Source organism: Pseudomonas sp. TE12508 (genome assembly GCF_056279485.1).
Window position 1 is genome coordinate 115,218 of sequence record NZ_JBWCCN010000007.1, and the last position, 115,343, is coordinate 230,560.

Sequence of the window (115,343 nt, forward strand, 5' to 3'; positions counted from 1 at the left end):
GGCTCCGGCCAGCAGCACCTCCACGATCATCATTCAGCCCTCCGATCCGCAGGTGGTTTACGTACCCAGTTATAACCCGACAACAACCTACGGCACCTGGCCTTATCCGGCATCGCCTCCCGTGTACTATCCACCGCCGCCGGCCTATTACCCCGGTTCGGCATTGATGGCCGGGCTGGCCTTTGGTACCGGTGTGGCTATCATCGGCTCGTTATGGGGTGAATGTGACTGGGGCAACAACGACATCGACATCGACGTCGACCGCTACAACAACATCAATCGCAACAACCAGATCACTCGGAATCAGAACAAGTGGCAGCACAACGCTGTTCATCGCGATGGCGTTCCCTACCGAGACAGTAAGAGCCGCGAACAGTACGGCCGACAACTGGACGGTGCCCGTCAGCGTGAAGCCTATCGAGGGGACAATGCCCAGCGAGCCCAGGCTCGTGAAAAAGCCCGTGGTTCAATGGACAAGCACGGTATCGAGCGACCCGCCACCAGCAACCGCGAAGCCCGTGATTCGGCGCGCAAAGCCCAGTCTGCAACATCGCCCGGCAATCGGATGCAAGCAGGTACAGACAGACCGAAGGCGTCTGACAGGAGCCAGGGCACTGCCAGAACTACTCGGGAGAGTCAGCCTCCCAGGAAACAGACCGCTCAGGTAAATCAGCGCGGGCAGGGCGATTTGCAAGGGCGCCAGACGGCGCAAAAACGGCCGGCTGCCAGTACCGGCAGTACGGGCAGTGCCCGCAACAATGCATTCGCCGGCGTGCGCTCACCGTCCCAGGCCAACGCACAAGCCAGTCGTGGCCAGGTCAGCCAGGCATCCGCCCGGCGCCCTAGTGCCTCGCGTCCAGCCGGCCATCAGGTCAGTCGGCCGTCCAATCCACCAGCGCGTCAAAGGGGGGGCCGTCGTTGAAAAACAATGCTCGAGTGAAGGCTCTCATGGGCTTGCGCCTTCATGTCATGGCGATCGCTGCCGGCTTGACGTGGTCGTGCATGGTTACGGCACAGCAGACATTTCCAACGCCAGAAATGGCCGCCCAGGCGTTCGTCGAAGCGCTGGGTACGGAACACGCCGATCAGGCACGCCTGGCAGAGTTGCTGGGTAATGAATGGCGCAGTTTCATCCCGCGCGAGGGCGTGCAGCGCAGTGATGTGGATGCGTTTTTGAAGCAATATCGCGAGCAACACGCCATTGAAAAAACCAGCGATCGCAAGGCGGTCCTGGCGGTTGGCAGTGACCACTGGACACTGCCTATCCCCATGATAAAAGCCACGAACGGTTGGCGCTTTGATATCGACGCCGGTAGCGCCGAAGTCCGTGCACGTCGAATTGGCCGCAATGAACTCGCCGCGGTGCAATCAGTGCTGACTTATCATGACGTCCAGATGGAGTATGCATCAGTGGATCATGACGGGGACGGCGCACTCGCTTATGCGCAGAAAATCTTCAGCACCGCCGGCAAACACGACGGACTTTATTGGGAGGACGACGATAGCGGTCAGATCAGCCCGTTGGGTCCTTTGTTCGGTAAAACCATTGCCGGCGAAGACTGGCAGGGTTATCACTTCCGCATCCTTGATGGCCAAGGTCCTTCGGCACCGGGCGGCGCCTATAGCTACCTCATCGGTGACGAGATGAGCCGTGGCTTTGCACTGATCGCCTGGCCGGCGAAATACGCTGACACCGGGGTGATGAGTTTCATGATCAGTCATGAAGGGCAGGTGTTCGAAAAAGACTTGGGACCCGCTGGTGACAAGTTGGCGCAGTCGATGAAGCGCTTTGATCCAGATGACAGTTGGAAGGTGGTTACCGTGGGGCAGGAATAGATCTGCCTCGGACTGCAAATCCCTTTGGGAGCGGGCAAGCCCCGCTCCCGGGGATGTGAGCCTAACCCAAGGCTGTGAAATCGCTGGCGTGCAGCTCCTGGACACCCACCAGCTGGATTTCGAACTCCGGGATGGCGTCGGCATCGACACTGCCGGAAAGAATGCCATCGGCAAAGCGCAGTTGGCCGGTGGCGTCGGCAGGGTCAAAGGCGTTGCTGCCGACGAAGGTGAAGGCGTCGACAGCGGTGGTCAGCGGGTTGGCGTCCAGGCCGGTGAAATCCAGAAGATCGCCCTCGGTGCTCTTGAATCCGTTGATCACATCGCGCAAAGCCCCGATGCCCATGTCCGACAGCGCACCAAACGCGTAGGTATCCGCGCCAGTGCCAGCGGTGAGGTTGTCGGTGCCTGCACCGCCGATCAGCCGGTCATTGCCCGAACCGCCCACCAGCGCATCGTTGCCCGCACCACCGTTCAGAACGTTCGCAGCGCTGTTGCCCGACAGGCTGTCGGCGTAGGCGCTTCCCGTCAGGTTTTCAACGAATTTCAAGGTGTCGAGCCCGGAACTCACGGTGTTTTGTTGCGCTGACGTCGAGAGGTTTACGGTAACGCCGGACAAGGCGCGTTCAAAAGACACCGTGTCATTGCCATCGCGCCCGTCCAGCACGTTGTTGCCGGCGCCGGCGAACAGCGTGTTGTCCAGCGCGTTGCCCGTGCCATTGGCGGCGCCAGTGCTATCGACATACAGATGCTCGACGTTGTTGGCGAGGGTATAGGCCGCCAGGCTGCTGTGCACACTGTCGATCCCTCCAGACACCGCATTGCTGTTGATCTCGATCACGGTGTCGTTGGCGTTATCGACATAGTAGGTGTCGTTGCCATCGCCGCCGCTCATGCTGTCGTCCCCTGCGGCACCATCGAGCACGTTATTGGCGGCATTGCCGGTGATGAAGTTGTGCCACTCATTGCCGGTGCCGTTGATGTTCGACACACCGGTGAGCACCAGGTTCTCGAGGTTAGCGCCCAGGGTCCAGCTGACCGAGGCCCGCACCGTATCGATCTGCGAGGTCGAGGTGTTGGTTTCCACCACGCGGTCGGACGTGTTATCGACCACATAGACGTCGTTGCCATCACCACCGGTCATGGTGTCGGCGCCCAGTTTGCCATCCAGCGTGTCGTTGCCCGAACTACCCACCAGGGTATCCGCCTGGTCGGTACCGGAAATCATGTTCTGAGCGTTGTCGAAAATGTCCTGCACGCTGTTGTTGTCGTTAGGATTGCCTTGCAAGCCAAGGTCATCGGCAATGTAGTCGGCCAGGCGCTGGCCAACGATCTCCGCCGACTCCTCGTGCAAGTGCCAGACGTCGTCGGGATACGCCTGCGGATCGACTTCGTGGCGCAAGGGCAGGTCGGTGTAGTCCACCGCCAGCTTGACGTCGGCGCGCTCGGCGGCGATGGCTTCCTGGGCGGCGCGGACATAGCCAACCCCCTCGACGATGGAGGCAATTTTCTCCTCCGAATAACCACGGGCACGCGCCGCGTCCTGTTCGTAGTGACCTGTTTCCATCAAGTACACGCTGAAGTTGCCGAACTGGGCATGCAGGTAATCAAACACCTTCAGGGTCGCGGCCTTGTAGGCCGCTGCTGCCGCGGCTTTGTCCGTGGCGCGGGCGATCTCCTGGGCGGCTTCCTCGCCCTGGCCCCAAATGATGCCCATGGTGACGTTATCGGTCGATTGCAGTTCGGTGAGCTGGTCGCGCAGCAGCGTCACGGCGCGCAACAGCGCAGCCCCGGGTTGGTTGGTGTCGGTCAGCCACCAGCACAACTTGAGTTCCTCGGCGCTGAGCGTCGAAAGGCCGGTGACCGTGCTGCCGCCCACCGCGATGTCGATGCCGTTGCCATTGGCATCGGTGAATTGGCTGCGCACGTCATAGGGGGTATAGCGGTCCAGGTCGTTGACCAGCATCGAGGTGCCGGACTGATTGTCGTCCTCCGTCATGCGCAGCAAGCGCGCATTGGATTGGCCGAGGGTGGGCAGGTAGAGGATGTCCTGCTGGACGCTCTCGCCGAACACGAAGTCGCTGGCGGTCAGGGTGTTGAGGTAGTTGCCGCTGAGGGCGATTTCAAAACGATTGCCATCAGCATCCGCTACAGCGGACTTGATGTAGGTCTTGTCGCCGGCCGCGTTGAGGGTGATGTACAACGTGCCATTGCGGCCATCGCCGAGGCCTACAAAGCCCGGGCCCGAAACATCGATCTTGTCGACGCCTATGGTGAAGTCATAAATCGTGTCGGTGACCGTGACACCGCCGGCGTCGTAGTCGCGGTAGCTGTCGAGCACGTTGGTATAGCGGAAAGTGTCGGCACCGTCGCCGCCGTACAGCGAATCGCGTCCGGCGCCGCCATCGACGATGTCCGCGCCGGTGCCGGCCTTGATGGTGTCGTTGCCACCGAGGCCGAGGATCAGGTCCGCACCCGCCGTGCCGTTGAGGGTTTCGGCATTGTTGGTGCCGGTGATGGTGTTGGCGGGTGCATCGGCCACTACCAGGGCGAAGCTATCGCTGACCGATGCACCGGCCGGGTCCGTGGCTTTGACCAGCACGTTGTAATTGCCGGACGCGGTGCTGGTTGGCGTGCCGGTGAAGGTCAGGTTGGAGGCGTTGAAGCCCAGCCACGCGGGCAGGGCGCTGCCATCGGCCAGGGTCGCGGTGTAGCTGAGGCTGTCGTTATCCGGATCGGTAAAACTGGTGGCCGGCACCGCGTAGCTGAACGGGGTGTTTTCGGTCGCGTTCTGATCCAGCAACGCCGTTGCCACCACCGGCGCATGGTTGACCGTTGGCGAAGTGGCAAAGACGAAATTGGCGCTGGTCAGCGTGTTGACGTAGTTGCCGTCCAAAGCCACTTCGAAGCGGTTGCCATTGGCGTCGGCGGTCAGGGACTTGATGTAAGTCTTGGTGCCAGCACTGTTGAGCACCACGTACACGGTGTTGTTCTTGCCATCCCCCAGGCCGGTGAAACCCATGGCCGAGAGGTCAATTTTGTCGGCGGTGGTATCGAAGTCGGTGATCAGGTCGCCAAGGTTGGCGCCGCCAGTGTTGTAGTTGCGGTAACTGTCCAGGCGATTGGAGAACACAAAGATGTCCGCCCCGGCGCCACCGGTGAGGGTGTCCATACCGGCACCGCCGTCGAGCTTGTCGTCGCCCGCGCCGCCACTGAGGTTGTCATTACCTGCAAGGCCGAGGAGGGTGTCGGCCGAATCGCTACCCAGCAGCGAGTCGCTGCCGCTGGTGCCGGTGATCACCCGATTAAAGATGAAGTTATTGGCCGTCAGGGTGCTGGTCAGGTTACCCGAAAGGATCAGTTCGAAACGATTGCCGCTGGCGTCGGCATCGTAGTCCTTGATGTAGGTGCGGTCGTTGCTGGCGCTGTAGCTGACCTGCAGGGTGCCGCCACGGCCATTGCCCAGGCCGGTGAAACCGAGGCCGGCGAGGTCGATCTTGTCCTGGCTGACGTCGAAGTCGGTGATGATGTCATCGAAGCTTGCGGTTGCGTTGCGGTAACTGTCGGACTGAGCGACGAAACGGAACGTATCGGCGCCCGTACCGCCGGTGAGTTTGTCGATACCTGCACCACCCACCAGAATGTCGCCACCGGCCCCGCCATTGATGGTGTCGTTGCCGGCAACGCCGTAGAAAATCTCGCTGGCGGCACTGCCCAGCAGGGTGTCGTTGCCAGCCGTGCCTTGCACGGTGGTTATCGGCACCGTGGCGCTGACGTAGCTGCCGTCGCCATAGATCAGCGTGGCACCGTTGCTGGTGTGGCTGATGGTGTTGCCGATGATGGCGTTGCGATCAGTGCCGTCTTCATTGCGCTCCGCAACGCCGTAGGTCGACAGGTTGCTGCCGGTGATGATGTTGCCCTGGATCGTGTTATCGCTGCCGTTGAAGTACTTGCCGGACACGCCCAGGGTGTCGTTGTAGGACTGGATGATGATCTCCGGTACGGGGCTGCCCAGGGAGTTGTTGTTGAGCGTGTTGTCGATGATCTCGACGTGGTTACTGCCGTAGATGCGTATCCCGGCGCTGGTGTTGTCGTGAATGTCGACGCCGCTGACCGTCACCTCGCTGGACATTTTGATCAGCACCCCTTCGGCGCCGTTGCCGTACACCTCGCCACCGGTGATGGTGATGTTGCTGGGGGAGGGGATGTCCTCGCTGCCGCGCTGGATCACGATGCCATTGCCGCCGTTGTCGTAGGCGACGTTATTGGTGAGTGTGAAATCGTGGGTGCTGGTGACGATGTTGAAACCGTGGCGGTCGTTGTCGTAGGCGATGTTGTTTTCGAAGGTGCTGTTGCTGAGGAAGTCAGCAACGAAGCCGTCCAGGCCGTTGCCGTGGGACACGCTGTTCTTGATGACCATGTTGACGGTCTGCTCGTGGGGGTCGAAACCGTACCCGGAGCAATCCTTGATCTCGACGCTGTCGAGGGTAACGTTGGAGTCGTAGCCTGCTTCGCCAGGAATGTAACCGTTGAACCAACCGTCGATCTTGCCCGTGGTGCTGTCACGGTTGCCGTCGATGGTGAGGTTGCTGACGCCGAAGTCATGGGTTTCCTCGCCATAGGCGGATCGGATGACCCCTGTGATCTTGGTGTCGGAGCCGTCAGCCACCTTGACGGTGGTTGCTCCCATGCCGTCGCCGTACAGGTAGACGTTGCTCTTGAGCATCAGGCAACCGTCGGAGGGTTCCTCACCTCCCGAAACGATGTAAGTTCCGGACGGCATGTACACCTGCCCCCCGCCTGCAGCGGCCGCCGCATCAATTGCACTTTGTATCGCCGCCGTGTCGTCAGTGATGCCATCTCCTTTGGCGCCAAAATTTTGTACATTGAAAATCATGAGTTTATCTCCGTATCAGGCGAAAACCTCGAAAGATGCCAATATTCCATCGACAGCTACCGTGTTATGACCCAGCGGAGGGCAAAAGTTGTTACCGCGCATCGGGGGAGCGTCAAAAAACCGGACTAACTGATTAACGGTTGCGAGGTTTTTTGAGGCGTTTCGGAAAAGTAACGTTCTGTTGACGTTTGCTTAGGTGGCGAGTGATGCCCTGTGGGAGCGGGCTCGCGAAGGCGATTTTTCAGGTTCGTTCAGGCTCGTCGAAAAAAAACCGCCTTCAGGAAGGCGGCTTCTTCATTCAATCAAATCAAATCAAACCTGGAACTCGGTTCCTGCGGGTCGACCTTGATATTCAATCGGAGAACAGCTCAAACATGAGCTGACGTAACCAGCGATTGGTCGGATCCTTGTTGTATCGGGTATGCCAGAACAGATTGATCTCGATTTTCGGCAACTCCAGGGGCGGCGGTAGAACGGCGAGTCCGAAGGGTTGTTCGCAACTGGTGGCGAATCGTTCAGGCACAGTTGCCAGCAAGTCCGTACGTTGAAGTATGTGGCCTATCGCGACGAAATGCGGAACCTCCAAACGGATATTTCGCTCGATGCCAGCCCGTGCGAGGAACGTATCAACTTCGCCGTGTCCTGTGTTCGCCGCTACAACACGAACGTGGTCATAGCTGCAAAAACGCTCAAGCGTCAACGGTTCCCGGGTGGCAGGATGGCCTTTGCGGCACATGCAGACGTAGCGATGGTGGAACAAGCGCTGCTTGAAAAAACCGGCTTGAAGGTGAGGAAGTAACCCGACGGCCAGGTCGATCGCACCGTTCTGCAGCCCTTCGGCCAGGGTATCGGTGTTGTTGCGCAGCGTACTGATCGAGCAACCCGGCGCGCGTTCAGCCAGCGCATCCATCAGCCGCGGCATGAAGTAGATTTCACCAATATCCGTCATGGCCATGGTGAATCTTCGATTGCTATTAAGCGGGTCAAACGTGTCCTGTCGGCCAAGTGCATCGCGCAATGTTTGAATGGCTTGCGCAATCGGCTCAGCCAGCTGCCGGGCGTAAGGCGTGGGTTCCATTCCCTGGTAGGTGCGTACGAAAAGTTCGTCGTTCAAGGCGCTACGCAACCGCTTTAGCGCGTTGCTGACCGCGGGCTGGGTCAGCTCAAGATTATCCGCCGCAGTCGAAACCCTGCGGTCTATGAGCAGTTGGTTGAACACCAAAAGCAGATTGAGATCCAGCTCACGTAATTCCATAACGCCTCATGCAGATTGGCTCATACCAGAGCAATAAACCGTTGCCCTTTGTTGGGTCTGCACCGCTCTGAAATGGCCGCTGCAAGAATCACAAGCCTATCAAGTGCTAAACCGTCGCGTCCATTGTAAGGGTCGCTTGGCTTTTGCTCGTGCCCGATCTTTATTCACGTTCGAAATAATGGGTATTCGGATCACTGCATTTATCACGGTTGATGCCTTGGCCATGATCGCTTCAATGCCCAATCCTCAAGCACGTCGGTCAGCGAGTTGGGCACTGCGCAACTCCCGGAGGCATCTGAACCTCCGGCTTTATAACAATGACAAAAAGAGCGATGCCATGCGTACGATCGATGTATCAGCCCTGATTGACGGGGCACGTTTCAACGCCTTCCATGCACGCGTGCTGTTCTGGTGCGCACTCATCATCATCTTCGACGGCTATGACCTGGTCATCTATGGGGTCGTGTTGCCCTCACTGATGGCCGAGTGGGGGCTGAGCTCATTACAGGCGGGAGCGCTGGGTAGTTGTGCGCTGGTGGGAATGATGTTGGGCGCGCTGTTTTTCGGATCATTGTCGGACCGGATAGGCAGACGTAAAACCATCATGATGTGCGTAACACTTTTCAGTGGTGTCACCGCGATCAACGGCTTGGCGCAGAGCCCGGAGGCTTTTGCGTTGTGCCGGTTTGTTGCCGGTCTGGGGATTGGCGGGGTCATGCCGAACGTTGTCGCGTTGATGAACGAGTACGCACCCAGGAAATCCCGCAGCACCTTGGTCGCCCTCATGTTCAGTGGCTACTCGCTAGGAGGGATGCTGTCTGCGGGTTTGGGCATGGTGTTGATTCCTCAGTGGGGATGGCAAGCGGTGTTCTATGTGGCCTTGATCCCACTGTTGGCGTTGCCATTTTTGATACGGCAGTTGCCTGAATCGATGGATTACCTTCTACGAACGGGACAGACGACCAAGGCCCGGATATTACTGACGCAGGCCGTACCGGGCTATGAACCCAGTGCAACCGATCAGCTGAATCACACAGTCGCTAAAGGCACAAACGCGTCGATTGCGCAGTTGTTCCAAGAGGGGCGCAAGTTGAGCACCTTCATGCTGTGGCTGGCGTTTTTCTGTTGCCTGCTGATGGTCTATGCATTGAGCTCCTGGTTGCCAAAACTCATGAGTGCAGCAGGGTATGGCTTGAACTCGAGCCTGGCGTTTCTGGTGGCGCTGAACCTTGGTGCGATTATCGGCGCGGTGGCCGGCGGGTGGCTGGGTGATCGAATAGGTATCGCCAAGGTCTTGTTCGTCTTCTTCAGTTGCGGGGCTTTGGCCCTGAGCCTGCTCGCACTCAAGGCCCCATTACCTGTGCTCTATTTGCTCATCGCCGTTGCCGGGGCGTGCACCATTGGCACACAGATCCTGGCCAACGCTTGCACCGTGCAATATTACCCGCCGCAGATCCGGGCTACAGGTCTCGGTTGGGCGATGGGGGTAGGGCGCACCGGTGCCATCATTGGTCCTCTGCTGGGCGGCGCACTGCATGCCTCATCGTTGCCGCTGCAGGCGAGTTTTCTCATCTTCGCTATACCGGGGCTGGTAGGGGCAATAGCCATTCTGGTCTTTCTGATCCAGAACGCGCGAAATCGATCTGGCTCCCTTCGTCACTCATACCATACTACTTGAACGTATTAATGAGGCCTTCGATCTGATGCATGAAGGCACTATCAAATACTGATCCGCGCCCTGGAGCTCAGGCTCCAGATCCAGTTCGAATACTCCCTGATACTGGAGGTTTATCGTGAGCAATTTGAAGCTTCATCCTTCACTGGATAACGGCATAGCGCCAAGCGCTGCAAATTTCTCTGGCGGTACCCTGCAATGCCTGTGTCCGACCGATAAGGTTGAAATCAGGATTGACGCTCAGACTCTGCACAATCATGCCTGTGGCTGCAGCAAGTGCTGGAAACCCGCCAGTGCGAAATTCGCGGTCGTAGCGGTTGTTCCTCGCGATAAAGTCAGCGTCATCGCGAACGCTGAGAAGCTGGCCATTGTTGACGAGCGCGCCACTATTCAACGACATGCTTGCAAAGAGTGCCATGCGCATATGTTCGGCCGCATCGAAAATAAAGACCATGCGTTCTATGGCCTGGACTTCGTGCATACCGAGCTTTCTCCGCAAAAAGGGTGGGCTGCACCGGGCTTTGCAGCCTTCGTTTCGTCGCTCATCGAAACCGGTACTCCGCCGGAGGACATGAAGGAGATTCGCGAAAAACTGCGCGCGCTCGGTTTGGAACCTTATGACTGCTTGTCGCCAGATCTGATGGACGCATTGGCTACGCAAGTGGCGAAGTTGAATGGTGTTCTCGCATCCCGTTAAACCCATTTTGCCGAATGTATTATTCGGCACGATCCACCTTGGCTGAACCATGAGTGCAACGCCCTTCACCTGGATTCGTTCCAGGTGAAGGGCGTTGCGCTTAAGCAGCATTTTTCCGGTGAACAATATTCACATTCGTAATGTTGAGTATGGGAGTTACGGTATTTATCAATAGCGCTCAGATGGCGATGATTCAGGTACTCCAATAACAATCAGCCTCATGGGTACCTTGCTATGCAAACCTCTCAATCTACTTTGCACATCGGTATTGTCGGCGGTGGTATCGCCGGTGTGGCGTTGGCACTGGATCTGTGCCGCCACTCCCATCTCAGCGTGCAGTTGTTCGAATCGGCCCCCGCCTTTGGCGAGGTCGGTGCAGGTGTTTCCTTCGGCGCCAACGCCGTTCGTGCCATCGCCGGCCTGGGTATTGCCGAACCCTACCGGCAGATCGCCGACCGCACGCTTGATCCCTGGCAGGATATCTGGTTCGAATGGCGCCGCGGCGAGGATGCCGGTTACCTCGGCGCAAGCCTGGCTGAAGGGGTAGGGCAGTCTTCAGTGCATCGTGCGGATTTTCTCGACGCGTTGGCCAGCCAGTTACCAGAGGGAATCGCCCAATTCGGCAAGCGCGCGGTGAGCGTGCAGCAGGATGCCGAACAGGCCCGCGTATTGTTCACCGATGGCAGCGAGCACCGCTGTGACCTGTTGATCGCTGCTGACGGTATCAAGTCTTCGATTCGTGATCATGTTCTTCAAGGCCTCGGACAGTCCTTGGCTACGCCGCGCTTCAGCGGTACTTGTGCTTACCGCGGGATGATCGACAGCGAACAGTTGCGCGCTGCCTACCGTACTCGAGGTGTAGATGAACACTTGGTCGACGTCCCGCAGATGTATCTGGGGCTCGACGCACACATCCTCACATTCCCGGTTAAACAAGGCCGGCTGATCAACGTCGTGGCGTTCATTTCCGATCGCAGTCAGCCTGACCCATCCTGGCCGAGCGATTCGCCATGGGTTCGTAATGCCAGCCAGGAAGAAATGCTTGCCGCCTTCGCCGACTGGGGCGATGCCGCACGGGTGCTGCTCGAGTGCATTCCAGCGCCGACCCTTTGGGCTCTGCACGAACTCGAAGAGCTGCCGGGCTACGTGCACGGCCGCGTAGGTCTGATCGGCGATGCGGCCCACGCCATGTTGCCGCACCAGGGCGCTGGCGCAGGGCAGGGGCTGGAAGATGCCTGGCTTTTGGCCCGACTGCTGGCAGACCCACAGGTTCTGGCGAGCCGGCCGCAAGCGGTGCTCGAGGTCTATGACGCGATCCGTCGTCCACGCGCCTGTCGCGTGCAACGCACTTCCTGGGAAGCCGGCGAGCTCTATGAACTGCGTGATCCGGCGGTAGCCGATAATGAGCAGCTGCTGGGCAAAACCCTGGCAGAGCGTTTCGACTGGCTGTGGGATCACGATCTGCAATCCGACCTGCAAGAGGCTCGTGAGCAACTGGGCTGGAAAGTACTGGCTTAGTGATTTGCCCGGGTATGCACGGGGTGGGACAAGAATGTGCCGGCTGGATAAGCGACTTTAATCGTTCCCACCGCTCTGAGACTCGGATTTGTACAGAAACTTCCACAATTTCGGCGCATCGCCTGTCGAAAGCTGAGAGCGACGGTTAGAGTGTTCATCAATGTCTGTTCATAAGGCCCCTCCACTCGATTCGCATAGTCGCGCCAAGCGGTTCCAGCGAACGAACAGGGCAAAAGAAACCGTACATCAATCGTTATGTGAAGAATGAATCGTCCGCTGTTTGTTTCTCTAGATGGGCCCAAGGGAGCCGGCAAAACCACACTGTTGGAGGCCGTTACGAAAGTACTGAGGGCAGACAACAAAAAGGTGATCCGACTTTGCGAGAAAAAAAGCGATCCCTATAGGGGTGAAACAATGGCCCTCGTGAACAAACTCGTCAGAAATCCCACCCGGGATTTGGAGTTGGAGGTTTGTGAGCGCTTTGCTGATAGCCGTACCTGGATTTCCCGGCATGTGCTGGCTAAACAGCCACCAGGCAGCATCATCTTGATCGATCGCTGGTACCCGTCTGAAGCCGCGTTTCGCCAGATAGTCCCGTTTGCAGAGATTCTACAGTTGAACATTGATCGAAACGTTCGAGTGCCAGACCTGCATGTCGGGGTTGTCACCGCCCCTGAAATTTCATGGGCGAGGGCAGCGGCACGACGGCGTGGGTTGAGCAGTACTGTGATCCATAAGCTGGAAGAACATGTCGCTTGTACCAAGGCGTTCGAGCGAGCGATTGCAGATCACGGCTGGGTTTTATGCCGTAATGAAGGAACGATCGAAGACGCAACGATGCAGGTGATTTCTGAGATCTATAGAGTCCTTCGATGTCCCGTAGGCGAAGTTCGCTGCGCCGGTCTTGATGCGGTTGAGATAGCCGTAGATATAGATCGTTAGCAGGATCGAAGGGGTGATTTGTCGCCGCAGCGGTAGCCGGCTGATGCTTTGATCTGAGTGCCTGTCATCAGAACTCTGAGCCGAAGCTTCCTACATGATCAGACGGTTCGAGCGTCGATTGCTGGAGCCGGGGTATTGAGTTGGCTCAGACAGGGATCGGGGATTGGTAGCTTGAAAGAACCTTTGGTAGAAGTTCCGTCCTGACACATCATTTAACTTATGGGCGATGTCATATGTTCATAAGTCGCTCGCGGCTCAACCAACGCTGGCTTATCTGCTTCCGAAATGATGCGGCTGTTCATAAATTTCCGTTCATAGGCTACGTTTTCTGCGGCCGCCTTAGCTTATCCGACCTGCCTTGCCTTCACGGCGAAGGCTCGCGCCGCGACATACTTACGACGATGCCAGTTCGACACGGGCGGATGGTACAGGTTGAGCCGTCTAGGTTAATGGAAGCCCTGGAAAGTCTGACCTATGAGGGTGGACTGGAAGCAGCAGGAGGAAGTGGTTGGAGATGTTCAATTTCTTGACCCAGTCAGCCGCGTGTCAGCGCCGTCGCTCGATCTGCTCATGTAGCTAGCGATCCTCGCACTGGCGGAGTAACTTTGAATTTACGGAATAGTGGCCACTTGATACTGTTTGAGCTCAGACTTTCCTGAGTCAGGATGCGGCGCTTCAAATTTACACAAGAGATGAGAAATGAAAATTCCGTTGGTCTGCCACTGTTTTTCTCTTGTGGTAGGGGATTGCTCCCTCGCGCAAGCGGAGACGGCAGAGCCGCCTCGTGCCTCTCACTAAAAAACCAAACAGTAGGTGGTATGTTGTCAACGCAAGAGTTTGAAGAAATTGAGCGCCCCCAATCTCACAGCTACATCTTGTTCACCGAAGGTGCACCGTATGTGGAATTGGGTTGGGAGGCATATCGCGAGTTCAAGTCCGCTGTCGATAACGTGGTGGCATCGCTTGGGAAAAGTTTTAGTGTCAATATTTATCAGCATGACCATGAATTTTTAGATTATGAAGACGTATTCATATGGTGGTTTAGCTTCTTAGAGGAGGAAGATTGCAAGCGGATTGAGGTCGCGGAGGCTCTAAAGACCGAGATCGAGGGGCTATTTTATGGTTTCGAGGGCATGCGGGACAAGAGACTTCTGAGTCAACACGATGAAGGCTTCTACATCGATCCCTCGTTCGCAAAATATTATTGCGAATTGGTTTTCGGGGCGAACTTTGAGCTTAAGCATATCCAGGCGCCCGTTGAGAAGACGTACACTAAGCCTTATCTGGACTTGGTACCCTTTGAGCAATTAATTAAAGTTCAAAGCTTCAAGGAGATTATTGACGCTTACGTAAACCATGGTTCCATGGAGAATTTTGAGTATTTCCACGCCCTTAATGGATTCTATTCAACCCGGCGCGCAGTGGACGGTAAAGCGCCGAACAAACTTCTTCGAGAGGAGCTTCTTCCCTCTCTTTACTTCATTAAGCATCAGAAGATTGCTGACTCAGCAGTCCTACAGTTTGGTTTGGAAGCGGACAATTTCGACCTCAAAATAGTCGACGACTCTCAGATATTGATTGTAGAAATCACCTGGGCTGTTCCACTCGGTGACTTCGAGTTGCTTTCGTGGAGTGAGCAGCGTGGTATAGGGAATTTTCCGATGAGGAATTTGGCCAAGATCAAGTCAATGATTGATTCGCTACCGGCTAGAATTGCGAAGGCCATCGAAGATAAGCATGATAAAAACTATCCAGATCAAAGAATTTTGTTAGTAGTCATTCCCGTGGAGTACACGTACCAGGGGGAAATTACATTTATAAAAGAAATGCTGAAAGAAGTCAGAAATTTGGTGACAGGTGGAAAGCGGAATTTTGATGAAGTGCTCCTTCTATGTGACAGAAAATTTTTTACGGTATTCCCCAACTGTTAGCCCTTTGCTGAGCTTCTGTAGGGCCCTTGAGCGCGACCGTCAACGCATCCAGCGCATCGTGCTGGCTACGTCCCGGCATTCGCGCGCTTCGTCTCATCAACAAGGGGGAAGAAGTTAGCCTTACCAATTACTCTGGCATTGCCATCGCAGTCATCTTGGGTTCTGGGGCGGTTGCAGTCAGCACATGAAAGCAGCAGGTTTGGCCATGTCGCAGCCAGCCAATAATAACCAGATATCACATGGGCGGGCGCCGTAGGTGTCTTGGGGTATGTCGCGCTCCAGCAGCTCAGTCCCAATCGGGCACCCGCAAGCCACGCCAAGTGAAGGTCTACAAGAACCCCCACACCGGCGAGGTCGTAGAGACGAAAGGCGGCAACCACAAGACTCTGAAAGAGTGGAAAGCTGAGCACGGCTCCGACACCGTCGAGTCCTGGCTGACCAAGTGATTTTGGTTTGAGTACAAAAGGGCCCGAGAGGGCCATTTTTTCAGCACTTGAGGTGGTAGAGATTCCTCTGTACCACTTCAAGTATCAGTCGCCACTCCTCAATCCGCACACTGTTACAGTCTTTGCCTCAGCGACAGAGGTCAGCTCTATGCCTTCGCTATGATAGAAATCGAGCCAAATAGCAGGGCCGCAATAAACATTACAACGCAGGTACCAATCATCCATTTCATGGACACGCGTTGGTTATCGCCATAGTCCAAGTCGAGTAATCCACACAGAAGGTAAGTAGAGGCCACCAGAGGGCTAAGCAGGTGTACCGGTTGACCAATAAGGCTGGCGATGGCCATTTCCTGCGCACCAATTCCGTAGTGGCTGGCGGTCTCGGCGAGGATCGGCAAGATGCCGAAATAGAAGGCGTCGTTGGTCAGCACGTAAGTGAACGGCATGCTGAGAAATGCCGTAAACACGGACATGAAGTGTCCTGCCCACTCAGGTACCACATAGATCAAGCTCGCGGAGATTGCCTTGATCATGCCAGTTCCGCTCATGATTCCAACAAATGTTCCCGCTGCGAAAATCAGCAATGTCACCGCTAAGACGTTATCGGCATGTCTCGCTACCATTGCTTTCTGATCTTTGAGCTTTGGAAAATTGACCAGAGCACCAATGGCGAAGGCGAGCATGAACAGGATCGGCAACGGCATGAGGCTGATCATCATTGCTGCAATGAGGCTAATGGTAAGTGCCGAATTGAAAATGAATCTCCAATCTCGCATGCGGATATGTGCCATTCCTTCCAGCGCGGCTTCTTCATCGAGTTGAACCACACCGAGACGGCGGTACTCCACGCGGCCCAAGTACCATGCAGAAAAAAGAACCCAGATCGCACCAGCGAACATGATAGGAATCATCTCGACGAACAGCTCGGTGATGTCTACATGCATGGCACTTGCCGCGCGCGAAAACGGCCCTGCCCACGGGAGGATATTCATCACCCCGATGGTCATCAGCAGCACGGTCGCCATCACTTGCATGCGGATGCCGGTCAGGCGGTACAGAGGTAGCAACGCAGCCGTGGTGATGATGTAGGTGGTCGCACCGTCACCGTCAAGTCCGACACAAAGTCCAAGAATTGCAGTCCCTAAAACGATTTTCCGAGGATCGCCTTTTACCGTTTTCAGGATCAACTTGACTAGGGGATTGAAGAGCCCGGCATCTGTCATCATGCAGAAGTACAGGATTGCGAACGTAAGCATGATGCCGGTTGGTGCAAGCATCTTTACCCCGTCCAGCATCATTGGCCCTAGCTGGGTAGCGAAACCGCCCATAGAAGCGAAGGCGACCGGAACTAGCAGCAGAGCTACCAGAGGCGAGAGGCGTTTGCTCATGATCAAGTACATGAAGCAGATGATCATTGCGTAGCTAAGGAGAGTGAGCATGTTTTCCTCTTTATTTTTATGAATTGTTTTCTGGGGCCCATGCGCTTTTGGCTTTTTTATGGACGAAGTAGGCCTATATGCACGAGGGCATATAAGGAGTGCTGCGCATAAGGATTACGTCGTGGCGTGGGAAAACATGGGGTTGCCCGAATGTTCCAAGTCCGCGACCAGGATGCTGCCGGTGGAAGAATCGATGATGTGCAGGGAACGATTACCAGGCCCGCCAAATGCGAGGTTGGTCACCGTTCGTCCTCTAGTGCATGCCTCTATTCGATACAACGGCACCGCATGCCGGTCAGTGACCCACACACAGCCATTCCCCGCATCGCAGATATAGAGATTGCCTTCGGTATCAAGCGCCATGCCGTCGGCCCCACTGACACCTCCAGCCATGGTCATGAATATGCCAACTTTGGTGGTGCTGCCATCCGATTGAATGGGCAGGCGCCACACGGCATTGCCTCGGGTCATCGCCACCAACAAGGCTTTCTGATCGATATCCATCACGAGTCCATTCGGACTGGGGCCGTTGTCTATCAAGCAAGTCAGTTGCTGTGTATCCAGATCGTAGCGAAACACCCGACCGCTGGGATCGTGCTGCCCGGTCTGGCCTTGGTCGGTGAAGTAAAGCAAACCCAAGTCATCAAAGAACAGGTCGTTCACACCTTTGAAGCCTTCACTACGATGGTGAGTAAGGAAGGGCGTGATTTTGCTATCAACTGGATTTAACAGAAGAATGCCGTGCTTGTAATCGGCAATGAAAATGCGACCGTCCTGGTGAATTTTCAGGCCATTAGGCCAACCGTCATACTCCACAACTAGCTGCCAATCACCCGAAGGTGTAACCCGAAAAATTCGCCCATAGGGGATGTCAGTGACGTAGAGGTTGCCTTCGAGATCGAAGGACGGCCCTTCCAAAAAGCTCTTGACCCGCTGTCCAGGTTTGTTCGCCCTTACCCAATCGGAGTCACCGTCACGCCAGAACCCTTCAGGTAATTGGCTGAACAGACGTGTCGGCAGCACGCGAGGAGGGGCGTAAAAACTCATGGCAGTCTCCGGTGTAAACAGACGTGGCGGCTGTTTAGCCTGTCCAAGTCTTTTTGTTATGTTCTATCTGGCAGAACGTAATTCTTTCGGCTAGAACAACTTTCAGGCCACATGCTTCCTTCTGTCAAGCCTGTTTTTTCGGATGACTCTCCCGTAAGCGTTCTCTCGTGAATGTATTCTGCCGTTGATCACGATTTTGTTGACAGCAATGGTTACGCATCGCAGTATTTTAAATAGAACGTAATTCCGTCAGATAGAACGAAAGCTCTTTTTCATGTCACCTCTCCGAGCGAGCTGTGTGGCATGGGGAAAAAACAAGAAGAGGTCTAGCGATGCATAACAACAACGACATCGACATTTTGATCAGTGAAGTGGGGCCACGAGATGGGCTTCAGAGTGTGAAGGCCACAATGCCGACCGAACTCAAGCTTCAATGGATATCAGCACTGGCCAGTGCCGGTCTGCGTGAAATTGAGATCGGCTCGTTTGTCTCGCCCAAGCTCTTGCCTCAAATGGCTGATGCCGCGCAGTTAGTCGCTCATGGGCGTAGCTTACCGGGCTTGTTCGTGACCGCACTGGTGCCAAACCTCAAAGGCGCGCAGGCGGCCTTCGAGGCCGGCGTACATAAAATCACCATGCCGATTTCTGTTAGTGAGCCGCACTCGCTGTCGAATATCCGCAAGACGCACGCTCAGGTATTCGAGGAAGTGCGCTCTGTAGTGGCCCTGCGTAACACGCAGTTCCCGCATATCCAGATAGAAGCCGGTCTGTCGACAGTGTTCGGATGCACGATTCAGGGCGAAGTACCGGAGGACGATGTCATCCGCATGGCCGTTACGATGGCCGAGATGGGGGTCGACGAAGTCGGCCTGGCTGACACAGTCGGTTACGCCAACCCAACCCAGGTTCGCCGCCTGTTTACCCGATTGCGCGACTCAGTAGGTACGGTGGCTGGCAGTGCGCACTTTCACAACACACGCGGTCAAGGCTTGGCCAACGTCGTAGCGGCGATAGAAGTAGGAGTCACTACAATCGATGCCTCGCAAGGCGGGATAGGCGGGTGCCCTTATGCACCGGGCGCCTCGGGCAACATTGTGACTGAGGATTTGGTGTACCTGCTTGAGTCCATGGGGCTGCGCACGGGCGTCGATATCGAACGTTTGGTGGCTGCCCGTGAGTGGCTGCAACGGGGTTTGCCCGGTGAACCGCTATACGGTTTCATTCCGGACGCAGGCGTCGGCAAGAACTTCCATTACGCGAAAAAGGATGCATGAGCATGCAGCAGACTTCTGAAAAAGCCCTGCCGCTCGCCGGCATCCGTGTCATCGAATTTGTGCATATGGTTATGGGCCCAACCTGCGGTTTGGTACTCGCGGATCTTGGTGCCGAAGTCATCAAAGTCGAACCGGCTCCGGCAGGTGACAACACTCGACGTCTCATGGGATCCGGCGCGGGCTACTGGATGACCTACAACCGCAATAAAAAAAGTTTTGCCGTGGACATGAAAACTGAGGCGGGCATGGAGGCGGTGCGCAAGCTGATCGCCAGCGCTGACGTGGTGACTGAGAACTTCCGCCCAGGTGCGATGGAAAAGCTTGGGCTCGGATTTGAGCAAGTCAAAGGAATCAAGCCCGACATTATTTACAGCTCAATGAAAGGCTTTTTGCCTGGCCCCTACGATCACCGCACGGCGTTGGATGAAGTGGTGCAGATGATGACAGGGCTGGCCTATATGACGGGCCCTGAAGGGCGTCCGTTGCGCGCTGGCGCCTCAGTCAATGACGTCATGGGTGGCATGTTTAGCGCGATCTCGATTCTGGCGGCTTTACATCAGCGTAATGCCACTGGGCAGGGGCAATTTGTCCAGACTGGTTTGTTCGAAAATTCTGCATTCCTAGTGGCTCAGCACATGATGCAAAAAGTTGTGACTGGGAAGGCCGCAGCGCCGATGCCAAGCCGCATTTCCGCATGGGCCATCTATGACGTATTCAACACCTCTGATGATGACCAGGTGTTCCTGGGTGTTGTCAGCGACAGTCAATGGCAGAGCTTCTGCACTGCTTTTGACTTTACCGAACTCGGTTCCGATCTTTCGCTGCAACAGAACAATGAGCGTGTTGCGGCCCGCGATCAGATCATGCCTCTGGTTATCGAGCGCCTAGGCAGCATGAGCAAGGCTGAAGTGATGGCCCGTTGTGAAACGGCAGGATTACCGTTTTCGCCGATCCAGCGTCCGCAAGATCTGTTCGAAGATGAACACCTGAATCAATCAGGTGGCATGGCTGAGCTGACGCTGCCTGATGGTGAGGTAGTGAAAGTGCCGATGCTTCCGTTCGAGATGGACGGTCAACGATTTGGCACTCGCCTGAACGTGCCGACGTTGGGCAGCCACTCCAATGAGTTGTTGAGCCAGATGGGTTATGCACCAGCCGATATTGAGGCTTTGCGTAGTGCCGGTGTTGTTAAAGGCTGAGCTTTTGTCATCCCAGGGTGTGTTACCGGCGGCATGACTGAGCCGCCGGCTTCAATAAGAACAATATCGAGGATCACGTCATGGCCACCGTCACGACTTCCGCAACTGAATCGTCCGCTCCTGTCTCCATAGTCCTGAGTAGAGAGCAGACACGTGTCCTGCACAAAGCCGCCTGGCGCTTGATACCTCTTTTGGCACTCGCTTATTTTTTCAACTACCTTGACCGTACCAGCGTGGGGTATGCCGCACTGCAGATGACCGATCAGCTCGGTTTGACAGCATCCCAGTTTGGTCTGGGCGCAGGCATCATGTTCGTCGGGTATTGCCTTTGTGAAGTTCCAAGCAATCTGGCAATGTTCCGCTTCGGCGCGCGCCTTTGGATGGCTCGAATCATGATCACTTGGGGCCTTGCCGCCGCTGCGACAGCACTGGTCATTGGGCCCTACAGTTTCTACATTGCGCGCTTTGTACTCGGAGTTGCTGAGGCTGGTTTTTTTCCTGGCGTAATATTTTTTCTGACGCTGTGGTTTCCAGCTCAGTATCGAACTCGGGTGCTTGCCTGGTTCACCATAGCGACCCCCATCTCGTTTCTGGTCGGTGGGCCACTGTCCGTTTGGTTGTTGCAGATGCACGGCATCTGGGGTCTATCTGGTTGGCAATGGATGTTCCTGATTGAAGGTCTGCCAGCTTGCATCCTCGGGTTGATCACCCTCAAGGTCATGGTTGACCGTCCGGCTGAAGCCAAATGGCTCACCTCTGAAGAACGCAATGTTCTTGAAGAGATGCTTGCCGACGAGAAGCGCAGTCACCCCAAAAGCCATGGTTTCAAGGACGCGCTCAAAGACCCACGGGTCTGGATTCTCAGCTGTATTACGTTCAGCTTCACGCTCGGCTCCTACGGGATCGGCATCTGGTTGCCGCAAATGCTCAAAGGGCATGGGGTTGAAGTCAGCATGATTGGATGGGTGGCGGCGATTCCCTATTTCTTCGCGACTATTGGCCTGCTTATCTGGGCTCGTCATGTAGACCGTACTGGCAAAGGCATCCTGCACCTGATCCTGGCTTTGCTGCTGGCAGGTACTGCTCTATTAGTGGCAATGCAGATGAATACTTTGGTTCCTGCACTGCTCGGCATCACTTTTGCGCTGATTGGAACGATTTCGGCCAAAACCATCTTCTACACCTTACCCGGCAAGTTTCTTTCCGGTCGGGCGGCAGCAGGTGGGATTGCCTTGATCAACTCCATCGGTGCGCTTGGTGGATTTGCAGGCCCGTATCTGATGGGCTTTTTGAAAGACTTTACCGGTTCATTCAGCGCTGGATTAATGGCGATGGGGTGCATCGTGTTTGTAGCGGCCTTGATGGCAATGTCCCTTCGTCTGTTCATGCGTGACGCTTGATAGGAGGAGCTTGCTCAGTGGTAGCGTAGTCGAACCTGTGGCCATGCCTCATTCATTGCCTTCTGCAGCAGTCAATGAAAGAGGCTTCAGAATTTCAGTCTAGTCAGCAGTTGTTCCATCGTTGGGACTCATTGAGGCGAACGTTGTATGGGCTGGTTGTGAAACGATTTGGCAGCTAATAGGGGCAAAGGGTAAGGTTCACCCTTATCGGGCATTCGCTTTTGCACCGTACTCCATCGTTTTTTATTTTTCCGCGAGCGATCATGACGAGTGAACAACCCAAAGATGTCGAGCCTTCCAATCCTGCTGCAGAGGGTGGTGTGGCTGCGGTTGACCGGGCATTCTCGATTTTAACGGCATTCGATATTGACCAGAGCAGTCTGTCGCTGGCTGAGATTGCAAGGCGTACTGGGCTGTACAAAAGCACCATTCTTCGAATCATAACGTCATTGGAGTTCGCAGGCTTTGTGCGGCGACTACCCGATGGTAATTATGCAGTGGGCCCTGAACCACTGCGTCTGGCGCAGATTTATCAAACCTCGTTTCGCCTGCGTGATGTGATCTATCCGATCCTGGAATCGATTACCGAAGAGAGTGGTGAAACCTCATCATTTTACGTACTGGATAACGGCAGTCGCGTTGTGCTGTTCAGGGTTGAACCTAAGCGTGCTGTCCGATTCTCCATTCATGAGGGCGCGCGCTTTTCGTTGCAGGCGGGAGCTTCGGGCAAAGTGCTACGAGCCTTCAGCAAGTTGCAAGACCCGGCTCTTGCGCAGGAACGCAATCAGTTCTGGGCGGCGTCCAGTGGAGAGCGGGATCCCGAAACCGCGTCGGTTTCGGTACCGGTCTTTGCTGTAGGGTATGAGTTCAAGGGAGCTCTCACCCTGTCGGGCCCAGCCGAGCGTTTCAACAAACAACAGATGGATGCTGCGATTGCTATGCTGCTTCGAAACGCAGCTATTGCCACCAGTGCCCTAGGTGGTAACGATCAGGAATTGGTCAAGGCATTGCGTAATTTATAGGTCGTCAACTCAACGCGAAGGCATGTCGTGAGCACATCATATGGTTGACGTTTGAGCTATCGATGTGCGCGCGTCAACAGCCGACTCTCGCGAACCTACCCAAGTGAAGTGACACAAAAATCCGCACACTGGAGAAGTAGTCGAAACGAAAGGCGGCAACCATAAAACGCTGAAAGAATGGAAAGCGAAATACGGTTCCGACACCGTGGAGTCCTGACTGACCAAGTGATTTTGGTTTGAGTACAAAAGGGCCCGCGAGGGCCTTTTTTGTAGCAGATTGAGGGACATTGGATCTGGCGTTGCCGTAGTGGGCGATCACACCGTGGAGCACTCATGCGTGCTACACCGCACCCATAGAGCGAGTGTTCGTGCCAACGCCAATCACCTTTCCTGTCCTATGGCGGCGTTCAAAGAAATTCCTTTCGGATGTCGATACTCGACCGTTCGCCAATATTGCAGTAGTTCTCCGAGAGCCACGTCTCGGCCTCGCTTCGTCCGTTGTCGCGCAGCCCGCAAAGAAAGTCCCAGTCCGCGTTGTACTTGCTGGACACGCTGAGCGCACACATTGCCTCGTCTGACTTAATGGAGTGGATCAGCATCTCCTTCATCTCGTTGCGATCGACCTTGCCTTGCTGGATGAGGTCGGTGACAAAAGCGATCGTGCGCAGCTCACGCATCAGCGACGAATTAAAGCTGATTTCACTGATGCGATTAAGGATGTCAGCAGCTGTAATGGGTACGCCTGGGCGGACGAGTGGATTGATATGGACAATCACCACATCGCGTGTATTGCAGTGGTAGATCAACGGAAAAATGGCCGGGTTTCCCATATAGCCGCCATCCCAGTAGTTCTGTCCGTCGATCGTGACCGCTTGGAACAATGTCGGCACACAGGCTGATGCGAGTACCGCTTCGGCGCAAACCTCATCTTTCGTGAAAATGCGTATTTTTCCCGTTTCGACATTGGTTGCGCAAAGATAGAGGTCGAACGGGCATTGGCTCCGCAGGGCTGCGAAATCTATCTGTTTATCCAGCACATCCCGCAATGGACTCAAGTTGCGGCTATTGAACTGGTAAGGCGAGAATATTCGAAGTGCCATGTCCGCGAACGTATACATGGGTGAATAGTCCAGACCGAAGCTGTGTGTCCCTTTCAACCATGGCATCCAGCGCAACGGGTTATGACGCTCGGCGGACTGCGCCACGGCGTACCAGAAATCGTGCAGCGCCTGGCGCGCCCCGGCCTCGCCACCTTGCAGCATACCGTAAGCCAGCACGGTGGCATTCATCGCGCCGGCACTGGTTGCGCTCACCCCTTCAATGGCAAGCCTGTCATCCTCGAGCAACCGATCGAGCACGCCCCAGGTGAACGCACCGTGCATGCCGCCGCCCTGCAAAGCCAGCGCGACCGGCTTACGCTCATCACTGCCCCGAGGCCTTCCGTTCTTCGTGGTCATTCGAGGTCTCCTCGTCGGAGCTGATACGAATCGGAACTTGCTGCGGTGCTTCGTCCCGTCACGCGCTTGCCGACGACACGCCGATGCTCCATTCAGCACCATGCGTTATCGATCGTTCACTCCCCACTTGATGCCCATGCATCGAGCAGCGCCTTGGCTTGTAGTAAATCAACGCTGTCGAAGCCTTCGGTGAAGAAGCTATAGATGTCGGCCAACATTTGCCTGGCCGCCTCCTTGTCTCGTGTTTTCCATAGCTGAGCAAGGCTCACTGTGGCTCGTAGCTCGAGTGACTTTGCACCTTGTTGTCGAGCAACCGAGATCGCCTTGTGAAAGCATGCTAGCGCTTCCTGCTGCACGGCAGAATCCTGTCTTTCTTCACCCGGACATTGGAGAATAAGAGTTCCCTTCAGGCGATACAGCTCTGCTTCATAAAAGTGCTCGCCTGTTCTGTTCACCATAGCCAGAGCGTCGGTCACGGCATCCAATCCTGCCTGCGGTTGCCCGTCGCGTCCGTGAGCTGCGGCCAGCAGTGCTAGAAAATAAGAACATCCAAATTCTGCTCCGGCTGCCTGGTAATTGGCGATACCTTGGGTTAGCTGAGCGATGCCCTCGTCAATGTTTCCCTGCTCGATGCGAGCCCAACCTTGAAGAATATTCCCCCATGCCAAAGAAAACGGAAACCCTCGTTCGAGAGAAAGCTTAATGGCGGCATCTGCACACTCTTCAGCGAGTTGTACGTCGTGCCGAAACTGCGCGAGTATCGATGTAGCGGAGAGGGTGAAGGCCAAGCTAATCGGGTGGGAAATCTTCTTGTCCAGAGCAAGGGTATCCCGGCTGCGCGTGCTTGCTTGATCGGGAAAACCCAAGTACCAAAGACTCCAGGCCGAAAATGACAGGGCGTAGCCCGGATCCAAGCCGTACGTAATGGCATGTGTGCGATGCCGGTCTGGGATGTAGAGCGCACGCGCCTGCTCCTGATGGTCATGGGCATTGCGCAGATCACCTTGGAAGAACAATGTCTCTCCGAGTGCCGCATGGGCATCCACGAGCAAGTCCGGATCCTGCGTAGTTTGCGCAATGCTGAGCAATCGTTCAGCCAGTTCGCATGCAGTGGAGTATTCAGCACGCAGCTCGTAGTAATTCCACAGCCCCAGCAGCGTAGGGAAAAGCGAGTCGTCACCTACTTGCGCGCACAGCGCCAGTGCGCGGGTGTAAGTGGCCGCTACCTCGGGCGCACCATAGCCTCGCACGGCCATCAAGGCCGGCCCCAGGGCGAGTAGCAACGTCAGTTCCTGATGAGCACGCGCTGGCGTATCAGGCAAATGCTTGAGCAATTCCAGCGCCGCGCCGAGGTGACGCATTGCATCGAGATGGGCGGAATGCTGGAGGGCCTGTTGCCCGGTACGGTGCAGGTATTCCACGGCCTTCGGAACATTGCCGCTCAGCCTATAGTGGTGCGCCAGTTCGCTGCAGTAATCCGCGATGCGAGTGGGGAACAGTGCCTCGATAGCCTGCGCCGTGCGCTCATGCAGCGCGCTACGCCGCTCCGTGAGTAGCGAGTGGCCCGCAACCTCCTGGGTTAGCGCATGCTTGAACGAATACTCCACCTCCGGAAATGCGGGCCGCTGGTAAATGAAGTCCGCAGCCTCCAGTCGGGCGAGCAGATCGCACAAATCTTCGTCCAGCCGAGCGTCCCGCCCATCACAGATGCACTGGATCAGACTGAACGGAAACTCTTTGCCGATAACGGCGAGGATCTGCAGCAATTCCTTCTCCGCAACGGGGAGGCGGTCGATACGGGCGGCGAGTACACCCTGCACAGTGGTGGGAATATGCAGCGCAGCCGGAGTTTGCTCGATTCGATATTGACCGGGTTCACCAAGCAGCAATTTCTCCTCCGCCAGCGTTTGCACCACTTCTTCCATGAAGAAAGGGTTGCCCTCGGTCTTATCCAGGATGAGCTGTTTGAGAGGGGCGAGGGTGGGATCGTCCCCAAGCAGGGTCGCCAGCAGTCCCTGGGCTTCGGCTGGGCCCAGCGGTTCGAGCCGCAGTTGGCTGCAATGACTCGCGCGCGTCCACACAGGTCGATACTCGGGCCGGTAGTTCACGAGGAGCAGGATCGGGGTGCTCGCCAAGTGGTCGATCATGTACGCGAGGAATGCTTCGGTCTCGCAGTCCAGCCATTGCAAATCCTCGAACAGCAGTTCGATCGGTTGATTGCGGCTCTCGCGCGCCAGCAGTTGAGTGATCGCATCGAAGGTGCGATCGCGCCTGATCTGAGGATCCATTTCCGCGAGCACAGAACTGCTTTGGCCGATACCCAGCAGATAAAGCAGGTAGGGCACGAGATCCTCGAAGCTTCGCTCGAGTGTAAGGGTCTTGCCCATGACCTTTTCCCGGCACCGGCGCTCGTCGTCCTGGGCGGTAATCTGAAAATAGTTGTTCAGCAGTTCGATGAGCGGGAAATAGGCAAAGGCCCTGCCGTGCGACACCGAGAACGTCTCCAGCACCAAACAGCCACGCCGCGAGCGCTCCTTGAACTCATGAAACAGCCGTGACTTCCCGACTCCGGCCTCGCCTATCACCGCGACGACCTTACTGTGGCCCGCTTTGGACTGCTCGAGCGCCTGATGCAGGTGGTCGAGCTCGACCTGGCGGCCGACGAACCTGGCCAGCCCGCGATGTGCCGACAGTTGCAAGCGCGTGCGCAACGCGCCGAGACCCTGCACCTCGTACACAACGAGGGGGGCGGGAATGCCTTTGACCTGGGCGGCCCCCAGAGCCTTGAATTCGAAATAACCCTCCGCCAGCTTGTAGGTGGACTCGCTCACCAGGATCGACGATGGTGCGGCGATGCCCTCCATCCGGGATGCAATGTGGATCGTGTTCCCGACCGGATCGTAATCGGTGTGCAAATTGTCCGTGCGGATCGAACGCACGACGACCTCTCCGGTATGGATGCCGACGCGGATTTGCAGCGGAATGCCTTTCTCCAGGCGAATGCGGTCGCCATGTCGGCGTATCGCCTGCTGCATGCGCAGTGCCGCATACAGCGCCCGCTGCGGATGATCCTCATGTGCGATGGGGGCTCCGAACAGCGCGAGTATGCCATCGCCCAGCGTCTTGGCTACGTAGCCTTCGTAATGGTGGACGGCTTCCATCATCAGCGCGACGACGGGTTCGATCAGGTGGTGGGCCTCTTCCGCATCGAGGTCGTGGATCAACGCCGTGGAACCAGCCATGTCGGCAAACAGTGCCGTGACGGTCTTACGCTCACCGGCGGTCTCGCCCCGGGCTTCCATGGCTACCTGTTCGGCGCGGATGCGCTCGGCAAGGTGGTGGGGCGTGTAATGAATGGGCGCTGGAGAAGGCCCTGAAACAGGCCGGGGGGGCGGTGATGGCGCAGCAGGTACATTGGTTAGCGGCGCGCCGCATTCACTGCAAAATTTGTCGGAAAGGCGCGCCTCGTGGCCACAGCGCAGACAGCTGCAAGACAGCCTGGCGCCACACGCGTCACAGAAGCTGGCCCCGGAGGGATTCTCGAATCCGCAGTTTGCGCAACGCATACGATCTCTTCCCTTTTGCTCGCGTTCAAGTAGACCGCTCAAGATGGAAAAGCGTGACATCGATCTGGCAAAAGACAGATTGAAGTCATCGGGCCAGCAGGCTCAGAAAGCCTTGGAGCCCTTCTGTTAAAGATAGTTTGTACCGATGTATCGAGAAGTAAAATTCGCTTATTGATGACGACCGAAGTTCATCAACAAGGGCCTCAATGCCTGCGGCGCTTTTCTCATTGAGCAATTCTCAGTTCTGCTTGTCCTCGGAACGATGGTAGGTCAGCAGAAAGATCTGGGCGAGTACAGCTACAGCCTGAAAGACGTGATCAACCCGCAGTCGGGCGCGTCGCGCTCCAACCCTCGAGTCCAAAGCTGGCAGCCGTAAACCTCGCCATATGAAGGTGTACAAAAATCCGGAAACCGGCGAAGTCGTGCCAACCAAGGGCGGCAACCACAAAACACTGAAGGAATGGAAGGCTCAGTACGGCTCCGCCACCGTGGACAGTTGCCTCAGATAAGATCCACGTTTTTTCGCTAAATCGGGTAATCGTCGATGTCCATCAGAGCAGATCATATTGCTGAATATCAAGCCTTCGCCGAGCAGTTAGCCGAGGCCGCAGCTGTAGCTATTCAGCCGTACTTTCGAGCAAAACTGGATGTGGAGGATAAGGGCGGTCATGTTTTCGACCCCGTAACCTTGGCGGATAAGGCTGCCGAACGAGCGATGCGCGAACTGATTCAGGATCGGTATCCCACACACGGCATCTTTGGCGAGGAGGAGGGCTCAATCGTAGGCAGCAGCGAGCTGACTTGGGTGCTCGATCCTATCGATGGTACCCGAGCTTTCATCACCGGCTTGCCACTATGGGGAACGCTAATAGCCCTCAACGATGGTCAGCGCCCTGTGCTCGGAGTGATGAATCAGCCCTTCACGGGTGAGCGCTACATAGGCAGTCCGGATGGTGCATGGTGCAATGGGACGAAGCTAAGAACACGCCAGTGCCAAGGCCTCTCCTCAGCAACACTGATGTGCACCACACCAGATATGTTCGAGACACCAGTGCGTCGAGAGGCTTTTCAATCTGTGGCAAGCCAAGCGAAATTGGCTCGCTTCGGCGGTGATTGCTATGCGTACTGCATGCTCGCTTCAGGATTCGTAGATGTGATTATCGAGGCTAGTCTGCAGCCCTATGACGTCCAGGCGTTGATTCCGATTATCGAAGGTGCCGGTGGAGTGATCACAGCCTGGGATGGCAGGACTGCTCAAAATGGCGGGACTGTTGTTGCTTGTGGTGATCCTGCAATGCATGCCCAGTTGGTGGAGTTGCTCAGGCACGCGGTTTAATGTGGGCAATCATCGCAATGGCTCAGGCTTAACGGTTCATAAGGTGTGAGAAAAAAAGCCCGGTCAAATGGCCGGGCTTAATTAAGCGTTACCCCTAGAACGTAGGGGCGCTAATCACACAGGAATAGCCTGGCGACCATGGGCGTTTGCTGCCAATTGCTCTGTATTTACTCGAACAAAAATAGAGTCACCAATAGCTGTCAGCACCTCTCCGGCATAGACCTCGCAGATCACACGAGTCTTGCGTCCGATATCGCCTACAACTTTGGCCCGCAGAGTCAGTGATATCCCCATTGGTGTGGGTTTGATGAATTTGATGCCAAGGTTTCCAGTGACGCAGGTGATACCGGGTTCGGTGCCGGGCTCACGGTGCTCAGCTCGGTAGTGATAGGCCATCGCCGTCCAGCTGGAATGGCAATCAACCAGCATCGCAATCATCCCGCCGTAAACCAGATCGGGCCAACCGCAGAACTTGGGATCAGGCAGGTGCTCGGCGATGACGTGTACGCCGTCCTCATGCCAGAAGCTCTTGATATGCAGTCCGTTCGGATTACTGCTCCCACAGCCGTAGCAAACGCCTTCTGGTGCGGCACTGTCTTGCAGAGATGTATCGAGTATGGCCATGCCTTGGTAGTCCTCAAAAAGCTTAACCCAATCGAAGTTTTTAACTCTGTATTTATTGCTTATGCAAGTCACGACTGGCAGTAAAGAGCCGTATTTTGTATGTCAGGATTTTATAAGTCTGTGGTGGCATCTCTTCAACAATTAACGATCATTCAACCAGCAATTTGGCCTGTCTGGTTTGTTTTTGGCCGAATCAGCCATATCACAGCACGGTTGCGTAGGTAACAATCGTTTCAGGGCATGGATCAGTGATGCACGGGATTAGCTTCCGATGTCATAAATCTAATTGCCTTTGAATAACAAATATAAAATATCAGGTGATTTTATGTGTGTAAGAGAGCTTTTCGAGATTTTTCTTTATTCTCTGGCAGTTCGTGGTGAGTTTGCCGGAGGACAAGTCTAGGGAGTCTGCTCGCTAAACATAAATTATCTGAGATGCTGCAAAGGATCTGCGATTGCATTTCATTTAACTCATTCTGCCATAAAAATAATCATGAGGCTGGGTATGAACAAGGCGGCTGTGTGTGCTGTTGCTGGGGCTTTCGCATGTGTTGCACAATCTGTGTCGGCAATTCCGTTAAGTGATGATTTCGAGCTAATCACAACTGTTGGTGCGTTTTCTGAGTATTCGATGAGAGGTGTTTCATTTACTCAACGAAAACCTGCGGTACAAGCTTCTGCCACTCTTGCCCATTCGAGCGGATTGTATGCTGGGGTGTGGGCTTCCAATGTAGATATCAATGGGCTAGATACTCGGACGGAAAATGATTTTCTCGCTGGATACAATTGGAAAATAAGCGACGATATCAATCTTGATCTCGGATATATTCAATATACTTACCCAAAAAGCTCAATTCTCAACGCTGGGGAAGCGTATGGTGTTTTGACCGCTTATGGATTTAAGGTTGGGGCGTACTACTCAAATGACTATTATGGTGATCAGGTTTTCACCTATAACTACATAGGTTATGGCACTAAAGCGTTACCTTATGATATCGGCTTAGATCTTCGTTTCGGGGTGGCTGATTACAAGGATCCAGCATTTTTCTCTTCTGATGGTAGCTCCGAGGAGTCGTATAACGAGTGGGAGGTCAAGGTGACCAAGAACTGGGTTGGCTTGGATTGGTCTGCAAGTTACATCGACACGAATCTGTCCGAAACGGAGTGTCTCTCAAATATTGGTGACAAGGAGTCATGCTCCGCACGGCTGTTGGTTGGCGTGAGCAAGACTTTCTAAAATTTGCACCAACAGAAGCGCATTTTTGCCAGGCACTCCCAGTGCCTGGCTTTTTTTTGCCTGCTCGTTCACCCCGGTCGTGGCTGACACAGGAGGCATCCTTCGGCAGGAAAGGCGGTCACTCGTCGGTTTTCTTTTCATAACACAACAGTCGTGTTAAAAAGAAGCTGACTGCTCAAGCTTTGCCTCGCGACCCTACAAAGGGAACGTCCCTCTATCTCGCTTGACCAGTCCCATAACAACTTCAAAAAACTGGAGAGACCATGAGACCACTGGCTGATATCACCGTCGTCACCCTTGAGCACGCGATTGCCGCGCCTTTTGCTACGCGCCAACTCGCTGACCTAGGCGCTCGTGTGATCAAGGTGGAGCGTCCTAAAACCGGCGATTTTGCTCGTGCTTACGATGGACGAGTTCGCGGTATGTCTTCCCATTTCATGTGGGTGAACCGCTCAAAGGAAAGTTTGACCCTGGATCTCAAAAACGAACGAGCAAATCAGCTCCTTCGCAAGTTGATCCTTGAGGAGGCCGATGTCGTGGTGCAGAACCTTGCTCCAGGTGCTGCTGCACGTCTCGGCATCTCTTATGAGGAGCTTTCCAAAGAGCGCCCAGATCTCATAGTCTGTGACATCTCCGGTTATGGAGACAGTGGCCCTTACCGTGACAAGAAAGCGTACGATCTCCTGATTCAAAGTGAGGCCGGTTTTGTCTCGGTGACGGGCACAAAAGATGAGCCAGTCAAAGCAGGGTCTTCAATCGCTGATATTGCAGCCGGGATGTACGCCTATACCAATATCTTGGCAGCGCTTCTCGAACGAGAAAAAACCGGGAAAGGACAACGTCTCGAGATTTCCATGCTGGAGAGCTTGGTTGAGTGGATGGGGTTCCCTCTCTATTACTCATTTGAGGGCGCATCGCAGCCTCCACGAGCTGGGGCAGGGCACGCTACCATCTTCCCATACGGCCCCTTCGTGGCAGGAGATGGCAAGACCGTAATGCTCGGCTTGCAGAACGAGAGAGAGTGGGCTTCTTTTTGCGAACACGTACTTCAATCCCCAGAGTTGGCCAATTCCGAGCTGTATCACTCCAACTCCAAGCGTCATGAAAACCGCGAGCAACTTACCCAAATTATCACTGAAGTCTTTGCTGGGAAGACGCGTGATGAGGTGATCGCGCGTCTGGAGAAAGCGCAGATCGCTAATGCGCAAGTGAACAACATGGCGGAGGTGTGGGATCACCCTCAGTTGAAAGCTCGTAATCGCTGGCGGAACGTGCAGAGCCCGATTGGCGAGTTTCCAGCGCTTCTTCCACCTGGTGGTTGGGCTGTGTCCGAGCCGCGTATGGATGCAGTGCCCGCAGTCGGAGAACACTCCAAATCGATTCTCGAATCGCTTGGTTGCTCCGCAACCGAGATTGAATCGTTGGCCAGTGTAGGAGCTATCTGATGTCTCGTTCCTATTCTTGGCGGTCGATGCTTTTTGTGCCAGCGAACAATCCGAAGCTGATCCAGTCTGCGATCAAGCGGGGAGCAGATGCGATCATTTTGGATCTGGAGGACTCTGTAATTCCCAGTGCGAAAGCGTCTGCGCGTGAGTCGCTACAAGAGTCAGTCGATTGCGTGGCAGATGCTGGCATTGATGTCGTGATTCGAGTGAATTCTTCGCTAAAAGACATGGTTAAAGACATCGCAGCGGCGGATCTGTCGCAGGTTACGGCAATCCTGGTACCTAAGTGTGATGACAGCTACCGGGTTAAAGCTGCGGCTGAGCTGATTGAAAGCTACCGTAATGATTATGAGCTTTCACCGGTCATCATCGCTTTGATTGAGTCCCCAATTGGCATCCTCAATCTCAATGAGATTGCACAAGCCTCCCCGTTACTGAAGGGCTTGCTTCTAGGGTCAGAAGACTATTGTGCGGCATTGGAAACTGCTCCTAGTGAGGCTGTTCTCACGCTCCCTGCTACTCAGGTTGCTATAGCCGCTGCTGCTCACAACCTGCATGCACTGGGTTTGGTTGGATCATTGGCTGATTACTCCGACCTCGACCTTTTCGCCGCCAGAGTACGTGCTTCACGGGCAGTTGGGCTGAAGGGGGCGGCGCTAATCCACCCCAGTCAGATCGCGCCAACGAATCTCGGTTTCTCTGCCTCCTCAGTTGAGGTCGAACTGGCAGTTAGGATCGTCTCGGAGTTCGAACAGGCCAAACTCGAAGGTAAAGGTGCCATTGCTGTGGACGGCAAGATGATCGATGAACCGGTCTATCAAAGAGCGTTGCGTCTGGCTAACGCCAAGCGTTAATCACTGAGGTCATGGTGGCTGTGTTTGGCCAGCCACCGCTCGTTGAATTCATGACAGTCGTAAGGGTGGTCTATGAGCAGTTGGAGAAGTTGTTCGTTAACATCAGTTCATCACTCCAGCCGCCTTGTCGCAAAAGTCGAGCAGGCAGGCCTTGACCCTCAACTCGCGCTTCAGCGAAGCAGCTTGACGCTGGAGACGATCAACGAGCTTTCCACCAAGGTTAAAATTACCGACGAGTATTTGGTTTTCCGAAACGTTATTGCGCTGTTGCCAGGCAGAAACATCAGTATCGAAATAGGCCTCGCAGCTAGGGTGTCGGTGTACGGCTTGCTGGGGTATGCGTTTCTCACCGCTCCCACGTTAAGAGCCGCATTGGCAGCAGCCGCTGAGTTCCCGGCCCTGATAGCGAACGGATTCAATATTTCGCTAGAGGAGTCGGATGGTATTGCCAGATTGAATTTCAGTGATTACACCGGCGCCGTCGACCTTAAGTCGGAGTATGCGGAGTTGGCGATAGCGTCCTTCAAGCGTACCTGCAGCGATATTTTGGGCGAGGAGCTGCAGCTCTTGAGTGTCGGGTTCGAAGGTAAGCGAAGCGACGAGCACGGTGAACGATGTGCTCAACAGCTCACCTGCACCGTGCTCAACGAGCAACCAAAGAATTATCTCCGTTTTTCCGCGCAGTATTTAGACAAGGCTCTCCCGCTGGCCGATCCTGTTTCCCATCTGGAAATCTTGGAAATATGCAGAAGGCAGAACCGGGAATTTGCTGCTGAGCGAGAGTGGCTATTCCAAGTGAAAGCCATCATCGCTGAGACGTTGCAAGCACCATTGCCATTAGAAGAAATTGCCTCACGCATGCATTGTTCGTCACGCACATTGCGGCGCCAATTGGGTGTTTTTAAAACGAGCTATCGGCAACTGTTGGATGACGTTCGGTTTGAAAGGGCCAAAATTATGTTGAAGGAAGAAAAGCTCCAGACGGATCAGATCGCCGAAAAATTAGGTTTCTGCGACGGCGCAGGATTCCGACGCGCGTTCCAGAGATGGAGTGGCCAGGCACCTGGTGCCTACAAAGCGTGAGGGTGGCTACAGAGCCCGGGAAAGGTTGCCTCCTGGTCGGGAGCGCCTATCTAGAGCATGTAACGAACGGAAGAGTGCCAGCAGTTTTCAACAGAATATTCGCCTCTAACAAGGGGAGACGATGCAGTTCGTTTGCGATCACGATCGATTGATTTTTCCAACACCGACTGCCATTCTTCCCTCATTTTTGTCATCGAAGGACGCTGCATAAACTTATGCCTAAGATAGTCGATCACGAACTGCGGAAAGCAGAAATCACCAAGGCGGTGCTCAAATCGATTGGTAAGAATGGCCTGGCCAATACCACGATTCGCGGGATTGTTCGTGAGGGTGGCTTTAGCAGCGGTACCTTGGCGCACTACTTTTCTAATAAAGATGATCTCATCGACTTTGCTTTTCAAGCTGTCGCGGAGGATACATACGCTAGAATTGAGAAACGTGCAGCACTGTGCACCTGTGCGGTGGATAAAGTACGTGTTGTCATTGAAGAATTGGTGCCTAGTCCAGAAGGTGAAATCGATTCAATAATTTCATTGTCGTTTTGGTCAGTAGTCCCGTATGACGCAAAACTGAAAAATAAATTTCATGAGGTGTACGAAGGTACGCGGAGCCAAATTCGTAAATTCATCAGCGAGGGTGTGGCGAATAAAGAGATTAAGCTGCAAGGTGAAATTGACGATGAAGTTGATTTTATTGTCGCAGTGTCTGATGGATTGTTAGTTTCCTTTTTGCTTGATCCCGCCAGGTTTCCAGAAGAGAAACACACCCGTCTGATTACCGCTGCTCTTTCCAGGCTCAAATAAGCCTACTGGCTCGATCGTTTGCCGTAAGTCGGGTGCCATCGATGCACCTAAACTGGGATATGAATATTGACTGAGTCTGCCTTCCATATGTGATTGTAGATGTTCGATTTCAGCTTTTTAGTTTCTGCAGAGGGCACGAAGTTAGGTTGTGACCATCTGCGTATTAAGCGAGGTGTGGGACGAGTTTAGCCTGAAAAGTCCTGCTTTTTGAGCGTGAAGTTCCGCCCTCTTGTAGACGAGCTTTGCTTTAAATCAGTTGCCCCACATGAAAATTTTCGATCAACGCACGGGGTTCGGCAGCCAGCCTCGCTGACCTTTGATGGTTTTGCAGCTAGCGGTGCTGTGGCTGAAGGAAGAGCCCGTGTGTGGAGCCAGAAGTGGTGCCCAGTCGTAATCGGTGGACACCATGAGCTTCGGAGTAGGAACGTGAAGTTGTTTTCGCCGTCCTATCATCCAAGAGTTAGACTAGGGTTGGATTGGTAAAAATGGTATCTCCCAACCCTTCCAGCTCCGCACACTTTCGAGCAGCAGGGCGATTCTCCAGTGCATGGAGCATCGAGTGCAGTGAGGGGTACTCTTTGCTCGAGATGTGGGCGGGATGGCTCACGTCAAAGCCATTCATCCAGCGCATCAACAGGCCAAGGTAGTAGTTGAGCGCGGTTGGTTTGTCTGCACGCAGCCAGCTGGGCTGATCGGTGGCCACCATTGAATCGATGATGCCAAGCGCCACTTGGATCTGCGCCCTCGCATTCTGCATGGTTTCATCTGCGCTAGCCGCGCTGGAGACCCGGTCTGGATGGAAAAGGGACAGGATGTTGTTGTGGATTGCATTATTGATGAACAACAGCCATTTGAGATAAGGGGCTCGCTCCTGTGAGGACGGAGCCGGAGAAAGGCCAGGGTGCTGATCGCCGAGCCACAGTAGGATCGCTGTGGTTTCACACATGTCGCCATGAGGTGTTGAGAAAGCAGGGATGAGCCCTAGTGGACTCATTTTTCTAAACCTCACGCTATCTCTCTCATTGGTTTCGTTGTCGATCAATGCGGCTTCATATGGAATCTCGAACTCCTCCAAGGTGAGTCGCACAGCCAGCGACGCCCAATCGGGCACGTAATACAATGTGTACATTCTTTACTCCTTCTGCTGTTAGCGCTGGTGGGTCATCCAGTTTTCTGGAATGAAATAGTCCGCCTTCTCAGGTTTCAAAAGAGGGCGCTGCAATATCAAGTCGGCCGCTTTTTCAGCAATCATGATGGTCGGAGCGTTCAGGTTCGCATTGGTGATGACTGGAATGACTGAAGAGTCGACTACCCTGAGTTTGTCCAGCCCAATTACTTTGAGACTGGAGTCAACTACGGCGTCTGGATCCGTCGGGCTGCCCATCTTGCAGGTGCCGGAAGGGTGAAATCCGCTCTCGACATGATTGGCTATGAAGTGATCCAACTCTTCATCGGTCTGTATGCGAGCGCCAGGTATAATCTCTTCACCTGCGAACTCTGCTAATGAAGGCTGTTTAATAATCTCTCGTACCAAGCGAATACAGGCACGCATCTCGACCCAGTCTTCGGGCTGACTGAGGTAGTTATATGTGATTTTCGGCGGATCCAAGGGATCCGAACTATTGAGCTTGATCTGACCGACACTTTTGGATTTGGTCGGCCCCACGTCGACCTGAAAGCCATGATCTCTGAACTTCGGGTCATCTTTCTCCCTCACTGCGATTGGGAGGAAATGAATCTCGATGTCAGGACTTTTGATCCCTGCGCGTGAGCGAATGAAGCCCCCACATTCGAAGTGATTGGTTGCCCCAAGGCCGTCACGCTTGAGAAGCCATCTTGCACCGATCTTTGCTTTATCCACGGTGTTTATCGAATTTAAGCTGACTGGCTTTTTGCACTCGACCTGCAGGTACAGTGAGATGTGATCCTGGAGATTTTTCCCCACCCCAGGTAGGGAGTGAATCGGCTCTATGCCGTGTTCAAGTAGCTCTGTTTTGTGCCCGACGCCAGAAAGCATAAGCAGCTTTGGGGTATTGATTGGGCCGCTCGACAGCACGATTTCGCGTCTCGCCGAGTACACATGCTTTTCACCGTCGCACGTGAACTCCACGGCTTCAGCTTTGCCATTCGCAATGTTCAATTTCGTCGCTACGGCGTTGTAGACGACGTGCAAGTTTTTCCGTCTAAGCGCGGGTTTGAGATAGGCTACTGCTGTCGACCAACGTTGTCCGTTGTGGACTGTCATGTCGAAGCGACCAAATCCTTCTTGGCGGTAGCCATTAAGGTCTTCGGATTCTGCGTACCCAGCGTCAACTGCGGCTCCAATGAATGCCTTGTACAGAGGGTTGCTCAAAGTTCCGTAGCGCGTCTTGAGAGGCCCACCAGATCCGCGCCACGTGTCACCACCTTCTGCTCTGTGTTCGGCGCGCTTGAAATAGGGAAGAACGTCGGCATAGCTCCATCCCTCGGAACCGTTGGCTTCCCATTCGTCAAAATCAAGAGGGTGCCCGCGCATGTACACCATTCCATTAATCGATGAACACCCGCCAATAACTCTTCCACGGGGAGAGAAGATCCGCCTTCCGTTTAACTGAACTTCGGGTTCTGATTCGAATGGCCAAGTGTATTTTGGAGTTGCGAGAGGTACTGCGACTGCGCAAGGCATTTTGATGAAAATGGAGTTGTCAGAACCGCCAGCCTCAAGTAAGCAAACCTGGAATTGACCGCACTCCGACAACCGGTTGGCCAATACGCAACCGGCTGATCCGCCGCCCACAATGATGTAGTCGAAGACATTCTGCATGACGCTCGGAATCCTTTAGAAAAAACCTCTGGCCGCGCTGCTTGGCGAGGAAATTGTATTTATGGTGAATAGATTTTCGGGGAAACGGGGGGCAGGGGATATGGCGAAAAAGGCCAAAAATAGGCGGCGATGGTCAAGTGGATGTTTGACAGCAGGAATGGTATAGCCCCGTGAAGACTACCTATATGGCCCTTAAGAAGGAGATTTGATCTGAGAGGCGTATCGGGCACAGTACACGAGCATTGTGATTGAATGCTTTGGCGCTCTCGGATTGCTCACAGGACTCAATGTGGTAAGCGCCTTCCATGGCGCTTACCATCAGGTGCGAATTTCGTCAGTGAGGATTTGATCCACTCCTTCAGAAAGCGCATGTGAGGTACGCAGGTTGCTGCGAATGCTTAGCCAAACAAGAACGCCAAGGAAACCAATCAGCGACACGCCGATAAATACCGCCCAGCTGACGTACCAGCTTTGTCCCGCTACTTCGCGTGGCCAGGCTGAGTTGGCAATTTCAAACACAACCCAGCAAGATGCCCCGACGACAACCGGAAGCGTCATCGAGCCCAAACCAAATACTCCCGACTTCCACTGCTTGGAGACTAGACGGTATAGCAAGCCGATGACGGCAAAGCCCATTGTGATAAAGAAGCTCGCAGTAGCTGAAGAAATAAGGGTGGCATAGACACGCTCTGAGAACGCGAGCAACGTGACGAGCATGGCGAGTACACCAACAACTGTTACTGCTCTGTCCGGAGTGCCATGCTTCTTCGAAAGCTTCGATAGAAATTCAGAACCAGGAAGGATTTTGTCCCGCGAGAATGCCCAAATCACTCGGGAAACGCTGGTTTGTGCCATCATCATGGACGCAGCGAAGCCGATGATGACCAAGATGAAAAATGCTTGGGCGATGTTCTCACCGAATGCTGCTTGGACGGTCGAGGCGGCGGGATCGACAATCGCGCCGCTTACAATCGCTCCGAAGTCAGGTGTAGCGAGGATGAGTGCGAGAGCGCTGTAGCTCACGACTAAACCAATCGCGAGTAGAGCACCAATGATAGCTTTCGGGATGTTCTTCTCAGGCTGATCGATTTCTTCTGCCATACAGCAGACTGATTCAAAGCCTGCCAAACCGAAACCTATAAATCCAAGCGCGACAAGAAGGCCGCCCAGTACGTAATTATCGCCGCCCGCACCTGCTGTGGTGAAAAGGATGTCGAGGTCATGCTTCCTATGCCAAATCAAAAGTACAGTAGCGAGGCCTAGCGATCCAATGATCTCCGCGCCCAGGCTCAATTTGCCCAAAAGTTTCAGCGTACCTGGGCCGAGGAGGTTGAGTCCGGTTGCCGCGCAAATAATGACTAGCGCAACCATAATTTGAGTCGACGGTGTAAACGGTTCAATACCCAGTGCTGAAGGAAGAAAGCTTGCGATGGCATAACCATTAGATGCAAAGACAAAGATCAGCGTCCAGATGTAAAACCATCCAGTGATCCAACCTGTATTATCACCAAGTAGGCGACGCGCCCATTGATAACTACCGCCTTGAAGAGGCCAGCGGGAAACCAAAACGCCCAGCGAGAGCGCGATTAATAATTGTAAGCATAAGCCGATGGGGAAGACCCACCAACCCGCAGGCCCAGCTGCCTGAACAATAAGGCCGAAGACAGCATAAAGCGCGACAATCGGTGAGATATAAACGAATGCTAAAGTGAATGCATCGTGCATTTTAAATTGGCGCTTCAGTGGCGCAGTGGGATCGGAACGTGTTTGTGCGGTATTGATTGTCATAGCTAGAAGGCCTGATTGTTCTTGATTTTTGAGTTTGCACAAAGCATTTTTTCACGCTCTTCGATGAGTACTACTGGCTATGCTGTTAACGATAGTGTCAACATGAATGAAATTTCTTCACGGGGCGCAGCATTAGAGTTGTTATATAGCCTAACAACGTTTTCTGTTAAAGAGTCTCGTCAGCATAGCCAAAAAGGGCGCAGGGAACCGGGAGATGGCGTTTTTGAGACTTCAAGGCTTCCCCGGGCGCGCTTACTGTTTACCGACTATTGCCGCCAGTGAAACTACAAACGGCCCCGGCACTTACCAGGGCTTAGTTCATTTCAGTGGCTGGCCTGGGGTCGAGTCTTTGATCGATATGCCATAAAGATGAACAGCGCCGGGACAATACACAGCAACTGCATCACCACTCCGAAGTCACCTAAAGGCCGGAATCCAGCGTCGAGATTCAGTGTCACAGCAGCCAGCACCGGCCCAATCACCATACCCAAAGAGTCTGCGCCACCGACCGCTGCGGTTGAGCGACCACTGCTATCGAAATCGGCGGAATACATGCGGGCATAAGCGATCAGGAAGACGTAAAGGAAGGTCATGGTTATACCAATCGTCCAGTAAACGGAAGCGCTCGGCACTACGTACAGGTAGGAGGTAACAGCCATCAGAAGGCACGCCACCAGAAGAGGTAATACAGATTTGACTCGGTTGAACACCAGATTGGCAGCAACCGGTACCAATATTGAGCAGAGCATGCTGACAGAGCCAACCACACCCACCTGAGCCAGATCCAGGCCCGCACTCTCACCTACTTGCTCAAAGTACAGCCAGCAGGTGTTTGCACCGATACTGGTGAGTAAGCAGAGAACGAACAGAGAAACACTGCGGATGTTGAACGCGTTTCCAATGGAGGAGTTTTCGATCAGACGGTCGATTTTTTTGTTCGGCAGTGCGAAAGCGAGAGGCAGGCATATCACTGCCCCTACAAGCATGAACCAGAACATCGCTTTCGAGCCAATCGTCGCTTGCAGCGAGGGAACAGCTAGGAAGGCAGCGAGTGTTAGCGCAGCTGTCAGTCCGCTTGCGTAGGACAGAAGACGGGTGCCGCCGTTCATTTGCGCGAGACTTGCCAGGCCAATGGCAATGCATAGGCCCTCACCAATGCCAGCTATGCCACGATAAAAGACCACGTCATAAAATTCAGTAGTCTGAATGGTGAGCGCCTGACCTACGATAGCAAGCATAACGCCTATTACTATCGTTGTTCTTGGTCGAAGATGGCTGAGCACAAGAGATACGAAGAGCGATGCGATGGAAATGCAGATAATCTCTGCAGTTGTCGCTGCCGTAGCGGTTGCAGCACTTACAGTAAAGCCATCAATAATTCCGCTAAACGACATCGGGATTCCGAGCATGGCAATATATGCGTAGCACGGTAGTAAAAGTGCGGCAAACTGTTGTGGCTTAGTTGCCTGATAGTGTTGGTTCTCAGTACTCATAACACATCCTCTGGTTTTTTATTATATGTCAAAAAAACTAATGACACATTTGACAGGATGTCCGCGCACGCTGGCGGCACTAATTTTATCGCATAAGCATCGTGCTATTTATTATTATTCCGTAATGCTCCAGCAACAAATTTTTCGTAGATTGACGTCTGATTGGTATTTTGCGCCTCCTGCCACATGTGGGATATGGCAAGGTTGGCCAAAATAAAGCCTTACTGGCCAAGCAGATGACCTGCGTGAAGCACGGTAAATCACACGAATTTTTCTCTGGTTTTCATTATAAAGCGCCGTTTGCCTCTAACTATTTGCTTATATGCAGTACGGCTTCAGGCGTTTGTATCTACGCCTAGACAGAAAAAAAGCCCCGAGTGTGCCGGGGCAAAACATAGCCGGTGCCTGGTGTCACCAGCTAATTCGGATTAACGACTCTCTTGGTCGCTGTACCATTTGGTTGTGTCATCCAGAGCCATCGAAAACCTATCGACGATTAATCCGATTTCTTTCTCTGTTGAAATGAGCGGAGGGCAGAACGCGATTGCATCTCCGATGTTCCTTGTGATCATTCCGTGATGCTGCGTTCGTGCGGCGAGATTGCGACCCAGATGCCCAACGGCTGCGAAGGGAGCCTTTGTCTGCTTATCAGTCACTAACTCAACCGCCGCAATCAGGCCGGTGCCGCGAATCTCACCTACGAGTGGATGGCTCGTGAATTGGCTAAGGCTCGCATGCAGCATCTGACCAAGGTCACGAGCTCTGGCAACGAGATTGTCTTCCTGGATGATTTTCAGGTTTTCTAGGGCAACGGCGGTTGCGACTGGATGACCAGAGCCGGTAAAACCGTGCCCCAAATTGCCATAGATATGGCTTTGGTCAGCGATGCCTTGGTAGATGCGTTCGTTGATCAGCACTGCAGCGATAGGCTGATAGGAAGACGAAAGCTGCTTTGAAAGGATCATCGCATCTGGCTGAATATCAAAGGTCTCGCAGCCGAACATCGCACCAGTGCGACCGAATCCACAAATCACTTCGTCGGCTACCAAGAGGACGTCGTATTTTTTGCACACTGCCTGGATTTTTTGCCAGTAGGTACGTGGTGGAACAATCACTCCACCGGCACCCATCAATGGCTCGCCAAAAAATGCGGCGACTGTCTCAGGCCCTTCGCGAAGGATCAAACTTTCCAGCTCTGCGGCAAGCCGATCCGAAAATTGCTCTTCGGTTTCACCTGGTCGGCCATTGCGATAATGATGGGGGCACGTCAGGTGGTAAATGTTTGGTAGTGGCAGGTCAAAGCCTTTGTGGTTACCTGGCAAACCCGTAAGGCTTGCGCTCATGACGGTTACACCGTGATAGGCGTTCAAGCGGCTTATGAGTTTTTTCTTGGCCGATTTACCAATGGCATTATTTCGGTACCAGATCAGTTTAACGATGGTGTCGTTGGCTTCTGATCCCGAATTCGTGAAAAACACCTTGCTCATAGGAACAGGGGCCAGACGAATCAATTCGTCCGCCAGCAACACGCTGGAAGCATGCGTCTTATGATTGAACGTGTGATAGAAAGGCAGAGTTCGCAGTTGCTTCTCCGCTGCTTTTATCAGGCGTTCATTGTTGAAGCCCAGAGCTGCACTCCACAGACCAGACATGGCCTCAATGTATTGCTTACCCTGGTCGTCATATACGTAGATTCCTTCGCCCCTCTCGATTACCAGAGGGCCGATTTCCTCGTGCATGCGAGCGTCGGTGTAAGGATGCAGCTGACTCTGCATATCTTTTTGAGCAAGTGTGCGAAGGTTGTTGTTCATTTTGGTACCGCTCACAGGCTTGAAAGGGCTGGACAAATCCAGCCCTAAGTTTTTGGCAGGCGTGTTTAGTTGAACGGCAGAGGAGCAGCCGCCAGGTCGCCAAGATTCATTGAAACCTCAGCACCACCATCAACGATCAGATCCGTACCGTTGACCCAAAAGCCCTTCGGATCGAGCATGAGCAAGACGGCGTTGGCAATTTCTTCGGGATAGGCATCACGACCACCGGCTTGTAGCTTTAGACCATCCAAAAGCTCCGTACCCATGGTGCTGTAGAAGTCCTGCAGAATGGGGGTCTGCACCGCACCAGGGCTGATGGAATTGACGCGAACCCCTCTGTGTCGCTGTGAGCTGGAAATTAGCATGGTGTAGAGGATGACAATTTCTTTGGTGAAGTCGTACGTGGTGATCGCGTTCATGCCCATTGCTTTGAACGTGCGCAGACTGTCCTCCCAGTCGCTTTCACTCAGGATCTCTACGCATGCCTCTTTCCGGTTTCTCCAACCTGCACCAGCGGTAGAGGCGCAGTTAACAACTGAGGCACCGCTTTCAAGTCGCGGCAGCAACGCATCAGTTAAACGGCGCAGACCAAGGTAATTGACCTTGAAAACCAACTCGCTCGGGAAAATTCCCGGGATGCCCGCGATGTTGGCCAAACCATGAATTGGCTCAATGATCTGAGTTACCGCTTCATCAATGGAGCTTGGGTTCGACAGGTCGCAGAGGATGAACTCATCGCAGGCGCCAGCGACTTCTTTTACATCGATGCCCACCACAATTGCGCCTGCAGCCTTGAGCAGTTTGGCAGTCGCATTACCCACACCAGAGGACACGCCAGTTACGACATAACGCTTGTTGGCAAATGACATGGTCTTTCCTCAGGCTGCAGTAAAACGGATAGGAAGCGAGGCAATTCCGTTGATGAAACGGGACGGAATCATCTCTGGTTCTGCAGTCAGTTCGATGTTCTTGAACTCTTTGAGAGTCTCTGCAATCAAGAACGGCAGTTCGAGTCGTGCGAGGTGTGCACCCAGGCAGGTATGGCGACCGCCACCCCCGAAACCGAGATGAGGATTCGGTGAACGAAGCACGTCGAATTTATTAGGGTTTTCGAATTTGCTGTCATCGCGGTTAGCCGAGTTGTACCACATGACGACTTTCTGACCTTCAGCGATGTGTTGGCCATTGATCTCAGTATCACGGGTCGCCGTGCGGCGCATGTGCATCACTGGAGTGACCCAGCGAACCAGTTCTTCAAACCCTGTCACCGCAACTGCAGCCGGGTTGTTAGCCCAGATCTTCATCTGATCCGGAAACTCGAGGAAGCACTTCATTGCATGTGCACCCACAGTACCGGTGGTCTCCATGCCCGCAGTCACCAGCAGTTGAAAGAAGTAGCCGGCCTCTACGTCATTGAGCTTCTTGCCTTCTACTTCGGCAGCCAAGATCAGCGAAAGAATGTCGTCCCCTGGATTCTTACGCTTTTCTACCGCGAGCTGACGCCCATAGTCATTGAGCTCAGCAAAAGCGCTGGTGATAGCTGGGATTGCATTTTCACCTAGGGTGTCGCCTGCCAGTGCAATGACGGTGAGTTCGTGTAGACGTTTGCGGTTTTCTTTCGGTGCGCCGAGGAAGTCACACACAACTTCCACTGGAAACGCTTGGGCTACGTCTCGGGCGTAGTCACATTCGCCACGCTCCTTCGCTGCTGCTACTACTTCAACGGCATAGCGTTTAGCTGCGTCCGTCATTTTGGCCACGCCTTGTGGAGAAAAGGCGCGAGCAACGACCTGGCGGAGCTTGAAGTGCTGTGGTGCATCCATGTTGAGGAACCAGCCCTCTTGATGCGCCTCTTCAACACTCTGATCGCCTAGGATGGTTCCTTGTCCGCTGATAAAGGTTTTTGCATCGCCGCTCACGGCGACAACGTCGTCGTATCGCGTAACCGACCAAAACCCTTCGCTCCCATACTCTGGGGATCCCTCAGGGAACTCGCTCCAAGTGACTGGTTTATTGGCCCGAAGGGCTGCGAAAGCTTCCTCGCGATCATGGCGCTTCCAGAAGTTGAGATCGGCCAGGTTTATGCTATCGACATCAATGCGGTTCATGGACTTATACCTACAGATGTTTTTTATTAGACGTTGTGATATTTGACGCCCGGCAGTACGCAGAGCATTTCAAACAAAAGGTTTGCACCAAGCAGAGAGGTGTTGCCGGATTGGTCATAGGGCGGTGATATTTCAACCACGTCGCCGCCGATGACATTCAGCCCCTTGCAGCCGCGTACGATTTGTTGACCTTGATAGGCGGTTAGGCCACCGATTTCGGGTGTGCCAGTGCCCGGTGCTACCGATGGATCGAGCCCATCAATATCGAAGGAAATGTAGACTTTGTGATCGCCGATTTTTTCTCGGATGCTCTTCATCAGAGGTTCCAAGGAAATGCCGTAGCACTCATCGGACGTCACGACGGTAAACCCTTTGCTTCGCGACCAGTTGAAGTCATCTGGTGAGTAGCCGGTGCCTCGCAATCCAATCTGGAACGTGAGGTTCGGGTTGATCAACCCATCTTCATAGGCGCGTCGAAAGGTGGTGCCGTGAGCAATACGTTCACCGAACATGTGTTCGCCAACATCAGCATGCGCATCGATATGGATGAGCGCGACTGGCCCATGCTTCTTCGCAATTGACTGAAGAATTGGGTAGGTAATGGTGTGATCGCCACCGAGCGTGAGAGGTGCGACATCATGCTTAAGAATGATGTCGTACGATTCCTCGATACGTCTGACCGCGTCAGGCAAATTGAATGTGTTGATTGCGACATCACCGATGTCTGCGACCTGAATACTTTCAAAAGGCGCCGCGCCGGTTGCCAGGTTGAACGGTCGTAGTAGGCACGACTCTGCTCGAATGCTACGTGGCCCCATCCGAGTGCCTGAGCGGTTGGAGGTGCCAATATCAAGCGGTACTCCGACAAAGCACGCATCAAGGCCTTCGGTTGTTTCCGCTGACGGAAGACGCAGCATGGTCGGAATGCCGCCGAAGCGAGGCATTTGGTTTCCGCCCAAGGGTTGATTGAAGTTCATAGGAGTACCTCTTTATCCAACAGTGATGTGGCCAGATCAGCTTTGCTGACTTGGTACATTGATGACTAAGCCTTCCATCTCAGGAGTGATCCTAAGCTGGCAAGAAAGTCGGCTGTTGGCATCCGGCTCATATGCGTATTCCAGCATGTCGGCCTCCATGACTTCGGCGCCCTGAAGCTTTTCTCTCCACTCGGGGGCGATGTAGACGTGGCAGGTCGCGCATGCGCACGAGCCGCCACAATCAGCTTCAATTCCTTTGACCAGGTTGTTGACCGCTGCCTCCATGACAGTGCCGCCAACTTTTGCGTCTACGTGTACTGAAGAACCATCAGGTTGCACGAAGGTAATCTTGACCATTTTTATTATCTCGACTGGTATGGAGTTATGCCTTCATCGCCAAGGCAAGGCGGGAAAGTCCGATTTCCAGGATGTCGTCATTGATGTTCAGAGGTGTTGATACGCGAATGGTGTTGCCGTAATAGCCGCACGGCAGCAACAGCAAACCAAGCTCTCGAGCGGTAGTCGCAACGCGTTTGGTTGCTTCCGCGTCCGGAGTGTTCGAACCGCGCTCGGTGACAATTTCAAAGGCGACCATTGCACCTAGAGCACGGATATCGCCAATCGGCAGAACAGTTGAATCGCTGCTGTTTTTGAGGTCGGCCAGGAACGCCTGAATCCGCTCGCCAATCTGCGTGGCGCGCTGGAGCAGTTGTTCACTTTCAATTACGTCGAGCACCGCGTTTGCAGCAGCACAGGCAAGTGGGTTGCCCGCGAAGGTGCCGCCCAGGAAGCCTGGAGGAGGGCCGTCAATTACCTCGGCGCGACCGATCAAGCCTGCAAGTGGCAAGCCACCGCCCATTGCTTTACCAACGCAGATCAGGTCGGGCTCAATGTCAGCGTGCTCAACAGCAAAGAACTTGCCTGTGCGACCAAAACCGGATTGCACTTCATCAACGACTAGACAGATTCCATACTGATCGCAGATGGCGCGCAGGCGCTGAAGGAATGGTTTCGATGCTTGATAGAAACCGCCTTCGCCCTGGACAGGCTCGATTACGATAGCTGCGACTTGATCGGGAGCGATGCTCGCGCGGAACAGATGATCGAGTGCTCGCAAGCTTTCCTCTTCCGATGTCCCGTGGTGAGGGATCGGGAACGGTACTTGGAAAATGCCTGCTTGCGACGGCGTCACACCCGAGCGAAGTGGCAGAACCTTTCCTGTCATCGCGAGAGCGAGTTGTGTCCGACCGTGAAACGAACCGGTAAAAGTCACAACGCCTTGGCGACCAGTGTGAAAGCGAGCGACTTTGACGGCGTTCTCTGTGGCTTCGGCCCCCGTGGTGAAAAGCACAGATTTCGCATTTTCAATTGGAGCGAGCACGTTCAGTCGTTCGCAGAGCTGCACATAGGGCTCGCAAGAAACCACGGGAAAACCGATGTGCGCGTACTGCGTGAGTTGATGCTGAATTGCCTCGACCACTTTTGGGTGCAGGTTGCCGGTATTGTTCACGGCGATACCCGAGGCAAAGTCTACGTAATGCTGGCCTTCAACATCCCAGAGTTCGCTGCCTTCGGCACGCTGAACGAATACGGGATGGGAAGTCGCAGCACCGCGAGGTAGAGCACGGTCACGTCGGGTCAAAAGGTCTTTGTTAGTCATCGCCATTTCTCAATTCAGTACGTCGGAGCGCCAAACCATCATTTTCTCGATCTGCATTTCGTGCATGGTGTAGGGAATGCCACCTACGCCATGACCCGAGTGACGTGCCCCAGCAAATGGCATCCAGTCGACCCGGAACAAGGTGTTTTCGTTAACCATCACGGCAGTCCCGTCCAAGTGCCTGTAGCAGTACAGGGCGGTATCCACGTTCTGAGTGAACACGGCCGCCTGGAAGGAGAAGGGCAGAGAATTTGCTTCGTGCAGTGCCTCATCGAGGCTGTCGTAGCTGTATACGCAAATGACCGGGCCGAAGACTTCCTTACGCATCACGTCAGAGTCTTTCGGTGGGTCGAGAAGAACGGTTGGGCTGTAGCAGCTTTCCGAGATGCGCTCACCACCACAGATAAGTTGTGCACCACCATCGACTGCGTTCGTTATCCACTGATCGATTCGGTTGATCTCGCTGTGCGAAATTAGTGGGCCGATGTCAGTATTGAGAGACAGGGGGTCTCCAACGATAGCTTTGGCTGCAAGCTCAGCGAGTCCCTGTGCGACCTTCTTCGCGATTTTGCGATCTGCGAAAACGCGTTGCACGGATACGCAGGCTTGTCCGGCGTGCCAAAAGCCACCACGGGCCAAGCGTGGAAGAGCCATTTCCAGATCGGCATCTTCGGCAACGATCACAGGTGCGACACCACCGTGTTCCAATGCACAGCGGGTACCAGCCGCCAACTTGGAACGCAACATCCAGCCCACTGCAGCCGAACCGATGAAGGAGAAAAAACCTACACGGGAGTCAGCGACAAGCTTAACGATGAGATCGTTGCTGTTTGGTAAAACGATCTGGGCCCAGGCTTTAGGCAGGCCTGCCTCGTAAAGAATATTGATGAACGCGTAGGCGCTCATCGGCGTTTTTACCGCTGGCTTGATGATTACCGGTGCCCCCACAGCGATGGCTGGGGCAGCCTGGTGGACGACTAGGTTGAACGGATGGTTGAACGCACTAACGCCCACTACGACACCAATAGGCTCATGCTGTGTGAAGGCGATGCGGCCGGCCGACGTTGCGTTCAAGTCCATGGGAATGACGGAACCGGCTTTGCCTCGGATTTCTTCGATGCAGATGTGCAGACAATCGATGCCACGGTCTACTTCGATCAACGAATCTCTAAGCGGTTTTCCGCTTTCTTGAGCAACGATGCGCGCCAGCTCTTCACGACGCGCACCAATCAGCGTCGCGGCTTTGCGCAAGATCTCGATCCGCTCAGCCTTCTTCAACCAGCCTTTACGATTGCGGTACAAGTCATAAGCAGTGGCAAGTGCCTGCTCGATTTCTTGTTCTGTATTTGCGCGGATTTCGGCAATTTCTTCGCCGTCAAAGGGCGCGATAACTTTGATCATTTCGCTCATGGGTACATGTCCGTAGAGATGAAAAATAAAACTCGGGAATTAGCTGGCCAGGAGCGATTTCAGCTCTACATCCAGAGAGCTAACCTTCTCTGGAATAGGGCTGAGGCCTGACGTAATCAACTTTCGCGCAACCATGTGGTCACCAGCTGAATTGATACTTTCAACCGCGATCAGTTTTCCTTGGCGGTAATGGAAAACGCTGAATTTGCGTTGCTCCAGATCCCCGCGAACTACGTACTGATCCGTACCAATAGGGAGGCCGACCGTTTGGAGTTTTATCTCGCCTTGATCCGACCAGAACCAAGGTGCGATGTGATAGGCAATGCGCTGTCCAAGAATCGTGGAGGCGACCACCTTTGCCTGGTCGATAGCGTTCTGAACCGACTCCAGACGGAATCGGCCACCGGCATACTGATTGGGGTGATTGGTGCAGTCGCCAGCTGAGAGGATGTCTGGGTCAGAGGTCACGGCGAACTCATCAACCAGGATGCCGTTGTCGCAATCCAAACCAGCAGCTACTGCTAGTTCAACGTTGGGCAGTGCACCGACACCTACGAGAACCAGATCGCAATCAATTGTTTCGCCATTTTCCAGATGCACCTGCTGCACACGCTCCGAACCGGAAAGCTTTGCAATGCGGGCGCTGGTGACTACGTTCACACCGATGCTTTGCTGATAGGTTTTGAAGAATTCGGAACTAACCGGTGAAACCGCTCGCTCCATCAGGCGCGACGAATACTCAAGAACCGTTACATTTTTACCGAGCCCTGCTGCGCAAGCCGCGACTTCCAGGCCAATAAATCCACCGCCGATGATGACGATGTTTTGGTTGCTGCTGATGTCGTCCCGCAGGTTTGCGGCGTGCAGGAAGGAGCGCAGCGAGTGGACGCCTTGTAGGTTGGAACCTTCAAGTGTCAGCTCACGCGGACGTGTACCCGTGGCCAGTACGAGCTTGTCATAATTGAATGACCTGCCACCTTTGGTGAGTACCGTTTTGAGTCTGCGGTTGATATGCTCAACCGTATCGCCACACACCAGCTTGATGTCGTTCTCGGAGTAAAACTCAGCTGGTCTCAGTTGAATAGAAGTCTCATCCGCCTGATGCTTAAGGTACGCCTTGGAAAGTGGAGGGCGCTGGTAAGGGATGTTGGACTCATCGCCGATAATCACTAGGCGCCCTTTAAAGCCACCCTGGCGTAGCGAGGCCGTGACTTGGAAGCCTGCTTGCCCAGCTCCGATGACCACGATAGTTTCGTTGTTGTTCATGGCCCCTACCTTAGTACTTGATCCAGGTGGTTTTAAGTGCTGAATACTTTTCGAAAGCGTGCAGTGAGTTGTCGCGTCCGTTACCGGATTGCTTCACTCCACCAAATGGCACTAGAGGAGAAATCATGTCGACCGTGTTCACCGTTACGGTGCCGGCTTTGAGTGCTTCGGCAACGCGGTGGGCACGGGAGAGGTTGGACGTGAATACAGAAGCCATCAGCCCATAGATCGAGTCATTGGCAATGGCTACAGCTTCTTCTTCAGTTTTGAATTTCATGATGCTGAGGACAGGGCCAAAGATTTCTTCCCGTGCGACCTGCATTTCGTTTGTGACGTTGGTGAAGATGGTTGGGCGGATGAAGTTTTCGCTGTCGTTGATGCAAACCAGCTCACCGCCATAGGCGAGCGTCGCTTCTTTCTTTCCTTGCTCAACGAATTTCATGACGCGCTGGGTGTGCAGTGTTTCTACCATTGAACCCATGAGTGCTTCTGGTGAAAGAGGATCAGCTGGTTCGTAGGCTTCGGCGTATTTCACAACCTTGCTAACGAACTCGTCGTGGATGCTTTCTTCAACGAGCAGGCGAGTCGGGGAAGAACAGACCTCACCTTGATTGTAGAAAACTCGAGCGGCCAGCTCTGCTGCCAGATCGAGGTTCTCGGTGTCTGCGAAAACGATGTTTGGACTTTTGCCACCGCACTCCAACCACACCAGCTTCATGTTGGATTCGGCGGAGTAACGGAGGAAATATTTACCGACTTCAGTTGAGCCTGTGAAAGCCAGGCAGGCGATGTCCATGTGCAGGCCGAGTGGGGCACCGACAGTTTCACCGTAGCCGGTCACGACGTTGAACACACCATCCGGAATACCAGCTTCCTTCATCAGTGCAGCGAGCTTGATAGCGGTGAGTGGCGATTGTTCAGCGGGTTTAAGCACAACAGAGTTGCCCATCGCCAGCGCAGGAACGCATTTCCAGATGGCCATATCCAGCGGGAAGTTCCACGGCACCACGCAAGCGACGACACCCAGCGCTTCCCGCCGGATAAGCGCCAGGTCACCTTGGCCAGTCGGCGCAACTTCGTCGTAAAGCTTGTCGACGGCTTCGGCGATCCATTGGACATACGCCACCAGTTCCGGCATTTCGTAGCTATAGGAAACCTCAACAGGTTTACCCATATCCATGGACTCGAGAAGTGATAGCTCCTCCATGTTGTCCTTCAGGAGCGATGCCAATTTCAACAGAACGTTTTTTCGCTCGGTAGGGGAGCGCTTTGCCCAGACGCCGCTTTCGAAGCGCTCTTTGGCGACCTGTACGGCCAGATTCACATCGGCTTGGTCGCAGTCGGCAATTTTCGCGATTACTTTTCCGGTCGCTGGATTAACGCAGTCGAAGGTTCTCCCAGAGACCGAATCGACGTATTCGCCATCAATGAAAGCTCTACCTTCTGGGCTCAAGCCTGCACTCTTGACCTGCCAATACTCACGAGTACGAATCATTGAATTTCAACCTCCAGGTACATTTTTGTAGGTGTCCTAGAGGTAGATCGGTGGCCGCGTGGAGCTTTGCCGAAATCCTGTAGGACGTTTTGAATCTTTATAGCACGACAGTTGTGTTAAAAAAAGACCGTTGGTCTTTCTCATTCATTGAAAGGAGAGGGCAAGGATCCCTAAACCTTGAAATGATCCATCAAAACCTGCTGCTGGCTGGCGAGGTCGTTCAGGGTGCTGCTGATTTGGGAAGATTCGTCAGCTTGTGTCTTCAGGGACTCTGTGACCCCCCGCACGCCCGCGATATTGCGATTGATTTCTTCGGCCACGGAGCTTTGCTCCTCGGCTGCAGTAGCGATTTGAAGGTTCATGTCGTTAATAACGCGCACAGCAGCGCCAATGCGTTGAAGGGCTTCCACGGCAGAGCCGACCTGCTCAACGCTATCCTGGGCCTGTCTGTGATTACCCCCGATAGCACCCACGACATTTCGAGTGCCTTGCTGCAGTCCCTCAATCACCAACCGGATCTCTTCGACCGACTCTTGAGTTCTTCTGGCGAGATTTCTGACTTCATCTGCGACAACGGCGAAGCCACGGCCAGCATCTCCTGCTCGGGCTGCTTCAATTGCGGCGTTCAATGCCAGAAGGTTGGTCTGTTCGGCGATGGACTTAATCACGTCTAAAACCGAACCTATTTGGTCGCTGTTGACGGCCAGCGTCTTCACTTGGCCCATCATTGCGTCCATCTCTTGAGCCAGCATTCCAATTTTCTTTGTCGTAGCATCAATTACTACGAGACCTTCGCTCGTTGCATCATCTGCATTCTTGGCTGCGGTGGCTGCTTGAGCGGCGCTTTTGGCTACGTCCTGGGCTGTGGCGCTCATTTCATGTGAGGCTGTGGCGACTTGCTCAATTTCGCGGTATTGCTGAAACATCCCTGCACTTGCTTCTTGGGCGATTTTCGAAGAGCGATCTGCAGTGTCCCTCGCTTGATGAACTGACTGCTTCACCTCGGCGATGATTGGCTGAAGCTTGTCGAGGAACGTGTTAAACCATGATGCAAGCTCCCCCAACTCATCCCGTGCACGGTGATTGAGCCTTCGCGTTAGGTCACCTTCACCGGTCGCAATGTCTTTCAGCATTGTTGATACCGAGACTATTGGCCTGGTAATACCCCTTGCAGCGAACCATAAAACGATTAGGCCTAAGAGCGTTGCGCCTATCCCGATCAAAAAGTTTTGCCGACTGGTTTGACTGGCTTGAGTATCCAGCTCGCTCTCTAGTTTTTTTGCGGGTTCAAAAAGTACAGATTCTGGAGTGTCGAGTAGGATCATCCAGGCAGGCGTTTCGGGAATAGGGGAAAAATTTTTCATGACACGTAGCTTGTCATGCGTGCGAATTACTGAGCCCTTTGGAGAATTTAAGCCTTCACGTATTTGTGAGGCGTCGGGGCCGTAGACTGCATCCAATTGGTTACCCAACTGATTTTCGTCACCGCTGTGAGCCGCTAGTAATCCAGCTGGGCTGATAATGCTGACATTGCTAGCGCCATCATAAAGGCTTTCGCTACTGATCTTTGCAAGGCTTTGTAACTGCTGCAGACTTATATCCATTCCAAATACAGCGATCACCTTCTCATTCTCAATCAATGGGAAGGTGATTGATGTTATCAGGTTTGAGTTCGAGCCGAGCTCTTCCTTGTAGGGGTTTAGAATGCAGGGTTTCATCGTTGTCTTGGGGCAGGTGAACCAAGAGTTGAATGGCGTGCCATCTAGCATTGGTGACGTATCGCTTATCATCTTCTCGGTGACGGTAAGCGCATTAATCGCGCCTTCCTTTCTAATCCAGTAGCTGGCGAACCTTCCGCTATCTGTGCTGCCAAGGTCGGTTCTGCCTACAAATTTCTTGTCCTGACCGTCTAGGGCATCGTTATTGAAAACAACATAGAGACTTAAAATGTTGGGGTTTGTCGCCAGTGCAAGCTTTATCTGTTGGTTCAACGAATCTCGGGATTGTTCGGTAGTAATGGCGAAATGATTTCCCAGTTCTCGCTGTTTTTTGATCTGCTCTGCGACACCAGAACCGTATAAGTACGACCGGATAAAATAGGCTTGTATTTTTAAGGCCTGTATCTCGCCGTTAGATTGCATTCTACTGATGGCCGCATCGTCTATCATATTGAGGGTTTTTGTTTTTATATAATTAATATTTGATTTCGATTGGGAGGCTGTGCTCCCTAGCAATACGGCTACGACGCTGAGCAAGCAAATTCCGGCCAGTATCGTAATTTTATTTTTTATTGTTATTTGCACGTGGATACCCTTTGAATGTTTCTATGTCTGTTACTGGTTGACGGAGTGGGTGAGAGCAATTGACTGATATTGAAGTATCTTTACGTGGGCAGAAATGCCTCAAACGGCCAAAAAAATACCGCTGCGGCCAATTTTACTAAAGACTCAATTTTTTTGCTTCTTATGCTCGAATAAGCATGCTAAGAAAGGGCTTTGAGGACTGAGTGTTGGTGGGCGTTATGACTTCCTTTATAGCTTTCATGCTCAAGTGGCTGGACACCCAAATTTCTGCAGCTTCCAAGTTGGATGACTCATCCGATGAGCAAGATTGCATAAACCACTACGTTAGATTTTTTATATTCCCAAGATAACTCCGCGCAATCATATATTTTAGTGCTCGCCTCTGCCGAGATACCGGTTTGTGAACCCGGCGCGCTGTAGGTGAGTCTATGCAGGGGATTGAAGTCGCCAAACATCCCACAAGCCTGGCTGATGTGGGCATCACAAATCGAAGCGGGAGGCGACCTTCCTTGGTTTTCCTCGCTCAAATGCCCCATCGGTATGCCAATGTGGCATCTGAGTAACATTCCCTTTGAAAGTGCGATTCAAATTTCTGTAGGACTTGTGTTCAGCTTATTTAATGTTCCCAATAGGGCTATTCCCTCCAGTTCACTCCATGAATGAGAAAACCCGTCACGATAAGCATGCTAACAATGGTGTAACCGATCCATTCGTTTTCCACGAAAGCTCCATTTGTAATAAATATGGTTTAAAAACTCTAAGCCTGTAGTGATCACGTACCTATATCATTTTTAATGCCCTGAAGTCAGCTTCAACCCTGCGATGCAAGCAATGAGACCTAGAATAAAAAGTACACGCGTTATCGTGGATGGCTCCTGAAACCATATCATTCCTATTACGACAGTCCCCAATGCACCAATTCCTGTCCAGATAGCGTAAGCGGTACCTAATGGGATATTGCGAGTCGCCAGTTCGAGGAAATACATGCTCAAGGCAATACAAACTATGAATGCTGACGTCCATGGAATATTTTTGAAACCATCCGTGTAGCGCATGCACGTCGTAAATCCGACTTCAAACAAACCGCCAATAATTAGATAGATCCAAGCCATCACATGCCCCTTTAACTTTTCGATTCCGTTGCATAGTCGTAATCAACGTTGCTCGGAGGGTTTTTCTTTCGTTGAACACCTGTTAGAAGCCTTGCAGAGCGACCACGAGTGAACCAGGCCCATGACCAGTTCAAATACACGGAAGTGCGGCTGCGGAAATCAATCAGGAGCAAGAGATGAACGAGTGACCAGGCTAACCAGCCGGTGAAGCCCTTCAGGCGAATCTTTCCAAAGTCGGCAACCGCGTGGGATCGACCAATGACTGCCATCGTTCCCCAATTGCGATACTTGAACGGAGAAACTCTGGGTTTGCCTTGTATACGGGCAAGGATCGCCTTGGCGACATATGCACCTTGCTGTTTGGCAACCGGGGCAATCCCTGGAAGTGGTCGATTCAGACCTGCTTGGTAGCAGGCGACGTCACCTATTGCGAAGATTTCTGGATTGCCCGGCACCGAGCAATCGTCATTCACGATGATCGCCTTATTGCGAGCAGCCTTAGCACCAATCCAGGTTGCTGCCGGTCGGGCTTGGGTGCCGGCGCACCATATGACGCTATTGCTCGCGATCCAGGTGTTACCCAACATGATCCCGGAGTCCGTAATTGTCTTCACTGGCCTGCCCAAGTGTACTTCTACGCCTAACGTTCTTAACGCTTGAACGGCGTATGACGACAGTCCCTCAGGAAAAGCCGACAGAGCTGTACTGCCAGCCTCAACCAGAAGGATTCTCAGATGCTTGGTGTCAATGCTTTTGAAGTCACGTGTAAGGGCAGTCTTAGCGAGCTCCGCGACAGCTCCGGCCATCTCCACGCCTGTTGGGCCCGCTCCCACCACAATAAACGTTAGTAAATTCTGAATTCGAGCGACGTCTTTGCTGCGTTCGGCTTGTTCAAAATTACTGAGAAGCTTCTCGCGTATCGTCAATGCGTCCTCTAATGATTTGAGAACTGGAGCATGCAGGGCCCATTCATCATTTCCAAAGAAACTGTAATCAGCACCCGTCGCCAGTACCAGATAATCGTATGGCAGATCATCATTGGTTTTAGTCAGTAGGCGCTTTTTACTCACGTCCACACCGATCACTTCTGCCATGACGATGCGAAGGTTCTGAGCTCTGATTATTGTGCGGGTCGCAGTCGCTATGTCTGCTGGAGACAGCATCGCTGTGGCTACTTGGTAGAGCAGAGGTTGGAAAAGATGGTGATTACTCCTATCCACCAAAGTGACTTCGCAGGCTTTTCCAGCCAGTGCTTTGGCTGCGGCGAGTCCCCCGAAGCCTGTGCCCACGATTACGATTCGCTTGGAAGTGCTCATGAGTAGACTCCATTCACAGGAATACTCAGGCAAGAAGGCATTGCGTACATGTATATCTCCAAAAGCTAAACACTCACCTTTCTCATAGTCAGTTATGACGCTGTAGAATTGTTTTTTGTATTTATTCTTTTGGTGATAGTTTTGTTTAAAGGGTAAAGCGTTAGATACTAAAACTTGAAACTAACCTTTGTTTGGTTGATGTTGGTTGGAGCTGTATTGGTTTTCTGTATTCGTTGGTGCTGATCCTGCTTGAGGGGAGATCTTGCCTTCATGCGCCCCGGTCATCTATAGCGCAGGAGGCCAAAAATGTGCTGATTAGACCAGCGAGCAGATTTTGCATTATTTGACCGAGTATTCAGGCTAGTTATAGACGTTGATGATTACAATTGCTTACATTTTGCTCGTGTGTTATGCCCTTGAAGAATCAATAGAAAAAAGCATTTTCCGTGTTTCAATATTGATTATAGTTCGCTGGCGTTTTCAACGATGCGCTAAAGCGAAACTCTGAGCAGCAACCGCTCGTCTAGCAATCAGATCAGCTTTGTGTGGCACATTGAGGTAGGGTTTACGTCAAGTTAGCCACGACTGATCTCGTCTACTGAGCCGTCTAGCATAAAATCGAACACTGCAGGTCGAGCGAAAGGTCACTTCTCAGGCTATCGGCGTATCCCCGACATCATTGGTGCGTAGGGCAAACATAGGGCGCTTCAGCACCGTTGAAAGCGACCGTTTGGTGGCATTGATTGCTGTCTTTGAGAAAGCCTAGATCCTGTTCGAGGATGACGTCACCGCTGCAACGGAATGGATGAGTTCGCCGGCTCGAGGGCTCGGTTCAAAGCGCCCGCTGGACATGTTGAGGACGAGGGTAGAAACGAGAGCTTTCGTCGATCTTATCGTTCGACTGGAGAGCGGGGTGCTCGTTTAAATTTCGTCATGTGTCTCGTTCAGCGGTAGTACCTGACGTTGATTGTTGTAATCGTTCATTCGGGCAAGGCCCGGCTTGATGGTAGCGCTTTAGATTCATCACGGATCGCTGCTACAAGCGTAATCGACTCCTCATATGCCACCCCAGCTAGCGTCAAATCAGCCGGAGCCGGTGATTCAAAACCAGTTCGTGCAACTGAAACACTAACGAAACATTTCGGCCATATGATTCGCGTCACCGAAACCTAGGAGGGTTGGAGATGAATCGGCCATCAAGAAGCATGCGCAAACTACTCGACGCCGTTGCCACCAACAATGAGGCAGCGGCGCTTGATGTGATGCGTGCTGCTGAGCAGCTCCAAGATGAGGTGCTGCGCCAACGATTGCTCAACCTCATTCATCGGCTCAACCAAGACGCCAATGACTTGCGAATGGCGCGGGACGATATCCAAGGCGGAGCTATCAAGCTCGCGTGACCCGCGTTCACCACTTTTGAGCTCCCTCCATGGCTTACAGCCCAATTCGCTGCTAGGCAGAACGCTTGCTCCTACTCGGAATCTGTTGTTCCTTGAGCGAATGAACTGGATGCAGCTTCAATCCGCTCCTGCAACTGAGTCACGTATGTCTTCGCTTCCTCCAGGTTCTGGAACGACACTGCATTGTTGTCGAGCCAGACCGTGCATCCACTGCCTTCCTCATGCGCTTCAATTCTGACGTTCATTTGCAATCCCTATGCGTTTTGGTGCGGCGGATCGTAGCGTACTTTTCAGATGTGTCAAAATGAAACAAAGGCTCTAGATCAATGCTTTGATGGCGTATCCATTTAGGCCGCTCTGCAAAAAACAGTATGAGTACTTCTCCGCAGGTATCAGCCAAATAACTGATGGAAAGAGCGGATCAAAATTGATCCACGCGTCTGCTAAGCTCGTGTCGATATCGTTTCAATGAGATGACCGAATGTCATTCGTAGACAAGTTCGTTGCTGAGATATTGGCACTTTAGATTGCCCTGTATCACTCCCGCGCTCGTTTGGAGGCACGGACTGATAGCGAAGCTTTGCACGATCTCAGGATTGCCGTGAGGCGTATCAGGAGTTTGCTCCGACCGATGCGCGCCATGAGCGAGGTGGTGGCGCTGAACAATGCGGCGGCTGAAGTGGGAAGGCTGACCACGCCGGCTCGCGATCTGGAGGTGATGATTCAGGAGCTGGAGAACAAAGGCTTTCCTGTTCAGGCGCAACTCAGAAAAACTCGGTTAGCGTCGAACTACACCAAAATTCTAAAAAGTCCGGCCCTCAAGAACCTGTTCATTCAATTGGATGAATGGCCTTCCACCTTTCGCTCCGTTGAAGTCAAAGGCGGTTTAAAGCACGTCCAGCCTCAAATAGAAAAAGCGCTGAAAAAACAGATCGACCGGTTGCATGCTGCCGTGGATGACGCAGGATTCGATCGGCATGAGTTGAGAATCCTGGTCAAGCGGACGCGCTACCTCACGGAAGCTTTCCCCAAGCTTTCACCTCTCTCGCGTAAAGCGGCGAGTTCTCTCAAGGCACTGCAATCGGCTTTAGGTTCCTGGCATGACCATTATCAATGGTGCCAAAAGGCGCTGATCGAACCCGACCTGCGTCCGTTGGAAAAGGCTTGGCAAAGCTGCTCAGCCACAGCGCTCGAAAAGGCCGAGATCCAATTGGTTGACCTAGCGAAGCTGCTGCCCAAATCATCAGGCAAAAAAAAGCCGCCTAAAGTGGCAGCAGAAAAAACAGCAGGCGTTGAATAGCCAGAGTATTACTGCCGTAAAGTTACAAAACGGTGACTGTTTTCTGGTGTGGTGAAGATGGCTCTTTAAGACAGCTCAACCACAGGCCTATTGATGCTGATAGGCAAGGGGTGAGCTACTCAACAGGCTTCTTCTACGTATTGGAAGGATCACTCCGGTGCCATCAACACAGCGAGCGTCATGTTGATGAACTCTTCATTTGTTCTGATCGTATCCAACGCACCACGCACGTTGCCTCCAATCTCACCCGATCCACGCTGCTCGACCCAGAGCGTCAGTTCCATGATTGCAGCCTCAAGGGCTTGCTGGTTTTCGTTAATCTTATAAAGCAGGGAAGGGAGTAGGTCAGAGTTTGGCATCACGATTCCTCCATGAAAAAAGGACAGCGTAGCAGTAGGAGAATTTGGTAGGCGCTCGGCTATTGATGGCGCGCAGAGTCAGCTCGCGTTCAGCAAACGCTCAAGCTGTTCTCGTTCCCAGCCACTTAATAGTTCGACCGGGTCAGTGCCGTAGCGTTGCCAGGTTTCAAGAGCCCCGATACGACCGTCAGGAGACCTGCAATCCTCGCAGTAATCCAAGGTGCCGCCGTCATTGAAAAGCGTGAGACGCCAACCGTCGATCTCAACAGTCATGAGACCGTTGTAAATCTCATTCCAAGTCTGCTGAGAGGCCCGATGCATGGTGCGTGTGCCCAGCGCGACGTCTTTCAGTACCTGGTAGACATCACGGGCGGTGAGGGGGGAGGTTGTGTTCAAATCATTCTCGCTTGGAGTCATGGAGCAACCCTTGACGCACATACAACGGCGACAATGGAAGTATTGGTAAATCCTTGAGTCATAGCTGTATGGCTCATAGGATGAGATGTGGATCTTCCAAACAGCTAAGGACTGCATCGTGATTAAAGAGATCGTGTTGCGCAATGTATCCAGCTATTCGCCCAATGTGGATGCCACTATGGGCCCTTTGACGAAAATTAACGTGCTCTACGGCCATAACGGAACGGGCAAGACGACCATAGGTAACTACCTGCAGAGTCTATCCGACCCAAGATTCAAAGCGTGCCGAATCAATCCTGTAGACGCTGAGCGGGAGGTACTGGTCTACAACCACACCTTCATGGAGAAAAATTTCCACGCGAGCTCACAGCCCGGCATTTTCACCCTAAATGAGGGCAACATTGACGCTGAGGCTGCTTTGAAAAAGGCAGAGGATGCGCTCAAGATATTGGGCGAAGAGCAGCAGGATGTGGTTAAAACTGGAATGGGTTACGTCAAGGCGCAGGAAGATCACCGTGAAGCGCTGCGAGATCGTGTTTGGGCTTTAAAGAAACCGTTCGACAACTCACCGCTTAAATACTGCTTTTATCAGATCAATTCAAAAGAGAAACTGCTGGAAAGGGTCTCTCCATTAGCCTATACCGCAACCGCTGATACGTTGGAAATGCTGGAGTCAGAGGCCAAAGAGCTCCAAGCAGCAAGCGACATCGAGTTACCGCAAATTTCGAGATTCACATTCCAGGAAAGTGATGTCGAGTCTAATAGTATCTTTCAAGAATGCATCGCAGGCTCTGGCGACTCCTACCTCTCTGCTCTCATCCAGGAACTGGGTAACTCAGACTGGGTGAAGCAAGCCTTTGCCTTTGTTAACCAGGCTGATGAGACATGCCCGTTTTGCCAGCAAAAGCTGCCTGATGATTTCTACCTGCACCTGAAGGGCGTATTCGATCAGACTTACGAAAAGCGAGTGGCGCAGCTCAACTCATTGGCGGCTCGATATGAGGCTGGGGTTAAGCGGCTTCTCGTTCAGCTTGAAAAAGCCGAGTATCAGCTTGGATCGTTTGCGGGTGTAGCCGCCAATCTGCAAGCAGCAATTCGGAAAAATATGTTCAGTATTGAGTCCAAACTGATGAGTCCCTCGACTTCCATCACATTGGATTCGACAGCTGACCTGATTGCTGCCTTGAACGCGGTGGTTAAGGTCGAACAGGACAAGATCGACGCAATCAATCTTAAGGTTAAAGATAGAAAAACGTACCTGGATCAAATCAAGACGCGATTTTGGAACTGTTTCCGAGGCAGTTGCGACGTGTGGATCAAGGAGACCTCCAAGTACGTTTCGGACTTTGATCAAAAGCGAGACCAAACAAGGCAGCAGGTGGAGCAGATTCGTAAGGAGGCCAAGGCTCACAAGGATGTCATAGCGCAGAGCAAGGCCAGCATCACCAACATCGATCAGTCTGTGGATAGCATCAACAGGTGGCTCGGTGTTCTGGGGCTCAAGGGATTCGTCCTCGTGAGAGAGGAGGGTGGGCGTCATTCGTAACGCATTTGGTTCCGATGACGACCCCGCGTCTGCCAAGGTCAACAAGGTCATCGCCACGGCACTGGATGCCGCCAAAGACGCCGGTGCCGAACTGATCGACGTTGAGATTCCGGACTTGATGGAGCATATCCTGGCAACCTCGCTCTATCTGTCGCACTCGCGTTCTGACATCAATCGGTTTCTGGCTTCACGTGACAATATGCCAGTCGCTACGCTGGAGATGATCAGGGAAAAGAAACTCTACGAGCCTTCGCTCGATCTTCTAGAGGCTATTTTTGAAGGCCCTGAACATCCAGAGGATGATCCGCAGTACTTCCAGAAAATGGCGGCGCGCGACAAATTTCAGCGCCTGGTGGTCGGTATCGTTGCCCAGCACAATCTGGATGCGCTGGTGTTCCCCTGCACCCAGGTCTTGCCTCCCAGCAAGCAGGAAATAAGAGAAGGCAAACATGAAGTCCTGGGCTTTCCGACCAACACCCTGATCGCCTCGCAGATGTGGATGCCGTCGATTTGTCTGCCCGCGGGATTCAGTGACGACGGTCTGCCAGTCGGCATGGAGCTGCTAGTCCTGCCTTACCATGAGCCTGATCTTTTCAGACTGGGTTACGGGTTTGAGCAAGCGACCCACTGTCGCAAAGCCCCCACCTATCGATAACAATCTGAACATGCTGGCTGGTTTTATCCGACGCCTGGGACACCTCTAACATGTTCACAACCGCTGCCCGGTAGGGCCGGCACTCAAGCAGCCAGTGATGACGATGTCTGAGTGCGACGTCTGCTTGATCATGGATGGCAGCCAAATGAAGCCACTGCACACGCCGATGCCCCTGGCTCTTGCACCAGGCTAATGCCTCTTTACTCATGGCTCAGATCAATGATGCAGTAGCGCCTCTTTCTGTGTGACGAAAGCTCTGCCTCCTCGTTTGGTTCATTGCTTTGCGGCCTGATGGCTGAGGCATCAAGCCCATTCCTCCCTTTGTATAACCCTCGCTTCTACTTATTCATAACCTGGGCTGTTTGCTCCCAAACCCAGCTACGCCTAGGTTAGCGCTTAGCCGAGCTTCAAGCTTTGCGTAAAAGAACAACAACAAGAGAAGCGAAAAATGCCTGTGATAACCATCGGTATGGTGGGAATCGGCCAGCTTGGCCTTCCTATCGCAACCAACCTGCTTGCGGCCGGATTTCGCGTTGTCGGTTACCGACGTCGAGATCGCGAGGCCTTCATCCGTCAGGGTGGCATCGCGCTCGAAAGCCCAGCCGCCGTAGCGGCGCAATCAAACTTCATCCTCACTTGCCTGCCCAGCGAAGTGGCCCACATGGAAATCATGGAGGGGCCTGATGGCCTGCTTCAGTCCATAGGGCCGCAGCACACGCTCATCGAGATCGGCACCTATCACAAAGCCTTCAAGCAACGAATGGCTCAGCGTATCGAACAACGTGGTGCGCGGGTGTTGGAAGCGGAGGTCAGTGGTACTCCATCCATGGTTTGCCTACGCAAGGCTTCCTTGTTTCTGGGCGGTGACTCTGACCTGGTGGAGCACTGCAAGCCCGTGCTCGATGCAATCGCCGACATCCAGTTCCATATCGGTGGGTTTGGGTGCGCAGTCGCGATGAAACTGATTGCCAACTATCTGGTGACTATTCACACCTTGGCCGCAGCCGAGGCGTTAAACCTTGGCGTGAAAGCAGGGTTTAGCGCACAGCAGGTGGTTGAGGTGATACGCCAAAGCGCGGGTGGTTCAACGATGTTCAGCGCAAGAGCACCGATGATGGCTGATCGTCATTTTCTGCCGGCGCCAGGACCTTTCGCCACGCTGGAAAAATACATCGACATGGCCAGTGAGCTGTCCGAGGAACTCGGTAGCGCCGCGCCTTTGTTCAATGCCGCCAAGCCCTACTTTCTAAGGGCAATCGAAGAAGGCATTGGTGAAGAAGATATCTCGGCAGTGATCAAGTTGATTGAAGCCGACTCCCAGGCCGACTCCCAGGCACCTTCCAAAAAAGAGAAAACAACATGCTGATTGAACAACGTACCTATCAACTCAAGCCTGGTGCCCTGCACGAATTCCTGCGTGCTTACGAGGAGGAGGGGCTGCCACTTCAGGGCGAGGCACTGGGCAACCTGATCGGTTATTTCAAACCGGAAACGGGGGACATCAATCGGGTCATTCAGTTGTGGGGATATTCCAGCTACGAGGACCGTGCCCAACGCCGCGCGGCACTGTCCAGTGATCCAAGATGGCGTACGTTCCTTGGCAAGAACGGCCATCTGGTGGTTGCCCAGCAAGTGGAACTGTTGAGCGCCGCCCCCTTTTCCCCTATCCGTTAAAAAGGAGCGTCCAAGATGATTCGTTCTCTACAACACGTAGGCGTGACTGTTCCGGATCTGGAAGTGGGTCGCTCCTTCTACGAAGCTGTCGGGCTCGAAGCCCGCATGGCCGGTGATCATTTGGTGTTGCGCTGTAAGGGGCGCGCCCAGGATCAAGTGCGACTGATGCCCGGCACCACAAAGCGCCTGAGTTATATCTCGTTTGGTACCGATGCAGAGGGCCTGCAGACTATTCGAGAAAGCCTGAGCTACCACGGTGTGGTCATCCATCCGGCACCGTTTGATATCGGGCAAGACGGATTGTGGTTTCGTGATCCGTCCGGCGATTGGGTTCACGTAACCGACGCCGACTCCATGCCGTTAGCTCCTTTGCCGACGCCAGAGTCGAACACCCCGGGCCGTTACCGCCGCATCGGTCAGCGCGGGTGCACACCGTCCTCGAAGTTGCGTCGAGTGACACCGTTGCGCTTGGGTCACTTGATCAAATTTACCCCCGATGTGGATCGTTCGATTGATTTCTATACCCGGGTGCTAGGGATGAAAGTCTCTGATCGCGCGGGGGACAAGATAGCCTTTCTGCGGTGTGGCTGTGGCGGTGATCACCATGTACTGGGCCTGGCCAAGAGCAGTCATAGCGGCCTGCACCATCTCAGTTTTGAGGTGATGGGTATTGATGAGATCGAATTGGGCGCTCAACACCTGATGAGCCTGGGCTATGAAAGCGCATTTGGCCTGGGCCGGCATGTGGCCGGCTCCAACTACTTTCATTACATCCGCGACCCTTGGGACAGCATGGTCGAATACTTCTGGGACATCGATGTCATTCCTGAAGATGACAGCGAATGGCTGGCTATCGACGGGGCACCACCAGACCTGATCGCCGTGTGGGCAACCAATCCACCTCCTGAGTCGTTCATTCAGAACTTCGAGGCGGCGCGTGATGAGTGACAGCTCTGCGACCAAGGAACTGCTGGCAGGGATGTTGAACAAGCCGCTGTTCGTGGTCATGCGTACGCCACGGGATCTGACCCGCGTACCAGAGCTGCTGGACGCCCACTTGAAGTGGGCGATTCTGGCGCAGCAACGCGGCGAGTTGTTTGCTTCCGGACCCTTTGTCTCGGATCAGACCTTTCCCGGTGAGCTGGGTGGCATGAGCATTCTGCGTGCGGCGGATCAAGCCGAAGCGCTGCGCATCGTCCAGTCAGATCCCTTTATTGCCCACGGTGTTTATGACGTAGAGGTACGCAAGTGGTTGCTCATGGAAGGCGGCCTCACGCTTCACGTCAGTTTTTCCAACCAACGCTTTTCGCTCCTGTGATGGTGGCCCCATGAAGTATCAGCTTTTCACCTATCGGACGGATGTCCAGTCAAACGCTACCGGCCTGCTGGTTGGCGATTACGCCTATGATCTTGGTCAGCTTGTGGCCAAGGCCGGCTTTGAGTTGCCGACAGCTTCCATCGATACATTGCTCGAGAGCTGGGAGACGTCCAATCCGCAGCTGCAAAAGCTTGCAGTGGCAGTGTTTGAAGCGCCAGCGTTCTATGAGTCGCAGCGGCTTGATCTTGCCACTTTGCACTTTGCTCCGTTTCTGGAACGTCCAGGCACGATCTATTGCGCGGGAGCAAACTATCGTGACCATGTCGAAGCCATGGCCCGCGCGTTCAACATGAAACTGTCGCTGGATCCGCGCAGCGAGGGCATTGCCCCATGGCATTTCATCAAGCCCGGCCGCGGCAGTCTGTTAGCACACAAGCAAGCGGTGGACATTCCCGAAGGTGTCCGCATGCTCGATTGGGAAGCCGAGTTGGCGGTGGTGATCGGCAAGAGAGCGTCGCGCGTCTCCATTGAAGAGGCACTCGACTATGTGGCGGGTTACACCTGCGCCAATGACCTGTCCGCGCGTGATCGACTGCGTCGCGAGCAAGTCGATCCGAGCTCGCCGTTTCGCTTTGACTGGATTGGCCACAAATGCTTCACGGGTTCTTGCCCATTGGGCCCGTACCTGACGCCGGCACAATTTGTGAAAGACCCCGAGAACTTGAATATCAAGCTGTCGAGGAACGGTGCGTGGGTACAGGATTCCAATACCCGCAACCATATGTACGGCGTTGCAGAGCAGATTTCCTATCTGAGCCAGACCATCGACCTGTTTCCCGGCGATGTCCTGTTGACGGGAACCCCGGCGGGCGTGGGCATGGAAAGCCATACGTTCCTGGACCGCGGTGATGTTTTGAAAGTCTGCATCGAAGGGCTCGGCGAGCTGGAAACCACTATTCGCTAATACCGTGCTGACGGCCGGGCAATCAGTGCTCGGTCGTTGAATAACTCAACTGTTTGCAGCGTCATGACAAATGACGGTGTGCATCGCTGCACCTGAAATTTGCCTGCCGTTGTTAAGTAGCGCTAACGCTGAAAGTTTCAAAAAAACTCTCTTCCGTCATACAAAAATAATAATGGTACATGAGATGAGCACACTAAGATCACATACCCGGTACGCGTCAAATGCCTGCATCAGTGCTCTGTGCATGGGTCTTCTTTGCGTTCCGCTTGCCCAGGCAACAGAGGGCGGCGGCAGTTCATACCCACTAGGTGTGAATACGGTCGGCGCGGGAAAGATGCCACCCCCAGGCTTTACCGAGTTCTTCTACTTGTCCGACTACAGTGCGAACAAAACGCTGGACGGCGAGGGCGATAAAAAACAAGGTATTCACAACTTTGACCTTAACGTCCAGGCACTGTCGATACGCGTGGATTACGTCTATCAGGACTTCTCGATACTGGGTGCCAAGCTGGCCAGTCGCCTTGCCTTGCCCTTGATCAAGGGTGACATCAGTTTTGATGTCGATACTCCTCGTGGTCGCGTTCATCGCAGCGACCATCAAGAAGGTGTCGGCGATCTGACGGTGGTTCCATTTGTATTGGGTTGGAGCTCTCCACGGTACCACCAGTTACTCGGTCTGGATGTGTTTGTGCCCATTGGGTCCTATGACAAGGACCGCCTGTTCAACCCGGGTCGAAACACATGGGCTTATGGGCCCTGGTATTCATTTACCGCCTATCCGCTTGAGAATCTGGAAGTCAGCGCCAAGCTCATCTACATGATCAATGGCGAGAACTCCGAAACCAACTATCGCTCCGGCCGTGAGTTCAACGCCGACTACAACATCGGCTACAACATCACCCGCGAATGGCAGGTAGGCGTGAACGGCTACCTGTACAAGCAGGTCAGCGATGATGAGAAAAATGGCCAGACCTACCTGGATGGTAACCGTGGTCAGGTCGCCGCGATCGGCCCCGCGATCAAATACCAGACCCCGGCAATCGGGTTTGTCATGAAATGGCAGCACGAGACGAAGGTCGAGAACCGAGCCGAAGGTGATCGTATCTGGCTGCAGGCCGTTTACCGATTCTGAACGTCACCTCCTCCAAGGGAAGCCATAAACAACGTGGCGGCCCTTGAACAAAACATCACTGTCCAATAATTAAAACCAGGTGAAACCATGACTGGAATATCCAAGTGGCACGTACTGATCGGTGGATTTATCGCCTACCTTTTTGATGCAATGGAGATCATCCTGCTGACGCTCGCACTGCCGGTTATCCGCCAGGACCTGGGTTTCAGCCTCCATGAGGTGGGTGCGTTGGCCAGCGCTACATTGCTGGGTATTGGTGTGAGTGGCGTTGCCACAGGCTGGTACTCCGACAACTTCGGCCGGCGCAAGGCATTGATCGCATCGCTGGCGATCTTCGGTGCACTGACCTGTGTCTTTGCATTCGCTCATGATCTCTACGTAATGGCGGGCCTGAGGTTTGTCTCTGGTCTTGGGCTTGGCGGGGTATGGACGATCCTCTCGGCTTATATCGTTGAAACGTGGCCGCCCAAGCAACGCGCCAGAGCCATATCCTTCGTGATCAGTGCCTTCCCGATTGGCGCCATCGCGGCTGCCCTGGCGGCGAAGTTCATGCTGCCGGAATGGCGTTTGATGTTTTTCGTGTCCGGCGCCGCGGTGATATTGCCGATCATTTATGTGTATTTTCTGATTCCGGAATCGCCGGCCTGGAAGGCTCAGCGCGATACTCAGGGCACTGCTGCGCAGCGGATATCGGTCAGGGAGATTTTTTCGCCTGAGCTACTTCGTTACACCCTGCTGGGGTCTCTTGCTGCCAGCTTTGCATTGCTTGGCTCCTGGGGCGTCAGCACGTGGCTGCCCACCTACCTGATACAGGACCGTGGTTTGACTGTGGCGTCGATGACCAGCTTTATGGCGGTACTCCATCTCGGGAATTTCTTTGGCCTGAACGTATTCGGTTTCATCGCCGACCGCATTGGCAAGCGGCTTACGATTGTCATATCGCTGTTGCTGACATCCATGATGGCGCTGGTCTATGTCTATACCACCCAGACCCAATCGCTGATCTGGATCGGGGCGGGGTACGCATTTTTCATGGTGTTCGCAGGGTTGTTCGGTTCTTACTTCAGCGAGATGTACCCGATCCGGGTGCGAACGCTGGGGGCGGGCTTCTGTTTCAACATGGGCCGAGGGTTGGCGGCTTTTGCCCCCGTGCTGCTCAGTGGCATTGCCAGCTTTTATAGCCTGGCAGCGGGATTGATCGTCTGCGCCGGCTTCTACGTCATCTCCGCAGTGTTCGTGATCTCCATGCCAAGGAATAAAACAGTGGGCGAGATGAGTACTCAGGCCACCGCTTCAGACATAGCCAAGGAGGCCATCGGTTGACCTGACTCGTGGGTGACAATGCCTCGTATCTACGGATACGGGGCATTTTTTTTTGCTCCCGAAAAGGCTGATATCTCTATAAGAAATTCAGATAGTGCTAATAACTAATATTTGCTTCTTTTATTTATTGAGCAACGGGAAGATGAATCCCAGACAACAATAAATAAGAGGACATCCCTCATGATCAACCTGCATGACATTCGATACATACGGTTGGGTACCGCGAATCTGGACGAAGCACGTCGCTACGCCACTCAGGTTCTCGGACTGCAGGTCGCCCGAGAAGCCAACGGCGCGGTGTACTTCCGATCGGACAGTCGCGACCACACGCTCTGCTATTACGAGGGCGATCCGCAGGAAACCACGACAGCGTTCGAGGTCAGGACAGCGCAAGACCTGGAAGACGCCGCGGTGTTGCTGGAGCGTCATGAATTCGACGTGCAGCATGGCTCGCGTGCAGACGCTGAAGTGCGCTATGTCGATGACTTCATTCGCTTCAAGGATCCCAGCGGCAACAACATCGAACTGGTCTTGCGTCCCCAAGCCAGCGGACGACGCTATTTCCCTAGTCGCGATGCCGGCATCACCGGTTTCAGCCACATTGGCTTGCGCACCCTGAATGCCCGGCGTGACGAGCTGTTCTGGACTCAGCTCGCAAACGCCAGGGTCAGTGACCGAATTGGCGAGGCGCCCCTACTGCGCATCGACGAGGTCCATCACAAGATCGCGTTGTTCCCTTCGTCCCATCCCGGTGTGCAACACATCAACCACCAGGTGGAAACCGTCGATGACTTGATGCGCGCCTATTACTTCCTGGTTGAGCGGGGCATACGCATCCTCTTCGGTCCGGGCCGCCACCCCACCTCGGGCGCGATGTTCCTCTACTTCGAGGGACCTGACGGTATGACCTACGAATACTCGACAGGGGTCAGCCTGATCTCTCCAGAGAATGATGCAAGCCACCAGCCTCGGCAGTTTCCGGCGGAGGGTGCGGGATTCTGCGCGTGGGGTGCGAAGCCTGACATTCCGGAGTTCAAATCGTGAGTCGCTTGCCAACCCCCAGCCGCGAACAGCAATCGCAAGTGCGCGTGGCCGCGCGCGCCTTGTCCCGCGCCGGTCTGGTGCACGCCTACGGGCACTGCAGCCTGCGGCTGGATGAGGAGCACTTTTTGGTTTGCGCCGCGCAACCGATGGGTTTGATCCGGCCGGGCGAGCCAGGCGTTGTGGTCCCGATCAAAGGTGAGTTGCCCGAGGGTGTGCTGGGTGAGGTCCGCATCCACCAGCAAATATACCGTCGCCGTCAGGATGCCCATGCGGTGATCCGCAGCATGCCTGCCCAGATCATGACCCTGTCGTGTGCAAGGCTGACACCTCAACCTCGCCATGGAATGGGCAGCTATTTCCAGGTGCCAATCCCGTTGTGGGACGACCCGCAGTTGCTGCGCAGTGACGAGCAGGCCCGCAGCCTGGCCAATCAATTAGGACAGGGCAACGCCCTGGTCATGCGTGGCAACGGCGCCATCGTCGTTGGCGCGTCACTGATCGAAGCGTTGACGCTGACCTGGTACCTGGAAGACGCCGCGCGGATTGAATTGCAACTGCACAGCGCAGGTCTTGCCGCTCAAGGGCCGGTACTCGACGCGCAAAGCTGCGCGCAACGGGCTGTCACCAGCGGCCGAATCTACGAACGCATGTGGGAATACCTGACGGCGGGCGATCCCGAAGCCAGCGTTCCAACACTCTAAAACAAGAAGGAATACCTTATGCCTGCTAAAGAATTCCGCCATTTCATCAATGGTGAATGGGTGAGTAGCGCCCGTACCTTCGAAAACCGAAACCCTGCCGATAACAGCCTGATCGGCTTGGTGCATGAGGCCGGCAAGACTGAAGTCGACGCCGCCGTGCGAGCTGCGCAAGCGGCATTGAAAGGCCCGTGGGGCAGCATGACCGTCGCCCAGCGAACGGCGCTGTTGCACAAGGTGGCCGATGGCATCGAACGTCGCCATGACGAGTTTGTGGCTGCCGAAGTAGCCGATACCGGTAAACCCCGCGCGCTCGCCGGGCATTTGGACATTCCCCGTGGTGCGGCCAACTTCAAGGTGTTCGCCGACCTGATCAAGAATGTGCCGACCGAAAGTTTCGTGATGGATACGCCTGACGGTGGCAAGGCTGTGAACTACAGCGTGCGGGCACCCCGTGGCGTCATCGCCGTTGTTTGCCCCTGGAATCTGCCGCTGTTGCTGATGACCTGGAAGGTCGGACCGGCCCTGGCCTGCGGCAATACTGTGGTGGTCAAACCTTCCGAAGAGACACCGGCCACCGCCACGCTGCTCGCCGAAGTCATGAACGAAGCCGGCGTGCCACCCGGTGTGTACAACGTGGTGCATGGCTTCGGCGGCGACTCGGCCGGCGCGTTCCTCACCGCTCACCCAGAGGTTAATGGTGTCACCTTCACCGGTGAAACCGGCACGGGCGAGATCATCATGAAGGCCGCGGCCAAAGGTATCCGCCCGGTTTCGCTGGAGCTGGGCGGCAAGAACGCCGGCATCGTTTTCGCCGATGCGGACCTGGAAAAGGCCGTCAAGGGGTTGGGGCGCGCTGTGTTCGAGAACAGCGGTCAGGTGTGCCTGGGAACCGAGCGCATCTACGTGCAGCGTCCGCTGTTCGAGCGGTTCGTCGCTGCCTTTAAGGCCCACGCCGAAGGCATCAAGGTGGGTGATCCCAATCAGCACGACAGCACCATGGGGCCGGTGATCTCGCTCGGTCACCGCGAGAAGATTCTTTCCTATTGCCGTCAGGCTGTCGCCGATGGTGCCACGGTGGTCCACGGCGGTGGCATTGCACAGGTGCCGGAGCACCTGGCCGAAGGGGCCTGGTTCGAGCCGACGATCTGGACCGGCCTTGCGGAAACCTCGGCCGTAGTGCGCGAGGAAATCTTCGGCCCGGTTTGCCACATCGCACCCTTTGATACCGAAGAAGAAGTCGTCCGCCTGGCTAACGATACCCCCTATGGACTCGCCGCCAGCGTGTGGACCTCCAACCTGCAGGTCGCCCATCGTTTGGGCAGCGCGCTGGACGTGGGCGTCTGCTGGATCAATTCGTGGTTCCTGCGCGACCTGCGTACCGCCTTCGGCGGCGCCAAGCAGTCGGGTATTGGCCGTGAGGGGGGCGTGCATTCGCTTGAGTTCTACACCGAGCTGCGCAACGTCTGCGTGCGGCTGTAAGGAGCCATCTATGAATAAGCAAGAAATCCACGTTCTCGGCCAGCAACTGCATCAGGCCCTCAGCAACGGCCAGGCTGTGGCGCCGTTGACCGACACCTATCCGGACATGACCCTGGAGCAGGCCTATCAAGTACAGCTGGCAATGATCCAGCCACGCCTTGACGACGGCCAGAGGGTCATCGGAAAAAAGATCGGCGTCACCAGCAAAGTGGTCATGGACATGCTCGGCGTCGATCAACCGGACTTCGGTCATCTGCTCTCGGACATGCTCTATGCCGACGGCGCCGCCATCGCCATCGATGGTTTGATCGCACCCAAGGCCGAAGGCGAAATCGCCTTCGTGCTCAAGGAAGATCTGCACGGCCCGGGCATTACCGTAGCCGATGTACTGCGCGCCACAGCTTACGTGATGCCGTGCTTTGAGATTGTCGATTCGCGCATCCGTGACTGGAAAATCCGCATCCAGGACACCGTCGCCGACAACGCCTCCGCCGGGGCTTTCGTCCTGGGCGGGCAGGGCGTGGCCCCGCGTGACGTCGACCTGGCCTGTGTCGGCATGACCCTGGAAAAGAACGGCGAAGTGGTCGCGACCGGCGCGGGTGCCGCAGCCCTCGGCCACCCGGCTAATGCCGTGGCCTGGCTGGCCAACAAGCTCGGCCAGCTTGGCATCGGACTCAACAAGGGCGAAGTCATTCTCTCCGGCTCGCTGGCCGCCATGGTGCCGGTCAAGGCCGGTGATCAATTACGCATCAGCTTGGGCGGCATCGGCTCGGCCTCCGTTCGTTTTGTTTGAAGGAAACCCTTATGAATCTCTCTGCAGCAACTATCGCCCAACTGGCTGAACACCTGGAAAACGCCGAGCTCAACCGTGAGCCGGTGGCCAAGATCACCGACGCCCACCCGGACATGGACTGGGAAGACGCCTACGCCATCCAGGACGCCATTCGCCAGCGCAAGGAGTCCCGTGGTGTACGAATCGCCGGTCTGAAAATGGGCCTGACTTCTTTCGCGAAGATGAAGCAGATGGGGGTCACTGACCCGATCCACGGCTTCCTCACGGACTACGGTTCTTGCCTGGACGGCTCGGCTATCGATGTCGACGGGCTGATCCATCCCAAGGTTGAAGCCGAGATCGCCTTCGTCCTCAAGTATCCGCTCAAGGGCCCGGGCATCCATGTTGGCGACGTATTGGCTGCCACTGATTTCATCCTGCCGGCGGTCGAAGTGATTGACTCGCGTTACGAGAACTTCCGTTTCGATCTCAAGAGCGTGATTGCCGACAACACCTCTTCGGCCCGCTTCGTCACTGGCGGACAAATGTGCGGCGTGCAGGGCATCGATCTCAAATGCCTGGGCGTGGTGCTGGAGAAGAACGGCGAAGTGGTCGCGACCGGTGCCGGCGCTGCGGTGCTTGGCCACCCGGCGCAGAGCGTCGCCATGCTGGCCAACATGCTCGGTGCCAAGGGGCGTGAACTGCCGGCGGGCTGTTTCATCATGACCGGTGGCATCACCGAGGCCATTGCCGTTGCTGCCGGGGACAACATCACCGTGCGCTACCAGCATTTGGGCAGCGTCTCCATGCGCTTCACCTCGTCCAGCCAGCGTTGATCCGGAGCTATCGACCATGCCTATCGCCATGATCCACCTCGCCGAGGGCCGCAGTGAAGAGAAGAAGCATGCACTGTTGGTCAACGTCACCCAGGCCATCGCGCAAAGCCTCGATGTGTCCGTAGAAAGCGTACGCGTGCTGCTTCAAGAGATTCCCGAAACCCAGTGGGCCGCAGGTGGCAAGACCCTTGCCGAACGCCGGCGTGGTAACGCCTGATCCCCAGGCAGCGTGCAATGACAGGACAATAACAATGAGCAATCCAATCAGCGTCGCCATCATCGGCTCGGGCAACATCGGCACTGACCTGATGATCAAGATTTTGCGTCACGGCAAGCACCTGAAAATGGCCGCCATGGTAGGTATCGATCCGGCTTCCGACGGCCTGGCCCGCGCCGAACGCATGGGAGTAGCCGTGACCCATGAAGGCGTTGAAGGCCTGACCCGTATGGACGTCTTCAAGGACATCGAATTCGTCTTCGATGCCACCTCGGCCGGCGCCCATGTGAAGAACGACGCCTTCCTGCGCTCGATCAAACCCGGCATTCGCCTGATCGACCTGACGCCCGCGGCCATCGGCCCGTACTGCGTGCCGGTGGTCAATCTGGAGCAGAATCTCGGCCAACTCAACGTCAACATGGTCACCTGCGGTGGCCAGGCGACCATCCCGATGGTCGCGGCGGTATCGCGAGTGGCCAAGGTGCACTACGCCGAAATCGTCGCCTCGATCGCCAGCAAATCCGCTGGCCCTGGCACTCGTGCCAACATCGACGAATTCACCGAAACCACCTCCAAGGCTATCGAAGCGATCGGTGGCGCAGCCAAGGGCAAGGCGATCATCGTGATGAACCCGGCCGAACCGCCGCTGATGATGCGTGACACGGTGTTTGTGCTGTCCGAAGCCGCTGATCAGACACTGGTCGAGGCCTCCATCGAAGAGATGGCAGCCGCCGTACAGGCCTATGTGCCGGGCTATCGCCTCAAGCAAAAAGTCCAGTTCGACGTCATCCCTGAAGACGCACCACTGAACATACCGGGTCTTGGCAAGTTCTCCGGTCTCAAGACCTCAGTGTTCCTCGAAGTCGAAGGCGCCGCCCACTACCTGCCAGCCTATGCCGGCAACCTCGACATCATGACTTCCGCTGCCTTGGCCACCGCCGAGCGCATGGCGCAGTCGATGCTCAACGCCTGAGGAGACCGACATGACTTTCAATCCCGGCAAAAAACTCTACATCTCCGACGTCACCCTGCGCGACGGCAGCCACGCGATTCGTCACCAGTATTCGCTGCAGAACGTGCAGGACATCGCCCGCGCCTTGGACAAAGCCAAGGTCGATTCGATCGAAGTGGCGCACGGTGATGGCCTGCAAGGGTCGAGCTTCAACTACGGCTTCGCCGCCCACACCGATCTGGAATGGATCGAAGCCGCCGCCGACGTGATCAACCACGCCAAGATCACTACCTTGTTGTTGCCCGGCATCGGCACCGTGCATGACCTGAAAGCAGCCTACAACGCCGGTGCCCGGGTGGTGCGCATCGCCACCCATTGCACCGAGGCCGATGTGTCGAAACAGCACATCGAATATGCCCGCGAGCTGGGCATGGACACCGTCGGTTTCCTGATGATGAGCCACATGATTCCGGCCGAGCAGTTGGCCGCCCAAGCCAAGTTGATGGAGAGCTACGGCGCGACCTGCGTGTACATGGCCGACTCCGGTGGGGCGATGAACATGCAGGACATCCGCGAACGTTTCCGTGCGTTCAAGGCGGTACTCAAGCCGGAAACCGAAACCGGCATGCACGCCCACCACAACTTAAGCCTGGGCGTGGCCAACTCCATCGTCGCGGTGGAAGAGGGCTGTGACCGCATTGACGCCAGCCTGGCTGGCATGGGGGCGGGGGCGGGCAACGCGCCATTGGAGGTGTTCATCGCTGCCGCCGAGCGACTGGGCTGGAATCATGGCACCGACCTCTACACCTTGATGGATGCCGCCGATGACATCATCCGTCCGCTGCAGGACCGCCCGGTGCGGGTAGATCGCGAGACGCTGGCGCTGGGTTATGCCGGCGTCTACTCAAGCTTCCTGCGTCATGCCGAAGCGGCGGCCCAGCGCTACGGGTTGCGTACCGTCGACATCCTGGTCGAATTGGGGCGGCGAAAAATGGTCGGTGGGCAAGAGGACATGATCGTCGATGTGGCACTGGACCTGACACGACGTTGAGTTATCCACGCGTCCGCATAACATTCAAGAATTCCGGTTTTACTGCACTTGCCGGTCGAAGCCCACGACGCTTTGCTGGCAAGTGCAGTGTTTTGGTTTCTGAATATCAGTCAGGGCGCTGTGATGAAAGATCTAAATCTGCTCTATACCTTTGAGGCGTTGTGGCGAGACCACTCCGCTTCAATTGCGGCGCAGAATCTGGGTGTGACGCAGGCAGCCGTCTGCGGGTCGCTCAAGCGGTTACGAAACGACTATGGTGACAGGTTGTTTACGCTGGTAGGTCGCCGAATGGAACCTACACCATTTTGTGTCCACATCGCGCCGCGACTGTTGGCCTCCCTTGCGATGGTCAGGGAAGCTGGAAGCCAAATGCCGGTGTTTGATCCGAAAAGTTGTGAAAAGACATTTACCATCAGAATGCGCAACGTTGGCGAAGTCGTTAGGTTCCCCGCCATCGTAAGCGAATTGTCCAAAGTTGCACCTCAAGCGCGGATACATGATTTTAGAGGAGAGTGAAATGCTCAAGGCTTCAGACGTCGTAGTGCAGTGCCTCGAGAACGAGGGCGTAGAGTTCGTGTTCGGGATTCCTGGTGAAGAGAACCTGGATTTACTTGAATCACTCAGGCGCTCCAACATCCGTCTCGTTCTCACTCGGCATGAGCAATCGGCTGGTTTCATGGCGGCAACCTATGGCCGGTTAACCGGCAAAACGGGAGTCAGCTTATCGACCCTTGGCCCTGGCGCTACGAACCTGGTCACTGCTGGCGCCTATGCCTACTTGGGTGGAATGCCAATGCTCATGATTACCGGGCAGAAGCCAATCAAAAAGTCCAAGCAGGGCCGTTTCCAGATTCTTGATGTTGTTGGGATGATGCAACCGCTGACCAAGTACACCCACCAGTTGGCGTCCGCTGACAACATTCCCTCGCGTGTGCGTGAAGCCTTCCGCCTTGCTGAGGAAGAGAAGCCCGGAGCGGTTCATCTTGAACTTCCCGAGGACATCGCCGCGGAGCAGACCGAAAGCCGGCCAATTCCTCCGAGCCTGCATCGTCGTCCGCTGGCCGAACACAAGGCCATCGAGGCCGCAGTCGAGAAATTGCAGACAGCCCGTAGCCCGATCCTGGTGATTGGTGCCGGCGCCAATCGCAAGATGACTGCCAAGGTACTCAAGCAACTGATCGACAAGACCGGCATCCCTTTTGTCACCACTCAGATGGGCAAAGGTGTGGTAGATGAGCGTCATCCACGCTTCCTTGGCAATGCCGCACTGTCTTCCGGCGACTTCGTGCACCGTGCTGTCGAGGCGGCTGATCTGATCGTAAACATTGGCCACGACGTGATTGAGAAACCGCCATTTTTCATGGTCCGTGGCGGCACCGAAGTCATCCACATCAACTTCCGCTCCGCCGAAGTCGATCCGGTGTACTTCCCACAGGTCGAAGTGATCGGCGATATCGCCAATGCTGTTTGGCAGATCGGCGAAGCCTTGAATGACACTTCACACTGGGACTTCACCCGCCTTATGACGATCCGTGAATCCAACGAGGCCCAAGTGATCGAGGGCGCGGACGACAACCGTTTCCCGATCTACCCGCAGCGCTTTGTCGCCGACGTACGTCGTGCCTTGCCCTCCGAAGGCATCGTGGCTCTGGATAACGGCATCTACAAAATCTGGTTCGCGCGCAACTACAAGGCACATAAACCCAACACCGTACTGTTAGACAATGCCTTGGCAACGATGGGTGCGGGCCTGCCTTCGGCGATGGCTTCACATTTGGTCTATCCGGATCGTCCTGTGGTAGCTGTGTGCGGTGACGGCGGCTTCATGATGAACAGCCAGGAGCTGGAAACCGCCGTACGTTTGAAGATGAACCTGACGGTCATCATCCTACGCGATGATGGCTACGGCATGATCCGTTGGAAGCAGTCCAACATGGGGTTCACTGATTTTGGTCTGGACTACGGCAACCCGGATTTCGTCATGTATGCGCAAAGCTATGGCGCCAAGGGCCACCGGGTGGAAAGCGCCGAAGAATTCTTGCCGCTACTGCAGCGCTGCATCAGTGAGCCGGGTGTGCACGTTATCGATTGCCCGGTGGATTATTCCGAGAACGATTTCATTCTGAACCATGAGCTTAAAAGACGTAGCGCTTTGGTTTAAGCCAACCCCATTCAGAAAAGGAAACGTCATGCAGCTGAAAGACACTCAGTTGTTCCGCCAGCAAGCCTTCATCGATGGCGCTTGGGTAGATGCGGACAATGGTCAGACGATCAAGGTCAACAACCCGGCAACGGGCGAAATTCTGGGCACCGTACCGAAAATGGGCGCTGCCGAAACCCGCCGTGCGATCGAAGCCGCTGACAAAGCGCTGCCGGCCTGGCGTGCACTGACCGCCAAGGACCGTGCGAACAAGCTGCGTCGCTGGTTCGAACTGATCATCGAGAACCAGGACGACCTGGCTCGCCTGATGACCCTGGAACAAGGCAAGCCATTGGCCGAAGCCAAGGGCGAAATCGTTTACGCCGCTTCCTTCATCGAGTGGTTCGCCGAAGAAGCCAAGCGCATCTACGGTGACGTGATTCCGGGCCACCAGCCAGACAAGCGCCTGATCGTGATCAAGCAGCCAATCGGCGTGACCGCAGCAATCACCCCGTGGAACTTCCCGGCCGCGATGATCACCCGTAAAGCCGGCCCGGCCCTGGCCGCCGGTTGCACCATGGTGCTCAAGCCTGCTTCGCAAACTCCGTTTTCCGCATTCGCTTTGGCTGAGCTGGCCCAGCGTGCCGGCATTCCAGCCGGTGTGTTCAGCGTTGTTTCCGGCAGCGCCGGCGACATCGGCAGCGAGCTGACCAGCAACCCGATCGTGCGCAAATTGTCCTTCACGGGCTCGACCGAAATCGGTCGTCAGCTGATGGCTGAATGCGCTAAGGACATCAAGAAAGTGTCCCTGGAACTGGGCGGCAACGCGCCGTTCATCGTGTTCGACGACGCGGACCTGGATAAGGCCGTCGAAGGCGCGATCATTTCCAAGTACCGCAACAACGGTCAGACCTGTGTCTGCGCCAACCGTCTGTACATTCAGGATTCGGTCTACGACGCGTTCGCCGAGAAGCTGAAAGTGGCCGTGGCCAAACTCAAGATCGGTAACGGTCTGGAAGCAGGCACCACCACTGGCCCGCTGATCGACGAAAAAGCCGTGGCCAAGGTGCAAGAGCACATCGCCGACGCGATCAGCAAAGGCGCAACCGTGCTGGCCGGTGGCAAGGTCATGGAAGGCAACTTCTTCGAGCCGACCATCCTGACCAATGTGCCGAACAACGCGGCCGTAGCCAAGGAAGAAACCTTTGGCCCACTGGCTCCACTGTTCCGCTTCAAAGACGAAGCCGAGGTGATCGCGATGTCCAACGACACCGAGTTCGGTCTGGCTTCGTACTTCTATGCTCGCGACCTGGGCCGTGTATTCCGCGTGGCGGAAGCCCTGGAATACGGCATGGTCGGCGTCAACACCGGGTTGATCTCCAACGAAGTCGCGCCGTTCGGCGGCATCAAGGCCTCGGGCCTGGGCCGTGAAGGCTCCAAGTACGGCATCGAAGACTATCTGGAAATCAAGTATCTGTGTTTGAGCGTGTAATAGGTTTTCAACCTTATTAGTCTGATTGACTGAAAGGAATGGGGCCGGCGAGTCCGGCTCCGATTTTTTCTTCTGTCCTTTCATATCACTGAAGTTATCGCTCTGCGGCTATCCATGCCCACCACAACCTGAGCCTGGGGGTTGCCAACACCATCGCCGCGGTGGACAGGGCTGTGATCGCGTTGACGCCAGCCTGGCTGGAATGGGGGCCGGTGCAGGCAACGCGCCGCTGGAGGTGTTCATCGCCGCGGCCGAGCGACTGGGCTGGAACCATGGCACCGATCTCTACACCCTGATGGATGCCGCCGATGACATCGTCCGCCCGCTGCAGGACCGGCCGGTACGGGTAGATCGCGAGACGCTGGCGCTGGGGTATGCCGGCGTTTACTCCAGCTTCCTGCGTCATGCCGAAGCGGCGGCCCAGCGCTATGGGTTGCGTACCGTCGACATCCTGGTCGAATTGGGTCGGCGGAAAATGATCGGTGGGCAAGAGGACATGATCGTCGATGTGGTGCTGGATTTGACCCGCCGCTGATTGGTGCAACAGCGCAACAGTCTTTGGTGGTTTTACGGGATTCCCGATCGTTGCCCCGGTAAATACAGTAAGTGGCATTACAAAACGAGAGTGTGGATATGAGCAACCTTGACGACCGGAACATCATTGTCACTGGCGCCTCAGGCGGTATTGGCCGTGCCTCTGCACTGGCTTTTGCCAAAGCGGGCGCCAGAGTTGTGCTGCTTGATCGCGATGCCCTAGGCATCGAAGAAACCGCCAGCGTTGTCACGGCTGCCGGTGGCAAGGCTTATTCAATCATCTGCGACGTTACCGACGAAGACGCTGTGGCCGCAGCAGTCGATGATGTCGTCACTCGATTTGGCCGTCTGCATGGCGCGTTCAACAATGCAGGGGTCGAGCAAAGCAATTTGCCTCTGCATGAAATTTCGTCTGCGGCGTGGGATCGCATTATCCGCATCGACCTGACCGGTGTTTTCTACTGCATGAAGCATCAGATCCGGGCCATGTTGAACAGTGGCGGTGGCGCCATCGTGAACACCGCTTCGTCCCTGGGCTCGGTAGCGATTGCCGCTGCCTCGGACTATATCGCTGCCAAGCATGGGGTGGTCGGTTTGACCAAGGCTGCGGCCGTCGACTATGGCACCCTCAACATCCGGGTTAACGCAATCATGCCAGGGATCATCGAAACGCCAATGATCGTGCGTGCGAGCGAAGAGCCCAATTTTGCCAAACAGTTCGCTGCATTGCGCGAACGACACCCTATCGGTCGTTTCGGAAAACCGGAAGAAATCGCCAAGGCTGCGCTATGGCTGCTGTCCGATGACGCCAGTTTTGTGACCGGTACGGCAATGGCCGTAGACGGTGGTTATCTCACCGTTTGAGACCCCCTGACAGACTGTCCCTGACACTCGACAGGGAGTCGGTCACTTTTGAACCTGAAACCTCGGAGTACCCCCATGATCAATGTAAGTCGTCGCTTGAAAGTCAATGCCCCTGAGGAGTCGGGCGGTGTGAACCTGAACCGCAACCAGATATGGGAAGGGTTGGTGAGCAAGGCTCGCAATGCGGTGCCGTTCGTTGATGCCATTACCGAATGTAATGTCGTTGAGGACCAGGGCAATACCTTTATCCGCGAAGTGGTGCTTTACGGTGAGCGCCTTCAGGAAATGGTCCTTCTTACTGAAGAGCAGCAAGTCGAGTTCGTGCGCCTCTCCGGTAATGCCCGTGGTCTGATCAAGAACGTCATCGAGGAAGAGGATGGCGAATTGTTCCTGCGCTTCTCCTTCGATTTCTCCCTGCCGGGCGTACCAGCGGGCAGCGAGAAGGAAGTCGAGTTCTCAACCGGCATGCAGACGTCCTACCTGAGCGCCGTACGATCCACCCTACAAGCCATCCGTAACAAGGTCAGCAAAGCGGCATAAGATTCACCGCAGCGACCAGAAATGAAAAAACAAAAACAAGAAATGAGGCGTGCAATGAACCATGAATTGACAGGTATGTTTGAAAGTGTCGATCGGATGTCGGTCGAAGGTTTTTTGAGTTATCTGACCGATGACGTCGTGTTTCGGTTTGGCAATTCCCCGGAAGTAGTGGGGAAAGAGGGTGTCAGGGCGGCGATTGAGTCATTTTTTACCCAAATAGCCTCGCTGGAACACATTCTTCAAGGCGTGTGGAGCGAAGGCAACACGACAATCATGCGTTTTGATACCTATTACACCCAGCATGACGGCACGATTATCAATGTTCCTTGTTGTGTCGTTGTTCACTTCAATGCTTCACGATTGATCAATGATTATCGAATACACATTGATATTTCGCCCCTGTACAGCAGCGCATCTGCTGGTAATGTTATCCAAGCGTCTGCATAACCACTCATGAGTGCCAGTTGAGCTGCACTTGCCAGTCGAAGCCCACGCCGCTTTGCTGGCGAGTGCAGTGTTTTGGTTTGAGAATTTCAGTCAAGGCATTTCGATGAAGGATTTGAATCTGCTCTATACCTTTGAGGCGTTGTGGCGAGACCACTCAGCCTCCATTGCGGCGCAGAATTTGGGTGTTACGCAGGCTGCCGTCAGCGGTTCGCTCAAGCGGTTGCGAAACGATTATGGAGACAGGTTGTTTACGCTGGTCGGTCGCCGAATGGAGCCGACGCCGTTTTGTGTCCATATCGCGCCGCGACTGTTGGCCTCCCTTGCGATGGTCAGGGAGGCAGGAAGCCAAATGCCGGTGTTCGATCCGAAAAATTGTGAAAAATCATTCGTCTTTAGAATGCGCGACATTGGCGAGGTCGTTTGTTTGCCGCCCATCTTGAGCGAATTGTCCAGGGTTGCACCTCAAGCTCGAATACACACCGTCGTGGGTGGGATGGATGAGACGCTCAATGGCCTGTCCACTGGCAGAATCGACCTGGCGCTCGGCTTTTTGCCGACCCTTCAGACTGACATTCACCGTACGCCTGTTATTTCTCAGTATTACGTCTGCGCCATGCGCAAAGACCACCCCTTGGCACATCGCGGCTTGAGCCTCGAAGCCTTTGTCGCCAGTGAGCATTTGTTGGTGGAGTCAGGTGGTGGCGGTCACCAGGCACTGGAGCGTGCTTTGGTCGATGCGGGCGGCAGAGACTGCATTAAAATGCGCACCCCTCAGTTCTTGTCCGCTCCGCACTTGCTGTTGGATACCGACATGATATGGACGCTGCCCATTTCCCTGGGTAAAACCCTGGCGCGCTTTTATCCTCTCGTCATACACCCTCTGCCCCTGCAAATACCCTCGTTCGAGATTGATCTGTACTGGCATGACCGATTTCACCGTGACCCTCAGAACAAGTGGTTGAGAGAAATGGTCGGCCAGGTACTGCGCAGCCAACAATCAGCCTGGCAATAGTCGCTTTCAAAGGGAACCGTGGCCATTAAGGCGTTATGTTCCCCGAACTCAAAACATCAATCGGCGCGGCCTTCGCCTTCATCAGGCGACGCGCTCAACGGTGATGCTTCGCTCCTGGATGCTCTGGGGTAAATGGAGGCTCAGGTAGTCGATCAGGCTGCGAACGGAGGGCAACATACCCTTCGGTTTGGGGTAGAGCAGATGGATGATATGCGTTGCACCGGTCCAGGAGGGGATGACGACTTCCAGAGCCTTCGCGCGCACCGAAGCGGCGGCTATGGGTTCCGGCAACAAGGCGACACCCAGTCCATTAACAGCAGCTTCCAACTGCATACGCAGGTCGTCGCATATAAGACGTGGCTGATGGCTGACCAGCAGTTCTTCACCTGATGAACTGCGCAGGAACCAGCGACCGACGCCATCATGGATGTCACCAGGGCGCGAAAGCGTCTCGATTTCCGAGAGGGCATTGATCGTGGCAGGCCGGCCGACACGATCGAGAAAGCGGGGGCTTGCGACCAGAATCTGCCTGGTTGCCCCTAATTCCTTTGCGACCAACCCGGCTGTTTCTTCAATCCGGGCACGCGATCGCAAGGCCACGTCGAAGCGCTCTTCAAAGAGGTCGACCTCTCGATCTACGGCATTCAACTCAAGCCGTACCTTCGGATGTTTTTCCATGTACCCAGGCAGCAGGGGGGCTAAATAACTCTGCGCCATCACCTGAGGACAGCTCAACCGTACCAACCCGACGGGTTCTCGTCGAAGGTGCTCCACGCTTTCATAGGCGGTATGCGCACCCTCGACAACGGGTTGGCTGAGCGTAAAGAAATGATGGCCGGCTTCGGTCAGCGAAACCTGGCGCGTTGTGCGATGTAACAGCCTGGCCCCCATCCGCAATTCAAGATCCGCGATATGACGACTGAGCAACGTTTTTTCAATGCCCGTTGCCCGTGCCGCTGCCGAGAACCCTCCATGTTTGACCACCAGTACAAAGTAATAAAGGTCATTAAGGTCTTTCATGCAGTGACGCTCTCCTGCGGGGGCCGTTGAGCAACCGTTAACGGCGAAGGCTGATGTAGCCATCATTGATCAAGCTGGATGCGGGATAAACTGGCTACAATTGAAATGACTGATCCACTGATGGAGCAATCAATATGGAACTTCTGAACGACATGGCGTTGTTCGTCGAGGTCGTCAAAGCCCACAGTTTTCGCAAAGCCGCAGAAGCGATGGCGATGCCCAATTCGACCTTGTCGCGACGCATCAGCGGGCTTGAAAAGGCCATTGGCTTGAGACTGTTAAATCGCACCACGCGCAAGATCGAATTGACCGAAGCAGGGCAATTGTACTTTGACCGCTGCAAGCGAATCGTTGACGAGGCGCGGCTGGCGCACGAGCAGCTGGGTGAAATGCTCGCGCATCCAAGCGGCCTTTTGCGCGCGTCATTGCCGGTGGATTTCGCCAACATTTACCTGGCGCCCCTCATCGCCGAGTTCGCCCGACGGTACCCTGGCATCAGCTTTGAATTCGACCTCACGCCGCGCCAGGTCGACCTGGTCAGCGAACCCGTCGATGTGGTTATTCGCATGGGCGAACCGGCAGATTCGAATCTGATTGCACGCAAGCTGGCGAGCCTCTCTCGTCGTTTGTACGCTTCGCCTCGTTATCTGGAACTCAATGGAGCGCCCCGCAATCCGTCTGAGCTGATAAACCACGAATGCCTGCGACTGCGAAAGGCTGGCAAGTGGCAGCTCTCCCACGCAGGCGAAGTGGTGGAAATCGAGGTGGGTGGACGGTTTCAACTCAATAGCGTCGGGATGCTTCGGCGATTGGCGACACTGGATCTGGGGATAGCGCTGCTGCCTGAAGGCATTGCCGCGGACGATCTGCACACTGGCTTGCTGCAACCGGTACTGGCCCAATGGCACGCCAATCCGATCCCGGTGTATGCCCTCACTGAAACCCGCCTTTTGCCTGCAAAAACTCAACGTTTCATTGAGTTTCTGCGTGAGCACCTTGAGCACGCTTGACTGGCTGAGTCCGGCTAGTGCTGAGCCAATAAAGGCCACCTATTGCTGTCGCGCCGATCAGCACAGGAAGCGCCAACCAATGGAAGAAGACCTGTGATGTGCCCGCGGTGGAAATAAACCAGGCGCCCAGCATCGAGCCGACAATTGAACCGCAACGGCCGACGGCCATTGCCCAACTCACCCCGGTCACCCGGGCGGCGGTGGGGTACAAGGTGGCTGACACCAGATTGAGGCCATTTTGCGCACCGGCTACACCAAAGCCGATGAGAAAAACCATGGCGGCCAGCTGATAGGGATCCCCCATCAGATAGCCCGTGACGGCAATGACCACAGCTGTCACCGAGTACGAGAGGGTCAGCACAGGGTAGGGGCCGACGCGATCCATCAGCAGGGCCATGAGAATGGCGCCGACGATACCGCCCAGCGGCACCATGGCGCCAATACGTGAAGCGTAAGCAATATCGTAGCCGGCATCTTTGAGCAGGGTCGGCAGCCAGCTGGTCAGCAGATAAAACACAAAGAGCGAGCAGAAGAAGGTCACCCACAGCAGCAATGTCCGGACCAATCGGCCGTCGATGAACAGCTGCGAGATTGGCGACCTGACCTGGGCCGGGCGTTCGTCATCGAGGATCGTTATACCGCTCCAGCTCTTTCGGGTGATGCGTTCGACCACCCGACGCAAGGCGTCGGCATGTTTGCCCGAGGACGCCATGAACCGAACCGACTCAGGCATTAGCCAAGCCAACAGTGGCAGTAGCGCCAGCGGCATGATGCCACCGAGCACCAGCACCGAACGCCAGCCGAATGCAGGAATCATGTGTGCGGCGAGCATGCCGCCCAAGGCAAGGCCAGCCGTGAAGCCACTCCAGCTCAAGGTCACCATGATCATGCGCCGGCGGGCGGGGGAGTATTCGGCGCTCAAGGCAATGCACGCCGGCATCGCCCCTCCCAGGCCGATGCCGGTGATAAAGCGCAGAATCGTAAGCGACTCGATCGATTGGGTATAGGCGCTGGCCAGGGTGGCGAGACCAAATACCAGCACTGAAATCAGTAAAACGCTTTTACGCCCGATGGCATCGGCGACCGGCCCCAGTATCAGGCTGCCGACCATCAAGCCGAACAATCCGGTTCCGAAAACCGGTGACAACTGGGCAGGCAACAGACCCCATTCTTCGCGCAGCGACGGGGCGATGTAACCAATGGCTGCGGTATCGAAACCATCCACCAGGACGATGAGGAAGCACAAGGCAAGGATGACGACCTGGTATGGCGAGATCTTCGCGCTGTCGATGATCTCGCCAATTCGGGCGTTGTCAGGGTTCATGCGGCTACCTTTTATTTTTTTTATCTGGACGTGATCGTCGCCAAGCGCTTTAAATAAAGGAAGCCAATTCTAATTATTCAAACTATCTGGTTTTGTTATACCTATGCGCACCGACCTCAACTTGCTCCGCGTCCTGCTAGCCGTTTATGAAACCGGCAATGTCACCGCGGCGGCGAAGCGGCTAGGCATGAGCCAGCCCGCAACCAGTGCGGCACTGGCTCGCCTGCGTCACTCACTGGGGGACCCACTGTTCATTCGCTCGGGTAACGTGATGGAGGCGACGCCACGGGCGCAAGGCATCATTGAGCGCACCCGCGAAGTGATCGAAATAATCGACCGGGACATCCTCAGCGGCCCGACCTTCGACCCTGCTACCAGCGACCAGGAGTTCGTCTTTTGCCTGAGCGAAGTGGGTGAAGTGGTCTTTCTACCTGCGCTATTCCAGAGCCTGCGCAGCGCGGCACCGAATACCCGCATTCGAACTGTCAGTCTGGCACCTGATGAGCTTGTGGAGAACCTGCATGAAGGCCGGGTCGATGCGGTGCTTGGCTATTTTCCCGACCTCACAACCCCCAACATCTATCAGCAGCGGTTGTTCTCTCATGACCTAGTCTGTCTGATCCGCCTCGATCACCCGCTGGCGGGGGAGCAACTGTCCCTGGAGGACTTCATCAGGCTGGAGCATCTGCAGGTACGTGATGGCAGCCGACGCCAGGAAATGTTCGAAGCCCACCTGACCAAAGCAGGTATCCACCGCAACATCGTGCTGCAGACTTCTCACTACATGAGTGTGCCATCGATCATCGAACGCTCCGATTTGATCGTGGTGTTGCCACGCACCGTCGCCAACATGTACACGCATAATCTGAACGTGCGAATGGTCGAGCCTCCCGTGGACATTCCACGCTACGACCTCAAACAGTACTGGCATGCACGCTTTCACGAAGCGCCGAGAAGTGTCTGGCTGCGGCGCTTGATCATGTCGGTATTCAATGGGTGACGTATCAGGTCAATCTGGAACGATTGACCTGGCAGAAGGAGCGAGAAAAACGCATTTAGCAGAGTGTCAGGGCTTTTTTCACTTCATCGTCCAGACTATGTTGCCAAACCCAATCTAGGCGCTGTTCCAACGCGTCCTTCAATTTCCGGGAATCGCGACCAACGGTTGGGTTCTTGTATTCGTACAACTCACCGGCTTCCCAGGACGTGCGCTGAACGCGCGAGGCACGCTCGCGTCGGACCTCATCGTAGGCCGCCAGCAGTGCGGGTACATCCGCCGCTGAAGCCGCCTCGTTCGAAAGCAACTCTGCCAGGAAGTAAGCATCTTCGAGGCCCTGGCCTGCGCCAGCACCCTGGTGTGGCAGCATCGCGTGCGCCGCGTCGCCAATGAGTGCTACTCGCCCGTGGACATAAGTGGGTAACGGCTCCACATCGTGAAGGGCCCAAAGCGTCGGGTTTTCAATGCATTGAAGTAGCGTTTTTACGGCAAGCCCTGAGCTTTCAAAACTGTTCAACATTTGCTCTTTCGAAGCCGCTTTTACCCATGGCATGTCGGCCGGCCAGGAGGGATGTTCGACATGGCGGTCGGACACAAAGGCAACGATGTTGATCAGACGCCCCTTTTTAACGGGAAACGTCAGGACGTGGGCGTCTTCGCTCAGGTACATCTGAGGCACGTTGAGTAAGTGCTCATCCAGTGCTGCCGCACGATAAGCATCACGGAGTACCGCCGTTTCCACCAATCCCCTGAACGCTGACGTGCCGGTGAAGCGCGGCTTTACGGCTGAATGGCCAGCAGCAGTAAGCAGGGGATTACGCAGGGCTGATTTGATTCCGTCTGCGGCAATGACAACGTCGGCTGGGTAGGAGCTGCCGTCGGAAAACTTCAGTGATACTTCGTTATTGTTTTCTTCATAGCCGACGACTTGCCTGCCCAATGACGCAATGCCTTGCGGTAGGCGCTTGGCCAACAGATCGATGAAGTCGGCGCGATGGACAGATGATTGCCCTACGCCCGGCGCAACGCTGGTACCAATCAGTGAGGCATCGTGCGCATGACGCCACTCGAACCAGACGTCCTGCCAGGGGGCAGAAGTGCTGTCGGCAATTTCATGGTAGTCCTCGCCGATACCGAGCTGCTTGATAGCCTGTACAGCATTGGCGCCAAAAGAAACGTCGGCGCCGATTTCACCGAAAGCGGGGGCGACTTCAAACAGCTTGACGTGTGTCATTCTCTTTTTTATCAGGCCTAGTGCCAGGGCAGTCCCGGCAATTCCTCCACCCACGATGGCTACACGTAGCGCATGCTTGCGGTCCATTGAGTCACCTTTCTATTGTGATTATTGGTGGGACATTTTTCGCAACTTTGATGCGCAGCGTCCAAGACTTTGTCCCTATGCAACATAGCCTCGCGGCTATACTAGGGAACCTCCCTGGTAGAAAGGCCGTCATGGATATCCGTCAAATCAAGCGTTTTATCGCGGTGGCAAGAACACGGAATTTCACCAAGGCAGCGCAGTCGCTGCACGTCGCGCAGCCGTCACTTAGCAAGCAGATCCATCTACTCGAGGAAGAGTTGGGTTTTCAACTATTCCTTCGTGAGACACGCCCCATTCAGCTGACCCCGGCCGGTCAGCGATTCTATGAAGATGCCATAGCACTCATTGGCAAATTCGAACAGATGACGGCAAATGCTCGTCAGACGGCCTTGGGCACACGTCAGACGATCACGATCGGTTTCGTTGCCTCGGCCTTGTATGGTGCCCTCACGACGATTATTCGCCGTTTGCGAAGAGTTCGGCCGGACCTGGACGTGAAATGGGAGGAAATGACATCTGGTGAACAGATGGTTGCGCTACGAGAAAGGAAGATCGATGTAGGGTTTGGACGCATCCACACGGAGGCAGCCGAGGTCGATCGAATAGTGCTCAGAGAGGAGCGCCTTATGGCTGCCATAGCACCGGCCTTTGAGCTTGCTTCCATATCAACCCCTGTTTCACTAGCTGAACTGGGTGGCTGGCCGATCATTGTTTATCCCTCCCGATTCCATCCAAGCTTCGCTGATCAGGTGTTGAACATGATCAGAGCGAAGGGTGGCGAACCCTCGGAGGTACACGCAGTAGGCGATCTTCAGACAGCGTTAGGATTGGCGTCCGCGGAGTCGGGTTATTGCATCATTCCCGCCTCGGCTCGCCACCTCAGACGTGAGCTGGTTTATCGACTTGTAAGCGACAAAGAAGCGGTCTCCCCGTTGATCATGAGTTACCGCCTTGATGATAACGATAGCGCCGTAGAACTCATCAAAGAGTTAACACGTACGTTGTACGCCGAAAAGCCGGAGTGGTTAGAGCCGGAATATAACCGCATTTTGAATTTCTGACCCTGCCTGTTATTTCCCTTTTAGACCCTTTCACCGTGATTGGAGCGTGAGCGCAACAGTCCTTGGTGATTTTCGTGCCTAGTCAATAGGTAGTGGTCTACCTACAGTTCGGCAACTCATTAACCACCACGACTGATCGGGTGTGTTACTGCAAGATCTGTTCTTATAAAAACAAGCAAGAATAACGGAGTGCTTATGAGTCATCGTCTGCAAGGTAAAGTTTGCATTATTACAGGCACTGGCGGGTCAATGGGGCGCGCGGCTGCGTTAATGTTCGCGCAACAAGGCGCCAAAGTAGTGGGGTGTGACATCTATCATGAGGCGGCTCAGGAGACAGTTGATGCCGTGAAGTCCATGGATGGGGAAATGGTCTCATTAAACAATTGTGACTTGACGGACCCCGCCAACTGCACCCGGCTAGTTGAATTGGCGGTGTCGGAGTTTGGGCGCGTCGATGTGTTATTCAATAATGCGGCGATGGCCTATTTTGGTTGGATTGATCAGATATCAAACGAGGACTGGCATCGAACAATCGATCAGGAACTGAATCTGGTTTTCCATCTCGTGCGTGCCGCCTGGCCGGAGTTAATCAAGTCCCCGGGTGCTTCCATCATTAACACAGCGTCGGTTTCGGCATGGTCGACCTACCGCATGCTCCCCGGAATCGCGCACAGCGCGGCCAAAGGAGCCGTTCTTTCCATGACTCGCCAACTGGCGCTGGAAGGCCGGGTCCATGGCTTGCGCGCCAACAGCATTTCCCCAGGGTTGATTGAGTCTAAGCAAACAATCCCGTTGCTGCAGGATCCCGAGTGGGCTGAAGCTATGGTGGGCAAAGTGATGCTGGGGCGTTTGGGTAAGCCCGAAGAAGTTGCGGCCACTGCTTTATTCCTGGCCTCTGATGAAAGCTCTTTCATTACGGGTACTGATATTCGGGTCGATGGTGGTACCACTGCCTGGTAACTCTGCCTGAGACCAAACTTGATTATTCAATTGGGCCTGCCTGAAACAAGGAGGGATTCTATTGCCTTGCAAATAATAAACACCCCTTAGAGGCAGGCCCTATTGTAGTTGTGAGTAGTTACATCGGTTGTTCTGTTTGTTCGCATGAATCTTCGTAATCAAAATAATAATCCATACGAGATCATCCTTATGTTGCGCGTAAAAGCTATGCGGCTCAGCAAAAGCTCTTCCTTGCTCTGCACGGCGGCCATGCTGCTGACGTGTGCCCAAACTCACGCTACTGAAAATAACGGAACCGCTTACCCACTCGGTCTTGATACCGTATTGGCTGGGCGAATGCCGCCGCCAGGGTTAACCACCTTCTTTTATAGCTCCGCTTACGAGTCGACTGAACTAAAGGGGGCCTATGGGCGCAGCATGGCCGGGATTGAGGACTTCAACCTCAGTTACCAGTCACTCGCGGTATGCCTGGACTACGTTTATTCCGACTACACCTTATGGGGCGCAACACTGGCCAGTCGTGCAGCCTTGCCCTACATAAAAGGGCAGGTGAGTTTTTATACCGAAACGCCCCAAGGGCGTGTCCGCAACAGTGGCAAGGATGAAGGCTTCGCCGATCTGGCGTTTACTCCACTGTTTCTGGGTTGGAGTTCTCCACGTTTCCATCAGATGCTGGGTGTGGATTTTTATGCACCCACCGCTTCGTATGACAAGGATCGGCTGTTCAATGTGGGAACCAACGTGTGGTCCTACTCGCCGTGGTACTCCTTCACGGCGAACCCGATAGACGAGGTGGAGCTAAGCGCCAAGATTCTCTACATGATAAACGACAAGAATCGTGCGACTGATTACCGGTCGGGGCGCGAGATTAATGCTGACTATCATCTTGGCTACAGCTTGAATAAAAATTGGCAGGTTGGGGTCAGTGGGTATTTGTACAAGCAGGTGAGCGATGATGAGCGTCACGGTGAGTCGGTGTGGGAGGACGGCAATCGAGGTCAAGTCGTTGCATATGGCCCTGTTGTGAAATATCAAACCCCCGAATTTGGCGTACTGATGAAGTGGCAGCATGAAACGCTTGTCGAAAACAGGGCTCGCGGGGAGCGACTCTGGCTCCAGGCGGTCATGCGATTTTAAGCCTGGCATACAGGCGTCATCTGCTGAGCAGGCGCCAGTCGTGGCCCTTGCGCCGTGATTGGTGCATCAGCACAACAGTCCTTGGTGATTTTCCTGTCTAGTCAGTCTCTGGTGCCTCATTTATGGTCTGGTGATTAGATCAATCAGGCGGGCTTTGGGATGCTGCAAAAGGAACACTTCAAAACGCTGAGCGGCTTTGGCTCCGTGCACGACGTACCCAAGCTGCCAACAGGTTTTACTGACGTCTTCGAAAGCTACGAGATCGCTGCCAACGGCGTGAAACTGCACGCCGTCATTGGCGGGCAGGGCAAGCCGTTGCTACTGCTTGGAGGTTGGCCGCAAAACTGGTTTGCGTGGCGCTACCTGATGCTGCCGCTGGCCCGCACGTTCACCGTGATCGCTGCCGATCCGCGGGGTGTCGGGCTCTCGGAAAAAGCGCAGGAGGGTTATGACTCAAGGACCTTGTCCCAAGACATGTTTGCGCTTATGGACGCCTTGGGGCATGAGTCTTTCGCCATGGCCGGCCATGACATCGGCATGTGGACCGGTTATGCCATGGCACACGATCAACCCGCCCGAGTCGAGCGCATTGCGCTGGGCGAGGCGCTTATTCCAGGCTTATCGGACTCTCCGCCTTTGCTGCCTGAGCAGCGCTGGCTCAGTGATTTTCTCTGGCATTTCAACTTCAATCGGGCGCTGGGCATCAACGAGCAATTGGTCAGTGGTCGCGAAGAACTCTACTTCGGTCACCAGTTCGCGACGAAAGCAGGGGCGCCAGAGGCGGTACCTCGTTACGCGGTCGACTTCTACATCGAACAACTCAAACGCGATCCACAAGCCCTGCGGGCCAGCTTCGACTATTACCGCGCAATCGATCAGTCGATTCCACAGAACCAAGCGCGCAAAGCAACGCGTCTGACCTTACCGGTACTGGCGTTTTCGGGTGCGCTTGCCTGTGGCGACAGTGTCGAGGCCGAGTTGCGCACGGTCGCTTCCAATGTTGAAACCGTGGTCATTCCGGATTGCGGTCACTATCCGGCGGAAGAACGCCCGGAGGCATTGCTGGCCGCGTTTGAGGCGTTTTTCGCGCCCTATGCACGATGAGAACGATACCCCTAGTGCCAGAGGCTGCCGTCATGTCTGTCGTTATCGCCCCGCTTAGTCGCGCCAACCTCGGCGGCCATTTCCACGGTTTTGGTCTGCGCACCGAGGCAGAATTGATCTCCCCCTTCATCGGGGTCGACCACTACTGGATGGACGCGCCGACCTTTGGGCCACACCAGCATGCGGGCATTTCGGCGGTGTCCTACCTGCTTCCCGATTCCGAGACGGGCATGGCCAATCGTGACTCGATCGGTACCCAGAACGTGATTCAACCGGGCGGCCTGCATTGGACTACCGCCGGCCGTGGCGTGGTGCACGAGGAGGTTCCGGTCGAAACCGGCAAAAAGGTTCACGGACTGCAGATCTTCGTCGCTCTCGCTCCGTCGAACAGGGACATCGCTCCGTTCCCGCTGATACTCGAAGCGCAGGATGTGCCTGTCATGCAGGAGCCAGGTGCCAAGGTGCGGGTGCCGTTGGGGAGCTATCGTGAGATGCGCTCCCCGCTGAGTCCACCGACCGAGGTAACGATGCTCGACATCTCTCTGGAGGAGGGTGCCGAGCTGAGTGTGTCTATTGCCGCAGGCCACTGCATGTTTGCCATGCCAATCGACGGCACGGTGGAGGTGGAGGCCCAGCGCTTCAATCGCGAAGACCTCAAGCTTCCGGTGTTCCCGGCGCAAGATACTCCACGCGAGGTCAAGTTGAGAGCCCCGCAGGGCAGTGCCAACGTCGTGCTGTTCAGCGGGCCTCCGCTACCCTTTGTTTGAACCCAACGAAACGAGGATTTCTACTATGGCTGCCGTACGATTCACCGCAGAGAACGCCGCGTTGTTGCTGATCGACCATCAGGTCGGCACGATGCAACTGATCAAAAACATCGACCGTGACTTTGCCGCCAAGCAGTCGATTGCGCTGGCCAAGATGGCGAAGATCCTCAACATGCCGGTCGTGATTACGTCCAGCCAGGAAGATCAAGCCCAGGGCCCGATTCTTCCGGAAATCGCCGCGATACTCCCAGAAGCGCACGCGGCACGGATCAAGCGTCCCGGTGTGGTCAACGCCTGGGAATACGCCGACTTCCACGATGCAGTGCTCGCCACAGGGCGCAAGCATCTGATCATGGCCGGTGTGACCACCGACGTTTGTCTTATCTTTCCGGCAATCGATGCTGCGCTCGAAGGCTTTGCCGTGCAGGCCGTACTGGATGCTTCGGGTTCGCCGAGCGATCTTTCCGAAGAATTCGCTCGTCAACGAATGCACGACGCCGGCGTCGTGCTCACCGCCACCAATACGCTCATGGCAGAGATCGGACAGGATTGGTCTACACCTACCGGACAGCAGCTGATTGGCTTGTTGTTCACCGATGTATTCCCAGCCTTGGGTGCTGGCATCCAGTAAACCACGATCCCGTCACGTTGCTCGAAGCGCATGGCTCTTCGGGCAACGCGACAGTTCTCAGATCAGTTCACTGCCGCATAACGAAGATATTCGGCGCTGATCCGGTTTGAATGGGTAACCAACCCGCGGATGAAGGGCAATCGTGCTGCTTCATAGCGGGCCAACACGGCGGCAACGGGGTCGTCTGCGCTTCGGTCTGCGAGCATCTGAGCCAGCACCGCCGCATCTTCCACGCCGGTCAAAAAGCCGCGCCCGGTCATCGGAGAAACGACGTGGGCAGCGTCCCCGATGATGGCCAGTGCGCCACGTGCCAACCGCTGCGGTTTGTACTCTGCAATCGGAGCGCCGCTCAACACATTCGCTGAGCGCACGCCGACTGTCACTGCCTCCGCCCACATCTCAGGCCAGACCTGAGGGACCTGGGCGACCAAGCCAGACCTGACGTCTTCATCGATCGTCCCGCGTCCGAGTGTGCCCACGATGTGGCCATCGGCGGTCAGGCAGCCGGTGCTACGGAGCAATGCTTCCTGATGCACATCGAACCATGCGAATGTGACTTGACGCTGACCTGGCTCCATCGAACCGTCGCGACCAGGAAGTACTGCAGCAACCAGACGATATCCGCCCACGAATTCAATCCATAGACCGCCGTCCGATGGCCATTGGACTGGACGCGTCAGCATTCGCTCCTCGACCAGTCCACGCCACACGAGATAACCGGCGTAGCGGGCAAGCGGTACATCTGGCGTGACCGCCTGGCGAACGATGCTGCGATATCCGTCCGCACCGATCACCGCGGCGGCAACCCTCTGCGTTCCGTCAGCAAAGGAGAGGTGTGCCCGATCGCCCAGATCTGTGACCGAGGTGACGGCGTTGCCTTCTTCAAGGACGATGCCGGGTGTTGCGACAGCCCGGTCCCGTAGCCAGCTGTAAAGCGCCGGCCAGGTTGTCAGTTCGCGATAGGCGGGGACCACGGGCAAAATGGGCGCAGTACGCGGATCATGGCCAACTGTCGCCGCGACCATGTCAAGATCGATGCTCAAGCTGTCGCCACCGTGCACGCGACCAACAGAACGCTCAACAACACGAACGGGCACGCCTCTGGTCGCGCAAGCGAGCGCCAGCGTGAGGCCGGCAAGGGATCCGCCGACAATAATGATTTCCGGGTGCGTGGTGTTCATCGCGTGTAAGCACTCATAACGTCAACATTTCTGAAAATATTCGAGTTCATCTGAAGGTCTTCTGCGTGACTGAAATGATCAGCGCGATCGCCGCCACGCCGATCACGACCCAGAAATATTCCATGCTGGCGACCAGGGTCGATTGCTGCTGCAGCATTTGTGCGTGCATCGCCACCGAGATCTGATTCGCAGTGGTGGAGCCCACTTCGGATGACAGTGCTTGCGCCAGCTGTTGAGTCTGCTCCACATAGAGAGGGTCGCTGGCGCTGAAGTGCACGTTGAGGTTGTTGTATTGCAGGGTCGTGCGCCATTGCAGAAACAGTGTGGCGGCCGTGGTGCCAATCGCCATGGCGATCTGTCCCATCATGTTTTTGATCTGATAGGCATGCGCGAAGAGCTTCTCTTCTTGCATCACGTCCCGAAAGGTCTGCATGGCGGCAGTCGACATGACCAACATCACAAAGCATCCATTGAGAATCAATGCCGGCAGAATGTTCGACCACATATTGGCGCTGGGCGTCAGCGAGGATAGCAGCCAGCCAAAGCCACCCAGCGCGATGAATCCCAGAATGAAGAACTTCTTCGGGGCAGGGTACTTTGGAAGGAGAGTGGCCATGATGACCCAGGTGGCCAGGGTGCCGGTCAGTCCGATGGCCTGGAATGTACCGATGGTGTCCCAGGAGTAGCCCAGTCCCGTTTGCAGGAAGTACGGCAAGATGTAGTTATTGGCGCCCAGTACAACGTAGGCGTAGCAAAACAGCGCCACACCCTGGAGGTAACGAGGCTGCATCAAGTCTCTGACTTTCAGGAAAGGCGTGGCCTTGTTGTGTTCGGCGTGGAAGAAGGTGTACATCCCCAGTGCTGCCAAGAGTGCGCAACCGACGATGATGAAGGTGTCGTTATAAAAGTCGTAGTAGGACCGCTGCAAAATGTAGAGCAGAAAGAAACTGCTGACCGACAACAAGAGAATGCTTGCCAGGCTCGAGGGGGTTCGGTCCTCCTCGGGGATAGGGCTCGTCGGCAGAAAACGCACGCAAAGTGCTGCTGCAACCAGGGCGCCGCCGATCAGTATCCAGAAGATGGCGTGCCAGGTATTTTCAGCCACCACCCACGACGAGATAAAAGGCGCCGCAGCCGTCCCGCCAGCGAGCCCGGTGGCAAATACTTTGATTCCCGTGAACCGGCCCGGGCCTGGGGGAATCAGGTTGATCATGAGGCGTGCCGACGTCATGAACGAGGCCCCACCCAGGGCCATGATGACTCGGCCTACGGTGAAACTGGTCAAATCAGCACTCACACCACACACCAAAGCGCCCAGCACGAAAACACTGATTGAGCCGAGCATGAAATTGCGCCAGCCCAGGCGCTCCGTCAGCCAATGCTGTTTCGAAATCACCACCACTGCGATACAGGCATACAGGGCGGCCACCAGGCTGAATTCTTCAGGGCTGGCCTCGATTTCGCCGCGAATCGGTGCATTGGCAAAAGCGATCATGCCCGCCTGTAAATATTCCAGCGCACAAAGCAAGCCCACAGTGAACAACAAGGCAGCGTGTTTTCTGTACATGATCCGCCCCGTCAAAGCTTCAGGTTTTTGGGGGCATGGTCACTGCCCTCATTGGCACTGATCACGCGTTCCACAACGTCATTGGCATCCTTAAGTTCGTTCTTGAAAATCTCGGTGCTGTAAACCGGTTGCTGTGCACCGGTCTTGTTCAGGACGGGGCCATTGCGATCGGAGGTATCGACTGAAACCCGCATGGATAAACCGAGGCGCAAGGGGTTTTGTGCTATTTCCTGCGGCCGCAAGGCGATCCTTACCGGCACCCGTTGAGTCACCTTGATCCAGTTGCCCGTAGCGTTCTGGGCCGGCATCAAGGAGAAAGCGCTGCCGGTACCGGCATCCAGGCCGATGATGGTCCCGTGGAAGATGACGCTGCGGCTGTAGGCATCCGCACGCAGTTCAACGGGTTGGCCAATACGCAGATCTTCAATCTGCGATTCCTTGAAATTGGCATTGACCCAGACTTGATCAACCGGCACCACCGACATCAGTGCGACGCCCGGACTGATTTTTTGTCCGACCTGCACACTGCGTTTGGTGATCACGCCGGCAACCGGTGAATAGATCTGGGTGCGATGCAAGGCGATGTAGGCATCACGCAGGTTGCTTGCCGCGACCAGCACATCCGGGTGAGTGCGAAGCGTGGTGTCGTCGACCATCGCGCGCCGAATGGAGAGCGCGTGTTGGGTGCCATCAAGCCCTGCTATTGCGTTTTTGAGTACGTCGGCGGTGTGGCTGATCTCTTCACGAGAAACGGCACCACTGTCGGCGAGTTGGTTGCGCCGACGCAAATCATCCCGAGCCTTGCGCACGTCGTTTCGACGCTGCTCGACTTCGGCCAGGAGTTGCTGGACCTGGTAGTACTCAGTGCGTGCCAGGCGTACTGCGCGAGCGAGGTTCGACTGGGCGCGCTCGTACTGAATTTCGGCGTCCACGGCGTTCAATGTGACCAACGGCGCGTTGCTATCGACATGATCGGTGTTGTCGCCGTTGATTGCCGTTACGGTACCGCTGACTTGGGAGGTCACCTGAACAACGTTGCCGTCGACATAGGCATCGTCGGTGGATTCGCTATCCAGTTTCAGCAGGTAGGCAACGCACAAGGCAACGACCATAAGGACGATGGCCACGATCAGCAGCAATGTGGGGCGGTGCGACGTTTGCTGTTGAGTGGTAGCGGCTGGGGAGGGCGTAGTTGTCGTCATAGCGTCATTTACCTGCCTGGGGAGGCGCGTTTTTCGGTCAACATTGAGTTAACGAGGTTGCAGCTTTCCGAACGCACCGCGCTGGTAGCCATCAATGGCTTCGGTCAGCGCAAGCTGAGAGGCGAGCGCCAGCGGTCCTTGCCAATACACGGGTTGATTCAACGGGACGCCAGAAAACAGCACAGCCTTGGCGTTGCCCTTGGGGGCGCTCAACCTGACTGCGCGATCGTCATGCAGCGGCAGATTCACCGGCAGCGTGAGCTCGATGAGATTGAAGGGGAGGTCGTCGACCCACACTTCGCCGTCAATCGGCATCACGAACGCCACATGACCTTCGGGGATCGGGATGCTGACTTCAGCGCCGTCCTCGAGCGAGATGTCCAGCACGGTCACTTCGGTGGGCACGGACAAGGGCGACGACACCTCGGCGAAACTGCCCAGTGGCACGCGCACCTTGACCCCTGGCAACCGCACCACAGGCACATCCTGCGCTTCGAGACTGAGCGCAAACGGAGCATCTGCTTGGCGCTCCTGCGGCAGGTTGATGAAAATCTGCAGCATGTGCACCGTCTTGCCCGGCTCGGCCGGCACCTCCTCGTGCACCACGCCTTTACCCGCCGCCGTCCAGTGCAGCCCACCGGGTTTAATCAGGTTGCGATTACCCAGCGCGTCGCGGTTATCAATTCCGGTCTCGGAATCAAGAAACAGATAGGACACAGCCGAGAAACCGGCATGTGGGTGCGGTGGAAACGTTGGCCCGCTGATCCAGGCATGATCGACCGCGAGGAACGGGTCGATAGGCTTGGCGAACTGATTTCCTCGTAGGCTGAAAGCGCGGAACTGACTGCCGTGATTCATGCGCTGCAAACGTGCGACGGTTGTCATGGCAATCTCCTCAGGCGCTCTGTGCCGGGCTCATGGCCGGGTAATCGATATACCCTTGCGCGCCCGGTGCGTAGAACGTGTTCTTGTCTGGAGCATTAAGCTCGGCGCCTGTACGAAAGCGCTCAGGCAGATCGGGGTTGGCAAGGAAGGCACTACCAAACACGACAGCATCGGCCCGACCCTCGGCGATCAGGGTTTCGGCGGAGCGCTGATCGAGTCCGCCACCGATCAGGTAGCTGCCGTCGAACAGTGGACGCAGCAACGCGTGGTAGTCGACGCTGGCGCCAAACAGGGCAACGTGCAGATAAGCCAGGTTCAGCCCGTGCAACTGTTCGACCAGCCAGGTGTAGGTTTCTTGCGGATTGGCATCGACGATGTCGTTGAAATTCATCTCAGGAGAGATCTTGAGACCCACCCGGTCACCACCGATTTCTGTCGAGATGGCAGCCAGTACGTCCAGTACAAAACGAACACGGTTTTCAACCGATCCACCGTACTCGTCCGTGCGCTGATTACTGCCCGTGGAGAGAAACTGTTCCGGCAGATACCCCGACGCGGCGTGCACCTCGACACCGTCGAAACCGGCCTCGATGGCCAGGCGCGCCGCTTGGCGATAGCCCTCGATGACCGCGGCAATCTCGACCACGCTCAGTGCATGGGGGGTGACGAAATCCTCAAGGCCCGTGGCGGTCCAGGTCTGGCCGGCGGGTTTGATCGCGGAGGGTGCCTGTGGCTGGGCGCCATTGGGCAACAACGAAGGATGGGAAATGCGTCCGCAGTGCATCAACTGCATGAAGATCCGTCCGCCGCGAGCATGCACGGCGTCGGTGACTTGCTTCCAGGCGGCGACCTGCTCGGCGGTTTCGATGCCTGGGGTGCGGACATAGCCCTTGCCCATCGCAACGGGGAACACGCCTTCACTGATGATCAGGCCGGCGCTGGCACGCTGTGCGTAGTAAGTCGCAACCAGTTCGCTTGGCACGCCGGCATCGTCGGAACGCGAACGAGTCATAGGGGCCATGACCACACGATTGGAGAGGGTGTGGCGACTGACCTGGACTTGAGAAAAGAGAGAATTCATTGTGGGGCTCTTCAGTAGTGATGGAGCCATCATTGATCAATCCTGATGCGGGATAAACTGGGTAAAATTGAAATGACTGATCCACTGATGGGGCAATGTCTCTAACGGATTCCGCGAATACCTTAAGATGGAGTTCAACCTTCAGGATTGGAGGATGAAGCAAGAAAATAGGAGGAGGGCGGGTTGGGATAGGTAGCCTTGCTGAATGCATGGCAGCTGCAAAGCGCGATCAAACACTGCTTGAAAAATCAATTGTTGACTCTTTTGTAGCGAAATTGCACTTCACATGACCACCCGTTTGCCCACCGATTGCATCGGATTTGACCAGCACGCTTCGTAACCATGATTGGCAAAGAATTGCCCATTGTCGCCGGTGGCGGCGACAGGCAGAAAGCGGCCGATACTGTTGAAAAAGTCGGTTTGCCCAAACTGACTGATCATTGACCGGTGAAAACGTCCTTTTTGCTCGCCGCGAAATCTGAGTCCGGAAGCCTCTGCCAAAAGCATAGATTTCGATCTCGGACGCGTACTTTTCTGATGATCAAACTATGGCCGACTTTTTCAACAAAATCGGCCGATAGCTGTCGGTCGCGAGTTCGTTCGAGATCTGTACTGAGGTTGAAGTCAGCTGGTCGATCAATATCATTCGCTCGTAAGGGAGTCGTTAAAGAAATCATCTTTAGCAATCAGACCGAAATCATCGCCGACAATAGCCGTATCCGCGCGTCCGTCATCGCTGAGCAGACTCTGAGTACGCCGTTCCTGCTTGAGATTAGCAACAGCCTGAAAGAAGCAGTCTTCACACAAGTGCAGCTCGTAGCGCTCGCCATCATGTTTCGTGCCATACCCCCAGTGTGCCTGTAGCGTGGCGAATTGAAGCCCGCCACTTTTCACCCGGGTGGAGAGCTGGCAGACGTCGCACATTACATCCATGACGGATTCGATTTCGACCTTACCGGTAATTTTCATCACTACCTCCCAACCAGCCGTTCCAAATGAAGAATCAGCATACAGGTGCAGTCGACTGGCAGTGTGACAACGCAGCTAGTGGCTGAGTCGTTGCTAAAAGCTGCATGACTGGGTAATTGCACAGACTTGCCCACCCATTTGCATTCGACCTGACAGTCATTTGCATCGGATTTGACCATCACGCTTCGTGACCATGACCGGCAGAGAACGGCCGATTCTGTTGAAAATGTCAGCCATGGTTTCTACGGCAGAAAAGTACGCGCTTGAGATTGAAATCTTTACTTTGAGCAGAGGATTCCGGGCTCCGATTTCGCGTAGCGGAGCTCAAAAAAGGCGATTTCAGCGGTCGGTATACAGGCAGTCTGGAAGGACCGACTTTTTCAACAGAATCGGCCAAAAACAGCCATTCCGTTGTGTCTACGAAACAGGGGCGATTCAGTTTCCCGAAAATACGGAAACCGTTTTTTTAAAAAGTTAGTAATCTAGTTTTCAACTTTTTAGTTCGGAGTTCTTCACTGGACGCGTCAAGATCGAGGCTGTCACGAATGTCGCATGCGACGTTTGCCGACACTCCATCCGCTTGGACAATGGCGGATTAGAATTCGCCGCTCAGCATACGCTCTGGGGCTTTGGCACTAAGGGCGAGGGCGATGTGAATGCAAGACCTATGGCTTTTTAGATCCTGCCATGGGGCCGATCGGCTCCATTTTTCTACCTTTCTCAATGGCAGATTTCATAAACCTGCGTTGGTTATTTGACACAGTACCTCCCAAGCACTTCGCTTGCGCCTCGAAAGCAAGTGACAAAGATTTATCCGATTCTGTTTTCATTATTATTTAGCCGTCAATCATTGAACTGAAAACCGGTTCGACAAGATCCCTCGAGAGCAGCTCTCTATACTCCTCAATTCTCCCAGCCAGGATCATGTCATCAACCGTAGGAAAATGACGTAACAAGTGCTTTGCATCAGATCGCACTCGATCGGGCAGCGTTTTGTCGTGAGAAATTTCAATTAAAAACTTACGCGTCTGCAGAACCGCACGAGAACGCTCACTGGGCATTGTCATAAATTGGCACACACAGGACGAGTCACACAGACAGTCTCTCTCCAAAGCAGCACGCTGTCCATCTGCAGCGAAGCTGCAAGATAGGAGTATTTTTCTTGTGACTGAGATACGTGAACTAATTATTCATTAATAGGACAGGGTCTCGAATTCACATCTTTACTTCGCAAAAAAACACAGATTTAGTTCGGAGCGCTACAGGTTGATGAGTACCGCGAAGAAGAAATATAAAATCATCGAATATTTAAAAAATCATCAAAAATAGTGGGTTACGAAGAGTTTAGAGATTCAACTTCAATATTTTTTAATAATTTTATTAATGAGTTTTCAGATGCTGAATCACTCAGAGTCCGAAAAAATGTAAATTCGGGCAGGCTATTATCGCCAGACGCCTGATAGTTACGCTCTATAAATTCACGCGCATTCATCCTATATCCCATAGACGACCCCAGAGCTCGTGTCGATAACGCACTCGCGCACTAGGACACTTCATTGCTACGAGCGGCCTGAAATAGGACAAAAGCGCATTCCAACTATAGTGGGATTTTAGCGATGGAATACAAATATCCGAACAAATTGCTTCGCCCAAAAAACAATGGGTGAAAAGCTGATACCGGCGCGAATAGCTTTCTGAAATTCAAATATAAGGTGGTCCTTACCCCTCGAGCGATCAGCGACGGTTAACAGCACAGTGGGAGGTCAACGTCCACTGCGCTTATGGCTCTGATCCTCTGGGATTGTCATGCCATCTGAAAAGTGAGAGGGGGAAGAGTATGAATACGCTCACTATTCCGTTTTCGATTCGGGTCTGGGATTACCGGCCGGGTAATTTGCGGACCTGCTGTCGACTGTGGTCACTACGCATGATTGGTTGGGCACACTCTACTGAGAAGCTCTTACTCCCTACTCCATGATTTCGTTGTAGTGCCCGGGGGACTTGAAAGATAGTGAAGGAGTGCTATCCTGCCTTTTATGGACTATCCGGGTGGCCCCAGCATAAGGAATTGAGAGAAGGATCAGCAGCCCACGACCCATCTGGGGAGTGGCTATGCCTAAAAAAAGCAAAACCTCATATTTTACAAAGCGCGGTAAGTATTTCGGCAATCTATGGGCAACCTATAGCTATAAAACCGGAAAAATTCTGCTACTTGGAAGCGATCGCCAACTAGCACACTGGCTTCTACATCTAGAATTCAACCCATCTGTAATTGACTTTGGTCTCCGCCCTGATTCCGATAATGAACACGAAAGTGGAGTTCCCGAATGTATGGCCTACCACTTCATTGTTAGACCAGTGCTTGGGCCTGTCGAACTTCATTTCCTACGCGTAAGCGGTGTTTCCGCTGACCTCACTGAAAAGGTTAGTGCGGCAGAAAAATTTAGATATCGATATTTAGAATTCAATGATGACTATTGGCTTCCTAATAAATCGAAAGTTCTCCCACTTCTAAAAGTTTCCAGTTTTTTGAGCGGAAACCGTGACTTATATATCCCAGTTGGTTTATACGAAGATGCAAAACGGCATGTGTTGACTATGCGTCAAGGAAATTTGCGCGGATACATGTCAGCCGTAAGCTCATATGATAGTAAACTCTGCTTATTGGTGTTTTGTCAAATGCATGCCAAAGGACTGATGCATGTTGATTTTGAAACCACCTTTTTTTCCTTAGATACTTGGTGGTGGGTTGATGAAGAATAATATGACCAAGGTCCGTAGGGACAACATAGGCTTCGTTCGGGTTGACTCAGCGTTGCTTAGTGCTGGCGATAGATCTGTATTTCTTCGCAGGAAACAAGCTATCGAGCTAAAGCTTGAGGGATGCGTGGGCAGGGAAATAAACAGGATTACCAACATTCCCGAAAGTGAGCTTACGCGACTATTTAAGCGTTACGCACAAATTAATGAAAACGGAATTTTTTGCGGAGAAGCGGCATTAATTCCTCATGCTCGCATCAATCCATACCAGAGGCGCAAAGCATTAGCCGCAAAAGGTAGCGAACAGCAGGGTGGTTTAACGGGCGCTCTCAGTTATACGTTGAGCAAACATCCAAAAATCGTTGACAAGTTTTTAGAAGATGTGTTGCGCCTAGATCATAAATATGGGCATGGACGGCCATATGAAAAAAGGCAGCTATGCAATTTATTCTACGATATATGTAAAGGCGAGGGGGTAACAAATAATGATTGGCCATTTAACCAGCCACGGGGCGCACGTAGGACGATTACTAAATATATAGGCGATCTTTTGCAAAGTAATTTTCAACAAGCTGCCCTGGCCACCGGCGGTGTAACTTCGCTTATACATAGCAAGGTGGGCACCGGTGAGATGCCGCTGATCGAAAATTTTGATGTGTATGATTTGATTGAAATCGACTCGTATTATGTCGATGCTTTTTTTGTTCTTAATATCAGTGGGGACAGACGGATAAAAACGAAAGACGTGATCAGTCGAATTTGGCTAATCGCAGCTATTTGTAGATCAAGTAATGCGATTCTCGCAATAAAATTTGTTTTTTCAAGTCAGATCAGATCTCAGGATTTGGTTGACCTCATTTGTGAAGCTTACGCCGGAACCTGGTCTCCTCGTCTGCATCTGACAGTACGAGATCTTAAGTATAGCGAGGCCTCCGGGATGCCAAGTTACTCCGTTCCATGGCTCAAATACCATACTTGGGGAGGTGTCTGCCTAGACAATGCAATGCAGCATCATGCAGACAAGGTTTACGAACTGGCACTCTACGACTTGGGTTTTTCATTAAACTTTGGCCCTTTGGGTCAGCCTGCAAGGCGCCCAAATGTAGAACGTCTTTTTAAACGCATTGCAAGCAAGGTTATGCATCAGATTGATTCAACAACGGGTAGCAATCCACAAGATGGTCGTGCCGAAGCTCCAGAAAAGGCTGCCGTCCATTACCAAATAGATGTAGATGAGGCGATTGAGGTGATGGATGTCTATACGGCAAACTACAATGGCGTGCCCCAAGGTGGAAAAAACAAAGCCAATAGCCCTCTCGAGATACTTCGTCAATATTGTTTGGTCTATAGCGCTGTAATACCATCTTCATCGGCGATTTATCTTAACGCTCTATCTTTGGGCAGTATGACAAAGATAGCCACGGTCACAGGCAGCATTGAAAAAGGCATCAGGCCTCGCATCAAGTTAGATCAGGCTATATATACAAGCCCGGACTTAGCCAGCGCTGCCCACTTGATTGGTCAGAAGTTAATTGTTCGCATACAACCTAACGATTACCGATATGTAGAAGCGTATTTAGCTAATGGAATCTATTTCTCAACCCTTACGGTCGAAGCAGCTTGGCGTCAAACCCCACACAGCGTTACCACGAGAAAACTTGTAAATCGAGCTTTATCAAAGCGAGAATTCGAGATTGCTGAAGGCCAGGCTCCTGTGCTGGCGTGGCAAAAACATTTAAGGGGAAACTCCAGCCCCAGCAATAATCGTGAACTGAAACGCATGCTTAACGAATCAACTGTAGAAGACCCGCAGAGATTACCAAGGGACAGTGAATCCGATGATTCCCCAAGCCCCAAAACTGATGCGAATTCCGAACGTTGGAAAAAACTCGGTTTGTTTGATTGAGGATTAACAGCATGGACTTTGAACATCCTATCTTAAGTAAAGAATATCGCTTGATGACACCTACTTTGATGGCTGTAGTTCAAAATGCTTGCTTTAAGGTGATGATGCGCAAAACGGGAATTGTTTTTACTGGTGAGCCTCGCATAGGGAAAACTAGATGCTGCGAAGCACTTATGGACGAAATACCCAAACGTTTTAGGCATGTGTATGCGTTTATGATGCCTGCGTCAAACAAAGATAAAGATGTACACCGAGCATCAATAATTCATCAATTGATTGATCTGGAGGAAATAAAATTACCTCCCAGGACTCCTTTCATACAAAGACAGGCGATACTGGTTGAAAGACTAAAGTTGCGGGCGGCTTCCGCAAATGCAAATCAAATAGTGATGCTCATTGATGAATTGCAACGATTGTCTTCCGCGGACTTTCAGCAGCTAGCCGACATATACAACAAGTTAAGGGGCTATCGTATCACGCTAACTGTTATTTCGTTTGCAATGCCGTCAATAGAAGGGAAAATAATTGAATTCCTTCAAAACGATGACAGGCACATCATAGGAAGGTTTTTGAGTGAGGTAAAACCACTTTATGGAGTAACCAACAAAATGAGCTTGGCGACCATATTATCCCTTTATGATACGGACCAACCATTTCCTGACATATCGTCCGATAGCTTTACTAAAGATGTATTGCCGATCGCGTATGCCAATGGATTCAGACTGGAAGACTTGTCTGATGATATATGGCGAGAAATGTCAAAGTTGGCAGTCGGCAAGTATGTGGGGAATTTACCGATGGAGCACGTTACGCAAACTGTTGCATATCTGTTTTTAATACTAAGTCACCAAGATAATGCCAGGTTAACAGTGCCTGCGGATTTGATTCATGAAGCCATAGCAGAAAGTAATTTTAAAGAATTTTGCCGTAGCATCACAACAGGTGATAAATAATGAACTGGTATTACCCAGCTGGCGGTCCACTCCCGTACGAGTCTATGTTTTCTGTTTTAATTAAGTTTTCACATGCTAATTTCGTGGAATTTCCTAAGCTAAGTAAAATTGCAAACAACCTTAACCTTAATCTGAATTCTCGCTTTATCAATAACTGGTACCGGCTCAAGAAGGCCACGGAGCTCGAACTTTTAGTTCCTGAATTCAACAATCATCTTCCCTTTGATTTTGCACCTCCAGAGGGCTTGCGAAAACTGACGCAAGAATTTGCATTTTGCCCGGACTGTATAAAATTTGGATATCATTCTGTTTTTAATATTATAAAAACTCATGATTTTTGCGTCTTGCATAAATGTCGCCTGTCTGTGGCCTGTTGTGCTTGTACTGAAATTTACTTTTATGGTTTTCGCTTTCTTGAACCCATTCCGAGACTGCTAACTCATTGTGATAAGTGCGGCTTTGAGGATATAGGGTTGTTCAAGGAAATTAACATGCGCCGAAATCGAAATCTTATTAAGGCATTACGCTCTGCTGGGGAGCAGCAAGCGGCTTGGTATTCTAAAATTCAATATTTTGATCAGGTGCGTGCGCCTTATTATTCAGATTATTACAGCTCCGCGATTTCGCGAAAAAAATTGACCGGACCGTTTGAGCGCGCCTCCGGGATACGAAGCCCCGAAAGATGCGCGAATCTACTGGATGATAATCAACAGATATTATGGGTGTTTCATTCGGGGTTCAATCCTGATCGTGACTCGTTTGACAACAGCGTTATTAGGTCGCATTCTTTAGAAAGTAGCTTGGAACTCATTGAGTACCGTTATCTCAGCAAGCATCGGGAATGCCTAAAGCGTGCGAATGAATTGACTGGTTTTCCTAATGGTTGTTTTAGACAAGTAAAATTATGCTCTGTGGCGTTGGCTTACATCCTGCTTCGCATAAAAATTGCTTATAGAGATTGGCCGGTCGCAGGTAGCGTCTGCGCACTCGATTCAGGTTTTGAGTGGGCAGGATCCGTAATAAGTCCCTTCGGTCGTGGCAATCATCACCGAGAATTAAACATCCTTTTTTTGTCCATTCTTGGGCGGCTACAGTTTCAAGTTTACCAGCAAGCAAATTTTCTCATATTAATTCGTCCAACAAGGGAGTTTTCAGCGGATAATCATTTTCCTGTTTATATAAGGAAGTCTAGTTATGCGTTTCGAAATGTGTGCACATCTGCGAACGCTAGTCTTGAGGTTTATCGCCATGAGTCCGGAGGGCCAATTTTTGTAAATTTCCCCAAAAGTAATATTGAACCTCACTGTCTGCCGAGGGCGCAGATGATTGTCTAACTTTAGAAAATTTCTTATTTTTCCCGCAGCTAAATTGGTCCGGCGGCTAAGCGTCGCTTCTTAGGAAATAAGTGCCAGCAAGACACTGTCCGGTTTTGCCAAGCTGATACCGATCTGTATCCAGATGCGTCAGATGCCCCCCCAAAACCTTTATCTCCTCACACGTAGAAGCCAACCTGATCATGAGAGTGCGTTGCATATGCTTACCCTGATTGAGAGTTGGCTATCTAGCCTCGCTGCTCAGGGTTATCATCATCACTGGGCGGATTCGAGCGAGTTAAAAGTTCGGTCGCTTTGCTTGCTAGAAGTGATCCAGCCTGGAAATACCCCATCAGCGTGGCGACGCTGCGGTGTTCGGTCATGGCCATGACTTCGCCGAGCGGCACCCCCTGGCGTCCGGCCTCAGTGACAAAGCCGGATCTTAAACTGTGTGCGGCCCAGCCACCCTCCAAGCCAGCCAATTTTGCCCGGCGCTTAACGATGCGCGCCACTTGATCCCCCGACAATCCTGTGGCCCCGACTTTGCCGCCTTTATACAGCCGGCGAAACAGTGGGCCGGTGTCGGCGGGAGCCACCGCCAACCAGGCGGTTAGGGCCTGGGCTGCGGGGCCGCGCAGGGGTTTCTCACGGCGCACGCCGCCGGTCTTTGTCTTGGTCGCGCCTAAAGCATACAGCCAAGTGGTGGCATCCAATCTGCGCACATCACTTACTTGCAAGCCGACTACTTCCGAACGCCGCCGGCCGCCGCCACTCAAGGCCAGCAGCAGGGCGCGATCGCGCACCCCGCGCACCCCGTCTGTGCAAGTAGCCAGCAGCGCCTGCAATGGCTCGAGCACGATCGCGGTTTTTCTTGCGCACCATCACGCCCTGGCGCGACTGCGCTTTACGTGCCTCGCGCAGCAAGGTCTTCAGCGCCGCCGCGTCGGTCGGACTGTCCCACTCATTGATCCGGTGCCATTTGCCCAGTACGGCCAGCCGATGGTTGACCGTGTTGAACGTCAATGGTCCCAGCTTGGCTTTGGTCCGCGCGGTGACGAGTGCCGCGTCTATCGACGGTGGCAGCAGGTGTGCCCAACTGCCGTCGGCCAATGGCCGGGCCAAGTGATCGAGGACGAACTGCACCGCCACGGTAGCGGGGAGCGGCGCATCGCCCAGCGGCAGACCGTAACGCAACTGCAGCCACGCCGACCAGTAGGCGAGGGCGCTGCAGTAACTGCGCACCGTATTGGCCGCGGTTCCGGCAGCGATGAACGCCGCCGCGGCTTCTTGCGTGTTGAGCGCCAGGACATGCGGGTCGAGGGGCGTTGCGTCGACCAGCGCTAACTGATCGGTGTTATTGAGTAGGTTCATCGGACTGAAATTTCAGCAGTCGGAAAATAACGGCGGATAACATTCCATTATCAGACCCAATTAAGGGAGCAGCAGGGCATAGCCCTCGGGGGGCCCGGAAACCAACGTCTTTGCAGCCGCCGATGCCGTGTTGACCCGTGGCGAGCGACCGACGGCCGAGCGCGTGCGTCTGGAGCTGGGTCGCGGTAGACCAGCGCGCGTCGACGGCTTTCTGGGTCAATGGTGGGCGCGCTTGGTCGAACGCCTCGTCTGCCAGCGTTGCCGGCCGAGGTCTTGCAGAGGCTGGCAGCAGGTGATCAACCTAGCGCAGGGAGTCACCGAAGAGGCCCTGGCCGAGCAGCGTCAGGAGCTGGCGACCGAGCACGTCCGGAGTCGCCGCGGCCGAGGATCAGGCGCGCTAGGACGCAGCACAGGCTCGCCAGCACGTCGCGGTGGTGCAGGCCGGCGCTGTGTCGTTTGGCATCAATGGAAGCAGTCAACGAGGGCGCGTAACCTCATGCGTTTGGGGCTGGACGAAGCCTGCGCCTTGAAGTCAGCGAGCAATGGGTTGGGGACGTGGTGGAACTCGGGAGCGCCACATATGAATCAGGCACTACCAAAGAAGCTGTGGGATCAACTCGGACTGGTCTCGATACTGGATACGATAAACCGGCTTAGCGGTGTAACCTGAACCGCCGTATACGGAACCGTACGTACGGCGGTGTGAGAGGACGGCGGATGTAAGTCCGCCTTCTACTCAACCCTCGATCTACGTCCTCGACTTTTTGAACGCCAGCCGGAATTTATGCAGCAGCGGCTCGGTATAGCCATTGGGTTGTGCACAACCTTCGAATACCAGTGCGCAGGCCGCTTGAAATGCAACTGACTGCACGTAGTCCAGTGCCAAGCTCCAGAGATAGTCAAAGCAATGCCTTCATCAGTCGCGACAAAATGGCTTATATCGAAGACTGAAATGGAACATATCGACTAAAGGACGCGTCATTTATGGAAACTCTCTTTTCTCAAATCAGCGATCGTCTGCACAATCGCCGATTTACGGTAGCGAACAACACCCACGGGCTATCCGGTGCAGGCACAGTATTTCACTATCATGTCGAGGAAAATGCTATTTCGGGCTCTTACCAAGGCGGCCGAATTCGCATGGGGAATCAAGTCGGGCGCGCGACAGGCCCCGATACCATTGAGCTTCTTTATCAGTGCTTAACTACGGATGGCGAGATTCTTGCCGGCTGGTCTCGTGGCACGGTAGGCGTTGATCACGCTGGACGTACCACTCTGACCTTCGTATGGGGTTGGTTGTCGGGCGCGACTGGAGGAGGGGAGTCTAGCTACGTCGAGCTTGCCGCATAGCGGCTAAGGATTATTAGATTACAGATCGAAGAACTTGCGCCTCATGACTTCAGCATCCTGCTGATGCTGGCACTAAGGCTTGCGCTGATATCTGATTCGTCCACTCAAAAAACACCCGATAAAAAAAACCGATACCTGCTTAAAGATTTCCCAGAGGCGGGGTGCCCCCCCGCAGCCTTAGAGTTATACCCAACGCTCGACTGTCGAGCGGCCTCTTGGCCTGCATCCATTCCCAAGCCGGTCGGAACTAATACAAAAATAAGAAGGTAAGAATATGAGTAACGAAACGGTCGATATCAAAGCGTGGATCGACAACCGGCCGGTTGCCCGATACCAGTGGCTGATCATGGGCCTGTGTTTTTTCATTGTGCTGTTCGATGGCTTTGACGTCGCAGTCATGGGGTTTATCGCCCCTTCGCTGATTCAGGAGTGGGGGCTTTCCAAAGCTGCCTTTGGTCCGGTGATGAGTGCTGGCATGGTCGGTCTGGCCATCGGTGCCTTGACGGCGGGTCCTTATGCTGACCGTTTGGGCCGCAAGAAGGTGTTGCTGATGGCCGTGACGGGTTTTAGCGTATTGAGCCTGGCGTGTGCGTTCGCCCGTAACCCTTACGAATTGGCGGCATTGCGCTTGCTGACCGGCATTGCGCTGGGAGCCGCATTGCCCAACACCACTACGCTGCTGTCCGAATACCTGCCTGAGCGTAATCGCTCGTTGTTCATCACCCTCATGTTCACCGGTTTCAACATGGGCTCGGGATTGGGCGGTTTTCTGGCCGCGTGGCTGATTCCCAATCATGGCTGGCAGTCGGTGTTGCTCGCTGGTGGGATCCTGCCGTTGTTGCTGCTGCCTTTCATGTGGCTGTTGTTGCCCGAATCGGCACGCTTTCTGGCGGCTCACAATGCGCCAGCCAGCCAGATCGCCAAGGTGCTGAACAAACTGGGCGGGACCTTTACGGCTGCCACAAAATTCATCATGACCGAGCCCCAGGCTCAGCAAAAAGCACCGCTGCGCATGTTGTTCACCGAACGCTACCGCTTCGGCACCCTCGCACTCTGGTTGACCTACTTTATGGGCCTGCTGGTGATCTACCTGACCATGGGCTGGATGCCGACGCTGCTGCGCGAAGGTGGCCTGTCCATCGAACGGGCGGCGACCATCACTGGTCTGTTCCAGATCGGCGGCACGGTCGGGGCGATCGTGGTCGGCTGGGCCATGGATCGACGTAATCCCAACGCCGTCATCGCCACTTCTTATGCGCTGGGCGGCGCCTTCATCCTGCTGCTCGGTGCCTTCAGTCTGGAGTCGAGCCTGCTGGCGTTCGGCGTGGTGGCGGCGGGCTTCTGCATGAGCGGCGCGCAGACCGGTCTCAACGCCTTTGCTCCCGGCTACTACCCGACCGATTTCCGCGCCACAGGGGTCAGCTGGATGCTGGGCATCGGTCGTTTCGGGGCTATCTTTGGTTCTCTCATCGGTGGCGCGGTGCTCAGCCTCGGGCTGGGCCTGCCGTTGCTGTTCGCCATGTTGAGCGTGCCGGCCTTCATCGCTGCGCTGGCGATCCTGGCCAATGGTCATGCGCGGCGTCGTGTGAACCAGGCCTTGCTGACGCAATAATCTACTTCGAACAAAGGAACTAGTCATGGCACGCATCATCGGTGGCCTCGCTGTATCCCACACACCCACTATCGGCTTCGCCGTCGATCACGATAAACAGAACGAGGCTGCCTGGGCGCCGATTTTCGAAGGCTTCGAACCGATCAAGGTCTGGTTGAAAGAGCAACAGCCCGATGTGCTGTTCTACATTTTCAACGACCATGTGACGTCGTTTTTCTTCGACCACTACGGCGCGTTCTCCCTCGGGGTCGATGAGCGTTACGAAGTCGCTGACGAAGGCGGCAATCCCCGCGAGCTACCGGGCATTGGTGGCCACGCGGCACTGTCGCGGCACATCGGCGAAAGCCTGATGGCCGATGAATTCGACATGAGTTTCTTTCGTGACAAACCGCTGGACCACGGCTTCTTCTCGCCGATGTCGGCGCTGTTGCCTTGCGAGCCACAGTGGCCGGTGGAAATCGTGCCGCTTCAGGTTGGCGTGCTGCAGTTCCCGGTGCCCAGCGCGTTGCGTTGCTACAAGTTGGGACTGGCGCTACGCCGGGCGATCGAAAGCTACCCCGAGGATCTGAAGGTAGCCATTGTCGCCACTGGTGGTGTGTCCCATCAGGTGCATGGCGAGCGCTGCGGCTTCAATAACCCGCAGTGGGATCAGCAGTTCATCGATCTGCTGGTCAACGACCCGGTGCGCCTGACCGAAATGACCTTGGCCGAATATGCGACCCTGGGCGGGCTGGAGGGCTCGGAAGTGATCACCTGGCTGATCATGCGCGGCGCGTTGTCGGCCGCGGTGAAAAACCTGCATCAGGATTACTACTTGCCGTCGATGACCGGCATTGCAACCTTGCTATTGGAGAACCAGGATCGGCCGGTTCCTGCCGAGCTCAACGCACGGCACTTGCAGCACATGCAGCATCAGTTGGCCGGAATCGAGAAACTCGAGGGCACGTATCCGTTCACGCTGGAGCGCAGCGCCAAGGGTTATCGCCTCAACAAGTTTCTGCACCGCATGATCGAACCCGAGTGGCGTCAGCGCTTTCTCGATGCGCCCGAGACGCTGTTCGATGAAGGCGGACTGAGTGAAGAGGAACGCGATCTGCTGCGACGTCGCGATTGGCGCGGGTTGATTCACTACGGCGCGATCTTCTTCGTCCTGGAAAAGCTCGCCGCCGTCCTGGGGATTCCCAATCTGCAGGTCTACGCCGCGATGCGCGGGCAAAGCCTGGAGGAATTCATGAAAACCCGGAACCAGCAGGTGTTGTACTCGGTGGTGGGCAAAGCGCCGCGCTAACGCCTCGACAGTCTTCGGCGGCTCGTCGCGGGCCGCCATCGCAATACCTTTGATTGACCTCACTGAGCCCGGTACTTCTGGGGGCAGCGGATTTCTTTACCCAAAAAACGGATAACAATAACAATGAAAATCACCGCCAACCCCCGCGTCGTCTTCACGCTGGCCATCGCTTCCGTGCTACCTCTGGAGGCCCCGGCCGTCGGTTTCGTCGAAGATGCCAGCGCCAACCTCAATCTTCGCAACTTCTACATAAACCGCAATTTCACCAACCCGGCCTACCCACAGGGCAGGGCGGAGGAGTGGACGCAGAGTTTCATTCTCGACGCCAGGTCCGGTTTCACTCAGGGGCCGGTCGGCTTCGGGGTGGATGCCTTGGGGCTTTACTCGGTCAAGCTCGATGGCGGTAAAGGCACTGGCGGGACTCAGTTGTTGCCGATCGATGGCGATGGACGTCCTGCTGATGACTTCGGCCGTCTGGCGGTCGCCGGAAAAATGAAAGTGGGGAAAACCGAACTGAAGGTCGGTGAGTGGATGCCGGTGCTGCCGATCCTGCGTTCCGACGACGGTCGTTCGCTGCCGCAAACCTTCCGCGGCGGGCAAATCACCTCGAAGGATATCGACGGCCTGACCCTGTATGGCGGCCAGTTCCGCCAGAACAGTCCACGCAACGATGCGAGCATGGAAGACATGTTCATGCAGGGCAAAACGGCGTTCACCTCCGACCGTTTCAACTTTGTCGGCGGCGAATACAGCTTCAACGAAAAACGCACGATGATCGGCGCGTGGAACGCGCAACTGAAAGACATTTACCAGCAGAAATACCTGCAACTGGTTCACAGCCAGCCGCTGGGCGCCTGGACCCTGGGCGCGAATCTCGGTTACTTCTGGGGCCGCGAAGACGGCAGCGCCCGCGCCGGCGATCTGGACAACCGCACGTTATCGGCATTGCTCTCAGCCCGTTACGGCGGCAACACCTTTTACGTCGGTCTGCAAAAACTCAGCGGTGATGATGCGTGGATGCGGGTCAATGGCACCAGCGGCGGCACACTGGCCAATGACAGCTACAACAACAGCTATGACAACGCTCGGGAAAAATCCTGGCAGCTGCGGCATGACTACAACTTCGCCGCCCTCGGTGTGCCTGGCCTGATCCTGATGAACCGCTACATCAGCGGTGACAACGTACATACGGCCACGGTTAGCGACGGCGAGGAGTGGGGGCGTGAATCCGAGCTAGCTTACACGGTGCAGAGCGGGAGTTTCAAGAACCTCAACATGCGCCTGCGCAACTCCAGCATTCGCCGGGATTACAGCAGCAACGAGTTTGATGAAAATCGCCTGATCGTCAGCTATCCGATCAGCTTGTTCTAACGCCATCGCGAACAGGCTTGCTCCCACATTTGATCGTCGCCGTTCACGAAATCCGTATGCGCTGGACATCCATTGTAGGAGCGAACTTGCTCGCGATAGCCATTTCCCGGTTACATCACAATTTGCTGACTGACCTAAGCGGATTGCTCGCGGATCACCCGACGGATCATGTCCATCAGCGCTTGAGCGACCGGCGAATGTAGGCAGCCGTTGCGGTAGGTCAGGCCGATGGCTCGAGTGGTCTGCTTTAATTCCAGCGGCAGGATGCACAATTCGCCGGAAGCAATTTCCTGCTCCAACTGATGGGCGGATACTGCTGCGAGCATGTCCGAGCGCAACAGCAGCCCGCGAATGACCGCCATGTCGCCACTTTCCACCACGGGTCGAGGCGTTGCGATACCGAACCCGGTAAAGCACTCGTCGAGCATCTGACGGGCCGGCGAGCCCGCGCGGGGCAGCACCCATCGGGCACGGCCGAGTTCATCCAGCAGGTCGGTCTTAGCACAAAGCG

The 115,343-nt window shown here is 54.6% G+C and carries 95 protein-coding genes and 13 pseudogenes (2 of these 108 cut by a window edge); 67 read left to right on the top strand and 41 right to left on the bottom strand.

Annotation, left to right across the window (positions count from 1 at the left end; all coding sequences use genetic code 11):
• Both ACZ9IM_RS11460 and ACZ9IM_RS11465 read left to right on the top strand, forming a co-directional pair.
• A protein-coding gene (locus tag ACZ9IM_RS11460; protein WP_476223939.1) for a DUF3300 domain-containing protein crosses the window boundary here: on the top strand, positions 1-922 show its 3' portion. The gene continues 557 nt to the left of window position 1, outside the view; 922 of the gene's 1,479 nt are visible here — the last part of the coding sequence; its start codon lies beyond the left edge, outside the window; it ends in the stop codon at positions 920-922.
• A 26-nt stretch (positions 923-948) separates the two neighbouring features.
• Positions 949-1,836, top strand: a complete 888-nt coding sequence (locus tag ACZ9IM_RS11465) for a DUF2950 domain-containing protein (RefSeq protein ID WP_476223940.1) — start codon at positions 949-951, stop codon at positions 1,834-1,836.
• A gap of 61 nt (positions 1,837-1,897) precedes the next feature.
• Here ACZ9IM_RS11465 and ACZ9IM_RS11470 read toward each other — a convergent pair whose 3' ends face one another.
• Together ACZ9IM_RS11470 and ACZ9IM_RS11475 are read right to left on the bottom strand one after the other, a co-directional pair.
• Positions 1,898-6,730 (bottom strand): M10 family metallopeptidase C-terminal domain-containing protein, encoded by a 4,833-nt coding sequence (locus tag ACZ9IM_RS11470; RefSeq protein ID WP_476223941.1) that lies wholly within the window; start codon positions 6,728-6,730, stop codon positions 1,898-1,900.
• A 352-nt stretch (positions 6,731-7,082) separates the two neighbouring features.
• A complete protein-coding gene (locus tag ACZ9IM_RS11475; RefSeq protein ID WP_476223942.1) occupies positions 7,083-7,985 on the bottom strand; it encodes a LysR family transcriptional regulator in 903 nt (300 codons plus the stop codon).
• A gap of 337 nt (positions 7,986-8,322) precedes the next feature.
• On the opposite strand from ACZ9IM_RS11475, the gene ACZ9IM_RS11480 reads away from it, so the two are divergent.
• The 6 genes and pseudogenes from ACZ9IM_RS11480 to ACZ9IM_RS11505 form a co-directional block, all read left to right on the top strand.
• Positions 8,323-9,663 (top strand): MFS transporter, encoded by a 1,341-nt coding sequence (locus ACZ9IM_RS11480; protein WP_476223943.1) that lies wholly within the window; start codon positions 8,323-8,325, stop codon positions 9,661-9,663.
• Positions 9,664-9,778: 115 nt separating this feature from the next.
• Positions 9,779-10,357 (top strand): S-(hydroxymethyl)glutathione synthase, encoded by a 579-nt coding sequence (gfa, locus tag ACZ9IM_RS11485; RefSeq protein ID WP_476223944.1) that lies wholly within the window; start codon positions 9,779-9,781, stop codon positions 10,355-10,357.
• Between the two features lie 234 nt (positions 10,358-10,591).
• On the top strand, positions 10,592-11,875 hold the full coding sequence (gene salA / locus ACZ9IM_RS11490) for a salicylate 1-monooxygenase (protein ID WP_476223946.1): 1,284 nt from the start codon (positions 10,592-10,594) through the stop codon (positions 11,873-11,875).
• A gap of 264 nt (positions 11,876-12,139) precedes the next feature.
• The gene (locus tag ACZ9IM_RS11495; protein ID WP_476223947.1) at positions 12,140-12,817 is read left to right on the top strand and encodes a dTMP kinase; all 678 of its coding nucleotides are present in this window, start codon (positions 12,140-12,142) and stop codon (positions 12,815-12,817) included.
• A gap of 665 nt (positions 12,818-13,482) precedes the next feature.
• Positions 13,483-14,748, top strand: a complete 1,266-nt coding sequence (locus ACZ9IM_RS11500; protein WP_476223948.1) for a hypothetical protein — start codon at positions 13,483-13,485, stop codon at positions 14,746-14,748.
• Between the two features lie 290 nt (positions 14,749-15,038).
• Positions 15,039-15,194 (top strand): annotated as a pseudogene (locus tag ACZ9IM_RS11505) (histone-like nucleoid-structuring protein, MvaT/MvaU family); the annotation flags it as partial.
• A 146-nt stretch (positions 15,195-15,340) separates the two neighbouring features.
• Here ACZ9IM_RS11505 and ACZ9IM_RS11510 read toward each other — a convergent pair.
• Complete coding sequence (locus ACZ9IM_RS11510; RefSeq protein WP_007995716.1) at positions 15,341-16,633, bottom strand: CitMHS family transporter; 1,293 nt, start codon at positions 16,631-16,633, stop codon at positions 15,341-15,343.
• Positions 16,634-16,747: 114 nt separating this feature from the next.
• Complete coding sequence (locus ACZ9IM_RS11515; protein WP_476223949.1) at positions 16,748-17,680, bottom strand: SMP-30/gluconolactonase/LRE family protein; 933 nt, start codon at positions 17,678-17,680, stop codon at positions 16,748-16,750.
• A gap of 332 nt (positions 17,681-18,012) precedes the next feature.
• Between ACZ9IM_RS11515 and ACZ9IM_RS11520 the strand changes: the two genes are divergently transcribed.
• From ACZ9IM_RS11520 to ACZ9IM_RS11540, 5 genes and pseudogenes are all read left to right on the top strand, one after another.
• The gene (locus ACZ9IM_RS11520; RefSeq protein WP_476223950.1) at positions 18,013-18,954 is read left to right on the top strand and encodes a hydroxymethylglutaryl-CoA lyase; all 942 of its coding nucleotides are present in this window, start codon (positions 18,013-18,015) and stop codon (positions 18,952-18,954) included.
• A 2-nt stretch (positions 18,955-18,956) separates the two neighbouring features.
• Positions 18,957-20,153, top strand: coding sequence for a CaiB/BaiF CoA transferase family protein (locus ACZ9IM_RS11525; protein ID WP_008069755.1), 1,197 nt, complete (start codon positions 18,957-18,959; stop codon positions 20,151-20,153).
• Between the two features lie 80 nt (positions 20,154-20,233).
• Positions 20,234-21,553, top strand: a complete 1,320-nt coding sequence (locus ACZ9IM_RS11530; RefSeq protein WP_008069756.1) for an MFS transporter — start codon at positions 20,234-20,236, stop codon at positions 21,551-21,553.
• A gap of 263 nt (positions 21,554-21,816) precedes the next feature.
• A complete protein-coding gene (locus tag ACZ9IM_RS11535; RefSeq protein WP_007995722.1) occupies positions 21,817-22,575 on the top strand; it encodes an IclR family transcriptional regulator in 759 nt (252 codons plus the stop codon).
• A 112-nt stretch (positions 22,576-22,687) separates the two neighbouring features.
• A pseudogene (locus ACZ9IM_RS11540) lies at positions 22,688-22,792 on the top strand (transcriptional regulator); the annotation flags it as partial.
• A 190-nt stretch (positions 22,793-22,982) separates the two neighbouring features.
• Here ACZ9IM_RS11540 and ACZ9IM_RS11545 read toward each other — a convergent pair.
• From ACZ9IM_RS11545 to ACZ9IM_RS11555, 3 genes and pseudogenes are all read right to left on the bottom strand, one after another.
• Positions 22,983-24,032, bottom strand: a complete 1,050-nt coding sequence (locus tag ACZ9IM_RS11545; protein WP_008069762.1) for a patatin-like phospholipase family protein — start codon at positions 24,030-24,032, stop codon at positions 22,983-22,985.
• Positions 24,033-24,148: 116 nt separating this feature from the next.
• Positions 24,149-27,334 (bottom strand): adenylate/guanylate cyclase domain-containing protein, encoded by a 3,186-nt coding sequence (locus ACZ9IM_RS11550; RefSeq protein WP_476224058.1) that lies wholly within the window; start codon positions 27,332-27,334, stop codon positions 24,149-24,151.
• 138 nt (positions 27,335-27,472) lie between these two features.
• A pseudogene (locus ACZ9IM_RS11555) lies at positions 27,473-27,658 on the bottom strand (zinc-ribbon domain-containing protein); the annotation flags it as partial.
• A gap of 166 nt (positions 27,659-27,824) precedes the next feature.
• Between ACZ9IM_RS11555 and ACZ9IM_RS11560 the strand changes: the two are divergent.
• Positions 27,825-28,107: pseudogene (locus ACZ9IM_RS11560) on the top strand (histone-like nucleoid-structuring protein, MvaT/MvaU family).
• A gap of 35 nt (positions 28,108-28,142) precedes the next feature.
• Complete coding sequence (hisN, locus tag ACZ9IM_RS11565) at positions 28,143-28,934, top strand: histidinol-phosphatase (protein ID WP_008069765.1); 792 nt, start codon at positions 28,143-28,145, stop codon at positions 28,932-28,934.
• 114 nt (positions 28,935-29,048) lie between these two features.
• On the opposite strand, the gene ACZ9IM_RS11570 is transcribed toward hisN, so the two are convergent.
• Positions 29,049-29,558, bottom strand: coding sequence for a PaaI family thioesterase (locus ACZ9IM_RS11570; protein WP_008069768.1), 510 nt, complete (start codon positions 29,556-29,558; stop codon positions 29,049-29,051).
• A 505-nt stretch (positions 29,559-30,063) separates the two neighbouring features.
• Here ACZ9IM_RS11570 and ACZ9IM_RS11575 point away from each other — a divergent pair.
• From ACZ9IM_RS11575 to ACZ9IM_RS11595, 5 genes are all read left to right on the top strand, one after another.
• Positions 30,064-30,795: a TorF family putative porin gene (locus ACZ9IM_RS11575; RefSeq protein WP_476223951.1), complete on the top strand. Its 732-nt coding sequence runs from the start codon at positions 30,064-30,066 to the stop codon at positions 30,793-30,795.
• A 263-nt stretch (positions 30,796-31,058) separates the two neighbouring features.
• Positions 31,059-32,240 (top strand): CaiB/BaiF CoA transferase family protein, encoded by a 1,182-nt coding sequence (locus ACZ9IM_RS11580; RefSeq protein ID WP_008069772.1) that lies wholly within the window; start codon positions 31,059-31,061, stop codon positions 32,238-32,240.
• Positions 32,240-33,094 (top strand): HpcH/HpaI aldolase/citrate lyase family protein, encoded by an 855-nt coding sequence (locus ACZ9IM_RS11585; protein ID WP_008069773.1) that lies wholly within the window; start codon positions 32,240-32,242, stop codon positions 33,092-33,094. The genes ACZ9IM_RS11580 and ACZ9IM_RS11585 overlap by 1 nt, the downstream gene beginning before the upstream one ends.
• 72 nt (positions 33,095-33,166) lie before the next feature.
• On the top strand, positions 33,167-34,177 hold the full coding sequence (locus tag ACZ9IM_RS11590) for an AraC family transcriptional regulator (protein WP_008069774.1): 1,011 nt from the start codon (positions 33,167-33,169) through the stop codon (positions 34,175-34,177).
• A gap of 215 nt (positions 34,178-34,392) precedes the next feature.
• Entirely contained in the window at positions 34,393-34,980 is a 588-nt protein-coding gene (locus ACZ9IM_RS11595; RefSeq protein WP_008069776.1) for a TetR/AcrR family transcriptional regulator, read from the top strand.
• Between the two features lie 460 nt (positions 34,981-35,440).
• Here ACZ9IM_RS11595 and ACZ9IM_RS11600 read toward each other — a convergent pair whose 3' ends face one another.
• The 17 genes and pseudogenes from ACZ9IM_RS11600 to ACZ9IM_RS11680 all read right to left on the bottom strand — a co-directional run bounded on the left by ACZ9IM_RS11600 (position 35,441) and on the right by ACZ9IM_RS11680 (position 56,522).
• Entirely contained in the window at positions 35,441-36,109 is a 669-nt protein-coding gene (locus ACZ9IM_RS11600) for a glutathione S-transferase family protein (protein ID WP_008069778.1), read from the bottom strand.
• 18 nt (positions 36,110-36,127) lie between these two features.
• Positions 36,128-37,783, bottom strand: a complete 1,656-nt coding sequence (locus tag ACZ9IM_RS11605) for a choline dehydrogenase (RefSeq protein ID WP_032830218.1) — start codon at positions 37,781-37,783, stop codon at positions 36,128-36,130.
• Between the two features lie 318 nt (positions 37,784-38,101).
• Positions 38,102-39,571 (bottom strand): APC family permease, encoded by a 1,470-nt coding sequence (locus tag ACZ9IM_RS11610; protein WP_008069783.1) that lies wholly within the window; start codon positions 39,569-39,571, stop codon positions 38,102-38,104.
• 323 nt (positions 39,572-39,894) lie between these two features.
• Positions 39,895-41,064 (bottom strand): MFS transporter, encoded by a 1,170-nt coding sequence (locus ACZ9IM_RS11615; protein ID WP_008069786.1) that lies wholly within the window; start codon positions 41,062-41,064, stop codon positions 39,895-39,897.
• 428 nt (positions 41,065-41,492) lie between these two features.
• Positions 41,493-42,875: an aspartate aminotransferase family protein gene (locus ACZ9IM_RS11620; protein ID WP_008069788.1), complete on the bottom strand. Its 1,383-nt coding sequence runs from the start codon at positions 42,873-42,875 to the stop codon at positions 41,493-41,495.
• 65 nt (positions 42,876-42,940) lie between these two features.
• The gene (locus tag ACZ9IM_RS11625; RefSeq protein ID WP_008069790.1) at positions 42,941-43,744 is read right to left on the bottom strand and encodes a coniferyl-alcohol dehydrogenase; all 804 of its coding nucleotides are present in this window, start codon (positions 43,742-43,744) and stop codon (positions 42,941-42,943) included.
• 9 nt (positions 43,745-43,753) lie between these two features.
• Positions 43,754-44,983 (bottom strand): cytochrome P450, encoded by a 1,230-nt coding sequence (locus ACZ9IM_RS11630; RefSeq protein WP_476223952.1) that lies wholly within the window; start codon positions 44,981-44,983, stop codon positions 43,754-43,756.
• Positions 44,984-45,009: 26 nt separating this feature from the next.
• On the bottom strand, positions 45,010-45,960 hold the full coding sequence (gene speB, locus ACZ9IM_RS11635) for an agmatinase (RefSeq protein WP_007995739.1): 951 nt from the start codon (positions 45,958-45,960) through the stop codon (positions 45,010-45,012).
• A 36-nt stretch (positions 45,961-45,996) separates the two neighbouring features.
• On the bottom strand, positions 45,997-46,317 hold the full coding sequence (locus ACZ9IM_RS11640; protein ID WP_008069795.1) for a 2Fe-2S iron-sulfur cluster-binding protein: 321 nt from the start codon (positions 46,315-46,317) through the stop codon (positions 45,997-45,999).
• 25 nt (positions 46,318-46,342) lie between these two features.
• On the bottom strand, positions 46,343-47,626 hold the full coding sequence (gabT, locus tag ACZ9IM_RS11645) for a 4-aminobutyrate--2-oxoglutarate transaminase (RefSeq protein WP_238543566.1): 1,284 nt from the start codon (positions 47,624-47,626) through the stop codon (positions 46,343-46,345).
• Between the two features lie 3 nt (positions 47,627-47,629).
• The gene (locus ACZ9IM_RS11650) at positions 47,630-49,030 is read right to left on the bottom strand and encodes an aldehyde dehydrogenase family protein (protein WP_008069798.1); all 1,401 of its coding nucleotides are present in this window, start codon (positions 49,028-49,030) and stop codon (positions 47,630-47,632) included.
• Positions 49,031-49,069: 39 nt separating this feature from the next.
• Positions 49,070-50,296 (bottom strand): NAD(P)/FAD-dependent oxidoreductase, encoded by a 1,227-nt coding sequence (locus tag ACZ9IM_RS11655; protein WP_008069799.1) that lies wholly within the window; start codon positions 50,294-50,296, stop codon positions 49,070-49,072.
• Positions 50,297-50,306: 10 nt separating this feature from the next.
• Positions 50,307-51,791 carry an aldehyde dehydrogenase gene (locus tag ACZ9IM_RS11660; RefSeq protein WP_008069800.1) on the bottom strand — a complete coding sequence of 495 codons (1,485 nt, stop codon included), beginning with the start codon at positions 51,789-51,791 and terminating at the stop codon, positions 50,307-50,309.
• A gap of 170 nt (positions 51,792-51,961) precedes the next feature.
• A pseudogene (locus tag ACZ9IM_RS11665) lies at positions 51,962-52,477 on the bottom strand (methyl-accepting chemotaxis protein); the annotation flags it as partial.
• A gap of 390 nt (positions 52,478-52,867) precedes the next feature.
• Positions 52,868-53,959 (bottom strand): annotated as a pseudogene (locus tag ACZ9IM_RS11670) (cache domain-containing protein); the annotation flags it as partial.
• 926 nt (positions 53,960-54,885) lie between these two features.
• Positions 54,886-55,206, bottom strand: a complete 321-nt coding sequence (locus ACZ9IM_RS11675) for a DMT family transporter (protein ID WP_008069803.1) — start codon at positions 55,204-55,206, stop codon at positions 54,886-54,888.
• 11 nt (positions 55,207-55,217) lie between these two features.
• Positions 55,218-56,522, bottom strand: a complete 1,305-nt coding sequence (locus tag ACZ9IM_RS11680) for an NAD(P)/FAD-dependent oxidoreductase (RefSeq protein WP_476223953.1) — start codon at positions 56,520-56,522, stop codon at positions 55,218-55,220.
• A 769-nt stretch (positions 56,523-57,291) separates the two neighbouring features.
• Between ACZ9IM_RS11680 and ACZ9IM_RS11685 the strand changes: the two genes are divergently transcribed.
• The gene (locus tag ACZ9IM_RS11685; protein ID WP_476224059.1) at positions 57,292-57,447 is read left to right on the top strand and encodes an antitoxin Xre/MbcA/ParS toxin-binding domain-containing protein; all 156 of its coding nucleotides are present in this window, start codon (positions 57,292-57,294) and stop codon (positions 57,445-57,447) included.
• 259 nt (positions 57,448-57,706) lie between these two features.
• Positions 57,707-57,922, top strand: a complete 216-nt coding sequence (locus ACZ9IM_RS11690; RefSeq protein WP_008001700.1) for a hypothetical protein — start codon at positions 57,707-57,709, stop codon at positions 57,920-57,922.
• 71 nt (positions 57,923-57,993) lie between these two features.
• On the opposite strand, the gene ACZ9IM_RS11695 is transcribed toward ACZ9IM_RS11690, so the two are convergent.
• A complete protein-coding gene (locus ACZ9IM_RS11695) occupies positions 57,994-58,167 on the bottom strand; it encodes a hypothetical protein (RefSeq protein WP_457327096.1) in 174 nt (57 codons plus the stop codon).
• A gap of 356 nt (positions 58,168-58,523) precedes the next feature.
• On the opposite strand from ACZ9IM_RS11695, the gene ACZ9IM_RS11700 reads away from it, so the two are divergent.
• Positions 58,524-59,222: a CHAD domain-containing protein gene (locus tag ACZ9IM_RS11700; protein ID WP_476223954.1), complete on the top strand. Its 699-nt coding sequence runs from the start codon at positions 58,524-58,526 to the stop codon at positions 59,220-59,222.
• 149 nt (positions 59,223-59,371) lie between these two features.
• Here ACZ9IM_RS11700 and ACZ9IM_RS11705 read toward each other — a convergent pair whose 3' ends face one another.
• Both ACZ9IM_RS11705 and ACZ9IM_RS11710 read right to left on the bottom strand, forming a co-directional pair.
• On the bottom strand, positions 59,372-59,581 hold the full coding sequence (locus ACZ9IM_RS11705) for a hypothetical protein (protein ID WP_223527270.1): 210 nt from the start codon (positions 59,579-59,581) through the stop codon (positions 59,372-59,374).
• Positions 59,582-59,659: 78 nt separating this feature from the next.
• A complete protein-coding gene (locus tag ACZ9IM_RS11710) occupies positions 59,660-59,977 on the bottom strand; it encodes a DUF7693 family protein (RefSeq protein ID WP_476224060.1) in 318 nt (105 codons plus the stop codon).
• 139 nt (positions 59,978-60,116) lie between these two features.
• Between ACZ9IM_RS11710 and ACZ9IM_RS11715 the strand changes: the two genes are divergently transcribed.
• The 25 genes and pseudogenes from ACZ9IM_RS11715 (at position 60,117) to ACZ9IM_RS11835 (ending at position 82,691) form a co-directional block, all read left to right on the top strand.
• Entirely contained in the window at positions 60,117-61,544 is a 1,428-nt protein-coding gene (locus tag ACZ9IM_RS11715) for an AAA family ATPase (protein ID WP_476223955.1), read from the top strand.
• Positions 61,528-62,199, top strand: coding sequence for an amidase family protein (locus ACZ9IM_RS11720; RefSeq protein ID WP_476223956.1), 672 nt, complete (start codon positions 61,528-61,530; stop codon positions 62,197-62,199). The genes ACZ9IM_RS11715 and ACZ9IM_RS11720 overlap by 17 nt, the downstream gene beginning before the upstream one ends.
• A gap of 442 nt (positions 62,200-62,641) precedes the next feature.
• Positions 62,642-63,565 (top strand): annotated as a pseudogene (locus ACZ9IM_RS11725) (NAD(P)-dependent oxidoreductase); the annotation flags it as partial.
• Positions 63,559-63,873 (top strand): NIPSNAP family protein, encoded by a 315-nt coding sequence (locus ACZ9IM_RS11730; protein WP_007938251.1) that lies wholly within the window; start codon positions 63,559-63,561, stop codon positions 63,871-63,873. The pseudogene ACZ9IM_RS11725 and the gene ACZ9IM_RS11730, both read left to right, overlap by 7 nt.
• Before the next feature lie 15 nt (positions 63,874-63,888).
• Entirely contained in the window at positions 63,889-64,821 is a 933-nt protein-coding gene (locus ACZ9IM_RS11735) for a VOC family protein (RefSeq protein ID WP_476223957.1), read from the top strand.
• The gene (locus ACZ9IM_RS11740) at positions 64,814-65,191 is read left to right on the top strand and encodes a YciI family protein (protein ID WP_427623200.1); all 378 of its coding nucleotides are present in this window, start codon (positions 64,814-64,816) and stop codon (positions 65,189-65,191) included. The genes ACZ9IM_RS11735 and ACZ9IM_RS11740 overlap by 8 nt, the downstream gene beginning before the upstream one ends.
• A gap of 10 nt (positions 65,192-65,201) precedes the next feature.
• Entirely contained in the window at positions 65,202-66,155 is a 954-nt protein-coding gene (locus ACZ9IM_RS11745; protein ID WP_427623201.1) for a fumarylacetoacetate hydrolase family protein, read from the top strand.
• Positions 66,156-66,339: 184 nt separating this feature from the next.
• Positions 66,340-67,287, top strand: coding sequence for a SphA family protein (locus ACZ9IM_RS11750; protein ID WP_427623202.1), 948 nt, complete (start codon positions 66,340-66,342; stop codon positions 67,285-67,287).
• Between the two features lie 87 nt (positions 67,288-67,374).
• Entirely contained in the window at positions 67,375-68,610 is a 1,236-nt protein-coding gene (locus ACZ9IM_RS11755) for an MFS transporter (protein WP_427623204.1), read from the top strand.
• A 180-nt stretch (positions 68,611-68,790) separates the two neighbouring features.
• A complete protein-coding gene (locus tag ACZ9IM_RS11760) occupies positions 68,791-69,654 on the top strand; it encodes a VOC family protein (protein WP_476223958.1) in 864 nt (287 codons plus the stop codon).
• Positions 69,651-70,355 (top strand): class II aldolase/adducin family protein, encoded by a 705-nt coding sequence (locus ACZ9IM_RS11765; protein WP_476223959.1) that lies wholly within the window; start codon positions 69,651-69,653, stop codon positions 70,353-70,355. Before ACZ9IM_RS11760 ends, ACZ9IM_RS11765 begins: the two co-directional genes overlap by 4 nt.
• A gap of 18 nt (positions 70,356-70,373) precedes the next feature.
• Entirely contained in the window at positions 70,374-71,834 is a 1,461-nt protein-coding gene (locus tag ACZ9IM_RS11770; RefSeq protein WP_192408449.1) for a 2-hydroxymuconic semialdehyde dehydrogenase, read from the top strand.
• Positions 71,835-71,844: 10 nt separating this feature from the next.
• Positions 71,845-72,627: a 2-oxopent-4-enoate hydratase gene (gene dmpE / locus ACZ9IM_RS11775; RefSeq protein WP_476223960.1), complete on the top strand. Its 783-nt coding sequence runs from the start codon at positions 71,845-71,847 to the stop codon at positions 72,625-72,627.
• An 11-nt stretch (positions 72,628-72,638) separates the two neighbouring features.
• Positions 72,639-73,442, top strand: a complete 804-nt coding sequence (dmpH, locus tag ACZ9IM_RS11780) for a 2-oxo-3-hexenedioate decarboxylase (RefSeq protein ID WP_008157146.1) — start codon at positions 72,639-72,641, stop codon at positions 73,440-73,442.
• A gap of 16 nt (positions 73,443-73,458) precedes the next feature.
• Positions 73,459-73,659 carry a 2-hydroxymuconate tautomerase family protein gene (locus tag ACZ9IM_RS11785; protein ID WP_476223961.1) on the top strand — a complete coding sequence of 67 codons (201 nt, stop codon included), beginning with the start codon at positions 73,459-73,461 and terminating at the stop codon, positions 73,657-73,659.
• Positions 73,660-73,693: 34 nt separating this feature from the next.
• On the top strand, positions 73,694-74,632 hold the full coding sequence (locus tag ACZ9IM_RS11790) for an acetaldehyde dehydrogenase (acetylating) (protein WP_476223962.1): 939 nt from the start codon (positions 73,694-73,696) through the stop codon (positions 74,630-74,632).
• A gap of 10 nt (positions 74,633-74,642) precedes the next feature.
• A complete protein-coding gene (dmpG, locus tag ACZ9IM_RS11795; RefSeq protein ID WP_476223963.1) occupies positions 74,643-75,662 on the top strand; it encodes a 4-hydroxy-2-oxovalerate aldolase in 1,020 nt (339 codons plus the stop codon).
• 48 nt (positions 75,663-75,710) lie between these two features.
• The gene (locus ACZ9IM_RS11800; RefSeq protein ID WP_476223964.1) at positions 75,711-76,178 is read left to right on the top strand and encodes a LysR family transcriptional regulator; all 468 of its coding nucleotides are present in this window, start codon (positions 75,711-75,713) and stop codon (positions 76,176-76,178) included.
• 1 nt (position 76,179) lies between these two features.
• Positions 76,180-77,823: an acetolactate synthase large subunit gene (locus ACZ9IM_RS11805; RefSeq protein ID WP_476224061.1), complete on the top strand. Its 1,644-nt coding sequence runs from the start codon at positions 76,180-76,182 to the stop codon at positions 77,821-77,823.
• Between the two features lie 28 nt (positions 77,824-77,851).
• Complete coding sequence (gene gabD, locus ACZ9IM_RS11810; protein WP_476223965.1) at positions 77,852-79,294, top strand: NADP-dependent succinate-semialdehyde dehydrogenase; 1,443 nt, start codon at positions 77,852-77,854, stop codon at positions 79,292-79,294.
• A 110-nt stretch (positions 79,295-79,404) separates the two neighbouring features.
• Positions 79,405-79,829: pseudogene (locus ACZ9IM_RS11815) on the top strand (4-hydroxy-2-oxovalerate aldolase); the annotation flags it as partial.
• Positions 79,830-79,927: 98 nt separating this feature from the next.
• On the top strand, positions 79,928-80,692 hold the full coding sequence (locus ACZ9IM_RS11820; protein ID WP_476223966.1) for an SDR family oxidoreductase: 765 nt from the start codon (positions 79,928-79,930) through the stop codon (positions 80,690-80,692).
• A 75-nt stretch (positions 80,693-80,767) separates the two neighbouring features.
• On the top strand, positions 80,768-81,232 hold the full coding sequence (locus ACZ9IM_RS11825; RefSeq protein WP_476223967.1) for an SRPBCC family protein: 465 nt from the start codon (positions 80,768-80,770) through the stop codon (positions 81,230-81,232).
• A gap of 54 nt (positions 81,233-81,286) precedes the next feature.
• Entirely contained in the window at positions 81,287-81,679 is a 393-nt protein-coding gene (locus ACZ9IM_RS11830; RefSeq protein ID WP_008018091.1) for a nuclear transport factor 2 family protein, read from the top strand.
• Between the two features lie 103 nt (positions 81,680-81,782).
• A complete protein-coding gene (locus tag ACZ9IM_RS11835; protein WP_007970773.1) occupies positions 81,783-82,691 on the top strand; it encodes a LysR family transcriptional regulator in 909 nt (302 codons plus the stop codon).
• Positions 82,692-82,772: 81 nt separating this feature from the next.
• Here ACZ9IM_RS11835 and ACZ9IM_RS11840 read toward each other — a convergent pair whose 3' ends face one another.
• The gene (locus ACZ9IM_RS11840; RefSeq protein WP_476223968.1) at positions 82,773-83,711 is read right to left on the bottom strand and encodes a LysR family transcriptional regulator; all 939 of its coding nucleotides are present in this window, start codon (positions 83,709-83,711) and stop codon (positions 82,773-82,775) included.
• 134 nt (positions 83,712-83,845) lie between these two features.
• Here ACZ9IM_RS11840 and ACZ9IM_RS11845 point away from each other — a divergent pair, with 134 nt between their 5' ends.
• Positions 83,846-84,721: a LysR family transcriptional regulator gene (locus ACZ9IM_RS11845; RefSeq protein ID WP_476223969.1), complete on the top strand. Its 876-nt coding sequence runs from the start codon at positions 83,846-83,848 to the stop codon at positions 84,719-84,721.
• Here the strand turns inward: ACZ9IM_RS11845 and ACZ9IM_RS11850 are convergent.
• Positions 84,684-86,045: an MFS transporter gene (locus ACZ9IM_RS11850; protein ID WP_476223970.1), complete on the bottom strand. Its 1,362-nt coding sequence runs from the start codon at positions 86,043-86,045 to the stop codon at positions 84,684-84,686. The genes ACZ9IM_RS11845 and ACZ9IM_RS11850 overlap by 38 nt on opposite strands.
• Positions 86,046-86,148: 103 nt before the next feature.
• Between ACZ9IM_RS11850 and ACZ9IM_RS11855 the strand changes: the two genes are divergently transcribed.
• The gene (locus ACZ9IM_RS11855; RefSeq protein ID WP_008049895.1) at positions 86,149-87,045 is read left to right on the top strand and encodes a LysR family transcriptional regulator; all 897 of its coding nucleotides are present in this window, start codon (positions 86,149-86,151) and stop codon (positions 87,043-87,045) included.
• 55 nt (positions 87,046-87,100) lie between these two features.
• Here the strand turns inward: ACZ9IM_RS11855 and salA (ACZ9IM_RS11860) are convergent, their stop codons facing one another.
• Entirely contained in the window at positions 87,101-88,363 is a 1,263-nt protein-coding gene (gene salA, locus ACZ9IM_RS11860) for a salicylate 1-monooxygenase (protein WP_476223971.1), read from the bottom strand.
• Positions 88,364-88,494: 131 nt separating this feature from the next.
• Between salA (ACZ9IM_RS11860) and ACZ9IM_RS11865 the strand changes: the two genes are divergently transcribed.
• From ACZ9IM_RS11865 to ACZ9IM_RS11895, 7 genes and pseudogenes are all read left to right on the top strand, one after another.
• Positions 88,495-89,424 (top strand): LysR family transcriptional regulator, encoded by a 930-nt coding sequence (locus ACZ9IM_RS11865; RefSeq protein ID WP_476223972.1) that lies wholly within the window; start codon positions 88,495-88,497, stop codon positions 89,422-89,424.
• A gap of 195 nt (positions 89,425-89,619) precedes the next feature.
• Positions 89,620-90,384: an SDR family NAD(P)-dependent oxidoreductase gene (locus ACZ9IM_RS11870; protein ID WP_476223973.1), complete on the top strand. Its 765-nt coding sequence runs from the start codon at positions 89,620-89,622 to the stop codon at positions 90,382-90,384.
• 189 nt (positions 90,385-90,573) lie between these two features.
• Positions 90,574-91,521: a SphA family protein gene (locus tag ACZ9IM_RS11875; protein ID WP_476224062.1), complete on the top strand. Its 948-nt coding sequence runs from the start codon at positions 90,574-90,576 to the stop codon at positions 91,519-91,521.
• 159 nt (positions 91,522-91,680) lie between these two features.
• On the top strand, positions 91,681-92,625 hold the full coding sequence (locus tag ACZ9IM_RS11880) for an alpha/beta fold hydrolase (RefSeq protein WP_476223974.1): 945 nt from the start codon (positions 91,681-91,683) through the stop codon (positions 92,623-92,625).
• 32 nt (positions 92,626-92,657) lie between these two features.
• Positions 92,658-92,984 (top strand): annotated as a pseudogene (locus ACZ9IM_RS11885) (pirin family protein); the annotation flags it as partial.
• Positions 92,985-93,250: 266 nt separating this feature from the next.
• Positions 93,251-93,346, top strand: a pseudogene (locus tag ACZ9IM_RS11890) (hypothetical protein); the annotation flags it as partial.
• 71 nt (positions 93,347-93,417) lie between these two features.
• A complete protein-coding gene (locus tag ACZ9IM_RS11895) occupies positions 93,418-94,023 on the top strand; it encodes an isochorismatase family protein (protein ID WP_476223975.1) in 606 nt (201 codons plus the stop codon).
• Between the two features lie 62 nt (positions 94,024-94,085).
• On the opposite strand, the gene ACZ9IM_RS11900 is transcribed toward ACZ9IM_RS11895, so the two are convergent.
• The 8 genes from ACZ9IM_RS11900 to ACZ9IM_RS11935 all read right to left on the bottom strand — a co-directional run bounded on the left by ACZ9IM_RS11900 (position 94,086) and on the right by ACZ9IM_RS11935 (position 101,975).
• Positions 94,086-95,204 (bottom strand): FAD-dependent monooxygenase, encoded by a 1,119-nt coding sequence (locus ACZ9IM_RS11900; protein WP_476223976.1) that lies wholly within the window; start codon positions 95,202-95,204, stop codon positions 94,086-94,088.
• Positions 95,205-95,250: 46 nt separating this feature from the next.
• Complete coding sequence (locus ACZ9IM_RS11905; RefSeq protein WP_476223977.1) at positions 95,251-96,771, bottom strand: MFS transporter; 1,521 nt, start codon at positions 96,769-96,771, stop codon at positions 95,251-95,253.
• Positions 96,772-96,782: 11 nt separating this feature from the next.
• Positions 96,783-97,973, bottom strand: a complete 1,191-nt coding sequence (locus ACZ9IM_RS11910) for an EmrA/EmrK family multidrug efflux transporter periplasmic adaptor subunit (RefSeq protein WP_476223978.1) — start codon at positions 97,971-97,973, stop codon at positions 96,783-96,785.
• 48 nt (positions 97,974-98,021) lie between these two features.
• Positions 98,022-98,858: a pirin family protein gene (locus ACZ9IM_RS11915; protein WP_476223979.1), complete on the bottom strand. Its 837-nt coding sequence runs from the start codon at positions 98,856-98,858 to the stop codon at positions 98,022-98,024.
• A 10-nt stretch (positions 98,859-98,868) separates the two neighbouring features.
• Complete coding sequence (locus ACZ9IM_RS11920) at positions 98,869-99,939, bottom strand: alkene reductase (RefSeq protein ID WP_476223980.1); 1,071 nt, start codon at positions 99,937-99,939, stop codon at positions 98,869-98,871.
• A gap of 282 nt (positions 99,940-100,221) precedes the next feature.
• Positions 100,222-100,446 (bottom strand): hypothetical protein, encoded by a 225-nt coding sequence (locus tag ACZ9IM_RS11925; protein WP_476223981.1) that lies wholly within the window; start codon positions 100,444-100,446, stop codon positions 100,222-100,224.
• 135 nt (positions 100,447-100,581) lie between these two features.
• Complete coding sequence (locus tag ACZ9IM_RS11930) at positions 100,582-100,908, bottom strand: hypothetical protein (RefSeq protein ID WP_476223982.1); 327 nt, start codon at positions 100,906-100,908, stop codon at positions 100,582-100,584.
• An 836-nt stretch (positions 100,909-101,744) separates the two neighbouring features.
• Positions 101,745-101,975, bottom strand: coding sequence for a BPSL0761 family protein (locus ACZ9IM_RS11935; protein WP_476223983.1), 231 nt, complete (start codon positions 101,973-101,975; stop codon positions 101,745-101,747).
• A 1,045-nt stretch (positions 101,976-103,020) separates the two neighbouring features.
• Between ACZ9IM_RS11935 and ACZ9IM_RS11940 the strand changes: the two genes are divergently transcribed.
• From ACZ9IM_RS11940 to ACZ9IM_RS11955, 4 genes are read left to right on the top strand one after another with little or no spacing between them, the layout of a single operon-like run.
• Complete coding sequence (locus ACZ9IM_RS11940) at positions 103,021-103,671, top strand: hypothetical protein (RefSeq protein WP_476223984.1); 651 nt, start codon at positions 103,021-103,023, stop codon at positions 103,669-103,671.
• Between the two features lies 1 nt (position 103,672).
• Positions 103,673-105,574 (top strand): Mu transposase C-terminal domain-containing protein, encoded by a 1,902-nt coding sequence (locus ACZ9IM_RS11945; RefSeq protein ID WP_476223985.1) that lies wholly within the window; start codon positions 103,673-103,675, stop codon positions 105,572-105,574.
• Between the two features lie 11 nt (positions 105,575-105,585).
• Entirely contained in the window at positions 105,586-106,527 is a 942-nt protein-coding gene (locus ACZ9IM_RS11950; protein ID WP_476223986.1) for an ATP-binding protein, read from the top strand.
• On the top strand, positions 106,527-107,861 hold the full coding sequence (locus ACZ9IM_RS11955; protein ID WP_476223987.1) for a hypothetical protein: 1,335 nt from the start codon (positions 106,527-106,529) through the stop codon (positions 107,859-107,861). Before ACZ9IM_RS11950 ends, ACZ9IM_RS11955 begins: the two co-directional genes overlap by 1 nt.
• Before the next feature lie 227 nt (positions 107,862-108,088).
• On the opposite strand, the pseudogene ACZ9IM_RS11960 reads toward ACZ9IM_RS11955, so the two are convergent.
• Positions 108,089-109,211 (bottom strand): annotated as a pseudogene (locus ACZ9IM_RS11960) (site-specific integrase).
• Positions 109,212-109,338: 127 nt separating this feature from the next.
• Here ACZ9IM_RS11960 and ACZ9IM_RS11965 point away from each other — a divergent pair.
• The 6 genes and pseudogenes from ACZ9IM_RS11965 to ACZ9IM_RS11990 all read left to right on the top strand — a co-directional run.
• Positions 109,339-109,515 (top strand): annotated as a pseudogene (locus tag ACZ9IM_RS11965) (DNA-binding protein); the annotation flags it as partial.
• Positions 109,516-109,656: 141 nt separating this feature from the next.
• A pseudogene (locus tag ACZ9IM_RS11970) lies at positions 109,657-109,881 on the top strand (group II intron reverse transcriptase/maturase); the annotation flags it as partial.
• Positions 109,882-110,195: 314 nt separating this feature from the next.
• Entirely contained in the window at positions 110,196-110,561 is a 366-nt protein-coding gene (locus tag ACZ9IM_RS11975; protein ID WP_476223988.1) for an avidin-fold protein, read from the top strand.
• A 274-nt stretch (positions 110,562-110,835) separates the two neighbouring features.
• Entirely contained in the window at positions 110,836-112,173 is a 1,338-nt protein-coding gene (locus ACZ9IM_RS11980) for an MFS transporter (protein ID WP_476223989.1), read from the top strand.
• A gap of 25 nt (positions 112,174-112,198) precedes the next feature.
• Positions 112,199-113,461 carry a gallate dioxygenase gene (locus tag ACZ9IM_RS11985; RefSeq protein ID WP_476223990.1) on the top strand — a complete coding sequence of 421 codons (1,263 nt, stop codon included), beginning with the start codon at positions 112,199-112,201 and terminating at the stop codon, positions 113,459-113,461.
• A 123-nt stretch (positions 113,462-113,584) separates the two neighbouring features.
• On the top strand, positions 113,585-114,832 hold the full coding sequence (locus ACZ9IM_RS11990) for an OprD family porin (RefSeq protein ID WP_476223991.1): 1,248 nt from the start codon (positions 113,585-113,587) through the stop codon (positions 114,830-114,832).
• 134 nt (positions 114,833-114,966) lie between these two features.
• On the opposite strand, the gene ACZ9IM_RS11995 is transcribed toward ACZ9IM_RS11990, so the two are convergent.
• Positions 114,967-115,343, bottom strand: the final stretch of a protein-coding gene (locus tag ACZ9IM_RS11995) for a LysR family transcriptional regulator (RefSeq protein WP_476223992.1). 829 nt of this gene lie beyond the right edge of the window; the window shows 377 of its 1,206 coding nt (coding positions 830-1,206); the start codon falls outside the window, past its right edge; it ends in the stop codon at positions 114,967-114,969.

Coding starts and splice junctions, on each gene's coding strand:
- ACZ9IM_RS11465 (WP_476223940.1), top strand. CDS start 949: ATGGGCTTGCGCCTTCATGTCATGGCGATCGCTGCCGGCTTGACGTGG.
- ACZ9IM_RS11470 (WP_476223941.1), bottom strand. CDS start 6,730: ATGATTTTCAATGTACAAAATTTTGGCGCCAAAGGAGATGGCATCACT.
- ACZ9IM_RS11475 (WP_476223942.1), bottom strand. CDS start 7,985: ATGGAATTACGTGAGCTGGATCTCAATCTGCTTTTGGTGTTCAACCAA.
- ACZ9IM_RS11480 (WP_476223943.1), top strand. CDS start 8,323: ATGCGTACGATCGATGTATCAGCCCTGATTGACGGGGCACGTTTCAAC.
- salA (WP_476223946.1), top strand. CDS start 10,592: ATGCAAACCTCTCAATCTACTTTGCACATCGGTATTGTCGGCGGTGGT.
- ACZ9IM_RS11495 (WP_476223947.1), top strand. CDS start 12,140: ATGAATCGTCCGCTGTTTGTTTCTCTAGATGGGCCCAAGGGAGCCGGC.
- ACZ9IM_RS11500 (WP_476223948.1), top strand. CDS start 13,483: ATGCGGCGCTTCAAATTTACACAAGAGATGAGAAATGAAAATTCCGTT.
- ACZ9IM_RS11510 (WP_007995716.1), bottom strand. CDS start 16,633: ATGCTCACTCTCCTTAGCTACGCAATGATCATCTGCTTCATGTACTTG.
- ACZ9IM_RS11515 (WP_476223949.1), bottom strand. CDS start 17,680: ATGAGTTTTTACGCCCCTCCTCGCGTGCTGCCGACACGTCTGTTCAGC.
- ACZ9IM_RS11520 (WP_476223950.1), top strand. CDS start 18,013: ATGCATAACAACAACGACATCGACATTTTGATCAGTGAAGTGGGGCCA.
- ACZ9IM_RS11525 (WP_008069755.1), top strand. CDS start 18,957: ATGCAGCAGACTTCTGAAAAAGCCCTGCCGCTCGCCGGCATCCGTGTC.
- ACZ9IM_RS11530 (WP_008069756.1), top strand. CDS start 20,234: ATGGCCACCGTCACGACTTCCGCAACTGAATCGTCCGCTCCTGTCTCC.
- ACZ9IM_RS11535 (WP_007995722.1), top strand. CDS start 21,817: ATGACGAGTGAACAACCCAAAGATGTCGAGCCTTCCAATCCTGCTGCA.
- ACZ9IM_RS11545 (WP_008069762.1), bottom strand. CDS start 24,032: ATGACCACGAAGAACGGAAGGCCTCGGGGCAGTGATGAGCGTAAGCCG.
- ACZ9IM_RS11550 (WP_476224058.1), bottom strand. CDS start 27,334: ATGGAAGCCCGGGGCGAGACCGCCGGTGAGCGTAAGACCGTCACGGCA.
- hisN (WP_008069765.1), top strand. CDS start 28,143: ATGTCCATCAGAGCAGATCATATTGCTGAATATCAAGCCTTCGCCGAG.
- ACZ9IM_RS11570 (WP_008069768.1), bottom strand. CDS start 29,558: ATGGCCATACTCGATACATCTCTGCAAGACAGTGCCGCACCAGAAGGC.
- ACZ9IM_RS11575 (WP_476223951.1), top strand. CDS start 30,064: ATGAACAAGGCGGCTGTGTGTGCTGTTGCTGGGGCTTTCGCATGTGTT.
- ACZ9IM_RS11580 (WP_008069772.1), top strand. CDS start 31,059: ATGAGACCACTGGCTGATATCACCGTCGTCACCCTTGAGCACGCGATT.
- ACZ9IM_RS11585 (WP_008069773.1), top strand. CDS start 32,240: ATGTCTCGTTCCTATTCTTGGCGGTCGATGCTTTTTGTGCCAGCGAAC.
- ACZ9IM_RS11590 (WP_008069774.1), top strand. CDS start 33,167: ATGAGCAGTTGGAGAAGTTGTTCGTTAACATCAGTTCATCACTCCAGC.
- ACZ9IM_RS11595 (WP_008069776.1), top strand. CDS start 34,393: ATGCCTAAGATAGTCGATCACGAACTGCGGAAAGCAGAAATCACCAAG.
- ACZ9IM_RS11600 (WP_008069778.1), bottom strand. CDS start 36,109: ATGTACACATTGTATTACGTGCCCGATTGGGCGTCGCTGGCTGTGCGA.
- ACZ9IM_RS11605 (WP_032830218.1), bottom strand. CDS start 37,783: ATGCAGAATGTCTTCGACTACATCATTGTGGGCGGCGGATCAGCCGGT.
- ACZ9IM_RS11610 (WP_008069783.1), bottom strand. CDS start 39,571: ATGACAATCAATACCGCACAAACACGTTCCGATCCCACTGCGCCACTG.
- ACZ9IM_RS11615 (WP_008069786.1), bottom strand. CDS start 41,064: ATGAGTACTGAGAACCAACACTATCAGGCAACTAAGCCACAACAGTTT.
- ACZ9IM_RS11620 (WP_008069788.1), bottom strand. CDS start 42,875: ATGAACAACAACCTTCGCACACTTGCTCAAAAAGATATGCAGAGTCAG.
- ACZ9IM_RS11625 (WP_008069790.1), bottom strand. CDS start 43,744: ATGTCATTTGCCAACAAGCGTTATGTCGTAACTGGCGTGTCCTCTGGT.
- ACZ9IM_RS11630 (WP_476223952.1), bottom strand. CDS start 44,983: ATGAACCGCATTGATGTCGATAGCATAAACCTGGCCGATCTCAACTTC.
- speB (WP_007995739.1), bottom strand. CDS start 45,960: ATGAACTTCAATCAACCCTTGGGCGGAAACCAAATGCCTCGCTTCGGC.
- ACZ9IM_RS11640 (WP_008069795.1), bottom strand. CDS start 46,317: ATGGTCAAGATTACCTTCGTGCAACCTGATGGTTCTTCAGTACACGTA.
- gabT (WP_238543566.1), bottom strand. CDS start 47,626: ATGGCGATGACTAACAAAGACCTTTTGACCCGACGTGACCGTGCTCTA.
- ACZ9IM_RS11650 (WP_008069798.1), bottom strand. CDS start 49,030: ATGAGCGAAATGATCAAAGTTATCGCGCCCTTTGACGGCGAAGAAATT.
- ACZ9IM_RS11655 (WP_008069799.1), bottom strand. CDS start 50,296: ATGAACAACAACGAAACTATCGTGGTCATCGGAGCTGGGCAAGCAGGC.
- ACZ9IM_RS11660 (WP_008069800.1), bottom strand. CDS start 51,791: ATGATTCGTACTCGTGAGTATTGGCAGGTCAAGAGTGCAGGCTTGAGC.
- ACZ9IM_RS11675 (WP_008069803.1), bottom strand. CDS start 55,206: ATGGCTTGGATCTATCTAATTATTGGCGGTTTGTTTGAAGTCGGATTT.
- ACZ9IM_RS11680 (WP_476223953.1), bottom strand. CDS start 56,522: ATGAGCACTTCCAAGCGAATCGTAATCGTGGGCACAGGCTTCGGGGGA.
- ACZ9IM_RS11690 (WP_008001700.1), top strand. CDS start 57,707: ATGAATCGGCCATCAAGAAGCATGCGCAAACTACTCGACGCCGTTGCC.
- ACZ9IM_RS11695 (WP_457327096.1), bottom strand. CDS start 58,167: ATGAACGTCAGAATTGAAGCGCATGAGGAAGGCAGTGGATGCACGGTC.
- ACZ9IM_RS11705 (WP_223527270.1), bottom strand. CDS start 59,581: ATGCCAAACTCTGACCTACTCCCTTCCCTGCTTTATAAGATTAACGAA.
- ACZ9IM_RS11730 (WP_007938251.1), top strand. CDS start 63,559: ATGCTGATTGAACAACGTACCTATCAACTCAAGCCTGGTGCCCTGCAC.
- ACZ9IM_RS11735 (WP_476223957.1), top strand. CDS start 63,889: ATGATTCGTTCTCTACAACACGTAGGCGTGACTGTTCCGGATCTGGAA.
- ACZ9IM_RS11740 (WP_427623200.1), top strand. CDS start 64,814: ATGAGTGACAGCTCTGCGACCAAGGAACTGCTGGCAGGGATGTTGAAC.
- ACZ9IM_RS11745 (WP_427623201.1), top strand. CDS start 65,202: ATGAAGTATCAGCTTTTCACCTATCGGACGGATGTCCAGTCAAACGCT.
- ACZ9IM_RS11750 (WP_427623202.1), top strand. CDS start 66,340: ATGAGCACACTAAGATCACATACCCGGTACGCGTCAAATGCCTGCATC.
- ACZ9IM_RS11755 (WP_427623204.1), top strand. CDS start 67,375: ATGACTGGAATATCCAAGTGGCACGTACTGATCGGTGGATTTATCGCC.
- ACZ9IM_RS11760 (WP_476223958.1), top strand. CDS start 68,791: ATGATCAACCTGCATGACATTCGATACATACGGTTGGGTACCGCGAAT.
- ACZ9IM_RS11770 (WP_192408449.1), top strand. CDS start 70,374: ATGCCTGCTAAAGAATTCCGCCATTTCATCAATGGTGAATGGGTGAGT.
- dmpE (WP_476223960.1), top strand. CDS start 71,845: ATGAATAAGCAAGAAATCCACGTTCTCGGCCAGCAACTGCATCAGGCC.
- dmpH (WP_008157146.1), top strand. CDS start 72,639: ATGAATCTCTCTGCAGCAACTATCGCCCAACTGGCTGAACACCTGGAA.
- ACZ9IM_RS11785 (WP_476223961.1), top strand. CDS start 73,459: ATGCCTATCGCCATGATCCACCTCGCCGAGGGCCGCAGTGAAGAGAAG.
- ACZ9IM_RS11790 (WP_476223962.1), top strand. CDS start 73,694: ATGAGCAATCCAATCAGCGTCGCCATCATCGGCTCGGGCAACATCGGC.
- dmpG (WP_476223963.1), top strand. CDS start 74,643: ATGACTTTCAATCCCGGCAAAAAACTCTACATCTCCGACGTCACCCTG.
- ACZ9IM_RS11805 (WP_476224061.1), top strand. CDS start 76,180: ATGCTCAAGGCTTCAGACGTCGTAGTGCAGTGCCTCGAGAACGAGGGC.
- gabD (WP_476223965.1), top strand. CDS start 77,852: ATGCAGCTGAAAGACACTCAGTTGTTCCGCCAGCAAGCCTTCATCGAT.
- ACZ9IM_RS11820 (WP_476223966.1), top strand. CDS start 79,928: ATGAGCAACCTTGACGACCGGAACATCATTGTCACTGGCGCCTCAGGC.
- ACZ9IM_RS11825 (WP_476223967.1), top strand. CDS start 80,768: ATGATCAATGTAAGTCGTCGCTTGAAAGTCAATGCCCCTGAGGAGTCG.
- ACZ9IM_RS11830 (WP_008018091.1), top strand. CDS start 81,287: ATGAACCATGAATTGACAGGTATGTTTGAAAGTGTCGATCGGATGTCG.
- ACZ9IM_RS11835 (WP_007970773.1), top strand. CDS start 81,783: ATGAAGGATTTGAATCTGCTCTATACCTTTGAGGCGTTGTGGCGAGAC.
- ACZ9IM_RS11840 (WP_476223968.1), bottom strand. CDS start 83,711: ATGAAAGACCTTAATGACCTTTATTACTTTGTACTGGTGGTCAAACAT.
- ACZ9IM_RS11845 (WP_476223969.1), top strand. CDS start 83,846: ATGGAACTTCTGAACGACATGGCGTTGTTCGTCGAGGTCGTCAAAGCC.
- ACZ9IM_RS11850 (WP_476223970.1), bottom strand. CDS start 86,045: ATGAACCCTGACAACGCCCGAATTGGCGAGATCATCGACAGCGCGAAG.
- ACZ9IM_RS11855 (WP_008049895.1), top strand. CDS start 86,149: ATGCGCACCGACCTCAACTTGCTCCGCGTCCTGCTAGCCGTTTATGAA.
- salA (WP_476223971.1), bottom strand. CDS start 88,363: ATGGACCGCAAGCATGCGCTACGTGTAGCCATCGTGGGTGGAGGAATT.
- ACZ9IM_RS11865 (WP_476223972.1), top strand. CDS start 88,495: ATGGATATCCGTCAAATCAAGCGTTTTATCGCGGTGGCAAGAACACGG.
- ACZ9IM_RS11870 (WP_476223973.1), top strand. CDS start 89,620: ATGAGTCATCGTCTGCAAGGTAAAGTTTGCATTATTACAGGCACTGGC.
- ACZ9IM_RS11875 (WP_476224062.1), top strand. CDS start 90,574: ATGTTGCGCGTAAAAGCTATGCGGCTCAGCAAAAGCTCTTCCTTGCTC.
- ACZ9IM_RS11880 (WP_476223974.1), top strand. CDS start 91,681: ATGCTGCAAAAGGAACACTTCAAAACGCTGAGCGGCTTTGGCTCCGTG.
- ACZ9IM_RS11895 (WP_476223975.1), top strand. CDS start 93,418: ATGGCTGCCGTACGATTCACCGCAGAGAACGCCGCGTTGTTGCTGATC.
- ACZ9IM_RS11900 (WP_476223976.1), bottom strand. CDS start 95,204: ATGAACACCACGCACCCGGAAATCATTATTGTCGGCGGATCCCTTGCC.
- ACZ9IM_RS11905 (WP_476223977.1), bottom strand. CDS start 96,771: ATGTACAGAAAACACGCTGCCTTGTTGTTCACTGTGGGCTTGCTTTGT.
- ACZ9IM_RS11910 (WP_476223978.1), bottom strand. CDS start 97,973: ATGACGACAACTACGCCCTCCCCAGCCGCTACCACTCAACAGCAAACG.
- ACZ9IM_RS11915 (WP_476223979.1), bottom strand. CDS start 98,858: ATGACAACCGTCGCACGTTTGCAGCGCATGAATCACGGCAGTCAGTTC.
- ACZ9IM_RS11920 (WP_476223980.1), bottom strand. CDS start 99,939: ATGAATTCTCTCTTTTCTCAAGTCCAGGTCAGTCGCCACACCCTCTCC.
- ACZ9IM_RS11925 (WP_476223981.1), bottom strand. CDS start 100,446: ATGCTTTTGGCAGAGGCTTCCGGACTCAGATTTCGCGGCGAGCAAAAA.
- ACZ9IM_RS11930 (WP_476223982.1), bottom strand. CDS start 100,908: ATGAAAATTACCGGTAAGGTCGAAATCGAATCCGTCATGGATGTAATG.
- ACZ9IM_RS11935 (WP_476223983.1), bottom strand. CDS start 101,975: ATGACAATGCCCAGTGAGCGTTCTCGTGCGGTTCTGCAGACGCGTAAG.
- ACZ9IM_RS11940 (WP_476223984.1), top strand. CDS start 103,021: ATGCCTAAAAAAAGCAAAACCTCATATTTTACAAAGCGCGGTAAGTAT.
- ACZ9IM_RS11945 (WP_476223985.1), top strand. CDS start 103,673: ATGACCAAGGTCCGTAGGGACAACATAGGCTTCGTTCGGGTTGACTCA.
- ACZ9IM_RS11950 (WP_476223986.1), top strand. CDS start 105,586: ATGGACTTTGAACATCCTATCTTAAGTAAAGAATATCGCTTGATGACA.
- ACZ9IM_RS11955 (WP_476223987.1), top strand. CDS start 106,527: ATGAACTGGTATTACCCAGCTGGCGGTCCACTCCCGTACGAGTCTATG.
- ACZ9IM_RS11975 (WP_476223988.1), top strand. CDS start 110,196: ATGGAAACTCTCTTTTCTCAAATCAGCGATCGTCTGCACAATCGCCGA.
- ACZ9IM_RS11980 (WP_476223989.1), top strand. CDS start 110,836: ATGAGTAACGAAACGGTCGATATCAAAGCGTGGATCGACAACCGGCCG.
- ACZ9IM_RS11985 (WP_476223990.1), top strand. CDS start 112,199: ATGGCACGCATCATCGGTGGCCTCGCTGTATCCCACACACCCACTATC.
- ACZ9IM_RS11990 (WP_476223991.1), top strand. CDS start 113,585: ATGAAAATCACCGCCAACCCCCGCGTCGTCTTCACGCTGGCCATCGCT.